A 115343-nucleotide genomic window follows, 5' to 3' on the forward strand; every position below is an offset into this window, starting at 1 on the left:
CTTTTTCCATTTCAGGTTTTGTGTTTGTGCGACAAACTAGTGAGCAGAGTATTGTCCCTGCGGACAATACGGTCCTCGGGCTCGAAGGGTTTCGCCTGCAAGCGGAACCGCGGCCCGCAGGATGTGGGAGAGCCCCGTCCGCTCCGCCAGCATTATGGAAGGCGCTGTCATCGAAAGGTGACAGCGCCTTTTCATTTGCAGGTTTTCATTTGCGTTTGTGCTACAGAACACATTCGCGTCTGGCTAAAACCAGCGACAATGAGCGTGCAACTTTCTTCTACCGCACCCTCCTGGAGCTCCCGTGATTTTCGGTTTTCTCAAGCCGCCTCCCCTGTCGCCGCGCCTGACCCGCCTGCGCGAGACCGTCCTCCTCAATACCCTGACACCGCTGGAACTGAAGATCGTCGATGGCCTGATGCACGAACGGCGCTACCTGGCCGGCGAGATCATCTTCGACGAGGGCGAGGAAGGCCAGGCGCTGTACCTCGTCACGGCCGGACACGTGCAGATCAGCCGTACCGTGAACGGCGTCCCAGAGATCATCACCGAGCTGTCGCCGGGCGCGTTCTTCGGCGACCTGGCCCTGCTGGACAATTCCCCCCGTACCGCCCAGGCCCGCGCCTGGGACGACTGCGAGCTGGCCGTGTTCTTCCGCGCGGACTTCATGAGCCTGATGGAAACCGATGCCGTCATCGGCTACAAGATCTCGCTGGCGCTGGCCCGCCACATCGGCGCGCGGCTGCGCGAGCGCATGTCGATCGACGCGCCGCACATGGAGGTGCTGTGACGCAGGACCAGCACCAGTCCGGCCCGATCGTCTGGTGCGGCATCATTGCCGCCACGTGCGCGCTGGTCTTCCTGATGCAGCAGGTGCTGTGGCTGTCCGTGCCGTTCCTGCTGGCCGTCATCCTGTACTACGTGATGCTGTCGCCATTCCAGCGCCTGCTGCGCATGGGCTTTACCCGCAATACGGCGGCGGTACTCGTGGGGTTCGGCTTCGGCATCGTCACGCTGCTGGCGGCGCTGATCGCGATCGTCTGGATTCCCGCACCCGAAACGGGCTGGGCCAACATGCCCACCCGCTACCTGTCCGCCGGCGTGGGCTTCGTGCGCAACATGCTGGCCGCGCTGGAACACCAGTTCCCGTTCCTGCAGCCGGCCCACCTGGGCGATTCCGTCGAGCGCAACCTGGCGCTGTATTCGCGCGACTTCCTCCAGCATCACCTGACGGACCTGCTCGTTGCGATGGCGGCCTGGGTGCCGTCGCTGCTGCTGGCGCCGTTCCTGTCGTTCTTCTTCCTGCGCGACGGCCGCCGCTTCAAGCGCTTCCTGGCGCGCGCCGTGCCGAACGCGTTCTTTGAAAAGACGCTGTTCCTGCTGCACGAAGTCGACCAGACGGCGCGCCGCTATTTCCAGGGCATGCTGAAGCTGACGGCGATCGACACGGTCGTGCTGGCGCTGGGCCTGTGGGCCATCGGCCTGCCGTCGCCGCTGCTGCTCGGGCTGATCGCCGCCGTGCTGGCGTGGGTGCCGTATGTCGGCTCGATCGTCGGCTGCCTCGTCGTGATCCTGGTGGCATCGATCGAGGCGCCGGACAACAACGTGGTGGCCTACAGCGCGATCTGCGTGTTCATCGCGGCGCGCCTGCTGGACGATTTCGTGTTCATGCCGATGACGCTGGGCCGCAGCCTGCGCATCCACCCGCTGGTGACGGTGGTGATGATCTTCATCGGCGGCGCGCTGGCCGGCGTGACGGGCCTGATGCTGGTGCTGCCGCTGCTGGGCGTGGTGATGGTGGTGGGCGAGACGCTGGGCGTGCTGATCACGGATGCGCGGCTGCAGGCGCGGCACCGGTATGCGCGCTCGCTGCGGGTGAAGGAAGCGAGCGTGGACCTGAAATAGTTGCCAGAAAAATGGGGTCTGTCCCCATTTTCGAGGCAACAAAAAAAGGGGAGCCGAGGCTCCCCTTTTGCTTGCGCCGATAAAGCTTACGCGGCGGCGGCCAGCGTGGCCTGCTCCGCTTCCACTTCGTCGTCGCCGGAGCGGATCAGGTGGTCGAAGGCGGACAGTGCGGCCGTCGCGCCGGCGCCCACGGCGATCACGATCTGCTTGTACGGCACGGTGGTCACGTCGCCGGCGCCGAACACGCCCGGTACCGAGGTCTGGCCCTTCGCGTCGATCTCGATCTCGCCATGCTTCGACAGCGCCACGGTGCCCTTCAGCCATTCCGTGTTCGGCACCAGGCCGATCTGCACGAACACGCCTTCCAGGTCGACACGATGCACTTCATTCGTGTTGCGGTCCTTGTACGACAGGCCGTTCACCTTCTTGCCATCGCCATGGATCTCGGTCGTGGCGGCCGACATCAGGATCGTCACGTTCGGCAGCGAGCGCAGCTTGCGCTGCAGGACGGCGTCGGCACGCAGTTCGTTACCGAACTCGATCAGCGTCACGTGCTGGACGATGCCGGCCAGGTCGATCGCCGCTTCCACGCCCGAGTTGCCGCCGCCGATCACGGACACGCGCTTGCCCTTGAACAGCGGACCATCGCAGTGCGGGCAGTAGGCAACACCGTGGTTGCGGTATTCCTTCTCGCCCGGCACGTTGATCTCGCGCCACCGTGCACCGGTGGACAGGATCACGGTCTTCGCCTTCAGCACGGCGCCGGTGGCCGTGTGGATCTCGTTGACCTTGCCCGGCACCAGCTTCACGGCACGCTGGGTATTCATGATGTCGACTTCATATTCCTTGACGTGCTGTTCCAGCGCCACGGCGAATTTCGGGCCATCGGTTTCCTTGATGGAGACGAAGTTCTCGATCGCCAGCGTATCGAGCACCTGGCCGCCGAAACGCTCGGCCAGCACACCCGTGTTGATGCCTTTGCGGGCCGCGTAGATCGCGGACGCCGCGCCGGCAGGACCGCCGCCGACGATCAGCACGTCGAACACGTCCTTCTTGTTCAGTTCAGCCGCCTGGCGGGCACCGGCGTTGGTGTCCAGCTTGGCGAGGATTTCTTCCACGTTCGTGCGGCCCTGGCCGAAGTGCTGGCCGTTCAGGAACATCATCGGTACCGCCATGATCTGGCGCTCTTCGACTTCCTTCTGGAACACGCCGCCATCGATCGTGGTGACCTTGATGCGCGGGTTGATGACCGACATCGTGTTCAGTGCCTGCACGACTTCCGGGCAGTTGTGGCACGACAGCGAGATGAAGGTCTCGAATTCGAAATCGCCGTCCAGGTTGCGGATCTGTTCGATCGTCGCTTCGTCCAGCTTGATCGTGTGGCCGCCCACATGCAGCAGGGCCAGCACCAGCGAGGTGAACTCATGGCCCATCGGGATGCCGGCAAAACGCACACCGATGTCGGTGCCGGCACGGTTGATCGAGAACGACGGCTTGCGCACGTTGGCAGCGTCGTCCCGGACCAGGGTGATCTTGTCGCTCAAGCCGTCGATATCGGCGAGCAGTTGCTGCATTTCCTGCGCTTTCGCAGAGTCATCCAGCGATGCAACGATCTCAATCGGCTGCACCACTTTTTCCAGATAGGCTTTCAGTTGGGTTTTGAGATTTGCATCCAGCATGACATTTCCTTTTTCTGCATTCTGTTTGCTGCCGGGCACACGCCCGGCAGCTGTACTACCTACTTTTTATTGCTTAGATCTTGCCGACCAGGTCCAGCGACGGGGTCAGGGTGGCAGCGCCTTCCGACCACTTGGCTGGGCACACTTCGCCCGGGTGGGAAGCAACGTACTGGGCAGCCTTCACTTTGCGCAGCAGCTCGGTTGCATCGCGGCCGATGCCGTTGTCGTGGATTTCCAGGACCTTGATGAAGCCGTCAGGATTGATCACGAAGGTGCCGCGCAGTGCCAGGCCTTCTTCTTCGATCAGCACCTGGAAGTTGCGGGACAGCGTTGCGGTCGGGTCGCCGATCAGCGGGTACTGCACTTTCTTGATGGCGTCCGACGTGTCGTGCCATGCCTTGTGGGCGAAGTGGGTGTCGGTGGAGATACCGTACACTTCCACGCCCAGCTTCTGGAATTCGGCGTAGTTATCGGCCAGGTCTTCCAGTTCGGTCGGGCAGACGAACGTGAAGTCAGCCGGGTAGAACACGAAGACCGACCACTTGCCCTTCAGGGACTCTTCGCTCAGTTCGATGAACTTGCCGTTGTGGTAAGCATTGGCTTTGAACGGCTTGATTTGGGTGTTGATCAGGGACATTTGCGTTTTCCTCGTGAGGGTTGTGAATCAATGAGTACGTAGTTTAACGAGCTCTCGGCTATTTGAAAAATTGATTGTCACAATAAAGTCAATTGAGTTTGACTATCGTGACAGGCTAGCGAGACCCGGTATTATCGTCGTTCCAGGCCGTCGTGCACCAGCGGCCCGAACAGTGCTCCGTGGGGGACTTATTAATGAGATAATATTTTCCTATAGCCAGTATTCACGGGTCGCGTTCCGACCACCGCCGAGCACACGCCTATGCCCTGCACGAATCCACAGAACCCGAACTGCCCGAACTGCAACAAGTCCGGGCTGGCCATCCTGCCGGTCCGCTACGCCGTCGTACCGCAAACCATCGATGCAGCGCTTCCGGCACCGCTGGGCAACAAGGTCGCCGACGTCAAGCTCACCCAGTACAAATATGCGTTGCGGACACTTCGGCAGGGGTACCTCTACGTATTTCACGAGAAGCATCCGCGCGGCAGCCAGATCACGTGGGAGGTCTACAGCGTCAGCGAGGCGGGAACGCTCTGGAAGCAGCTGTCGCCGGAAGCGATGAAGCCCGTGAACGAGGAACCGGCCTGCTCCCGCGACGGCCATAACCTGCCCGCCTCCGTCATCACCATCGAATCACCCGAGAAATGCAAGCGGGTCTGGATCGCGTTTTCCGAGCATCGCTGGAGCAAGGAAACCTTCGACGACTTCGCGAAGGACGCGAAGATGCGAGATCGCCGCATGCAGACGTTCCTGCCGGCGACATGGGTAACGGCCGGCGGCTACCGGCATGGCCTGCCGGCCACCAGGGCGAACATCGAGCAGGTCCTGGAATACAAGCCCGGCTTCCATGCCGATACGCTGAATGGTGCGGCGATTCCGGCGATCAGCGAGGAAAGCGGCGCGCACAGGCAGCGGTCGCTGGCGATGCTGACCACGCGCTACAGGGCCGTCGCGCGCAAGGACCAGAGCGAGCCGCTGGCGAAGCTCATGCAGCAGATCAGCCGGAACCCGAAAGGCAAGGACCATCCGCCCATCATGATCGGCTTGTGGGATGCGGTGGGCATCGTCCATGAACTGAACGGGTTCCGTAACGAGACCACCGGCTGGGTGGAGAAGTACAACGCCGAACGCGATTTGCAGGTGTCGGCCATGATGGCCATCGAAGGCCTGAAGAACGCGCTGTCGAAAAAGGCGGCCGAGGACGTCGACGAATATCAGAAGCAGGCCATCGAGAATTCCACGTGGCAGGGCGACACCACCCAGCGGCGTCTCAACGCGGCAAAACTGCCGGCGCCGCAGCGCGCCAACCAGCTGGAAATCTGCGACATCATCGATGACTGGAAACAGCGCAAGGTGCCCGGCTCGCTGTACATGATCAGGCTGGATCAGGCGAATTACCTGAGCGAACCGGCGCGCGGCGCGGAGATCGCCCAGATCAAGAAGGAAGCCAACGAGCTGGTGGCGCTGCGGCAGAAGAACGCAGCAAAGAATATCGAAGGCGCGCGCGCCAATGCCTGGGCAAAGTATGAGGATCAGCTGGCTGGCGGGGCTGGGGGGAAGAAGCTGTATGAGCTCTACAAGATCAATTACGACAAATTCCTGATGGCCGCCGCCAGGTTGATGAACGAGCGTGCCGCCGATCTCGTCACCTGGCTCGAATCGCGCTATCTGGTCGACGCCTTCACGGAATTCCACGGTGCGAGTATTGCAGATGGCATTGCTTACGATGCGCACGTCGGGCAGGCTATTTTCGGCATGCAAACGAGCGAGGCTGGCCAGAAGAAACTCGATGCCTGGATCGAGGACCTGAAAACCGGCGAGCAGAATCTGCTGTGGCGATCGGTCGCCCTCAACCAGACCGCCGGCCTGGCCGAGCTGGACAGCTACCTTGCGGAAGCGGCGCAACATGCCGCCAAAAAAACACCCGGCGGCTCGATCGACTGGCTGACCACCATGTCGAAATCGCTCAAGGCATTGATCGACACCTACAAGAAATTCGCCAGCTTTAACAGCTCGAACACGGATGCCGCTTCGGAGAAAGGCAGCAAGGCCTTCGGCGTCAAGCTCAACCCCATCAATGCCCGTGGCACGGACCTCGTCGTGATGACGGCCGGGGAACGTATTTTCGGCCAGTTCCGTATTTTCGGCCTGGCCGACTACGCCAGTGAAAAGATGATCCAGCATCTCTTTGGCGTGCGGGCCCTGCTGACACCTGCGGAATCGCTGAAGCTGATCAATGTTCAGGTAGCGAACGAACCGGCAGTCCGCTCCCAGCTCCTGAAAAGCCTGCGTGAATCGAAAGCCGGCTCGCTCAGCGCCGCAAAGGAGTTGAAGACCAAACAATCGGAAGCGCTGGGCAAGGCCTGGAAGGATTTCAACGAGACCAATGCCAAGGCGGCCAACTCGATGCGCGATGCAAGACTGGCACTGCTGATCATGCTGGTCGAAGGCGTCAATTTCAGCAAGCTGCTCAATGATTGCCTGACCAAGAATGACAAGAAGAGCTGGCTGTCGTTGGCCGCATCCGGCATGACGATTTCCAGCGCCCTGTTCGATCTGGCGACCGTGCCGGTGAAGGCGGTTGCAAAAGGCGCCGGCGACAGCTGGTCGTTCCAACGGCTGAAGCTCATCGGCGGGGTACTCAGCACGCTGGCCGCTTCCCTGACGGCGTATATCGATGTCAACGAGGCGGAAAAAAAGCGGGCACAGGGCGAGCGGCTGGTGTCTTCCCTTTACCTGCTCAAGGCATTCGTCGGTGGCACGGGCGCCGTCCTGACCTTCGCGACCACATTCACGTATTCCGCACCCGTGCTTGGCCGCATGCTGGGCAGACCAGCCCTCGGCACGGCCGCGCGGGTCGCTGGCGGCCGGGCGGCCGCGATCATTGCGACGCGCATCCTGTTCATGTCGGTGGGCGCCTGGGTCACCGTTGTCGCTTTCGGCATCCAGATCCTGATCTGGGTGTTCAGCAGGAACGATCTGGAGATATGGTGCGCCCGGTGCACGTTCGGCGTCGATGGCAAATCCGACGAACGGTACAAATCCGTCAACGAACAAACCACGGCCCTGGAAGATACGATGGTCGGCATGGGCATGGCACCGGCGCCCGCAGCGAAGACGCCAACAGCACAAGAACTTCTGGCACTACCTCGGCCAAGTGTCGAGGAAATGATGATGCATGATTAAGGCGACTGCAAACCGATGACTGACTTTGTTGAACATCCACGCGGCGACGGACTGGTACATATCGGCGGCGTCATCGAGAATTACCGGGTGGTCCGTGAATCCGCGAGCTTTGTCTTCACAAAAGGCGATCAAAGGAGCTTCGGGGCGATTGCCATCGCCGCTTCGCTGGCCGGACTGGGCGCACAGGCCATCTCGGTTGCAAGCAATGCCACCGCGCTGGACGAGGAAGCCGATCACGTCCATTTCGACATCGACGGGTTGGCCGTCAGCGGCTGGCTATGGCGCAGTCCGTTCAAGGAAGGCGACCGCGTCGAGATTGCAGCGGAGTGGCGCTCCGATCACTACGAGGTGTTCGGCATCGCCAGACCGGCAGACAGAACGATTGCCTTGTACCCTCACTGCACGCGCGGCAAGGTCACGCACATCAGGAACGCGATCAAGTGGCTGATTTATGCCGCCATATTCTTCGACGTCGGTGTGGTGGCACTTTCCAGCACGCTCAATACGACCATCGTCGAATACTGGACAGGCGCCTTCAAGGCTGGTGCGGGATGGGTCATCGGCGCCATCCATCTGGTCATGGCTTTCGCTGTCTACAGCATGACAAAAAAATGGCTGCCGTTCGTCAGGGTGGCGGAAAAAGTATTCAGCACGCTGGGATTGCCGTCTCCGGGCAATGTGGACCTCGTGAAGTCATCGCGCGGCAAGCAGCAACCCGACGACACCTTCGAATTCGGCGCCATGTACTTCCGCTATTGATCCGTCGATGACCCGCTTTGAAAAAATACCGTCGCCCGATGGCCTGGTGAGGCTGAGCGGGACGATTTCGGATTATCGGGTCACGCGACAGGAAGCCAGTTTCTTCTTTACGAAAAATGACCAGGCTGGATTCGGCGTGATCGCCGTCGCGCGTCGTTAGCGGGACTGGGCGCGCAGGCCGTTTCCGTTGCAAGCAATGCCTCAGCGATGGAAGAGGAGGCAGATTATGTATCCTTCATGCTTGACGGCAGGCGCGTCAGTGGCTGGCTTTGGCGCAGCCCGTTCAGGGATGGCGATGTGGTGGAGGTTGCCGCAGAATGGCGCTTGGACCAGCATGAATGTTTTGCCATTGCCCGACCGTCGGATCGAACAATCGCGTTATATCCGCACTGCACACGTACCATAAGACCCCACATACTGAACGCCATCAAATGGTGGATTTATGCGTCGCTATTTTTCGAACTTGTTCTGTTAGCGATAGCTAGTACGATGGACCCCATGACGACGAAACAGGTCTATACACGAACGTTCAGCGCAGGTGGAGGCTGGGTACTGGCAGGAATTCATGGCTTCATGGCTGTTGCGGCGTACAGCATGACTCGAAACTGGATTCCTTTCACTCATATCGCGGAAAATGGGTTCGTGCTATTGGAATTGCCAAATGCTTCAAAAATAGATCTCGTGAAATCGTCCCGAGGCAAGCATCAACCCAACGACACGTTCGAATTCGGCGCCATGTATTTCAGGTACTAGCCCGCAGCGCCAGCCTGCTGCTGCCCGATCAACGCCTCCAGGCGATCCGCGGGCAGGCCCGTGATATCCTCGACAGCACCGCCATAGAACTCGCCCTGCGTCGTCAGCTTGAACACTTCTGCCAGCCGCGGATCGGCATGGAATTCCGGCCCCAGCGTCAGCGCATGGCTGGCGAACAGCACGCGATCCTGTGCGTCGATGATGTTATAGCGCGTGGCGTGCTGCATGGCGCCGAGGATGGCACGCGCATCGATGCGCGCCGCACCGTGCGCCGACCGCACCCTCAACCAGGCGGCGTGCAATGTCGCATAGTCATCCACCTGCGCCCACTGGTCCGGATGCAATGACAGCCTGGCCGATGCGGGCACGCTGTCCACTGCCGCAGGCAACTCGTGATACTGCAGTTGCTGCGCGCGGCTGAAGCCGACAAGCGTCGTGGCAGGCCCCAGCAGCTGCCGCTTCTGCGCCGGATCCAGCGCAAGCCATAACCATTCGCGTACGCCGGGATCCTGGAACCGCAGCAGCTTGTTCAAGCCGCCCTGCACATGCAGATGGCAATTCTGCGCCCAGTGCTGCGCGACGACGGCAGCGTCGTTGCCGGTGCGGATCCAGCCCGCGATCGGCTGGCCGTTGGCTGCCGCGAGATGATCCGGCTGCCACGCCTGCCACGCGATCCGCACGCTGTCGCTGAATACCGCGGCGTCGCCGGACCGCCGCAGATCGAGCGGCACGAGATATGGCGCGAACTGCAAGTCGAAGCGGGGATGGGCAATCGGCACGCGCACGCGCCGCGCCTCGACGAGCGGGTGGCCGGCGAACGGATCGCCCTGGGCCGGATCCACCCACAGCACGCAGGCATCGGCCGCCATCTCGAAGAAGTAGCGGTGCAATGCCTGCAGGTGCGGCATCCATCCGGTATCGACCGGCGGATCGTCGGGCTCCGACGTCGTCCACGCTGCCATCACAGCGTTTGTGCTCCCGCCTGCGCGGCGCTGGCATCCCTGGTCGCCTGCTCGCAGCCCTTGATCGTCCCTTTCGGCAGTTCGCCTGCCGCGCTGGAACTGGCCGGCCCGGCCAGCTCCTTCGCACTTGCCTTGAACGCGATCGTGCCCGGCCCGTGAATCATGATGTTGCCGCCCTCGAGCTTCAACGACGCGCCCTGAGCGGTCAGCATCACATGGTCCTTGCCGCTGATGGACACGTACTTCGTCACGCTGGCCACGGTGATGGTCTTGTCGGCCGTGATGCGCGTGGCATCCGACTGGCTCTGCACGCTGACCTTGCCGGCGGCCGCATGCAGCCGGATGCCGGTTTCCTGATTGGGCTTGGTGGCCGAGGCAGCGGTGCCGGACGTGAACAGGCCGATGCCCTCCTTCACCATGTGGACCAGGTTCGCTTGCGAGACGAGGTTGACGTCTTCCGCGGCGGCGAAGCTGGTGGTGGCGCCCGCCGCGACCACGGCGCTGGCCGGCGTGACGGCGGCGATGCCGGCAGGGCTGGACAGCTGCAGCTGCGGCTCGCTCCAGGCCGTTGCGCTGCCCTGTCCGCCGTCGCCGCTGCCGGCCCCGGCGCCACCGGTTTCCACCACCTCGGCACTGTGCCGCAGCTGTTCCAGCGCGGGCAGCTTCGCAGGTTCCGGCTCTTCCTTCAGCTTCGCATGGTGCTTCTGGGCCGTTTCAGCGAGGGACTTCTGCAGTTCCGCGCTGGCGCCGATCTGCGCCACGGCCTCGCGCGAATCGAGTTGATGGCCGGTGGCGCCCGCGCGGACATCGGCGGACAGTAGCAGGCCCTGGCCGGCACGCAGCGCCAGCGCGTGCCGCGTTTTCAGTTCGGCGCCGAACCCGGCGGGCTGCAGGCGCTGGTTGTCGGTCTGGTGACGCAGATGGCCCAGGTTCAGTTCATCGGTACCCTCGTGCGCCGCAGCATGGCGCTGCAGGGCCACGCGCGGTTCCGCCGGCGTGTCGTCGAACACCAGCTGGCTGTAGGCACCGGTGCCGTCCTGGCTGGCTCCCATGGCCTGCGATTTCAGGCCGGACAGCACCGCCGCATGCGCATGTGCCGCCGCTTCGCCCGGGAACCATGCCGGCGCGTTGCCGGTGGCGTTGCCGGCGCCGGCGTTCACCTGGTTGGTCTGCGCATCCGTCGCACCGCGGCCGTTGTACACGCTGCCGATCACCACCGGGCGGTCGATGTCGCCATCGAGGAAATCCACCAGCACTTCGCTGCCCACGCGCGGCACCGCCACGCTGCCCCAGTTCGCGCCCGCCACGGGTGCCAGCGGCGTGGCGATGCGCACCCACGTGCCGGCGCTATCGTCGCCCGGTGCGCCGCTGTGACCCTGCGGCGCCGGGTGGGCCAGGCGACTGTGGCTCTGCTCGCCACGCTGCCAGTGGAACTGCACCTTGATGCGGTGATCGCGGTCCGTGTGGATCGCGGCACCGGGCGGGCCGACCACGATGGCCGTCTGCTGGCCGCGGATGGTCGGCCTGGGCCGCAGCACGAGCCCATGGCCGTCGCTGTCGGTGCTGCGGTAAGGGACATTGCTGCGGATCGCATCGATGCGGTTGCGGTACAGCGGGCGCTCGCCCTTCGCGGGGCCGGTGGCATGCAGGCTGGTGCCCTGCTCGCGCGTGACCAGTTCCGCCAGCGCGCTCACGCCGAGCGCCTGTGCAGCCTTCTCGCGGATGTCCGTACTCAGGTTGTTGTGGGCCAGGTGCAGCACGCGCAGCACGGCGAAGGTGCGGCCGGCATCGTCGCCTTCGTCCAGCACTGCCTGCCCCGCCAGCGTGAACGTGGTGCCGGGAGCGAGGGTGCGCACCGTGCCGGCACCCGTGAATAGTGCGCGGCGCGCCTGCAGTGCTTCGAGCTGCCGGTCGGCGATGCGCTGGCCATGCGCGCGCGAGGTGTACGCATAGGCACCAGGTGTATCGCGGATCAGCGGTCCGGTGCCACCATCCGCCGCCGCTGCGCTGACGCGGCGCGTGCCGTTGCTGCGGTAGTCCCAGCTGTCGATGTCCACGCCGCCCGGCGTCCAGCGCACTTCGCTGCGCCAGCGGTCGATGCTGTCCTCCCGCATCACGGCGCCCGGCTGCGTGAAGCGCACCACCGGCTGCGCATTGGGCTGGAAGCTGCCGTTGTGGTCCGCGATCACCAGCGTGTGGCTGCCGAGCGTGGCGCTGCCGGCATCGCCGCCGTGCTCGAAGTAGTAGAACAGGCCCTCCTCGCGCATCAGCCGTTCCGCGAACGCCTGGTTCGATTCCTGGTACTGGCAGGTGAGCGAACGTTTCGGGTAGATGGCCCGGTCGGCGATATCGTAGCGCCATTGCGGCGCCAGCTTGCCGGGCTGCTGCCAGTCGGTGAACAGCGCGTCGAGAATGTCGAACACGGTCTGCTCCTGGAACACGCGGCTGTCGCGGCCCAGCGCCAGGAAGGCGTACCAGGGACCGATCGTGAGCTCGTAGCGCGCCAGTCCGCCATCGGCACCCAGCATGCGCACGGCGGTCACGTGGCCGTGGAACGGCCGCAACGCGTCGCGACTCGTTGCCGTCATCAGCTCCAGCAGCACCGGCTGGCCGATCAGCGATTTCAATGCGATGCCGGCATCGTTCGACAGTGCCGTCACCGTCAGTTCATACGGGCGGCTGATGCCCTCCTCGCCGCGCAGGCATTCCGCCACGAGCCGGTCGGCGCCCAGCGGCGTGGTGAGCCGCAGGATGCGGTCGTGCTGGCTTGGCAGGTCGGACGATGAAAACATGAGAGCCTTCATGAACGGTGCAATTTATTATTAAATTATTACCATTTTAACCAGTTTTCTGCCTGCTTGGTACATCGCGGCAATCGAACCAGCTTACTTGCCGTTTGCATGTAACTTCACGGAGGCCGCTCGGATGCGGCTCGGCCCGTGTCCTGGAGCCAGGCCCCAGGACACGTCAGCCGATCGCGAGCCGGTCGGCGAGGAACGCGTCGAACTCCTCGGCGGGAATCGGCTTGCCGAACAGGTAGCCCTGGCCGAAGTCGCAATTGGCGGCGGCCAGCAGGTCGCGCTGGCTGGCCGTTTCCACGCCTTCCGCGATCACGTGCAGGCCCAGCTTGTGAGCCATGACGATGATGGCCTCCGACAGCGCCATGTCGCTCGACTCCGGCGCCAGGTTGCTGACGAAGCTGCGGTCGATCTTCAGGTAGTCGATGTCGAACTTGTTCAGGTAGGACAGCGACGAGTAGCCCGTGCCGAAATCGTCCAGCGCCACCTGGATGCCGCCGTCGCGCAGCTGCAGCAGCTTGTCCGTGACCATCGTGCTGGCATCGAGCAGCAGGCCTTCCGTGATCTCCACGACGATCGCCTGGCCCGGCATGTCCATCTCGCGCAGCGTGCGCAGCCACACGTCGTAGCTGCCGCCTTCGCGCTGGAACTCCACCGGCGACTGGTTCAGGCTGACCTGGAACTCGGGGTGGATGTCGCGCCGCCAGCGCTGCACCCAGCGGACCGCTTCGTTGAACACCCACTGGCCGATGTCGACGATCAGGCCGGAGCTTTCCGCCAGCGGAATGAACTCCAGCGGGCTGACGAGGCCCCGCTGTGGATGCTGCCAGCGCAGCAGCGCCTCGGCCTTCACCACGCGGCCCGTCTTGAGGTGCACGATCGGCTGAAAGTACAGCTTGAGCTGGTCGCCCTTGACGGCGCTGCGCAGGTCGTTGGTGAGGCGCATGCGGTTCTGCGCGGCCACCTGCAGCGCCGGCGTGAAGTAGGAGAACCGGTTGCGGCCAGCGCCCTTCGCCACGTACATCGCCTGGTCGGCATGCTTGAGCAGGTCGCCCACGCTCACGGCATCGTCCGGATACAGCGTGATGCCGATGCTGGCCGAGACGAAGGCCTGTTCCTGGCCCAGCTGGAACGGCGCCAGCAGGCTGTCGATGATGTTCTGCGCGATGCCGTCGACGCAGCGCGTCTCGGTCAGTTCGGTGAGGATCACGGTGAACTCGTCGCCGCCCAGCCGCGCCACGGTATCGGACTCGCGCACGCAGGCGGCGATGCGCCGCGCCGCATCGACCAGCAGCACGTCGCCCTGCTGGTGGCCGAGCGTGTCGTTGACTTCCTTGAAGTGGTCCAGGTCGATGAACAGGATGGCGATGCGGCTGCCGTCGCGCCGGCTCTTGACGATGTCGTGCTGCAGCCGGTCGAGGAACATGCGGCGGTTCGGCAGCTGCGTGAGCGTGTCGAAGTTGGCCTGCTGCCAGATCAGCGCCTCGTTTTCCTTCTGGTCCGTCACGTCCTCGATCATGCACAGCTTCATGCGCGGCCCGCCACGGGGCGGCGCCAGCGGCACCACGGAAGCTTCCACCCACACCGTGCTGCCATCGGCGCGGATCAGCCGGATGGTGGTGCGGAATTCGCGCACTGCGCCCGACATCAGGCGCTGCATCTCGCTGCGCCACACGCCCACGTCGTCGGGATGCATGAAGTCGGGCCAGGTGTGCTGCGCGAACGCTTCGGCGGACCGGCCGGCGATCTCGCGGTAGCGCGGATTGACGTCGGTGAACGCGCCGCTGGCCGCATCGATCAGCGCGATGCCCATCGGCGAGGCTTCGAACATCGTACGGAAGCGCTCCTCGCCGGCGCGGATCGCATCGGCCGCACGGCGCCGCTCGCGCGCCAGCAGCAGCACGTGGACCACGGCGCCCACCAGCACCAGCAGCCCCACGCCGGCCAGGATGCGGTACAGCCATGGCAGGTCCATCGCGGCATCGGCGTTGTACAGGAAGCCGTCGAACGATGCGCCCGGCGCCAGCAGGCCCAGGGTCGTGTAGACGCTGGCGATGTGCTGCCAGCGCGCCGGGTTCATGTAGCCCATCTCCACCAGCACGGGCTGCACCAGCGGCACCATCTGGCGCGCCTCGTGCAGCAGGTGCTGGCGGTCGTGGCGGCGCGAGTACTTCGCCAGGATCAGGTCCGCCATCTCTTCCGGATGGCTCATCGCATACTGCCAGCCGCGCAGGCTGGCGGCGCGGAATTGCTTCACCCGCTCGGGATGGTCCTGCACTTCCTGCTCGCTGGTGAACAGGTTGTCGCCGTAAAAATCGATGCCGGCCGCGCGCGGGTTGTACAGGTCGTAGGCGAAGCCGGCACGGTCCAGGTAATCCGGTTCGTTGGTGGTGTAGACCAGCATCGCGTCGACGCGGCCGTGCACCAGGTCCATCGGATCGTAGCTGTGCTCCAGGCGCTGCAGCTGTTCCGGCACGATGCCTTCGCGGCGCAGGTAGGCCACCACCTCGTTCGGGCGCTTCAGGTCGTCGTCCAGGCGGCCCAGCATGATGCGCCCGCCGGCCAGCCGGCGCAGGTCCGGCTGCTCGCCGTAGCGGCGCATCGCGATCGCATACGGCGAATGCTGGAACACCACGCCCAGCACCACCACCGGCTTGCCCGCCATGCGCGACAGCAGCAGCGCACTGCTGCCAATGCCGAACTGCGCGCGGCCTTCGAGCACTTCGCGTTCCGGCACGTCGCGGCCGGCGCCTTCGAGGATCTGCACCTCCAGTCCCGCATCGCGGTAATAGCCCTTTTCAAGCGCGGCGTAATAGCCGGCGAACTGGAACTGGTGGGTATGGCGCAGCTGCAGCACCACGCGTTCGCCGGCATGGGCGGCGGATGCCAGGAAGAGGCCCAGCGCCAGCGGCAGCAGGGCAATCAGGCGACGGAAGGAAAGCAGCGCAACCGGGTCGAGGGGCACGTGTCGGGGAAGTTGATAAAAGGGCATACCAATTGTAACTCCGTTTCCGGCACGCACTTTACAGTTCCGGAGAGCTGTGGCTTTCATGCCGCATGAGTGGCCCGGATGCATTCGCCCAAATGAAAAGACAGGCATCGCTGCCTGTCTTTCGAAGTCGCCCCCCTGCCTGCGACCTGGCTTGCAGCCTTGTCTTCAACGTCGCGCACAGGCTGAAGACAAGGCTGCTTTACAGGCTGCTTTACAAGCTGATTTACAAGCTGATTTACAAGCTTGTTTACGGCCTTATTTACGGCCTTATTTGCGTCCTTTTGCAGCAGGACGCGCCGGCGCCGCCTTCGGCTTTACCTTGATCGTGTCGAGGATCGACGGGCGCGTCTTCGTCTCGAGCGTGGCGCGCGCCGTCACGGAACCGGTCAGCGCGTTCGGCCGGCCGGCGGCGCGGGCACCGCCAGGCTGGCCGCGGGCCGGGCCCTGCGGCGTGCGCTGCGCACCCGGTGCCAGCGTGGGCATGGCGCGCTTGCCTTCGGGCGCCGCCTTCAGGTTTTCCTCGCCCGGCGTCCACGACGGGATCAGGTGCTTCTCGCCGTTACCGATCAGGTCGGTGCGGCCCATTTCCTTCAGCTTCTCGCGCAGGATCGCCCAGTTCTGCGGGTCGTAGTAACGCAGGAAGGCCTTGTGGGCCTTGCGCACCTTGGCCGTGCGCGGCGTTTCCACCACTTCCGAGGTGTCGGTCACTTTTTTGAGCGGGTTCCTGCGGCTGTGGTACATCGTCGTGGCCATCGCCATGGGCGTGGGCATGAACGTCTGCACCTGGTCCAGGCGGAAGTTGTTCTTCTTCAGCCATAGCGCCAGGTTCAGCATGTCCTCGTCCGACGTGCCGGGGTGGGCGGCGATGAAGTACGGGATCAGGTACTGCTTCTTGCCCGCTTCGACGGAGAACTTCTCGAACATGGCCTTGAACTCGTCATAGGCGCCGATGCCCGGCTTCATCATCTTCGACAGCACATTGGTTTCCGTGTGCTCCGGCGCGATCTTCAGCAGGCCGCCCACGTGGTGCGTGACGAGTTCCTTCACGTACTCGGGCGAGCGCACGGCCAGGTCGTAGCGCAGGCCGGAACCGATCAGGATCTTCTTCACGCCGGGGATGGCGCGCGCCTTGCGGTACAGCTGGATGAGCTTGCTGTGGTCCGTGCCCAGGTTCACGCAGATCGACGGGTACACGCACGACAGGCGGCGGCACGATTCCTCGATGGTCTTTTCCTTGCAGGCCAGGCGGTACATATTCGCCGTGGGGCCGCCCAGATCCGAGATGGTGCCCGTAAAACCCTTGGTCTTGTCGCGGATATGCTCGATCTCGCGCAGGATCGACGGCTCCGAGCGGCTCTGGATGATGCGGCCTTCGTGTTCCGTGATCGAGCAGAACGTGCAGCCGCCGAAGCAGCCGCGCATGATGTTCACGGAGAAGCGGATCATTTCCCAGGCCGGGATGCGCGCGTTGCCGTAGGCCGGATGCGGCGCGCGGGCGTAATGCATGTCGTAGACGCCGTCCATCTCGTCCATCGCCAGCGGCAGCGGCGGCGGGTTGATCCACACGTCGCGGTCGCCATGCTGCTGCACCAGCGCGCGCGCGTTGCCGGGATTCGATTCGAGGTGGAACACGCGCGAGGCGTGCGCGTACATCACCGGGTCCGTGCTCACCGTTTCGAACGACGGCAGGCGCACCACGGTGCGGTTGTGCTTTTCCTTCGCCATCGCCAGGCGCTCTTCGCGGCTCATGATGCGGATGGGTTTCAGCACGGGCTCCGGCTGTGCGTTCTCGGTGGCGCAGGCAGCCTTGTCTTCCTGGGCCATCGCATACGGATCGGGATGCGCATCAACCTTGCCCGGCACATCGACGCGGGTGGAGTTATGCACGCCCCATTCTTCGGACGGCAGCCAGCCCTGCGGCACCAGGAAGGCCGTGCCGCGCAGGTCCTTGATGGACCGGATGTCCTCGCCGCGGTCCATGCGGTGCGTAAGGTCCACCAGCGCCCGTTCGGCATTGCCGAAGATGAGCAGGTCGGCCTTCGATTCCGTCAGCACGGACTTGCGCACCTTGTCGGACCAGTAGTCGTAGTGGGCGATGCGGCGCAGCGAAGCCTCGATGCTGCCGATGACGACCGGCGTGCCGGGGAACGCTTCGCGGGCACGGTGCGAATACACGCTCACCGCGCGGTCGGGACGCTTGTTCGGTTCGCCGTTGGCCGTGTACGCATCGTCCGAACGGATCTTGCGGTCGGACGTGTAGCGGTTGACCATCGAATCCATATTGCCGGCCGTGATGCCGAAATACAGGCGCGGCTTGCCCAGCACGCGGAACGCGTCCGCCGACTGCCAGTCCGGCTGGCTGATGATGCCGACCCGGAACCCCTGCGCTTCCAGCAGGCGGCCCACCAGCGCCATGCCGAAGCTGGGATGGTCGATGTAGGCGTCGCCCGTGACGAGGATGACGTCGCACTCGTCCCAGCCCAGCTGCGCCATTTCGGCGCGGGACATGGGCAGGAAGGGCGCGACAGGCGCGCGCGCGGACCGCTTGGGGACGGTCGCGAAGATGTTCACAGGAGCATTCATAACCGCGCATTGTACCAAAATCCCGCCGGCGCGGCGCGGCCCGTCACATTTTGCGGCGTAAAAAGCTTTTATAATTCAATAACTTGTGTTGCATCCCCGCGATGGCGGTGGGTCTTGTTCGTCAAATGCCCATATTGCCGAGGATACGGCCGAGCTCACGCAGCGTGGGCTCCAGCGACGGATGCCTGGCCGCGAACTGGGCCGAGATTTCCTGGGTGCGCTCCGCCAGGCCATAGGTGATGGTGCCTTCGTCGTCGCCCAGGGTGCTTTCGGCCGTGCGGCGTTCCAGCAGCTCGTGGATATCGCCATCGAGCTGGCGCAGCAGATCCTGCAGTTCCTCGTCCACCGGCGCGCCGCTGGCCAGTTGCAGGTGCAGTTCGCGCAGCGATTCCTTCAGGTTGTTGTCCATGCTTCCTCCTTGATGTCTTGATGGCCACTTATACACCGTTTCGCTCGTCGGCGACCACCCGCTTTCCCACTCAGCGGTAAAGGCGGCCGGGGCGGTCGATGGGCGATGTCACCGAGCTGTCGTCCGCCAGTCATGAGCTTGTCATTTCGGCATCCTAAGATGCGCCGTCCTTCACTTCCGACAACGATCCCACCATGACAGAATCGAATTCGCGCCGCAAGTTCCTCCGCAACTTCTCCGTCGGCACGGTTGCCGCCTCCACGCTGCCGCTGGCCGGCTGCGGCGGCAGCGACGACCCGCTCTACCAGGACATCAGCTACGCGCACGGCGTGGCCAGCGGCGACCCGCTGGCCGACCGCGTGATCCTGTGGACGCGCATCACCATCGCGGCCGGCGGCGACATCGACGTGGGCTGGAGCGTGGCCGAAGACAGCGCCTTCACGAAGGTCGTCGCCTCCGGCACGACCACGACGGGCGCGGCGCGCGACTACACGGTGAAGGTCGATGCAACGGGGCTGTCAGCCAACAAGGTGTACTACTACCGCTTCCGCTGCCAGGGCAAGGAATCGCCCGTGGGTCGCACCAAGACGCTGCCGACCGGCACCGTCACGCAGGCCAAGTTCGCCGTGTTCAGCTGCTCGAACTACCCGACCGGCTACTTCAACGTGTACGCCGAAGCGGCCAAGCTGGAAGACATGGACGCCGCGCTGCACCTGGGCGACTACATCTACGAATACGCCGCCAGCGGCTATGCGTCGGCCGATGCCGCCGCGATGGGCCGCGCTTCGCAGCCGGCCAACGAGATCATCACGCTGTCCGACTACCGCCGCCGCTACCAGCAGTACCGCAGCGACATCGACCTGCAGGCCGTGCATGCGCGCATGCCGTTCATCGCCGTGTGGGACGACCATGAACTGGCCAACGACACCTGGCGCGAAGGCGCGGAAAACCACGACCCGGCCACCGAAGGGCTGTTCCTGGCACGCCGCCAGATGGCCGTCCAGGCGTACAACGAATGGATGCCGATCCGCCTGCCGGATGCGGCGAAGCCGGACCGCATCTACCGCTCCTTCGACTACGGCAACCTGCTGTCGCTGCACATGCTGGACACGCGCGTGATCGGCCGCGACAAGCAGTTCGCCTATGCGAACTACCTGAACAGCGACCGCACGCTGAACACGGCGAAGTTCACGGCCGACATGGCGGCGCCGACGCGCCAGCTGATGGGCGCCGAACAGGTGACGTGGCTGCAGGGCCAGATGAGCAAATCGACGGCCACCTGGCAGATCCTCGGCCAGCAGGTGCTGATGGCGCGCATGAACCTGCCGGCGCCGATGGTGCTGGGCACGGCGGGCTATCCGGCCTACTTCGCCATCGCCGAGAAGGTCCGCACCGGCCAGGCGCTGACGGCCGCCGAACAGACGCTGCTCGACGCACCGAAGATCCCGTACAACCTGGACGCGTGGGACGGCTACCAGGCCGCCCGCGAGACGGTGCTGACGATGGCCAAGACGCTGAACAAGAACATGATCTCGCTGGCCGGCGACACGCACAACGCGTGGGCCAGCGACCTGGCGGACGTGAACGGCCAGGCCGTCGGCGTGGAATTCGGCGTGCCGTCCGTGACGTCGCCCGGCTTCGACAGCTACTTCCCGACCGCCAACCCGGTCACCGTCGCCAGCAGCCTGGAACAGCTGATCGGCCCGCTGCAATACGCGGAAACCTTCAACCGCGGCTTCGTCGTGCTGGTCGTCACCCCGACCGAAACGCGCGCCGAGTACCGCTACGTCAACACGATCAAGTCGAAGACCTACACGGCCACCACCGGCAAGATCGTGCGCACGCTGCCGGGCGCCGCCAACCGCAAGCTGGTGGTGTAAGCCTTACGGTCGAGTTCGTGTCATGGGGGTGACGCAGGGGTTTCGCGGAGCCTGCTCCGCGCCTGCGGAACGGCATAGCCTTGCAAGGCTATGCTCCTTCCAGGCACCAGGACATAGCTGAGCTCGTGTCACACCTTGGGGTCAGGCGTAGTGACACGAGCTCATCCGTAAGATCATTTCGGCATGATGCAAGGGGCTGGGAGCCGCCCCATTTGCCTTACTGTCGAGTGCGTGTCACTACGCCTGACCCCATGGTGTGACACGGACTCAGCCGTAGTCAGCTGGTTATTCGGCTGGTTATTCAGCTGGTTATTCGGCCAGCCCGCGCCGTTCGAGGAGGGGTTCGACCCTGGCGTCGCGGCCGCGGAAGTCGCGGAACAGCTGCATGGCGTCGACGGTGCCGCCGCGCGACAGGAGCTTGCTGCGGAACCAGTCGCCGTTCTGGCGCGTCGGTCCGCCGTGTTCCTTGAACCATTCGACCGTGTCGGCGTCGAGCTTCTCGGCCCACAGGTAGCCGTAGTAGCCGGACGAATAGCCGCCCGAGAACACGTGCGAGAAGTACGTGGTGCGGTAGCGCGGCGGGACGGGGGCGAAGTCGATGCCGGCGTCCTTCAGCGCCTGCGCCTCGAAGGCCAGCACGTCGGTCGGGATCTGCGCGGCGCCCAGCTGGTGCCACTTCTGGTCGAGGATCGCCGCAGCCAGGTACTCGGTGGTGCGGTAGCCTTCGCCGAAACGCTGCGAGGCGATCACCTTGTCCAGCAGCTCCTTCGGCATCGGCGCGCCGGTCTGGTAGTGCTTCGCATAGTTGTTCAGCACTTCCGGCCAGGCCAGCCACATCTCGTTGACCTGCGACGGGAACTCGACGAAGTCGCGCGGCACCTTGGTGCCGGCAAAGCGCGGATACGTCACGTTCGAGAACATGCCGTGCAGCGCGTGGCCGAATTCGTGGAACGTGGTGCGCAGTTCGTCATACGTCAGCAGCGTCGGTGCGCCGGCGGCCGGCTTCGGGATGTTCAGGTGGTTGGCCACGACCGGGTGCGTGCCCAGCAGCTTCGACTGGTTCACGTACGCGTTCATCCACGCGCCGCCGCGCTTCGTGCTGCGCGCATAGAAGTCGCCGATGAAGATGGCGAGCTGTTTGCCATCCGCATCGAACACGTCCCACACGCGCACGTCCGGATCGTAGACCGGCAGGTCCTTGCGCTCCTTGAACGTCAGCCCATACACCTTGTTCGCGGCGAAGAACACGCCGTGTTCCAGCACGCTGTTCAGCTCGAAATACGGCTTGAGCTGGTTCTGGTCGAACGCGTAGCGCGCCTTGCGCACCTGGTCCGAGTAGTACGGCCAGTCCTGTGCGGCCAGCTGGAAACCGCCCTTGTCGGCATCGATCGCCTTCTGGATATCGGCCGCTTCCAGCCGCGCATTGCGCACGGCCGGCCGCGCGAAGTCGGCCAGCAGGCCATTCACCGCACCGGTGTCGTGCGCCGTCTGGTCTTCCAGCATGTAGGCGGCGTGGTTCGGGTAGCCCAGCAGCGCAGCCCGTTCGGCACGCAGCTTCGCCAGCTGCAGCACATTGTCGCGGTTATCGAAATCGCCGCCATGGCTGCCGCGTGCCATCGATGCGGCCAGCAGGCGCTCGCGGGTGGCGCGGTTCTTCAGCACGGACAGTGGCTGCTGCATCGTCGTGTTGACGATGGCGATGGCGTACTTGCCCTCCTGTCCCCGCGCTTTGGCCTCGGCGGCAGCGACGGCGACTGCCGCATCGCTCATGCCATCGAGCTCCTCGCGCGTGTCGACGATCAGCGCCGACGCATTGGCCTCCTTCAGCACGTTCTGCGCGAAGGCCGTCTGCAGCGCGGCGATCTGCGCGTTGTAGGCCTTGAGCTTGTCCTTGTCCGCTGCCGACAGCTGCGCACCGGCGCGCACGTAATCCTTGTGATAGCGCTCCAGCAGGTACTTCGACTCGCTATCCAGGCGCAGCTTGTCGCGCTTGTCGTACAGTGTCTTGATGCGCTGGTACAGCTTCGCGTTCAGCCGCATCGCATCGCTGTGCGCGGACAGCTTCGGCGCCAGCTCGCGGTCCAGCTTCTGGATCGCCTCGCTCGTGTTTGCACCGGACAGGTTGAAGAACACGGCCGACACGCGGTTCAGCAGCCGGCCGCTCCTCTCCAGCGCGACGATGGTGTTGTCGAACGTGGGCGCGGCACGGCTGTCGGCGATCCTGGCCACTTCGGCCGCCTGCTGGCGGATGCCTTCGTCGAACGCGGGACCGTAGTCGGCATCGTGGATCTTGTCGAACGCCGGATACTCGAACGGCAGCGGGCTCGGGGCCGCGAACGGATTCCCGGCCGGCAGCGCGGCCGAGGCTGCGCCGGACAATGCCAGGCTTGCGGCCAGCACCAGCATCTTCGGTTGCTTCAGCATGCTCATTGCTTGTTCTTCTCCGGTGCCAGGCCGCGGCGTTCCAGCAGCGGTTCGATGACGGCATCGCGGCCGCGGAAATTGCGGAACAGCTCCATCGCATCGGCCGTGCCGCCGCGCGACAGCAGCGTCTTGCGGAACCAGTCGCCGTTCTTGCGCAGCAGGCCGCCGTTTTCCTTGAACCACACGACGCTGTCGGCATCGAGCTTCTCGGCCCACAGGTAGGCGTAGTAGCCGGCCGAATAGCCGCCGGCGAACGCGTGCGAGAAGTAGGTGGTGCGGTAGCGCGGCGGCACCAGCGGCTCGTCGACACCCGCGTCCTTCAGCGCGGCTGCCTCGAACGCCAGCACGTCCTGCGGGATCTGGGCGGGTGTGAGCTGGTGCCATTTCTGGTCCAGCAGCGCCGCCGACAGGTAGGCCGTGGTGACGTAGCCCTTGTTGAACTTGCTCGACGCCGTGACTTTCTGCAGCAGCGCGGCCGGCATCGGCGCGCCCGTCTGGTAGTGCTTCGCGTAGTTCGCCAGCACTTCCGGCCACACGGCCCACATTTCGTTGACCTGCGACGGATACTCGACGAAATCGCGCGGCACGCTGGTGCCGGAGAAGCGCGGGTACTTCACGTTCGAGAACATGCCGTGCAGCGCGTGGCCGAATTCGTGGAAGGCGGTGGTGACTTCGTCGAACGTCAGCAGCGTGGGCTGGCCGGCCGGCGGTTTCGGGATATTCAGGTGGTTCGCCACGACGGATTTGGTGCCCAGCAGCGACGACTGCGACACGTATTCGTTCATCCAAGCGCCGCCCTGCTTGTTCCCGCGCGCGTACATATCGGCCAGGAAGATGGCCAGCGGCTTGCCGTCCGCATCGAACACGTCGAACACGCGCACGTCCGACTGGTAGACCGGCAGGTCCTTGCGCTCCTTGAACGTGATGCCGTACAGCTTGGTGGCGGCAAAGAACACGCCGTTGACCAGCACGTTATCGAGTTCGAAATAGGGTTTCAGCTGCTTCTCGTCGAACGCGAAGCGCTGGGCGCGCAGCTTGTCGGTGTAAAAATCCCAGTCGGCGGCGGTGATCGGCGCGCCGGCCAGTTTCGCCAGGTCGGCCCCTTCGCGGCGCGCGTTGTCGACGGCCGGCTTGGCCAGCTCGCCCAGCAGCCGGTTGACGTTGGCGGGATCCTTGGCCGTCTGGTCGGCCAGCGAGTAGGCGGCGAAGTTCGCGTAGCCGAGCAGCTGCGCCTGTTCGGCGCGCAGGCGGGCCAGGTTCTGCACCACTGCGCGGTTGTCGAATTCGCCGCCGCGGCTGCCCCGCGCCAGCGATGCCGCCAGCAGGCGGGCACGCACCTGCGGGTTTTCCAGTTCCGCCAGCGCTGCCTGGGTGGTGGTGTTCTGCAGCGCGATCACGTACTTGCCCTCCAGGCCGCGCTCCTTCGCTGCGGTGGTGGCGGCGTCGATGGCCGCCGGCGACAGGCCGGCCAGTTCGTCGCGCGTATCGACGACGAAGGCCTGCGCATTGGTTTCCTTCAGCACGTTCTGCGCAAAGGTCGTCTGCAGCGTGGCGATCTGGCCGTTGATGGCCTTCAGCTTGTCCTGGTCCGCCTTCGACAGCTTCGCGCCGGCCAGCACGAAGTCCTGGTAGTAGCGCTCCAGCAGGTATTTCGATTCGGCGTCCAGGCCCAGTTTGGCGCGCTGGTTGTACAGCGTTTCCACGCGCTTGAACAGCTTCGCGTTCAGGTGGATCGCATCGTGCTGGGCCGCCAGCTTCGGCGACATCTCGCGGTCGATCGCGTCCAGCGTGTCATTCGTGTTTGCGCCATGCAGGTTCTCGAACGTGGCCGAGACGCGGTGCAGCAGCCGCCCGCTCTTCTCCATGGCCACGATGGTGTTCTCGAACGTGGCCGGCGCCCTGCTGCCGGCGATGCGGTCGATGTCCTTCAGCTCCTCGGCCATGCCGGCGGCAAAGGCAGGCAGGAAGTGCTCGTCGCGGATCTGGTCGAAGCGGGGATACTGCAGCGGCAGCGTGCTTGCCTGCAGCAGCGGGTTGGCACTGGTGGCCTCCTGCGTGGCGGCGGCGGGGGGCTGGGGAGCGGCGTAGGACAGCTGGGTGAGTGCCAGGCCAAGGCTGGCGGCGATTGCAAGCATGCGTGGGTGGGTCATGTCGTCTTTCGGTCAAACGGGCCAGGGCGCGAGATCGTCACGCCCTCGTTACGGAAAAACGCCTGCTCCGGGGCAGGCGCGAACGCGTCAATATAGCAGGGCTGGCGCGGCGACGGCAGGCGGGTGCTAGCATGGCGGTTTCAGGAACGTGCATGCCCTCCCCCTTCAGCCCTTCTTACGACGTGATCGTGACCGGCAGCGGTCCCGGTGGCGCCAGCGTGGCCCGCACGCTGGCCGCGGCCGGTGCGCGCGTGCTCGTCCTGGAACGGGGCAGCGCGGCACCGGTGTCCGGCACCTTGGGGCAGATGGCGTCGATGGCGGCAGTGCCGGGCCGCGGCGCCTTCCTGCACCGCGATGCATCGCTGCTGGTGCGCGGCCTCACGGCAGGCGGCAGCTCGACCATCAATTTTGCGACGGCCGCCTCGCCGCCCGCCGCCGTCTTTGCCGCGCTGGGCATCGACCTGGCCGACGACGAGCGGGCACTGCGTGCCGAGCTGCCGCTGGGACCATTGCCGGACGATCTGGTGGGCCCGATGGCGCGCCGCCTGATGGAGGCGGCGCAGTCGCTGGGCCTGGGCTGGCACAAGCTGGACAAGATGATCCGCCCGGCGCAATGCCGCACCGGCTGCTGGCGCTGCGTGTATGGCTGCCCGTTCGGCGCCAAGTGGACGGCGCGCGATTTTCTCGACGAGGCCTGCCGCCACGGCGCGCAGCTGGTAGCCGATGCGCGCGTCGAGCGGGTGCTGGTGGAAGGCGGCCGGGCGGTGGGCGTGGCCGTGCTGCACGGTGGCTCGCTGCACACGGTACGCGCGGGAACGGTGGTGCTGGCCGCGGGCGGCATCGGCAGTCCGCGCCTGCTGCACCGTTCCGGCCTGGCGCTGGCGGCGGTACCGTTCTTCAGCGATCCCGTGATTGCCGTGATGGGCAGCGTGGATGGCAGGGTGGGCAACATCCAAGGCGGCGGTGCCGAGGTGCCGATGGCGGCGGGCATGGCGCTGCCGGAAGAAGGCATCTCGTTTGCCGACCTGACCTTGCCGCGCCCGATGTACCAGGCGTTCGCGGCGCAGGTGGGCCGCTTCGACCGGCTGGCGGCGCATGCGCGTACGCTGTCCGTCATGGTCAAGATCGGCGACGAGAAGGGTGGTGGCGTGGGGCCGCGCTGGGTCGACAAGAAGCTGTCGCGCACGGACCGGATGCGGTTGAAACAGGGGGTGAACGTGGCGCGCGGCATCCTGCAGGAAGCGGGTGCCGCACACATCTTCGGCAGCTGGCATTTCGCTGCCCACCCGGGCGGCACGGCGCCGATCGGCACGAGCGTGGATGCCAACTTGCAGACGACCACGCCGGGCCTGTACGTGTGCGATGCCGCCGTGCTGCCCGCGCCGTGGGGCCTGCCGCCGACCCTGACGCTGCTGTGCCTGGGCCGGCGCCTGGGCCGGCACCTGGCCACCGGCGGCGGTGCGCTCGGCGCGGCAGTTACGTCAGCTGCTGGTGCTGCTTGACCTGCGCCTGCAGGTCCTGTGGCGACAGGTTCGTGTAGTCCTTGTTCAGCTCCAGGACGATGGCGCCGCTGACGCTCTTGTCCAGCAGCTTGCGCAGCGTGCCCAGGAACTCCGGACCGGCCGCCAGCACCAGCTTCTTGTAGCTCTCCTTGGTGTAGCCCTGCTGCAGGTAGTCGGCCACGCTGCGCGCGAACAGTTCCGCCTGGTGCTCGAGCGGCGTCTGGTTCGGCTCATAGCCGTTGGGCTGCGTCAGCGCGCCCGTGTTCGAGCGGGCCGAACCGCCGATATGGCCCAGCTGGTCGGTGTCGATATCCGACACGCGGCCGCGCTGCGACGGGTTGACGAGGTCTTCCACTTCCAGCAGCGCACTGTTGGCTTCCTTCTGCGCAAAAATCCGGGCGCGGCCGTTGTTGGCCGTAACGATCCAAGTCGCTTGCATAGTTCCTCCGCTAAAAAATAGTGCCAGGCCACAGCATGCATCAACGTGCCGTGCGCCGGCCGCTCGTTTCGGCGAGGAAATGAAAGGAACAAACCACGGCCGAGTCCGTGTCCACCGTGGGGTCAACCCCGTTTTCGGACACGAACTCGTCTGTATCAACGATGTCCAGGCAACCAAACGGTAAATAGGCTGAGATTAAGGATGAGCTCGTGTCCGATTTTGGGGTTGACCCCAAGGTGGACACGGGCTGATCAGTAGTGCGGTGGCCGCTCGTTCAGCGGCGACTGGTCGGACGAGCGGTTGCGCATGTGCTCGGCGAGGGCGGCCAGCATGCCTTCCAGCTTGTCGATCTGCTTCTGCTGCTCGTAGATGCGCGCGTTAAGGGATTCGACCAGGTCTTCCTGGTGGGCCAGCTTGATTTCGATGTCGATGAAGCGGTCTTCGGTCTGTTCTGCGGTCACGTGATGTCCTTCGGTCTGGGGGTGGCCAGCAATTCCTTCATGCGGGCCAGGCGTTCGCGGGGGGAGATGATCTCCGATTCCTTCGGCGGCGCGTCGCCCACTTCCAGCTGCATCTCGGCGATGAAGCGCGACACGTCGCAGTGCACCTGCTCGCCGCCGCGCTTTCTCTTCTTGCACCAGGTGAGCTGCAAGGTGCGCTTGGCGCGCGTGATCCCCACGTACATCAGGCGGCGTTCTTCCTCGATGCGCTGGGCCAGCGTTTCGACGGGCGCATCCGGATCGCCCTTGTGCGGCAGGATGCCCTCCTCCACGCCGACCAGGAACACGTGCGGATATTCCAGCCCCTTCGACGCGTGCAGCGTGGACATGCGGATCGCGTCCGGATCCTCGTCCTTCCCTTCCAGCATCGACATCAGCGCCACCATCTGCGTCAGCTCCAGCACGTTCTTCTCTTCGCCATCGCGGTCCTTGCCGCCGCGGCCGCGGTCCTTCAGCCAGCTCATGAAGTCCAGCACGTTCTGGTACTTGCCCTGCGCGGCGCGCTCCTCGAACGCGTCGTACAGGTAGTGCTCGTAGCTGATGGCTTCCATCATGTCGTCCAGCACCTGCGCCGCGTTGTCGCCGCTGCCGGCCGCGCCGGGACGGCTGGCGCGCGATTCCAGGTCGTTGATGAAGTTGCAGAAGTCGCGCAGCGGCAGCAGCTGGCGGTCGGTCAGCTTGGCCTCGATGCCGCCCTTGAAGACGGCTTCGAACAATGAACACTGCCACTGGCCGGAGAATGCGCCCAGCACTTCCAGGGTCGACTGGCCGATGCCGCGGCGCGGCGTGGTCACGGCGCGGATGAAGGCCGGGTCGTCGTCCTGGTTGGCCAGCAGGCGCAGGTAGGCGATGATGTCCTTGATCTCGGCCTTGTCGAAGAAGCTCTGGCCGCCGGAGATCGTGTACGGGATGCGCTGGTTGCGCAGCGACTGCTCGATGATGCGGGCCTGGTGGTTGCCACGGTACAGGATCGCATAATCCGACCATTTGTTGCGGCGCTCGAAGTGGTCGGCGGAGATCATGATCGCCACCTGGTCCGCCTCCTGCTCCTCGTTCGGCATCGCATGCACCTTGATCGGCTCGCCCAGGCCGTGTTCCGACCACAGCGACTTCTCGAACAGCTTCGGGTTGTTGCCGATGACGGCGTTGGCAGCCTGCAGGATGCGCGTGGTGGAGCGGTAGTTCTGCTCCAGCTTGATCAGCTTCAGGTCGGGGAAGTCCACCTGCAGGTTGGCCAGGTTTTCCACCGATGCGCCGCGCCAGGCATAGATCGCCTGGTCGTCGTCGCCCACCGCCGTGAACATGGGCTTCTTGCCGACGCCCGTTACCAGCAGTTTCAGCAGCTCGTACTGGCAGGTATTGGTGTCCTGGTATTCGTCGACCAGCAGGTAGCGCAGGCGGCGCTGCCACTTGTCGCGCACCGGGTCGTTGTCGCGGAACAGTTCCACCGGCAGTCGGATCAGGTCGTCGAAATCCACCGCCTGGTAGGCCGACAGGGTCGACACGTAGCTGGCGTAGATGCGCGCCGACTGGGCCTCGTCCTCATCCTTGGCGTTCCGGAGCGCCAGCTCCGGGATGATCAGGCCGTTCTTCCACAGCGAGATATCGTTCTGGATGCGGCGGATCAGCTGTTTGTCGGTGGTGATCGCCAGGTCCTGGACCAGCGAATAGCAGTCGTCGCTGTCCATGATGGAGAAGCGGTCCTTCAGGCCCAGGTGGTTGGCTTCCTGGCGCAGGATTTTCACCCCGAGCGAGTGGAAGGTGGACACCGTCAGCTGCTTGGCCTGCTTGGGCTGCTTGAGCAGCTTGGCGACCCGTTCCTGCATCTCCAGCGCGGCCTTGTTGGTGAAGGTGAGCGCGGCGATCGTGCGCGGATCGTAGCCGCGGTCCTCGATCATGTAGGTGATCTTCTGCGTGATGACGCGCGTCTTGCCCGAACCGGCGCCCGCCAGCACGAGGGCCGGGCCGTCGAGATAGAGCACGGCTTCGCTCTGCGGCCCGTTCAGGCCGAATTGTGGTGCATTGGACATGGTTTCGGGCAGGATGGTGGAACTCAGCCGGCCATTGTACCGCCTCGACATTGATATTTCGGGGGCCGTCGGAATATAGTGAAGTTCGAGCATTGACTGCAGCATCACTTACCGTACGGACGCCATGAAATTCGAACACCTCATTGAAATCAACGACCCGATGAACCCGCTGATCGACACGCTCACGCACGACCAGCTGTGGCGCGGCCTCGTGCTGCGCGCCGAATCGCCGAAGCTGTTCGTGCCGCACCTGGACGAGGTGCGGATCGGCGAGCGCACCGACACGGGCTTCACGCGCACGCAGCGCTACGGCCAGCTCGTCATCGAGGACAAGGTGGTGCTGGAATACCCGGACCGCATCCGCTACGAGGTGGCGGCGCAGGGCGAGATCAGCCAGTCGAGCCTGACGATGACGATCGAGTCGCACGGCCAGGAGCGCCTGTTCGTGCGCTTCGAGTACGAGGACGGGCACGATGCCCGCGAGGATGCGGAAAACGCCCTGTACGACGAGTTCCGCCGCTCGGCCTACCAGGAATCGGACATCGACACGATCCGCGTGCTGCGCGACCTGGCCGAACAGGGCCGGCTGGACGCCACGCTGAACTGACCGGGACGCAACTGGCCCGGACTCACGGCAGCGCCGAACGCCCCCATACCTGGTCCATGCGAATGCGCGCATCCACGTCTTCCGCACTGAGCACGTCGCGGATGGCGGACAGGTCGCCGCGTGTGTCGCGCTGCAGGAACACATCGAGCGGCGCGCCGCGCGGACCGATGAACGACTGCACGTACGGCGTCGTGGAATGGAGTCCGCGGCGGCATACGACGCCGACTTCGCCGTTCAGCAGCCGCACATAGGTGCCCACCGGGTAGATGCCCAGCTCGCGGATCAGCACGGCGCCCAGCTGGGCGTCGAGGCCGTGGCGTGCTTCCAGCAGGATGTCGCGCAGCGCCGCGTTGGGCAGCATCGGTTTGCGGAACGCGCGCACCGAAATGCGCGCGCAGTAGCGGTCGGCCAGCGCCACCAGCTTGGCCGCGCAGGCGATCGCCGCGCCGGCCAGGCCGCGCGGATAGCCGCTGCCATCCTCGTTCTCGTGGTGGGACAGCACGCAGTCGAGCCAGGCGGGCTCCGTGATGCCGGCCTGGCGCAGCAGCTGCACGCCCCGCTCCGGGTGGGCGCGCACCAGCGCCTTTTCCGCGTCGGACAGCGGGCCCCGCTCGTCCTGCATGCCCAGCATCCCCACGTTCATCGTCAGCGCGCCCAGCGTCATGGCCAGGATTTCATCTGCCGGGCGCTTCACGGCGCGGGCCACGATCTGCGCCACCACGGCCGTATCCACACAATGGCGCACGGCATAGGGCGCCGCCTGCTGGTTGTGCAGGATGCAGGCGGCCGCCACTTCCGGGTTGATCTCCACGGCCTGGCCCACCAGCCGCGCCACCTGTTCCAGTTCGGCCTGCACGCCGACGCCGCCGGCATCGATGCGGTGCAGCAGCGGCTGCAGCTCCGCCACGGCCTGGTTCAGCAGGCGGAGCACGGAAGGCGGCTCCTGCACGGGCGCCGCCGCGGCCGCGCCCAGCGGCGGCGCATCGATGAAGCCCCGTGCCACCAGATTGTCGACGTGGGTGTCCGAGGCGGGGCAGTAGCCCTTGCGCACCAGCAGCGCGCCGGTTGCGCCGAACACATCCCAGGGCAGCGCTTCGCCGGCCCGGATGTCGCCATAGGTGAGTTGCCGCATGGTGGTCTCCTGCCGGAGCTATTGCCGGCGAGTGTGAACTTGAATCTGGATGCGCACGGAGGCGCCACCTTGCTTTATAACAAGCTTCTCGGCCCGGCCAGTAACTTTTTGTATCCGGCCGGTGAAACGCCTCGTTGCTGTTGTTTTTAAGTTCCTGGCGTGCAATCCGGGCAGGGCTGCGGCTGTTCCGGCGGCGGATGCTTCAGCGCTTCGGCCAGGTCGCGCAGCGCGGTGCGCACGCCTTCTTCCACTACCGGATGGTAGAACGGCATGTCCAGCATGGCCGACACCGTCAGCCCCGCCTGCACGGCCCAGGCGAGCAGATGGCCGATATGTTCGGCGCGCGGGCCGATCATCTCGGCGCCCAGGAATCTGCCGCTGCCATACTCGCCGTAGACACGCAGCATGCCGTGATTCTGCAGCATCACGCGGCTGCGGCCCTGGTTCTCGAACGACACGGCGCCGACGGCGAAGCGGCCGCCGTGGCTGTGGCACAGTGCGCGCCAGCCGGCGCCCAGCGTGGCGATCTGCGGCTCGGTGAAGGCGATGATCAGCGGGGTGCGGCGCAGGCCCGGCTGCACGTCCGGATACAGCGCCGCATTGTGGCCGGCGATCCTGCCTTGGTCGGCAGCTTCCGGCAGCAGCGGCAGTTCGTCGTTGGCGTCGCCGGCAATGAAGATCGGGCTGGTCCCGCACTGCATCGTGGTGTGGTCGTACAGGGGCAGGCCACGGCGGTCGCGCTCGATGCCGGCCAGGTGCAGCGCCAGCGCTTGCACGTTCGGCGCGCGGCCGATCGCCGCCAGCACGTAGTCGTAGCGTTCCTGGCGCTCGTTGCCGGCCGCATCGCGCGTGGTCAGCGCCAGTTCCAGCCCGTCCGCCCGTACCGACACCACCTGGGTCTGGAAGCGGATGTCGAGTTCCGCGCGCAGCGTTTGCGCGGCATTGGCCAGCACGTCCGGATCGGCCAGCTGCGCGATGCTGTCGCCGCGCGCATACAGGGCCACGCGCACGCCCAGCCGGTGCAGCGCCTGGCCCAGCTCCAGGCCGATGACGCCCGTGCCGATCACGGCCACCGAGCGCGGCAGCTCGTTCCAGTCGAAGACGGCGTCGCTGCTGATCACGCGCGGCCCGGCCAGCGCCCATTCTTCCGGGATCACGGGTGCGGAACCCGTGGCGATGACGATGCGCTCGGCCTGCACCTCGGTGTGATCGTCCACCTGCAGCCGGTCCGGTGCCGTGAAGCGCGCCCAGCCGCGGATGCGGTCTTCCGCCGGCAGCTGTTCGATATTGTCGACGACGAAGCCCACGAAGCGGTCGCGCTCGCGCTTCACCCGCTCCATCACGGCCGCGCCATCGATCCGCACGTCGCCGGGATGCACGCCGAACGCCGGTGCCACCTGCAGCGCATGCGCCGCCTCGGCCGCCGCGATCAGCAGCTTGCTGGGCATGCAGCCCACCCGCGCACAGGTGGTGCCGTATGGCCCGCCTTCGATCATCACGGCATGCTTGCCCGCGGCCCGCGCCGCCCGGTAGGCGGACAGGCCGGCCGTGCCGGCGCCGATCACGGCCACATCGCATCGAATCTGCTTCATCGGTCCTCCAGGATCTGTTGCGGCATCGTACATCAGCGATTCCCTAAATATCCACCGGATCCACCTCGAGCGACCACTTGATGCGCGCCTTCATGTCGCGCAGCTGTGCCAGCCAGTCCTTGAGGAAGGCCTGCAGCACGGGGCGCGACGCCGCTTCCACCAGCAGCTGGGCGCGGTCGACGTTGTGCACGCGGGTCATGCTCATGGGGATTGGGTCGTTCAGCGTCACGCCTTCGTGGCTGGCGCAGTCGCGCGCGGCCTGCAGGAACGCCAGGGCCTTGGCCAGTTCCGGCGCCTCGGCGCGCAGCATGGCCTGGTACAGGAAGGGCGGCAGGCCGGCCTGGCGCCGCTCGGCCAGCAGCGCGCTGGCGAAGCGGTCGTAGTCATGCTTGACCACCGCGCCATACAGCGGGTGTTCCGGATAGCGCGTCTGCACCAGCACTTCGCTGGGACTGCCCCCTTCGGCCTGGGCGGTGCGGCCGGCGCGGCCCGCCACCTGCATCAGCTGCGCGAACAGCCGCTCGCTGGCCCGATAATCCTGCGAGAACAGCGCCGTGTCCGGATTGAGGATGCCCACCAGCGTGAGCTTCTTGAAGTCGTGGCCCTTGGCGACCATCTGCGTGCCGATCAGGATGTCCACGTCGCCGCGGTGCACGGTGTCGAACGCTTCCTGGGCGCTGCCCTTGCGGCGCGTGGAATCGGCGTCGATGCGCAGGATGCGCGCCTGCGGGAACATCAGCTGCAGGCCTTCCTCGATGCGCTGCGTGCCGCGGCCCAGCGGCTGCAGGTCGACGTTGCCGCAGGTCGGGCAATGCCGTGGAATGCGCATCTCCAGGCTGCAGTGGTGGCAGCGCAGCTTGTGCTCGCCCTTGTGCAGCACCATGAACGCCGTGCAGCGCTGGCAGTCGCTCACCCAGCCGCACGAGTCGCAGCAGATCACCGGCGAGTAGCCGCGCCGGTTCAGGAACAGCAGCGACTGCTCGCCCCGTTCCAGCCGCAGTTTCAGGGCCTCGACCAGCGCGGCGGTCAGGCCGTCGCGCGGCTTGTCGTGCTCCAGGTTGATCAATTTGACGGCCGGCAGCGTGGCCTGCTGCACGGCACGCTCGCGCAGTTCCAGCTTGCGGTAGCGGCCGGACTGGGCGTGGTGCCAGGATTCCAGCGACGGCGTGGCCGAGCCCAGCACGACGGGGATCTTCAGCTGCCAGGCGCGCCACACGGCCAGGTCGCGCGCCGAATAGCGCAGCCCTTCCTGCTGCTTGTACGAGGGATCGTGTTCCTCGTCGATGATGATCAGCGCCAGCCGCGGCAGCGAGGCCAGGATCGCCAGCCGCGTGCCGAGCACGATGCGGGCCTGGCCCTGGTGGGCGGCCAGCCAGTGCAGCATGCGCTCCCCTTCGGACAGGCTGCTGTGCAGCGTGGCCAGCATCACGCCGGGGAAGCGCGCGCGGATATTGCCTTCCAGCTGCGGCGTGAGGTTGATTTCCGGGACGAGGATGAGGATCTGGCCGTCCGGCTCGCGCGCCAGCACCTGGGCGCAGGCCTGCAGGTAGACCTCGGTCTTGCCGCTGCCCGTCACGCCGTACAGCAGGATGGGGCTGAAGCCGCTGGCGCTGCCGATGGCATCGGCCGCTGCCTGCTGGGCGGGGTTCAGGACGGGCATGTCGACCGGCGTGGCATCGTGGCCCGGATCGAGCTTGGCCAGCTTCTTTATGGCCCGGTCCAGGGCCACCGTGGTGGACAGGCGCAGGTTCTTCGGCACGCCCGGCAGCGCCACCTCGCCCAGCGGGCGCTGGTAATACTCGGCGGCGAAGCCGGCCAGCGCCAGCCAGTGCGGCGAAAGCGGACCGAGCTGGCTGCGCACGGCCAGCGCATCCTTCAGCTTTTCAACCGGGACATCGGTCTCGTCCAGCACGGCGACGATGATGCCCACCACCTCGCGCCGGCCGAACGGCACGAGCACCAGCTGGCCGGGCGCGGGACGGGCACCGGGCTCGCAGGCCCAGCGGTAGTCGAACACGGCATGCAGTGGCGTATCCAGCGCGATGCGCAGAATGCATTGGGACATGAACTTACCTGCCAAGAGCTGATCTGCAAGGAGCTTGCCTGCGGGGGACTCCCCAGCAAGCTCCGTTGCAGCCGGTGAACTATCCACAAATTCTGGGGATAACTTTGTGGACATTGAGTACGTAATCGGCGGCAACCTCGCTTGCCGGTCCGCCAAGGCGGCTGAATTCGGTCCGATTTAACAAATTTTTATGTTTAAAATCAATTACTTGCAAATCACTTCCCAGAGCGCCGCGAAATGCGCAGTTTTTAAATTTTCTGTGCATAAGTCATTTCTGCTCGGCCGTGAAATGGTGCATTTGAAGGAACATAATTTCCCCGAGGAATGAGTCGCCGGATTCTCTTCCTTATCCATTTGCCCATATTGCACGGAAATTTCCTGCTCAAAATTAGTGCACTGCACAAGCTAATCGGACCAAATTCGGTAAGTGCCGGTTTACTAAGCGCTTTTATATTTTTTCCACAGTTTATGTGGATAACTTTGTGGAGAATGCACCCACAAGATTCCGGAATGGGCCGGACAGTGTTTGCTTATTGTAAAAGCTGTCCCCATAGCCAGAAAAAATAAAGAGTGAAATCAGTCACTTACAGGGGACCTGCCCGGGACATCGCTCAGCCTGCCAATTCTAGCGGCAGGCCGAAAAATTGTGCATAAGTCGGGTTTGGCTGCGCAGGGCAAGCTCAGCGCATGCCCTGGCGCAGCTGGCGGCTGTAGGCATGCACTTCGTCCACCATCACCGACACCGCGTCGGGCGGCGTGAACTGGGAGATGCCGTGGCCCAGGTTGAAGACATGGCCCTTGTCGTGCGGACCGAAGGCATCGAGCACGCTGCGCACCCCGGCGCGGATCTGGTCCGGCTCGGCGAACAGGATGGCGGGGTCGAGGTTGCCCTGCAGCGCCACCTTGTCGCCGACGGCGGCGCGTACCCTGGCCACGTTGGCGGTCCAGTCCAGGCCGATCGCATCGGCGCCGATGGCGGCGATTTCCTCGGCCCAGTGCGCGCCGCCCTTGGTGAAGACGATGGCGGGAATGCGCACGCCATCATGCTCGCGCTTGAGCTGCGCCACCACCTGCTGCATGTAGCGCAGCGAGAACGGCTGGTAGACGCCATCGGCCAGCGCGCCGCCCCAGGAATCGAAGATCATCACGGCCTGCGCACCCGCTTCGATCTGGGCGTTCAGGTAGGTGGCGACAGCGCGCGCGTTCAGGTCCAGGATGTGGTGCATCAGGTCCGGGCGGCTGTACAGCATCTTCTTGATGGTGTGGAACTCGCGCGAGCCCTGGCCTTCCACCATGTAGCAGGCCAGCGTCCACGGGCTGCCGGAAAAGCCGATCAGCGGCACCCGGCCATTGAGCGCCGTGCGGATCGACGTCACTGCGTTGAACACGTAATCGAGCGAACCCGGCTCCGGCAGGCGCAGCGCGTGCACCTCGGCCTCGGTGCGCAGCGGACGCTCGAACTTCGGCCCCTCGCCTTCCACGAAATGCAGGCCCAGGCCCATCGCATCGGGCACCGTCAGGATGTCGGAGAACAGGATCGCCGCATCCAGCGGGTAGCGGTCGATCGGCTGCAGCGTGACTTCGGTGGCCAGTTCCGGATTCGTGGCCAGGCCCATGAACGATCCCGCTTTGGCCCGCGTGGCGCGGTACTCGGGCAGGTAGCGGCCCGCCTGGCGCATCAGCCACACGGGCGTGTAGTCGGTCGGCTGGCGCAGCAGCGCACGCAGGAAGGTGTCGTTCTGGAGCGGGGCGAATTGTGGCATCGGAGGCAATGAAATGCGGGACGAAAGAGGGTATTATCGCATCCCGCTGTCCATTTCACCGCCCACCATGACCCTGCCCGCCACCCGCTTCGGAACCTGGCCTTCCCCCATCGGCGCCGCCGTCGTGGCCGCCGGTGCCACCCCGCTGTCGTCGCTCGCGATTGATGCCTATGCCTATGCCGATGCAGATGCCGATGCAGATGCCATTTACTGGCTGGCCGGCCGCGCCAGCGAAGCGGGCCGCACCACCGTGCAGCGCCTCCGCGCCGGCCGCATCGAGGAACCGACGCCGGCGCCGCTGAACGTGCGCACCCGCGTACATGAATACGGCGGCGGCGCCTATGCGGTCGATGGAGGGACGTTGTTCTTCTCGCACCATGCGGACAACCGGCTGTACCGCCAGGAAGGCGATGCCGAAGCCGTGGCCTTCACGGCGCCGGGCCCGCAGCGCTTTGCCGACTTCGTGGTGGACCGCGCGCGCAGCCGCCTGATCGCCGTGCGCGAGCAGCATCCGGACGATCCGGCCTCGCACGAGCAGCCCGTCAACACGCTGTGCGCGGTGGGTTTCGACGGGGTCGAGACGGTGCTGGCCGGGGGCCACGACTTCTATTCCTCGCCGCGCCTGTCCCCGGACGGCCGCCGGCTGGCCTGGCTCACCTGGGACCACCCGCGCATGCCATGGCAGGGCACCGAACTGTGGCTGGCCGACATCCTGGACGATGGCACGCTGGGCACCCCGGCCCTGGTGGCCGGCGGCGCAGACGAAGCCATCTGCCAGCCGGAATGGGCACCGGACGGCCGCCTCTATTTCGTCACCGACCGCAGCGGCTGGTGGAACATCCACCGCCAGGGCCATGGCGCGGTGTGTGCGATGGAGGCCGAATTCGCCGGCCCGCACTGGGTATTCGGCAATGCCATGTATGGATTCAGCTCCGCCACGGAGATCGTCTGTACCTATATCGACCAGGGCGTCAGCCGCCTGGCGAGGCTGGCGGTGGCCGACGGTACCCTCACGCCCATCGACAACCCGTACGAAGAGATCCGCGAGCTGCGCGCCGGCGCCGGCTTCATCGCGGTACTGGCCGGCAGCCCGACGATCGCCGCCGAAATCGCCCGCATCGATCTCGCCACCGGTGCACGGACCGTGCTGGCACGCTCGATCGAATCGCTGCCGGACGTGGGCTATCTGTCGGTGCCGCACAGCGTCAGCTACCCCAGCGAGAACGGCCGCACGGCGCATGCCTTCTACTACCCGCCAAAGAATCGCGACGTGACGGCGCCCGCGGAGGAAAAACCGCCCGCGATCGTCATCGGCCACGGCGGCCCGACCAGCATGGCCACCAGCACATTGAAACTGGCCACGCAGTTCTGGACCAGCCGCGGCTTCGGCGTGCTGGACGTGAACTACGGCGGCAGCACGGGCTTCGGCCGCGCCTACCGCGACCTGCTGCGGGGCCAATGGGGCGTCGTCGACGTGGAGGACTGCGTGGCCGGCGCGCGCTGGCTGGTGGACCAGGGCCTGGCCGATGACGCGCGCCTGATCATCCGCGGCAGCAGCGCCGGCGGCCTGACGGTCCTCAATGCGCTGGCCTTCCACGACGTCTTCAAGCTGGGCGCCAGCTACTACGGCGTGGCCGACCTGCAGGGCCTGGACGACGACTCGCACAAGTTTGAATCGCACTACACGGATTACCTGATCGCGCCGCAGCCGGGGGCGCAACAGCTGTACCTGGAACGCTCGCCGATCCACCACACGGACAAGCTGGCCTGCCCGATGATCTTCTTCCAGGGCCTGGACGACAAGGTGGTACCGCCGCAGCAGTCCGAAGCGATGGTGCAGGCCTTGCAGGAGCGGGGCGTGCCCGTCGCCTACGTGCCGCTGGAGGGCGAGGGTCACGGCTTCAGGAAGGGTGACAGCGTGGTGCGGGCCCTGGAAGCGGAGCTGTATTTCTACCTGCGCCTGTTCGGCCTGCACGATCCGGCACAGCCGGCCCCGGTCCGGATCGACAACCTGGCGGCATGAGCGAGCGCGCATTGCAGGACCAGTTCGATGCGCTGCACCTGAACGAAAAGGCGATCCTCGCGCTGCTGGCGCTGGTGGGCGACGCGCTCGGCAAATCGGCCGTGCACGACCACGTGCTCAAGATGAACCTGCGCGACGATGCCGGCCATGCGATCACCCTGGCGGCCAGCAACGAGATGCTCGAACACCTGAACCGCCTCGCCTTCGTCGACCTGGTCACGGGCCGCGGTTTCATCTGCAATCCCAAGGTGCGCTGGCCGGCGATCCGGGCCGCCACCGACGCCTGCCTGACGGACGATATCGACCGGGCCTACGACGCGCTGAACCCGATGAACCGCAGCTGGAACGGCACGCTCGAGCCGCGCAGCTACCGGCACGGCGTGGCGCGGCTGCGCATGGCGCTGTTGCGCGGGAAGGGGCCGTTCGACGTGGCGCCGCTGCTGGCAGCCTGCCTGCGCTCCTACGAAGCGGCGCAGCTGCACCCGATCATCGACATCTTCACCCGGCCGTTCGAACCCGACATGCTGCTGCTGGTCGATCCCGACCTGCGCAACGATGTGCTGACGCTGCTGCTGCAGCACACGCAGCGCGAACCATCGCTGGCCGTGCCGGTGCGCGCCGCCTGCGAGCGGCACGTCGAACGGTGCCGCTCGCAGGGCGAAGACATCACGGACGCGCTGCGCCTGGCGATGGGCGAAGACGCCATCCTGTGCGGCCGCCTGCAGGACGCCGTGGCCTATCTGGAAGTGGTGAAAACGCCGCAGGCGCTGTTCTACGCCAGCGTGCTGATGCTGCTGCGCGACCAGGTGACGGATGCCGTGTCCGGTTTCGAGTCGGCGCTGAAATCGCTGCGCCGCGAAACGGGCAAGCGCAAGCAGCTGTTCCAGGGCTTCGGCGGCCACCTGTTCGTGCTGGCGCTGCTGCGCGCGGACGACCCGAAGACGCTCAAGACGGCCGAGACCTACCTGGAGCTCGCCGTGCATGCGCAGCAGAACCCGGACAGCGCCACCTACACCCACCTGTCGATGCTGCGCCAGATCCGCGCCGGCACCATGCAGGCGGACGTGGTGGTGTCGCGCACCTGGGAAACGCCGCTGCAGGCACAGATGTTCCAGGCGCTGCTGTACTGGTGGCTCGGCCTGCCGCAGCTGGAGGCGCGCCGCGCCGAGCTGCAGGACCTGGCCGCGCAGGCCGGTGCCAGCGGCTTCCTGCTCATCGCCGCGCAGGCCGAGGGCCTGCTGGGCCACCTGGGCGACGAAGGCGCCGCCGCCCGCGCGAAGGACCTGCGCGACAAATTCGGCCTGCCGGACATGGCCACCTGGTTCGCGCGCGAGGAAGCCTGGCAGCGCCAGCTGGCGGCGCTGATCAACCTGCACCAGGGTACGCCGGCAGCCGGTGGTGAGGCGCGGCTGGTGTGGATGATCAGCTGGAGCGACCATGGCAGCATCGTCGAGATCGAACCGCGCGAACAGAAGCGCGATGCCAAGGGCCAGTGGGGCAAGGGCCGGCCGATCGCGCTGAAGCGGCTGAGCGAGGAGGCCGCGCAACTGGATTACCTGACGCCGCAGGACATCCGCCTGACCACCTTCATCGAACCGTCGCGCCAGGCCTACTCCTCCGGCCTGCGCTACGACCTCTACGCGAACGGCGCCACGCCGGCCCTCGTCGGCCACCCGCTGGTGTTCTGGATGGATGCGCCGGACACGCGCGTGGATATCCAGGGCGGCGAGCCGGAACTGCTGGTGCGCGAGGCGAAGAACGAACTGCGCCTGACGCTGCAGCCCACGCCGCCGGACCGCACCGCCACCCTCGTGGTGCTGCGCGAGGCGCCGAACCGCCTGCGCGTGGTGACGATCAACGACGAGCACCGCCGCATCGCCGCGATCGTGGGCGACGGCCTGAGCGTGCCGCTGCATGCGAAGGACGAAGTACTCAAGGCCATCGGCACGGTGGCCGCCAGCGTCACCGTGCAGTCCGACATCGGCGGCGGCAGCGCCACGGCCGCCACGTTCGATCCGGACGTGCGCCTGCACGTGCACCTGCTGCCGTACCAGCAGGGCCTGCGCATGCAGGTGCAGGTGCGGCCGCTGCCCGATGCGGGACCGTACTATGCGCCCGGCGCCGGTGCCGAAACGGTGATCGCGGACGTGGGCGGCCGGCCGGTGCAGGTGCGCCGCAACCTGGCCGGCGAGCGCGATGCCGAGCGCCAGCTGGTGCTGAAGTGTCCCGCGCTGGAAGGGGCCGAACAGGAACACGGCGAATGGCTGATCGGCCAGCCGGCCCTGTGCCTGCAGCTGCTGGTGGAACTGCAGGAGCTGGGCGACAAGGTTGTCATTGGCTGGCCGGAGGGCGAAACCTTCCGCGTCACGCAGCCGGTGCACACGAAGCAGCTGAAGCTCTCCATCAAGAGCAAGAAGGACTGGTTCGAGGCCAGCGGCAAGCTGCAGGTGGACGAGAACCGCGTGATGGACCTGCGCGCGCTGCTGGACCTGATCCGCGCCAACAAGAGCCGCTTCATCGCGCTGGGCGACAAGCAGTTCCTGGCGCTCTCCGAAGAGCTGTACCGGCGGCTGGCGGAACTCGATGCGTATGGCGAGGACGACGATGCCGGCGTGAAGGTGCACCAGCTGGCCGCGCACATCCTGGAAGACATCGCCGGCGAAGTGGGCGGCCTGGAAGCGGACAGGCTGTGGCGCGAACACATTGCCCGCATCGCCGCGCAGGCGGCATATCAACCGCAGGTGCCGACGACGCTACAGGCCGACCTGCGCGAGTACCAGCGCGACGGCTTCGATTGGCTGGCGCGGCTGGCCCACTGGGGCGTAGGCGCCTGCCTGGCGGACGACATGGGACTCGGCAAGACCGTGCAGGCCCTGGCGCTGCTGCTGCTGCGCGCGCCGCAGGGCCCGGCCCTCGTCGTCGCGCCCACTTCCGTGTGCATGAACTGGGTGAGCGAGGCCGCCCGCTTCGCCCCCACGCTGAACGTCAAGCTGTTCGGCGCCGGCGACCGCGCGGAGATGATCGACAATGCCGGCCCGTTCGACCTGGTGATCGTCAGCTACGGGCTGCTGCAGCTCGAATCGGCGCGCTTCACGAAACCGCGCTGGCACACCATCGTGCTGGACGAGGCGCAGGCCATCAAGAACGCCGCCACGAAACGCTCGCAGGCCGTGATGGCGCTGCAGGGCGACTTCCGGATGGCATGCACCGGCACGCCGCTGGAGAACCACCTGGGCGAGCTGTGGAACCTGTTCCGCTTCATCAATCCCGGCCTGCTGGGTTCCCTGGACCAGTTCAACCTGCGCTTTGCCGGCCCGATCGAGCGGCAGCAGGACCGCAAGGCCGAAGTGGGCGCGCGCAACCGGCTGCGCCGGCTGATCGGCCCTTTCATCCTGCGCCGCACGAAGGCCCAGGTGCTGACGGAGCTGCCGGCCCGCACCGAGATCACGCTGGAAGTGGACCTGTCGGCGGAAGAGACGGCCCTGTACGAATCGCTGCGCCGCGAGGCGCTGGATAAACTCGCGGCGATCGATGCGCCGGCTGATAAAAAGTCGATGCAGATCCTGGCCGAGATCATGAAGCTGCGGCGCGCCTGCTGCAACCCGAACCTCGTCGCGCCGGACCTGAAGCTCGACAGCAGCAAGCTGGCCGCGTTTGCCGAGCTGCTGGCCGGCCTGCTGGAGAACCGCCACAAGGTGCTGGTGTTCAGCCAGTTCGTCGACCACCTGGGGCTGATCCGCGATCACCTGGACCGGGAAGGCGTCAGCTACCAGTACCTCGATGGCGCCACGCCGATGGCGACCCGCAAGGCGCGGGTGGACGCGTTCCAGGCCGGCGACGGCGATGTGTTCCTCATCAGCCTGAAGGCGGGCGGCGTGGGCATCAACCTCACGGCGGCCGACTACGTGATCCACATGGACCCGTGGTGGAACCCGGCCGTGGAAGACCAGGCCTCCGACCGCGCCCACCGCATGGGCCAGCAGCGCCCCGTGACGATCTACCGGCTGGTGGCGCGGCACACGATCGAGGAAGGCATCGTCGACCTGCACGCGCACAAGCGCGAACTGGCCGACAGCCTGCTCGACGGCAGCGAGATGGCGGCGCGCATGAAGGCCGAGGACATGCTGGCGATGCTGGAGGAAGGGCTGCGGCGCTGAAGCGGTGGTAGCAGCCGCGGCGACTGGAAATTTCCCAGGCCTAACGTCCCGCGGCTGCGGCGTGCCCTTCGCTATGATGGCCCGACCCTAACCACGCCTCCCGAGGAACCCACCATGGCCGACACCCTGCTGCGAGTATTCGACAGCCTCCCCGTGGCCGAGCAGGCGCGCGCAGCGCTGCTGGCTGCCGGCATCCCCGCCAGCGCCATCACGCTGGAATCGCGCAACGACGAAGCCAGCCCCGTCGAGGGCAGCTTCGTGGTCGACCTGACCAATGCGCCCACGCCCTCGCTGGACAACCCGAACCGCGCCGGCGAAAACGGCGAGATCCGCGCCGCCGTCCAGCGCAGCACCTGCATCCTGCAAGTGGAGGTGGAGAACGACCGCGACGGCATCAACGTCAACGGCATCCTGGACCGCCACGCGGCCGGCGACCAGGCCGAGCGGATGACGAGCCGGCAGGACCCCGCCTGACGGGGCCTACTGCCGAGTCCGTGTCCACCTTGGGGTCAGACCCCGACATGGACACGGCCTCGGCAGTTGGATCCTGTCCGGACTGCGCTGACCTCTTCCGGCCGGCACCATTCCATGCAATCATTCATGCATGGAACCAAACAACCAGCAAGACAACCCCACCGGCACGCCGCTGTGCGGCAAGGCCTGGACCGCCTATGTCGGCTGCCTGCTGGCGGCCGTGATCCTCGTTTTCCTGTTGCGCCTCGCCTTCAATTACTCGGAGGCGGCGGCGGCTGGCGTGCTGGCAGCGGGCACGCTGCTGATCGGCTACCGCGTGCTGATGCTGCGCAGCGTGCAGCTGTACTACGACGACGTGGGCGTGTGGCTGTATTCCGGCATCCTGCCCTGGTCGAAGGGCGTGCGCGGCGTGAAATGGCGCGACATGGACGAGGCGGTCTACGTGCAGTCGTTCGGCAGCTGGCTGCTGCGCTCGTGGACCATCCGCGTGGGCCACCGCTTCACCAAGGCCAGTGAAATCACGCTGACCAGCATGGCCCGCGGTCGCGAAGCCGTGGCCGTCATCAACCAGCACCACCAGCGGCTGATCGGCGAAGACCGGCTCGCCTGAACCGTGCTCGACCGTCTTCATGTAACCAGGGTGTAACATCGCGGCTTTGGCGAGCCCGATAGTGATAATCTCCCCCGCTTCACGTGGGTCGATTACCCGTTACAAAGGTTACACGATGATCAAGACAAAAATTGCGCTGGCCGCAATGATGCTGGGCCTGGCGTTCGCGCCGGCCGAGGCGGCCAGGAAGCCGCAAAAGGCGAAGACAGGCAAATCCGCCCCCGCCAAATCCTCCCAATCCACCAAGTCCTCCTCCCGCACAGCCAAGGCGGCGCCAGTGGCCGCTGCCGCCGCTGCACCGGCCGCGAACAAGGCCGACCGCGCGCTCGATGCGCTGTCCAGCCAGTTCCTCACCGCCCTGTGGCGCGTGGATCCGGAAACGGCCATCAGCGTGGGCAAGTACGACAGTGCCGCCACGCTGACGGTGCCCGATGCCGCCACCCGCACGCAGCAGCTGGCCTTCATCGACGAGTGGCTGGGCCGCTTCAACAAGATCGATGCGCGCCAGCTGTCGCCGCGCCAGCGCACCGACATGGGCCTGCTGGTGAACAAGCTCAATGCCGACCGCTGGAACCTGACCACCTGCCGCGAATTCGAGTGGAACCCGGCCTCGTACAACATCGCCGGCCCGATCGACTACATCCTGCACACGGAATACGCGGCCAAGGCCCAGCGCCTGCGCACGCTCCTCAAGCGCATCGCCAACGTGCCGGCCTACTACGACGCGGCGCGCGCCAGCATCAGCAAGCCCACCCGCGAGCACACGCAGCTGGCCATCGCCCAGGCACCGGGCGTGCTGGCGCTGCTGGCCGAAGTGGACAAGGAAGCCCAGGCCTCCACGCTGGCCGCCAACGAGAAGGGCCTGTTCGCGCAGCGCGTGGCCGCCGCGAGAACGGCCGTGGAAGCCTACGCCGCCTGGCTGGGCGAGATGGACAAGATGCTGGCCACCACCGGCAATGCCCGCTCCTTCCGCCTGGGCCGCGACCTGTACGAGCAGAAGTTCGCCTTCGACATCCAGTCCGCCAGCACGGCCGAACAGACCTACAACAAGGCGCTCGCCGCCCGCGAGGAACTGCTGGCGAACATGGACCGCATCAGCGACGAGCTGTGGCCGAAGTACCTGGCGGACGTGGCCAAGCCCGCAGACCGCTACGCCAAGATCGGCCGCATGATCGACAGGCTGGCGGCGAACCACGTGCCGCGCGAGCGCTTCGTGGAAGAGATCAAGGCGCAGATCCCGCAGCTGCAGCAGTGGGTGACGAGCAAGGACCTGCTGACCCTGGACGCGGACAAGCCCCTGGTGGTGCGCGAAACGCCCGCCTACCAGCGCGGCGTGGCCGGTGCCAGCATCGAGGCGCCCGGTCCGTACCGCCCGCAGGACCGCACCTACTACAACGTGACGCCGCTGGACGGCATGTCGGCCGAGCAGGCCGAGAGCAGCCTGCGCGAGTACAACCACTGGATCCTGCAGATCCTGAACATGCACGAGGCGATTCCCGGCCACTATGCGCAGCTGGTGTACGCGAACAAGTCGCCGTCGATCGTCAAGTCCGTGTTCGGCAATGGCGCGATGGTGGAAGGCTGGGCCGTCTACAGCGAACGGATGATGCTGGAATCGGGCTGGGGCGACAACGCGCCGGAGATGTGGCTGATGTACTCGAAGTGGAACCTGCGCAGCGTGACCAACACGATCCTGGACTACAGCGTGCACGTGCTGGGCATGCAGCAGCCGGCGGCAATCGACCTGCTGACGCGCCAGGCCTTCCAGACGCAGCAGGAGGCCACCGAGAAATGGCGGCGCGTGCAGCTCACGTCGGTACAGCTGACGTCCTACTTCAGCGGCTATTCCGAGATCATGGAACTGCGCGAACAGCGCCGCAACGCGCTGGGCAGCCGCTTCTCGCTGAAGGGCTTCCACGAGGACTTCCTGGGCTACGGCAGCGCGCCGGTGAAGGTGATCCGGGAGCTGATGCAGTAGGTTGATGCAATCAGCGCAGGGACCAAAGAGAAAGGGAGCCGCGGCTCCCTTTTTTTATCCTTCGGCCTTTTCCGCCGGCGCCTGCGTGGCCTTGACGAACATCGGCGACACCAGCAGCCCCAGCTCGAACAGCATCCACATCGGGATGGCCAGCGAGAACTGGCTGACCACGTCCGGCGGCGTGACGATGGCGGCGATCACGAACGCGCCCACGATCACGTACGGACGCCATTCGCGCAGCTTTTCCAGCGTGACGAGGCCCATGCGCACCAGGATGACGACGACGATCGGCACCTCGAAGGCGGCGCCGAACGCCAGGCACATCGACATCACGAAGTCGAGGTAGTTCTCGATGTCCGGCGTGACGGCGATCGAGGACGGCGCGAATTCGTTGATGAACTTGAAGACGCGGCCGAACACGAAGAAATAGCAGAACGCCACGCCCAGCGCGAACAGCAGCGACGAGGAGATGACGAGCGGCGCCACCAGCCGCTTCTCGTGCTGGTACAGGCCGGGCGCGATGAAGGCCCAGGCCTGGTACAGCACCCAGGGCAGCGCGATGATCAGCGCCAGCACCAGCGTGACCTTCATCGGCACCAGGAATGGCGCCGTGATGCCGGTGGCGATGATTTTCGAGCCGACCGGCAGCGCCGAGATCATCGGCTGTGCGATGAAGTCGTACAGCATGCTGGGGCCGGGCCAGAACATCAGCAGCGCGGTGACGACCAGTACGCCGATGGACGCCTTGACCAGCCGGTTGCGCAGTTCGACCAGGTGGCTGATGAAGGTTTCTTCGACCGGTTGTTCAGTGCTCATCAATAAAAGGATGCAGGGGGTTTGCCGTTACGGGGGCGGAAGCGCGCCACGCGCGCCGCGCCGGATACCACGTGCATGCGGCCGCCGGTGCGCTGCTTGTACCACTGGGGCACGGCGGAGGTGCGGCCCAGCTTCTTGCGGCGGAATTCCTTGGCCTTGCGGGCCACGTCGTCCGTCGAGGCCGAATACGAGGGCGCCGAATACGCGTCTTCCACCGTGCTGGAGACGGCGGCATCGTCGACCCGGAACGCGTCCTCGACGTCGGACATGTTCTTGGCGATGGAGTTCTCCACGTCGGCCTTGATGCTGTCGGCCTGTTCCTGCACGTTCTTCTGCAGGTTGCGCAGCTCTTCCAGCTCGATCTCGCGGCTCACTTCGCTCTTGACCTCGTGCAGGTAGCGCTGCGCGCGGCCATACAGCGTGCCGGCCATGCGCGCCACCTTCGGCAGCTTTTCCGGACCGATGACCACCAGCGCCACGACGCCGATGATGGCCAGCTTCGACAGGCCGAGATCGATCATGGCTCAGCCGTGAAGGCGACGGAGGATGGCAGGGACAACCGCATCAGAGCTTGTTCTTTTCCTTGGCTTCGACTTCGATGGTGCCCTTGTCGGTCACCTTGGACGGCGGCGGTGCCGGCTGCTCGGCCGCATCCTTCTCGTCCGTCTTCACGCCATCCTTGAAGCCCTTGACGGCCTTGCCCAGGTCGGAGCCGATATTGCCCAGTTTCTTGGTACCGAACACCAGCATGACGATCACCAGCACGATCAGCCAGTGCCAAACGCTAAAGCTACCCATTGTCTTCTCCTTGCAGGGCGTCGATGCCCGGATTCAGTGGAACGAACAGTATACGCGAAGCGCACGCTGTCATGTTTCTGTCATTTCATGGCGCTAGTCGCCCTCGGGCGGCCTAGTGCATGCCCTTCCACGGCCGCGCGCCGCCATACACGTGCATGTGCAGGTGGTACACGACCTGGCCGCCATCGGGGCCGGCGTTTACCAGGGTCTTGTAGCCGCCCGTGGGGGTGCCATCGGCGTCGTAAGTGACGGCGATGCCATGCTCGGCGGCCAGCTTCGGCGCCAGCGCCAGCATCCTGCCCAGCACGGCGGTATCTTCCGGCTGCACGTCGGACAGCGTGCCGATGTGCTTCTTCGGGATGATCAGCAGGTGCACCGGCGCGGCCGGGTTGATGTCCTTGAAGGCCAGCAGTTCGTCGTCTTCATGCACGACGGTGGCGGGGATCTGTTTGGCGGCGATCTTGCAGAACAGGCAGTCGGTCATGGTTTTCCCTTGCGTTCGCTTATTCCTGCGTTGGCTTACTCTTTGCGGGCGGCTTTTTCGGCAATGCCGGACACGCCTTCGCGGCGCGCCAGCTCGTCGAGCACCTGCTGCGGCGTGAGGTCGAACTGGGCCAGCAGCACCAGCGAATGGAACCACAGATCGGCCACTTCGTACAGGACCTTCGATCCGTCGCCGGACACGCGCGCATCCTTGGCGGCCATCACGGTTTCGGTGGCTTCCTCGCCGATCTTCTTCAGGATCGCATCGTCCCCTTTCGAGAACAGCTTGGCCACATACGAGGCGGCCGGGTCGGCGCCCTTGCGGGAGGCGATCGTGGCCGCGACGCGGTCGAGGATGTCGTTGGGCTGGGTCATTTCTTCTTGTCCCCGTGGTGATGGGCAGGATTGCTGTAAATCGTGTCCGGATCCTTCAGCACCGGCTCCACGCTCTGCCAGTCGCCATCCGGCGCGGCGCCTTCGAACTGCTGGAAGAAGCAGGAATGGCGGCCCGTGTGGCAGGCGATGCCGCCGGCCTGCTCGACCTTCAGCAGCACCACGTCCTCGTCGCAGTCCAGGCGGATATCCAGCACCTTCTGCACGTGGCCGGACTCCTCGCCCTTGTGCCACAGCTTCTTGCGCGAGCGGCTCCAGTACACCGCCTCCTGCAGCTCGACCGTCTTGTACAGCGCATCGCGGTTCATCCAGGCGAACATCAGCACATCGTTGCTGCCGTTCTCCTGCACGATCACGGGCACCAGGCCGTGTTCATCCCAGCGGATGCGGTTCAGCCATTTTGCCTTGGCTACGCTAGGCGTCGTCGTGGGGATACTCATGATTTGCCTTGTTACGCCAGTCGCATCGGAATGCCCTGGCCGGCCATGAAGCGCTTGGCTTCCTGCACCGTGTGCTGCCCGTAGTGGAAGATGCTGGCGGCCAGCACCGCATCCGCATGGCCCTTGGTGACGCCGTCGGCCAGGTCCTGCAGGCCGCCCACGCCGCCGGAGGCGATCACGGGCACGTTGACGGCATCGGACACGGCGCGCGTCAGCGCCAGGTCGAAGCCGGACTTGGTGCCGTCGCGGTCCATGCTGGTCAGCAGCAGCTCGCCGGCGCCCAGCGACGCCATCTTTTGCGCCCACTCGACCACGTCGAGGCCGGTGGCGTTGCGCCCGCCATGCGTGAACACTTCCCACTTGCCATCGCCCACCCGCTTGGCGTCGATGGCGACGACGATGCACTGCGAACCGTGCTTCTGCGACGCTTCGAACACCAGCTGCGGATTCGTGACGGCCGAGGTGTTCAGGCTGATCTTGTCGGCACCCGCGTTGAGCAGGCGCCGCACGTCCTCCACCTTGCGCACGCCGCCGCCCACCGTCAGGGGAATGAAGACCTGGGATGCGACCTGCTCGATGATGTCGAGGATCAGGTCGCGGTTATGCGACGAGGCCGTGATGTCGAGGAACGTCAGCTCGTCGGCACCCTGCTCGTCGTAGCGACGCGCGATCTCGACGGGATCCCCGGCGTCGCGCAGCTCGGTGAAGTTGACGCCCTTGACGACGCGACCGTCCGTCACGTCCAGGCAGGGGATGATGCGTTTTGCCAGCATGGTGAGCCTTATTCCTCGCCGACCGGATCGGACAGTTCGCCCGTCAGCTCGTCGGCGCGCAGCTGCGCCTCGTTCAGGTTGATCGTGCCTTCGTAGATCGAGCGGCCGCAGATCACGCCTTCGATGCCTTCGTCCTGCACGGCGCACAGCGCTTCCACGTCGGCCAGGTTGTGCAGGCCGCCGGAGGCGATGATCGGAATGCGCACCGCCTGGGCCAGGCGTACGGTGGCTTCGATGTTCACGCCGCCCATCATGCCGTCGCGGCCGATGTCCGTGTAGACGATCGATTCCACGCCGTACTGCTCGAACTTCTGCGCCAGGTCGATCACTTCGTGGCCGGACATCTTGCTCCAGCCGTCCGTGGCGACCTTGCCGTCTTTCGCATCCAGGCCCACGATGATGTGGCCCGGGAAGGCGCCGCACGCATCGTGCAGGAAGCCGGGGCTTTTCACGGCGGCGGTGCCGATGATGATGTAGCTGATGCCGTCATCGAGATAGCGTTCGATGGTGTCCAGGTCGCGGATGCCGCCGCCCAGCTGCACGGGGATCTCGTCGATGTCGTTCTCGAGCGCGAATGCCTGCACGGCTTTCAGGATGGACTTCACGGCGCCTTCGTTCTTCGGCTTGCCGGCGAAGGCGCCGTTCAGGTCCACCAGGTGCAGGCGGCGCGCGCCCTGCTCCAGCCAGTGGCGCGCCATGGCGCCCGGGTCGTCGGAAAACACGGTGGCGAGATCCATGTCGCCTTGTTTCAGGCGGACGCAGTGACCGTCCTTGAGGTCGATGGCAGGAATGAGCAGCATGGCTTTTTTCAGGAGTGAGGGTTGGTGGACTCAGGGATTCCAGTGGACGAAGTTCTTGTACAGCTGCAGGCCGGCGGCCGCGCTTTTCTCCGGGTGGAACTGGGTGGCGAAGATATTGTCGCGCGCGGCCACGCAGCAGAACGGGCTGCCGTACACGGTCTCGCCCACGCTGTGCGCCGGGTTCTCCGGCTGCGCGTAATAGCTGTGCACGAAATAGAACCAGGCGTCGTCGTCGATGCCTTCCCACATCGCGTGGGCGGCGGTCTGCTTCACCTTGTTCCAGCCCATCTGCGGCACCTTGAAGCGCGAGCCGTCTTCCTGCAGCTGGCCGTCGAGCCGGAAGCGCACCACCTTGCCGGGCAACAGGCCCAGGCCGGCGGCATCGCGTTCCTCGCTGCTGTCGAACAGCATCTGCTCGCCAACGCACACGCCCAGCATGGGCTTCGAGGCGGCGGCACGCAGCAGCGCATCCTGCACGCCCGACTCGCGCAGGCTGCTCATGCAGTCGAGCATCGAGCCCTGGCCGGGCAGCACGATGCGGTCGGCATCGTCGATATCGGCCGGGGTGCCGGAGATCAGCACGTTCGCTTCCGGCGCGACGGCGCGCAGCGCCTGCGCGACGGAGCGCAGGTTGCCCATGCCGTAGTCCACTACAACAATTTTTTTCATGGTCTGACAGACTGGCGGGATTACAGGCTTCCTTTGGTGGAAGGAATCGTGCCGGCGGCACGCTCGTCGCGTTCGGCGGCCATGCGCAGCGCGCGGCCAAACGCCTTGAACACCGTCTCGCACTGGTGGTGGGCATTGGTGCCGCGCAGGTTATCGATATGCAGCGTGATGCCGGCGTGGTTGACGAAGCCGCGGAAGAATTCCAGCGTCAGGTCGACGTCGAACGTGCCGATCATCGCACGGGTAAACGGAATGTGGTATTCGATGCCCGGGCGGCCCGAGAAGTCGATGACGACCCGCGACAGCGCTTCGTCCAGCGGCACGTAGGCATGGCCGTAGCGGCGGATGCCCTTGCGGTCGCCGATCGCCTTCGCCACCGCCATGCCCAGCGTGATGCCCACGTCTTCCACCGTGTGGTGGTTGTCGATGTGCGTGTCGCCCGTGGCCTTGATGTCCAGGTCGATCAGGCCGTGGCGCGCGATCTGGTCCAGCATGTGGTCCAGGAAGGGCACGCCGGTGTCGAGCTGCTGCACGCCGGTGCCGTCCAGGTTCAGGGCGACGCGGATCTGCGTCTCGTTGGTGTTGCGGATGACTTCTGCGGAACGTGTTGCAAGTGAGTTCATGAGGCGCTCTGGGGTTTAGGATTTGTCCGCCAACGATGCGTTCAACGCGTCGAGGAAAGCGGCGTTCTCGTCCGGCGTGCTGACGGTAACACGAAGGCAGTTCGCCAGCACACTGTGCATTTTACTTAAATTCTTGATCAGGATTTTACGCGTTACCAGTTTGGCATGAATGCTGTCGGCATCCGGCACCCGGATCGTGATGAAATTGGCGGCGGACGGGTACACCTGCACGCCCGGCACCGCGGCCAGCGCGGCCGTCAGGACGGCGCGCTGTTCGCGCAGCAGCCGCGCCTGTTCGTTCAGCACCTCGACATGGTCGAGCGCGAATTCGGCAGCGGCCTGCGTCATCACGTTGATGTTGTACGGCGGCCGCACTTTCTCGAACTGCGCCAGCAGCGCCGGTGCCGCCGACATGTAGCCGAGGCGGATGCCGGCCAGGCCCAGCTTGGACAGGGTGCGCATCACGATCAGGTTGTCGAACTCGGGCAGACGCGGCATGAAGCTCTGCTGCGCGAACGGTTCATAGGCTTCGTCGACGACCACCAGGCCCCGCTCGCCCTGCGCGCGCAGGATCGCTTCGATGTCGTTTGCATCGAACAGGTTGCCGGTGGGATTGTTCGGGTAGGCCAGGAAGATCAGTGCGGGCCGGTGCTGTTCGATCGCGGCGAGCATGGCCGGAAGATCGAGCGTGAAGTCTGCCTTCAGGGGGACCCCCACGAAGTCCATGCCGGCCACCTGGGCCGAGCGCTGGAACATCACGAAGGCGGGCACCGGGGCCAGCATGACGGCGCGGCGGTCCTCGCGTTCCTGTGTCGCGCAGGCGGCGGCCATGATGGCGATCAGCTCGTCGGAGCCGTTGCCGAGCAGGACATCGTAGCCGGCCGGGATGCCCAGCTTCGCACGGATGCGCTCCTTCAGCGGGCCATATGCGGCGGCCGGATAGCGGTTCAGGGCCACGTCGGCCAGGCGCTGGCCCAGTTCGCGGCGCAGCGCTTCCGGCAGCTGGTACGGGTTTTCCATCGCATCCAGTTTCACGAAGCCGCTGGCATCCGGCACGTGGTAGCTTTTATCGCTGCGCACGTCGGGGCGGATGGTGTTGGTGATCAGGGTGTCGAGGGACATGGGAGCTCGCTTATTCGGTGGTTTCAGTAATGCTGGGCTGCTTGCGCTTGCGTTTTACCGGCTTCGGGGCCGAAAGGCCGGGGTCAGACCCCGGCGTCTTGGCGCGGACTGCGGTGCGTGCGCGAGCCGTTGGGTCAGACCTCGGTGTCTCCGCGGCTGCGGGTGATAGCTGGGCCGAGGGTGGCGCGAGGCGTTCGGTGGCGATGCGGCAGTAGTCGGGATTCAGTTCGAAGCCCGTGAAGTGGCGGCCCGTGTTGCGGGCGGCGACGGCCGTGGTGCCGCTGCCCATGAACGGGTCGAGCACCACGCCGCCCGGCGGACACGAGGCCTTCACCATGCGCTCGATGATCTCGAGGGGCTTCTGCGTGGGGTGGTCGACCCGCTCGGCATGCTGCCGGTGCAGGCGCGACACGCTCCACACATCCTTCGGGTTGTAGCCCTGCTCCAGCCATTTCGCGCCCACGAAGATGGAGCGCGAGCGGGCCTTCTTGGTGGCCGCGTCGTACGGGATGCGCACCGCGTCCAGGTCGAAATAGTACTGCCTGCCACGGACAAAAAAACCGACCGTGTCGTGCACCGACGAGTAGCTGCGCACGCTGCCGCCCATCGACGGCACGCGGCGGTCCCAGACGATTTCGTTCAGCATCGTCATGCGCCGCTTCAGCATCACGAAGATCTCGGGCGAGTAGCGCCAGGTGGTGAAGATGTACAGGCTGCCATTGTCCTTCAGCTTCGGCAGCGCCGCATCGATCCACCGCTCGGTCCAGGCCAGGAAGGCCTCTTCGCTCTGCTGGTCGGAGCCGTTGCCGTAATCCTTGCCCAGGTTGTACGGCGGATCGGTGAGGATCAGGTCGATGGTGCCGTCGGGAATGCGCTGCAACCCTTCCAGCGCATCCTCGCAGAACACTTTGTCGAGCCAGGGGGCAGGTGCGCCGGGCGCAGACCCGGCTTGCGCAGGCAGGCCGCCGGCCACCGACTCTGCGCCTGCCGTTTTCATGGCCCTGGTTTCATTCGCAGTTCCGCACTGCGCGCGTGCGCCTGCAGGCCTTCGCCGTACGCCAGTTCCGCGGCGACCTTGCCCAGCGTTTGCGCGCCGGCCTCGCTGACCTGCAGGATCGACGAACGTTTCTGGAAGTCGTACACGCCCAGCGGCGACGAGAAGCGCGCCGTGCGCGACGTGGGCAGCACGTGGTTCGGACCGCAGCAGTAGTCGCCCAGCGATTCGGACGAGAAGCGGCCCAGGAACAGCGCGCCGGCGTGGCGGATCTTGTCCGCCCACTGCTGCGGTTCCTCGGCGGAGATCTCCAGGTGCTCGGCGGCGATGGCGTTGGCGATCTCGCACGCTTCGTCCATGTCCCGCACCTTGATCAGCGCGCCGCGGTCCGTCAGCGACGTGGTGATGGTGTCCTGGCGCGGCATCGTCGGCAGCAGCTTCCGGATCGATGCTTCCACCCGCGCGATGTAATCAGCATCGGGGCACAGCAGGATGGCCTGGGCCAGCTCGTCGTGCTCGGCCTGCGAGAACAGGTCCATCGCCACCCAGTCCGGGTCCGTGGTGCCATCGCAGATCACCAGGATTTCCGATGGGCCGGCGATCATGTCGATGCCCACGGTGCCGAACACGCGGCGCTTGGCGGCGGCGACATAGGCATTGCCCGGGCCGACGATCTTGTCGACCGGCTGGATCGACTCGGTGCCGTAGGCCAGCGCGGCCACGGCCTGCGCGCCGCCAATGCCGATCACGCGATCGACGCCGGCGATGGCGGCAGCGGCCAGCACCATCTGGTTCTTCACGCCGTCCGGCGTGGGCACGACCATCACGATCTCGCCCACGCCGGCCACTTTCGCCGGCACGGCATTCATCAGCACGGACGACGGATAGGCCGCCTTGCCGCCCGGGACATAGATGCCCACGCGGTCCAGCGGCGTGATGCGCTGGCCCAGCACCGTGCCATCGGCCTCGGTGTAGCTGAAGCCCTGCAGCTCATCCTTCTGGCGTTCGTGGAAGACGCGGATGCGCTCGGCGGCCGTCTGCAGCGCGGCGCGTTGCTTCTCCGGCAGCGCGGCCAGTGCCGCGTCCAGTTCATGCTGGCCGATCTCGAACGCCCCCAGGTCCGCCGCGCCGCCGTTCGGAATGCGGTCGAATTTGTTGGTGTACTCGACCACGGCTTCATCGCCGCGGGCACGCACCTGCGTGATGATGTCGCCGACGGCCTGTTCGATGGCGAAATCCGTCTCTGCTTCGAACGCGAGCAGCGCGTCCAGCGTTTCCTGGAAATCGATGGCGGTGGAGTCGAGCTTGCGGAGTTGGATCATGATTTATTTCGCTTGAGCAGAGGCGCGTTCGAACGCTGCCAGGATCGGTTGCAGGCGGGCGCGCTTCAGTTTCAGCGCGGCCTGGTTGACGACGAGGCGCGACGAGATGTCCATGATCTCCTCGACTTCCACCAGGTTGTTGGCGCGCAGCGTGCTGCCGGTGCTGACCAGGTCGACGATCGCATCGGACAGGCCGACCAGCGGCGCCAGCTCCATCGAGCCGTACAGCTTGATCAGGTCCACGTGCACGCCCTTCTTGGCGAAGTGCTGGCGTGCCATCTCGGTGAACTTGGTGGCCACGCGCAGCCGGGCGCCCTGGCGCACCGCCGTCTCGTAGTCGAAGCCCGCCTTGACGGCCACCGACATGCGGCAGCGCGCGATGTTCAGGTCGATCGGCTGGTACAGGCCTTCGCCGCCATGCTCGAACAGCACGTCCTTGCCGGCCACGCCGAAATCGGCCGCGCCATGCTGCACATAGGTCGGCACGTCGCTGGCGCGCACGATCAGCACGCGCACGTTCGGGTCATTGGTCGGCAGGATCAGCTTGCGCGACGTCTCCGGATTTTCCGTGACGGTGATGCCGGCCGCGGCCAGGAGCGGCAGCGTGTCCTCGAAGATGCGGCCTTTCGACAGCGCGAGGATCAGCTGCGAGCTGTCGGCAGCCTGGCTTGCCTGGGTATTCATGGTTCGTTACGCTTATTTGAGGCGGGTGATATTGGCGCCGACGGCGGACAGTTTCAGTTCCATGCGGTCGTAGCCGCGGTCCAGGTGGTAGATGCGGTCGACCAGCGTTTCGCCTTTCGCGGCGAGGCCGGCGATCACCAGCGAGGCCGAGGCACGCAGGTCGGTGGCCATCACGGGCGCGCCGATCAGCTGCTGCACGCCGGTGATCGTGGCCAGGTTACCGTCGGTGGTGATCCGCGCACCCAGGCGGTTCATTTCCTGCACGTGCATGAAGCGGTTCTCGAAGATGGTTTCCTGTACCGTGCTGCCACCATCGGCGATCGTGTTCACGGCCATGAACTGCGCCTGCATGTCGGTCGGGAAGCCCGGGTACTCGGTGGTGCGGAACGACACGGGCGTCGGGCGCGCATTCATCTGCGCGCGGATCCAGGTGTCGCCCACCGTCAGCCGCACGCCCATCTCGCGCAGTTTTTCCAGCGCCGCATCGAGGATGTCGGTGCGGGTGTTGCGGATCGTGATGTCGCCGCCCGTGGCCGCGACGGCGCACAGGAAGGTGGCCGCTTCGATGCGGTCCGAGATCACGGCATGCGCGGCGCCGTTCAGCGCCGGCACGCCCTGGATCACCAGGCGGTCGGTGCCGATGCCGTCGATCTTCGCGCCCATGGCCACCAGCAGGTTGGCCAGGTCCGTCACTTCCGGCTCGCGCGCGGCGTTTTCCAGGATCGTTTCGCCTTCGGCCAGCGTGGCGGCCATCAGCAGGTTTTCCGTGCCGGTGACCGTGATCATGTCGCTGGCGAAGCGGGTGCCCTTCAGTTTTTTCGCTTTCGCATAGATGTAGCCGCCATCGATCGAAATCTCGGCGCCCAGCGCCTGCAGGCCCTTGATGTGCTGGTCGACGGGGCGCGAACCGATCGCGCAGCCGCCCGGCAGCGACACCTTGGCTTCGCCGAAGCGGGCCAGCAGCGGGCCGAGGACGAGGATCGAGGCACGCATGGTCTTGACCATCTCGTACGGCGCCTCGAGTTTATCGATCCGCGAACCGTTCAGCGTGACCTTGTCGCCATCCTGCTCGACCGACAGGCCGGTGGCGCGCAGCAGTTTCAGCATCGTCGCCACGTCGTGCAGGTTCGGCACGTTCGACAGCTGCAGGTCGCCGGCCGTCAGCAGGCCCGCGCACAGGATGGGCAGCGCGGCATTCTTCGCGCCCGAGATCTGGATGTCGCCGACGAGGCGTTTGCCGCCGGTGATGAGCAGTTTGTCCATGCGAGAGGTCCTATCAGCCTTTGAATTCTTCGGGGGTCAGCGTCTTCATCGACAGCGCGTGGATCTCCTCGCGCATGCGGTCGCCCAGCGCCGCGTAGACGATCTGGTGGCGCTGGATCGGCCGCTTGCCGGCGAACGCATTGGAGACGATGACGGCGGTGAAGTGCTGGCCGTCACCCTCCACTTCCAGGTGGGTGCACTCGATGCCGGCGGCGATGTAGCCGTGGATTGCTTCGGGGGTCGTGGTCATGATGATTCCTTGAATGCTTGGTAGATCAGTGGCGCAGCCGGCCGGAGCGCAGCAGGCTGATGGCCAGCAGCGCCAGGGCCACCAGGAAGGCGGCAACGATGGCGAGGCTGGTCCACGGATTGACGTCGGACTGGCCGAAGAAACCGTAGCGGAAGCCGTCGATCATGTAGAAGAACGGGTTCAGGTGCGAGATGGTCAGCCAGAATGGCGGCAGCGAATGGATGGAGTAGAACACGCCGGACAGGAACGTCAGCGGCATGATCAGGAAGTTCTGGAACGCGGCCAGCTGGTCGAATTTCTCGGCCCAGATGCCGGCAATGAGGCCCATCGTGCCGAGGATCGCGGCGCCGAACAGCGCGAACACCAGGATCCACAGTGGCGCCTCGAACGACATGTGGGCGAACCAGGCGGTGACGACGAACACGCCCAGGCCCACGGCGATGCCGCGCACCATGGCGGCGATCGTGTAGGCCGAGAAGATCTCCCAGTGCGACAGGGGCGTGAGCAGCACGAACACCAGGTTGCCCGTGATCTTCGACTGGATCAGCGACGACGACGAGTTGGCGAACGCATTCTGCAGCACGCTCATCATCACGAGACCGGGCACCAGGAAGGCCGTGTACGACACGCCCGGATAGACCTCCACGCGGCCTTCCAGCACATGGCCGAACACCAGCAGGTAGAGGATGGCGGTGAGGATCGGCGCGGCGATCGTCTGCGTCGCCACCTTGTAGAAACGCAGCGTTTCCTTGTAGACGAGGGTGCGGAAACCAGTCGAGATCACAGTGCGCCCTTTTCCATAATTTGCAGGAAGATGTCTTCCAGGTCGGCCTGCTGCAGCTGCATCTCGTCGATGACGGCGCCGTTTGCGCGCAGGCGGGCCAGGATCTGCTCCACTTCCGAATACTCGTTCACTTTGAGGCTGTATTTCTTGCCGCTGTCCACGGGCTCCGCATGCAGCACCAGGTGGCGCAGGTCGTCAGGGATATCGCCCGCCTTCAGGTGCACGATCAGCTGCGAACCGGCCACCTTGCGGATCAGCGAGGACATGGTGTCCAGCGCCACCACCTGGCCGGCCTTGAGCATCGCCACGCGCTTGCACATGGCCTGCGCCTCTTCCAGGTAGTGGGTGGTGAGCACGATCGTGTGGCCTTCGCGGTTCAGGCGCGAGATGAACTTCCACAGCGTCTGGCGCAGTTCCACGTCCACGCCGGCGGTCGGCTCGTCGAGCACGATGACGGGCGGCTTGTGCACCAGCGCCTGCGCGACCAGCACGCGGCGCTTCATGCCGCCGGACAGCGCGCGCATATTGGTATCGGCCTTGTTCGTGAGGTCGAGGTTCTCCATCACCTCGTCGATCCACTTGTCGTTGTTCGGCAGGCCGAAGTAGCCGGACTGCAGCCGCAGCGTTTCGCGCACCGTGAAGAAGGGGTCGAACACCAGTTCCTGCGGCACCACGCCGAGCTTGCGGCGCGCGGCGCGGAAGTCGGAGACGACATCGTGGCCATGGATCTGCACCGTGCCCGCATCCGCGCGGTTCAGGCCCGCGATGATGGAGATCAGCGTGGTCTTGCCGGCACCGTTGGGGCCGAGCAGGCCGAAGAATTCGCCTTCCTCGATGGAGAGGGACACGCCACCGAGTGCCTGCAGCGACTTGTAGCGCTTCTGGACATTACTGATTTGGATTGCTGTCATGCGTGTTCGTTCGTTTGGGCAGATGCCATTGGACTGCGGCCGCGCACCAGGCGGGCAGGTGTCCCTTTAGCAAGGACAACGGTCAATTATAGGGGAATTTCGGTGCGGCCACGCCGTGGCCGGCAAAAACGAAGAGGGCAGGCGGGGGTCAATGTCGCTGCAGGTCGACCGGGGAGTGGTCGGTGCAGGCAGCTTCGCCCAGTTCGGGCGAAACGAGGGCGCAAACGCCATACAGGGAGGTGAGGCTGCGCAGCATCGGCGGCAGGTTCACGAGGTGCAGGTTAATGCCGGCGCCGTGCGCGGCGCGCTGCCAGGCCAGCATCACGGACACGGCGGCGGAATCGACTGCCGCTACGTTGCGCAGGTCGAACTCGCCCTGGCCGGCACGGATGGCGGCCAGGCCGTGCTCCAGCGCGGCGGTGGCGTTGTCGACGGTCAGGGCCGTCAGGGACAGCATGTTGTTGGCACTGTCGTTCACGGGTTCGAACCTTGTTGTGCAGTGAAAGGGCCGGCATGTGCCGGCCCCGTATTGTATTACGGCTTCTTGGTCTGCAGCGGACGGCTGGCCAGCTGCTTGTTCTTCGCGGCCAGCGTCTTGATCAGGCCATCGATGCCGCCCTTGCTGATCTCGGTGTTGAAGGTGCCCTTGTAGGTTTCCACCAGCCAGGCGCCCAGCACGTTGATGTCGTAGATCTTCCAGCCGTCGGCGTTCTTCGCCACGCGGTAGTTCAGCAGCACGGGTTCGCCGCGGCTCATGTTGACCTGCGAACGCACTTCGACTTCCGTGTCGCCCGCGTCGGCGCGCAGCGGCTTGAACTCGATCGTTTCGTTACGCACCTGCGACAGCGCGCCGGAGTACGTGTAGACGAGCAGCGTGCGGAACTCGGTCGACAGGGCCTTCTTCTGTTCCGGCGTGGCATCGCGCCAGTGACGGCCGGCGGCGAGCGACGTCATGCGGTCCGAATCCACGTACGGCAGGATCTTCGTTTCGACCAGGTTGATCACCTTGCGGGTGTCGCCGTTCTGGATGTCCTTGTCGGACTTGGCGGTGTTCAGCACGTCGGTGCTGATGCGCTTGACAAGCTGGTCCGGCGCTTCCTGGGCGGCGGCGAAACCGGTGGCGGCAAAGGCCAGGGTGGAGACGGCGAGCAGTTGCTTGAGCAGTTTCATGTTTACCTTTCAGTGGAGGGTGCAGCTGCGACCATTGTGCAGCCGGGCCGTTGATTATAACGACCGGGGCTGGACGGCGTCGCTGCGCTTACCTGTGCTTACGGCGCTTACGTCTGCTTACTGTGCCGGCGCTGGCGCAGGCGTGGTTTCAGGCGCTGGCGCAGGCGTGACGTCCGGCGCCGGGGCCACGGCGGGCTTCTCGCCATCGCCGGTCGGGTTCACGGCCGGCTGGTCCGGGACGTTTTCGCCTTTCTGTTCCGGCACGTCCCCGTCATACACCTGGCTCTGGCGGCGCTGCAGGTAACCATCGCGGATGAATTCATAGCGGTCCAGCGCGGCATCTTCCAGCAGCGACGAGGCATCCAGCAGCGCGGCGCGCTGGTCGATGATGCGCAGGCCCACGCCGATGTTGCGCACATGGGTCGGATCCTTGTAGGTCCATGGATCGGCCGCGAAGTCCAGCGGCAGGCCGACCGTGTCACGCAGGGTCGACGGGCCCAGCAGCGGCAGCATCACGTACGGGCCGGACTGCACGCCCCATTTGCCCAGCGTCTGGCCGAAGTCTTCGTTGTGCTTCTGCAGGCCCGCTTCGGAAGCGATGTCGATCACGCCCAGGAGGCCCAGCGTGGAGTTCAGGGCCACGCGGCCCACGTCCGAGGCGCCATCCTTGAATTTGCCCTGCAGGAGGTTGTTACCGGCGGTCCACACGTCACGCAGGTTGCCGAAGAAGTTGTTCACGCCGGTCTGCACGAACGTCGGGGTGATGTTCTTGTAGCCGGTGGCGACGGGCTTCAGCGCGTAGGTGTCGACGGTGTCGTTGAACTTGAAGACACCGCGGTTCCAGGTTTCCATCGGGTCGCGGCGGTCCGGGCCGACGGCGCAGCCGGACAGCGTGGCAACGGCCACGAGCGGGATTGCCAACTTCAGCAGGGTGGAGGCTTGAAGGCGCATCAGTTTGCATCCTTTCCATCAGCAGCTTTGCTGTAGATAAATTGATTAATCAGGTCTTCCAGCACCGCCGCCGACTGCGTGCGGGCGATCTTGTCGCCCTGGACGAGGTTCTTCTCGTCGCCGCCGGCCTCGATGCCGATGTATTGCTCGCCCAGCAGGCCGGCCGTGAGGATCTTGGCCGAACTGTCTTTCGGGAACTTGTAGGTCGAATCCATTTCCAGCGTCACGGAAGCCTTGTACGACTTGTCGTCGAAAGCCACCTGCGCAACGCGGCCCACCACCACGCCCGACGCCTTCACCGCGGCCTGCGGACGCAGGCTGCCGATGTTGTCGAACTTGGCAGTGATTTCATAGGTCTTGGCCAGCGAGAACGTGCTGTTGTTGCCGGCCTTCAGGGCCAGGAACATCAACGCGGCCACGCCGAACACGACGAACAGGCCCACCCACACATCCAGAGATTTGCGTTGCATAAAACTTATCCTAAAGGTTTTTGGTCATTCGCGCCGGTCGGTATTGCCGCGAGTGTTATTTACTGAACCGTATTACTGAACTTGCTGGAACTTCGTTGTATTTCGGTGGGACGTTACTTGCTGAACATCAGCGCGGTCAGCATGAAGTCCAGCCACCAGATCATCAGCGAGGACACGACCACCGTGCGGGTGGTGGCGCCGGCCACGTCTTCCGGCGTCGGCCGCGTTTCGTAGCCCTGGTACAGCGAGATGAAGGTGATCGCGATGCCGAACACGACGCTCTTGACGAAACCGTTGAACACGTCCTTCCACAGGTCGATGCCGCCCTGCATCTGCGACCAGAACGCGCCGGCATCGACACCGATCAGCTTCACGCCGACCAGGTAGCCGCCGAAGATGCCCACCGCCGAAAAAATCGAGGCCAGCAGCGGCACGGCGATGACGCCGGCCCAGAACCGGGGAGCCAGCACGCGCTGGATCGGGTTCACGGCCATCATTTCCATGGCCGACAGCTGCTCGCCTGCCTTCATCAGGCCGATCTCGGCCGTCAGCGACGTGCCGGCGCGGCCCGCGAACAGCAGGCCCGTGATGACGGGACCCAGCTCGCGCGTCAGGCCCAAAGCCACCAGCAGGCCGAGCGATTCGGAGGCGCCGTACTTCGTCAGCGTGTAGTAACCCTGCAGACCCAGCACCATGCCCACGAACAGGCCGGACAGCGTGATGATCAGCAGCGAACGGTTGCCGATGAAGTGCAGCTGCTCGATCACGAGGTAGGGCCGGCGCATCATGCCCGGCGACAGCTTCAGCATCTGGAAGAAGGTGCGCGTGGCGTAGCCGAGGCTTTCCACATAATCGCGCGCGGTATTGCCGACGCCGGCCAGCAGGCGGCGGCCGATCATGCGCGGCCTCCCAGGCCCAGGTCATCCGCCAGCGATTTGCCGGGATAGTGGAACGGCACGGGGCCGTCGCTTTCGGCGTGCACGAACTGTTTGACGTAAGGATCGGTGGACACCATCATCTCGGCCGGGGTGCCGTGGGCAACGATCTTGCCCTGCGACAGGAAATAAACATAGTCGGCGATCGTGAAGGATTCCTTCACGTCGTGCGACACGAGAATGCTCGTCGACCCCAGCGCGGCGTTCAGGTTGCGGATCAGGTTGGCGGTGACGCCCATCGAGATCGGGTCGAGGCCGGCAAACGGCTCGTCGTACATGATCAACTGGGGATCGAGGGCGATGCTGCGGGCCAGCGCCACGCGCCGCGCCATGCCGCCGGAAATCTCGCCCGGCTTCAGTTTCGCCGCGTTGCGCAGGCCGACGGCGTGCAGCTTCATCAGCACCAGGTCGCGAATCAGTTCTTCCGGCAGGTCGGTATGCTCGCGCAGCGGGAACGCCACGTTCTCGAACACGGTGAGATCGGTGAACAGCGCGCCATGCTGGAACAGCATGCCCATCTTGCGGCGCAGCAGGTACAGCTCCTTCGTCTTGAGCTGGTGCACCACCTGGCCATCGACGCGGACCTCGCCCTTGCTGGGGCGCAGCTGGCCGCCGATCAGGCGCAGCACCGTCGTCTTGCCGCTGCCGGAGCCACCCATGATCGCGATCACCTTCCCTTTCGGGAAGTCCATGTGCAGGCCCGCGAGGATAGCCCGCTTCCCGTAGGAGAAGTGCAGATCGCGGATTTCGACTAGGTTTGCCAAGGCAGAAGCTCTTTATTTTTTGATGGCATATTGTAATGCAGAAAGCTCATACTCTGCCGGCGCGCCCTTCGAAGACGCTCATGCAGCCCAGCTTCGGGTGTAAATAGTACAACATTACTAACTGCTGAGTCAGTAATTTACAATTGGCAAAGCGTGTTAATGCGCCGCAAGGCAAAACCGGGGACAGACCCCTGTTTTGAAGAAATTTCCTCAGAAATGGGGACAGACCCCATTTTCCAGGAAATATTTCCCGAAAAAGGGGGTCTGTCCCCATTTTTTATGCAACTTTCTAGACTCAGCGTGGCAGGACGGAGTGGCCCATCAGGTACTCGTCCACCGCGCGGGCGCACTGGCGGCCTTCGCGGATCGCCCACACCACCAGCGACTGGCCGCGGCGAATGTCGCCGGCGGCAAAAATGCCCGGCTTGCTCGTGACGTAGGCATTGGTGCCTTCTGTGGCGGCGCGGGCATTGCCGCGGCCATCCTTCTCGACGCCGAACGCTTCCAGCACCTGTTGCACGGGCGAGACGAAGCCCATCGCCAGCAGCACCAGGTCGGCCTTCACGTCAAACTCGGAGTTCGGCACTTCGACCATCTTGCCGTCTTTCCATTCGACGCGGCAGGCCACCAGTTTTTCCACTTTGCCGCCCTTGCCTTCCAGGCGTTTCGTGGCGACGGCCCAGTCGCGCTCGCAGCCTTCCTCGTGCGACGAGGAGGTGCGCAGCTTGGTCGGCCAGTACGGCCAGACCAGCGGCTTGTTTTCCTGTTCCGGCGGCTGCGGCATCAGTTCGAACTGGGTGATCGCCGTGGCGCCATGGCGGTTCGACGTGCCCACGCAGTCGGAACCCGTGTCGCCGCCGCCGATCACGACCACGTGCTTGCCGGTGGCCTTGATCTGGTCCTTGACCTTGTCGCCGGCGTTGATCTTGTTCTGCTGCGGCAGGAAGTCCATCGCGAAGTGCACGCCCTTCAGCTCGCGGCCCGGCACCGGCAGGTCGCGCGGCTGTTCCGCACCACCGGCGATGACGACGGCATCGAATTCCTTCTCCAGGTCTTCCGGGAAGATGGTTTCCTTGGCCCAGTTGTTGACGCTGGCCGGGAAATCCTTGCCCACCAGCGTGGACAGGCGGAACTTCACGCCTTCCGCTTCCATCTGTTCGATGCGGCGGTCGATGTGGAACTTCTCCAGCTTGAAGTCGGGGATGCCATAACGCAGCAGGCCGCCGGCACGGTCCGATTTCTCGAACACCGTCACGTCGTGGCCGGCGCGGGCCAGCTGCTGTGCTGCCGCCAGGCCGGCCGGACCGGAACCGATCACGGCCACTTTCTTGCCCGTCCTGTGGTCGGCCGGCTGCGGCTTGACCCAGCCATGTTCCCAGCCTTCGTCGATGATCTTGTGCTCGATCGACTTGATGCCCACCGCATCGCTGTTGATGCCCAGCGTACAGGCGCTCTCGCAAGGCGCCGGGCAGATGCGGCCCGTGAACTCGGGGAAGTTGTTCGTCTGGTGCAGCACGTCCAGCGCCTGGCGGTAGTGCTGGCGGTACACCAGGTCGTTCCAGTCGGGGATGATGTTGTTGACGGGGCAGCCCGAGTTGCAGAACGGGATGCCGCAGTCCATGCAGCGTGCGCCCTGCACCTTGGCCTGCTCGTCCGTCAGCTTCAGCACGAACTCCTTGTAGTTCTTCAGGCGGCTTTCCGGGGCCAGGTAGCTTTCGTCCTGGCGCTCGAATTCCATGAAACCGGTGATTTTGCCCATTTTCGTTCTCTTTCTCGTTATCTTTACGCGGCGATCGCCTGGGTTTCCGCTTCGATCGCGGCGTTGTCGGCCAGCTCGATCAGGGCGCGCTTGTACTCGTTCGGGAAGACCTTAACGAACTTGCCGCGGCTCTCCGCCCAGTTGTCCAGCAACATGCGGGCGCGGGTGCTGCCCGTGTGCTTGAAGTGGCGCTCGATCAGGCGCTTGAGCAGCGTCTCGTCCGCTTCCGGCGTGCCATCGCGGTGCTGGGCGTGCCAGGTGGATTTGTCCAGCTGCTGCTCGGCCGCCGGCAGCACGCTTTCCAGGCCCACCATCGACAGGTTGCAGCGCTTCTCGAAATCGCCGTCCGGGTCGTACACATAGGCGATGCCGCCCGACATGCCCGCCGCGAAGTTGCGGCCCGTGGCACCCAGCACGACGACCGTACCGCCCGTCATGTATTCGCAGCCGTGGTCGCCGGTCCCCTCGACGATCGCCGTGGCGCCCGAGTTACGCACCGCGAAGCGCTCGCCGGCCACGCCATTGAAGAAGGCCTCACCGGAAATCGCGCCATACAGCACCGTGTTGCCGATGATGATGTTGTTGACGGCCCAGCCGCGGAATTCCGTGTTCGGCCGCACGATGATGCGCCCGCCCGACAGGCCCTTGCCCACGTAGTCGTTGCCTTCACCGACGAGGTCGATCGTGATGCCATGCGCCAGGAACGCGCAGGCGGACTGGCCGGCGGTGCCCTGCAGCTGGATGTGGATCGTGTCGTCCGGCAGGCCGGCATGGCCGTAGCGCTTCGCCACTTCGCCGGACAGCATGGTGCCCACGGTGCGGTTCAGGTTGCGCACCGGCGAGATGAACGACACGCGGTCGCCCTTCTCCAGCGCGGCCTTGGCCTGGGCGATCAGCTTGTGGTCCAGCGCCTTTTCCAGGCCGTGGTCCTGCTCCTCGTTGTGGTAGATGCACAGGCCTTCGTTCACCTTCGGCTGGTAGAAGATCGCCGAGAAGTCCAGGCCCTGGGCCTTCCAGTGCGTGATGGCCTTCGACTTGTCCAGCAGGTCGGAACGGCCGATCAGTTCGTCGTACGTGCGGATGCCAAGCTGCGCCATCAGTTGACGGGCTTCCTCCGCCACGAAGAAGAAGTAATTGACCACGTGTTCCGGCTTGCCCTGGAACTTGGCGCGCAGCACCGGGTCCTGCGTGGCGACGCCCACCGGGCAGGTGTTCAGGTGGCACTTGCGCATCATGATGCAGCCTTCCACCACCAGCGGTGCCGTGGCAAAACCGATCTCGTCCGCGCCCAGCATGGCGGCGATGACCACGTCGCGGCCCGTGCGCATCTGGCCATCGGCCTGCACGCGGATGCGGTTGCGCAGGCCATTGAGCACCAGCGTCTGCTGCGTTTCGGCCAGGCCCAGCTCCCACGGCGTGCCGGCGTGCTTCACCGACGACAGGGGCGAAGCGCCCGTGCCGCCGTCATGGCCGGCCACGACCACGTGGTCCGCCTTGGCTTTCGACACGCCGGCAGCGACGGTACCGATGCCCACTTCCGACACCAGTTTCACGGAGATCGAGGCGCGCGGGTTCACGTTCTTCAGGTCGTGGATCAGCTGGGCCAGGTCTTCGATGGAGTAGATGTCGTGGTGCGGCGGCGGCGAGATCAGGCCGACGCCCGGCACGGCGAAGCGCAAGGTGGCGATGTAGCCGGACACCTTGTGGCCTGGCAGCTGGCCGCCCTCGCCCGGCTTGGCGCCCTGCGCCATCTTGATCTGGATCTGGTCTGCCGAGTTCAGGTACTCCGCCGTCACGCCGAAGCGGCCGGACGCCACCTGCTTGATGCGCGAACGCAGCGAGTCGCCATCCTGCAGCGGGATGTCGACGACCACCTGGTCCTTGCCGATGATGTCGGCCATCGTCTGGCCCATCTTGATCGGAATGCCCTTCAGTTCGTTCTTGAAGCGGTTCGCATCCTCGCCGCCTTCGCCCGTGTTCGACTTGCCGCCGATGCGGTTCATGGCGATGGCCAGCGTGGCATGGGCCTCGGTGGAGATGGAGCCCATCGACATGGCGCCGGTGGCGAAACGCTTGACGATTTCCTTGGCCGATTCCACTTCATCGAGCGGAATGGCTTTCGACGGATCGATCCTGAACTCGAACAGGCCGCGCAGGGTCAGGTGACGGCGGCTCTGGTCGTTGATGATCTGTGCGTACTCTTTATAGGTGCTGAAGTTGTTGGCGCGGGTCGAGTGCTGCAGCTTCGCGATCGCATCCGGCGTCCACAGGTGGTCTTCGCCACGCACGCGGTAGGCGTATTCGCCGCCAGCATCCAGCGAATCGGCCAGCGTCGGGTCGTTGCCGAATGCCAGGTTGTGCAGGCGCAGCGCTTCCTCGGCGATCTCGAACAGGCCGATGCCTTCCACGTTCGAGGCGGTGCCCTTGAAGTACTTCTGGATCACGGACTTGTTCAGGCCCACGGCCTCGAAGATCTGCGCGCCGCAGTACGACATGTAGGTGGAGATGCCCATCTTCGACATCACCTTCATCAGGCCCTTGCCCACGGCTTTCGTGTAGTTGTACAGCGCCTGTTCCGGCGTGAGGTTGCCCGGCATGGCGTGCGCCAGGTCGGCCAGCGTTTCCATCGCCAGGTACGGGTGCACGGCTTCCGCGCCGTAGCCGGCCAGCAGCGCGAAGTGGTGCGTCTCGCGGGCCGAACCCGTTTCCACGACCAGGCCCGTCGAGGCGCGCAGGCCCTTGCTGACGAGGTGCTGGTGGATGGCCGACGTGGCCAGCAGCGCCGGGATCGCCACGCGGTCGGCGCACACGGCGCGGTCCGAGACGATCAGGATGTTGTGGCCGGACTTGATCGCATCGACGGCTTCCGCGCACAGCGAGGCCAGCGACGCTTCCACGCCTTCCTTGCCCCAGGCCAGCGGATAGCAGATCGACAGCTCATAGGACTTGAACTTGCCGCCCGTGTGGCCGCTGATGTGGCGCAGGCGCTCCATGTCGTCGAACGACAGCACCGGCTGCGACACTTCCAGGCGCATCGGCGGGTTGACGTTGTTGGTGTCCAGCAGGTTCGGCTTCGGACCGATGAAGGACACGAGCGACATCACCATCGCTTCGCGGATCGGGTCGATCGGCGGGTTCGTCACCTGGGCGAACAGCTGCTTGAAGTAGTGGTACAGCGGTTTCAGCTTGTTGGACATGACGGCCAGCGGCGAGTCGTTGCCCATCGAGCCGGTGGCTTCCTCGCCGGCGACGGCCATCGGCGCGAGCAGGAAGCGCAGGTCTTCCTGCGTGTAGCCGAAGGCCTGCTGGCGGTCCAGCAGCGCGGCCGGCAGTTTTTCGCCCTGCGCGTTGTACTTGGCCAGGTTGTGCTGCTGCTGGCTCTCGGCCAGTTTCAGGCTGTTCAGCTTGATGCGGACCGCGTTGATCCATGCCTTGTACGGCTTGGCGTTGGCATACGTGTCCTTCAGTTCCTTGTCGTCGATGATGCGGCCCGCTTCCAGGTCGATCAGGAACATCTTGCCCGGCTGCAGGCGCCATTTCTGGATGATCTTCGATTCGGGAATCGGCAGCACGCCGGATTCGGAGGCCATCACCACCAGGTCGTCGTCCGTCACGATGTAGCGGGCCGGACGGAGGCCATTGCGGTCCAGCGTGCCGCCGATGTAGCGGCCGTCCGTGAACGCCATGGCGGCCGGGCCGTCCCACGGTTCCATCATCGCCGCGTGGTATTCGTAGAACGCCTTGCGGTTCTCGTCCATCAGCGTGTGGTTTTCCCACGCTTCCGGGATCATCATCATCATCGCCTGGGCCAGCGGATAGCCCGCCATCAGCAGCAGTTCCAGCGCGTTGTCGAAGCAGGCCGTGTCCGACTGGCCTTCGTAGATCAGCGGGAACAGCTTCTGCAGGTCCTCGCCCAGCACGGCGGATTTCATGACGCCTTCGCGGGCGCGCATCCAGTTGAAGTTGCCCTTGACGGTGTTGATCTCGCCGTTGTGGGCGATCAGGCGGTACGGGTGGGCCAGCGGCCATTCCGGGAAAGTGTTGGTGGAGAAGCGCTGGTGCACCAGCGCCAGCGCGGAGATGCAGCGCGGATCCTGCAGGTCGCGGTAGTACACGCCCACCTGGTCGGCCAGCAGCAGGCCCTTGTAGACGACGGTGCGGGCCGACATCGACGGCACGAAGAACTCGTTACCGTGCTGCAGCTTCAGCGCCTGGATGGCGTGGCCGGACGATTTGCGGATCACATAGAGCTTGCGTTCCAGTGCATCGGTGACCATGATGTCCGCGCCGCGGCCGATGAAGATCTGGCGGATCACCGGCTCTTTCGCGCGCACCAGCGGCGACATCGGCATCTCGGTATCGACCGGCACGTTGCGCCAGCCCAGCACGACCTGGCCCTCGATGCGCACGGCGCGCTCGATTTCCTGTTCGCAGGCGATGCGCGACGCGCTTTCCTTCGGCAGGAAGACCATGCCCACGCCATATTCACCCGGCGGCGGCAGTTCGATGCCCTGCTTGGCCATCTCGTCGCGGTAGAACTGGTCCGGCACCTGGATCAGGATGCCGGCGCCATCGCCCATCAGCTTGTCCGCACCCACCGCGCCGCGGTGATCGATGTTCTTCAGGATCTGCAGACCCTGTTCGACGATCGAGTGGCTCTTCTGGCCCTTGATATGGGCGACGAAACCGACGCCGCAGGCATCGTGTTCATTGGCTGGGTCGTACAAACCTTGCGCGTTCATGGTCTTCTCCGAAGCTGCGGAGCCCTGAACACTCACCGTGGCGGCGTGCAAGGCTCCGGTTTTTTTGCATATTAAAAAACGAAAATCGAGAGTAGTGCATCGCACCAAAAAACTCAACCCTAACAATTAGGGTCGGAGTCGAATTATTCGCAACGCTGTTACGCAAAATATTAAATAGGGACATAGTGCTTTTGCGTACTACTAATCTGGCGATCGTGTCCAAATAAACGAAAAATTGCCCATCCTCTCCTACTTAGTCCCCAGCAAAATTTCCTAAAAACGGGGACTGTCCCCTTTTTTTGGAAATATTGCCCAGAATAAGCCTGTGAGTTTTGTTGCCACCATGCTATTCCCTAAGTCCTGCATAGGAGAGGTCTGCAGCGGCGTTCACGAATGGAATGCGCCAGTGTTTTCGGTTGGAAAAATATTTCCAAAAAAAGGGGACTGTCCCCGGTGGGGGATGTTGTATGAATGCTACGGGTTGGTGGGGCGCTTGAAAGGGCGGCCGCGTTTGGCGGGGAGGATCTGGCGCTGGGCCTGGCGCTCGAGGGCGTGTTTGTAGGGGTCGGTGCCGAGGGGCCAGCCCTTCAGGACGGCGGCTTCGATGGTCTTGATGTCTGCAGCGCCCAGCATTTGACTGGAGAGTTCGATGTAGGCCGCCTCGCGCTGGAACGGCGTGTTGCCGAGCGACCAGTAGACGGGGTGGTCGGTGATGGTGCCGTCCGTGCGCTGGCCGGCATGGTGGCCATAGCTGGACCAGCCGTACTGCTCCGCCTGCGCGACGAGGCCGGTGCGGACCGGTGCGTGTTCCATATAACGGCTGCAGGCCAGCAGGAAATCCCTGGCTTCGACGACGGAGGTCTTGTACCGCCCGTGCCACAGCGTCCCGGCGCGGCCGTATTTCTGGTTGTAGTACGGAACATAAATGCGGCCCAGCCACTGCATCATCTGGCCCAGGCCTTCTTCATCGGACGGCGTCAGCAGCAGGTGCAACTGGTCCGGCAGCAGCACATAGGAATGGATCGCCACCTTGTACGTGCGCGCTGCCGTGCGCAGCCAGCCGAGGAAGGCCGTGTAGTCGTCGTCGTCCTGGAACACGGGCGTGCCGTTCAGGCCCCGCTGGATCAGGTAATGGGGTTGCGACGGAACGATGAGACGGGGCAGGCGGGCCATGGGAGACGCGGCAGGGGATGGCGGGAATGGCAGGAGCGGCAATGATACCCCGACCGCCCCACCCTGTCCCCAATAAGATTTACTCAGGACAGATTGAAGCTGGCGGACAGGCTGTAGCCCTCGCCATAGGCGCTGCGCAGCGGCAGGTCCTGGCCCAGCCCGGTGCGGGCCTTCTTGCGCAGGCGGTAGACCAGCATGTCGACGCGGCGGCCGGCATCCGGATCGTCGCCGCCGATGCCTGCCACGATCACCTGGCGCGGCACGGGCCGCGTGTTGATCGTCAGTAGATGCAGGAAATTGCATTCCTTTTCCGTCAGCGTGATGGCCTGGCCCTGCAGTTCGAGCTGGCGGGCGGACAGCCGCAGCGTCCACTTGCTGGGGATCGACACGGGCTCCTGGGGACCGACGCGCCGGTCCAGTGCCTCGATATGCGCGGCCAGTTCAGGGAACTTGATCGGCTTGGTCAGATAGTGGTCGGCGCCCAGGCGCAGGCCGAGGATGCGGCTGTCGAAATTGACGCGGCCCGTCAGCACCAGCAGGCCGATCTGTGGATACAGCTGCCGCATGCGGGGGATCACATTGATGCCGTCCTCGTCCGGCAGACCGAGATCCAGCACGACGACGCCGACAGTCCCCTGGCTCAATGCGGACCACATTTCTCCGGCATTGTTGGTAATGCTGACTCCGTGCCCCATTTCAGCCAGGTAATCCGCCATTTCCTCGGCGTATTCCAGGTTGTCTTCCACGATCAGTATCTGCGTCATCGATGCGCCATTCTTGCTGTTGTTACGCTACTGAATTATCACGGCAGTAACCAGTCGGCGCAAGGCTTAAGCCACCGTTGGCAACCAAATCCTGAACTTCTTGCCGCTTTCAGGAACATTTTCCACCGAGACGTTGCCGCCATGCACTTCGGCAACCGCTTTTGCCATATACAAACCAAGTCCCGAACCGGCCACGTTGCCTGCCGCACTGCCGCGAAAGCCCCTGTCGAACAGGCGCGGCAGCTCATCTTCCGGAATGGCCGGGCCGGAATCGTATACGACGAATTCGACCCCGCCCACCGCCGCGCGGCCTGCTCGCAGGACGATTTCGGTATGCGCGGGACTGTATTTCAGGGCGTTATCAAGGAGCAGGTCGACGCACATGCGCAGGCCGGCCGGGTCGGCGCGGATCCAGTCCGGCGCACCGGCGGCCTCTACCTTGATCATGGCGCGCCGTTCGCGTGCCGCCTGTGCTGCCGCCTCCAGCAGTGCAGCCGGCGCGATGCCCGTTTCCTGCTTCTGCCGGCCGATCGCTGCCAGCCGGTCGGGCGACAGGTACTCTTCGATCATTCCCAACAGTCGGTCCGTCGCGCCCTGGATCTTGTGGTAGCGCTTGCGGGTTGCCTCGTCCGCATCCGTGCCCGTCATGACAAGGCGCTGGATGGCCCCATCGATCGTGGACAGCGGCGTGCGGAACTCGTGCGACAGCATCGACGCGAACTTCTTCTGCTGCTCGGCCAGCGCCACGCGGGCCGAGATGTCGCGCACGATGCCCACCAGCCGCAGCCCGGCCGGCGTGTCGGCCAGCGTGGACTCGATCTCGACGGGAATGCCGTGCAGCTCGGTATCGCGCCGCACGGTGCGCCGGGTGGCATCGCCCTGCGCATGGCGAACGAGCCGCGCCGGCAGATCCTGCCGCAAGGGTGCCGCCAGCGTCTGCGAGCGCGCCAGCGCCTCCTCCGGCGTGCAGCCCAGGCGCCGTGCCGCCGCCGGGCTCACGTACAGCAGCGTGCCGGTCGCGCAGTCGAGCAGCCAGTGCACATCACCGGCATGCTCGAGCAGTAACGCAAAGTCGGCGGCGTCCATGGCCCGCTCAGTCCGCCAGCGGTGCGAAGATCTGCTGCAGGTCCTCCTGCGTCAGCGCCATCTTCTGCGACTCGCCTTCGGCCAGCACGGACTGCGCCAGGTCGGCCTTCTTCTGCTGCAGCACCTGGATCTTTTCCTCCAGCGTGCCCTTGGCAATCAGTTTATAAACGAACACGGGCTTGTCCTGCCCGATGCGCCAGGCGCGGTCGGTGGCCTGCTGCTCGGCAGCCGGGTTCCACCACGGGTCGTAGTGGATCACCGTGTCGGCGGCGGTCAGGTTCAGGCCCACGCCGCCCGCCTTCAGGCTGATCAGGAAGATCGGCACGGCGCCCTGCTGAAACGCGGCCACCTGGGCGCCGCGGTCGCGCGTCTCGCCGGTCAGCAGCGCGTACGGAATGTCGCGCGAATCGAGTTCTTCCTGGATCAGCTCCAGCATGGACGTGAACTGCGAGAACACCAGGATCTTGCGGTTTTCTTCCAGCAGGTCTTCCAGCATCTGCATCAGGTCGGCCAGCTTGGCCGAGCCGGCCGCCTGCTGCTTGCGGGCCGACAGGGATTTCACCAGCCGCGGATCGCAGCACACCTGGCGCAGCTTGAGCAGCGCTTCCAGGATGACGATCTGGCTGCGCGCCACGCCCTTGCGGTCGATTTCCTCGCGCACCTTCTGGTCCATCGCCAGGCGCACGGTTTCGTACAGGTCGCGCTGGGCGCCCGTCAGTTCGACCTTGCGCACCATCTCCGTCTTTGGCGGCAGCTCCTTCGCCACGCTGTCCTTCGTGCGGCGCAGCAGGAACGGTTTGATGCGGCGGTTCAATAACATCCGGCGCTGCGGGTCGTCCTGGCGCTCGATCGGGTGGCGGAACTGCGAGTTGAACGATTTTTCATCGCCCAGCAGGCCCGGCAGCAGGAAGTGGAACTGCGACCACAGTTCGCCCAGGTGGTTCTCCAGCGGCGTGCCGGACAGGCACAGCCGGTGCTTGGTGCGCAGCAGCCCGGCGCTCTGGGCCGCTTTCGAGCGGGTGTTCTTGATGTAGTGCGATTCGTCCAGGATCACCATGTGGAAATCGTGCTCGCGCAGCTTTTCCTCGTCGCGCGGCAGCAGCGCATAGGTGGTCAGCACCAGGTCCGCCTCGGGGATCTTGTCGAACAGTTCGGCACGGTCCTTGCCCTGTAGCAGCAGCACCTTCAGGTTCGGGGCGAAGCGGGCCGTCTCATCCTGCCAGTTGCCCATCAGCGAAGTGGGGGCGATCACCAAGGTCGGGTGCGTCATCCGGCCCGACTCCTTCTCGACCAGGATGTGCGCCAGGGTCTGTACCGTCTTGCCCAGGCCCATGTCGTCGGCCAGGATGCCGGCCAGGCCGTATTCGCGCAGGAACTGCATCCAGGCCAGGCCTTCGCTCTGGTAGTCGCGCAGGGTGGCCTGCAGGCCGGCCGGCGTGGGCACCCGCTTCACGGCCGAGAACTGGTTCAGGCGGCGGCCCATGTCGCGCAGCTCTTCGCCGCCGGTCCAGTTAAATTCGCCGGTACGGGCCAGCTCGTCGAGCCGGGCCGCGTCCAGCGTGGCCATGCGGACGGCATGGCGGATCTTGTCGTTGAAGTACAGCTCGCCCAGGGTGCCGAGGATCGGTTTCAGGCGCGCCCACGGCAGCGCCACGCGTGCGCCGCCCGGCAGGGTGGCCAGCATCTGGTCCGTTTCGCCATGGGCGGCGATCGCCTTGGTGCTGAAATCGTTCGGCATGTTGCGGATCATCTGCACCAGCACGGGCAGCAGCGGCACGCGCTCGCCGTTCACGGCGATGCCCAGTTCCAGCTCGAACCAGGCGTTGCCCGTGTCCGGTCCCTCTTCCTCGACTTCGGCGTACCACTCTTCCACCGCCGTCATGTCGTAGCGGTATTTACTGGTCTTTTCCACCTGCCAGCCCGCGGCTTGCAGTTGCTCGATTCCGGACTCGGCAAAGCGGATCCAGTCGGCCTGGCCGGCCAGCAGCAGGCCGCCGCGCACGGAGGACAGGGGCAGCGCCGTGGGCTTGCGGAAACCCAGCGCCGTCAGCGTGTCGAGCGCCGCCGTTTCGGCCGCTTCGTTGCGCTGGATGATCTCGGTGACGTCGCCGCGCTGGCGCACCACGCGCTGGGACGGATCGAACGACACGCGCTCGCCGTCGTAGTCGTACGACAGCACGGCGTAGTCGTTCCATTTCTGCGCCGTGCCCTCGGCCAGCTGGGCCGAATCCAGGACCAGGATGGGACGCGGCTTGACGTCCTCGCGCAGGCGCTGCGGCAGCGGTTGCGGCAGCGGCATGAGCTGCTGCAGGCCATGCGCCAGCAGCAGCTGCGACACGCGCATCTTGTCGTTCGGCATCAACAGCGGCGCCTGGGCGACCAGCGCCTGCAGTTCGGCCAGCGGGATCTCGGCGCCGCCCTGGTTCAGGTGCAGCACGCCACACGATAGGTTGTCGATATACCACGGCGGTTCGGTGGGCAGCATGTAGTCGATCTGGTCCGCGCCGGCGTGGCGGGCGCTGGCTGCCGCATGCTCGGGTTCTTCCACCTTCCAGCCCAGCCGCAGCCCCTTGCCTTCCTCGCGCCAGGCCAGGTTGGCGGTGCGCTGCTGGCCGGCCTTCATCGGATAGACCAGGCCGTTGCCCACGTCCGCCCAGGAGTTGGCCCATAGCAGTTTTTCCTGCTCCGACAGCATCTGCAGCAGGGCCGCGCCGATCTTGCCGCGCGGTTCCGTGGCACTGCCGGTCGGCGAATTCGGTCCCGTTCTCATTGCCACAAAGAAACGCACCAGGTCCTCGTCGCCCGGCTCCAGGAAGGCGGGCGGCGTGGACAGCAGCGAGAACACTTCATTGACGGGACTGGCCGTGGCCACGTCGCCATTCGGCCGCAGCCGCGCTTTGTACAGTGCCAGCGCCACGTGCCGGCCACCGGACGTCGGTGCCAGCACGTAGATCAGCTTGTAGCTGGTGGCCTTCGGGTCGGGATCGACCGGCGCCAGCCTGGCCTTCGGATGCGTGGCGGCGTCGACCCGCTGCAGCCAGATGGCCACCGCGTACGGCAACTGGGAGGGCGGCGGGCTGGCGGGAGCGGGAGCAGTGGGGGCTTCGCGGGTTTCGTCGCGGGTCAAATCCATTGGGCGCATGTTGTAAGTCAGGACGGTTCAAAAACAGCAACATGCAATATTATCCGCCAACAGCCCTTCTGTGTTCGTGAATGTGCAACTTGGCCGTCCATGGCAGCGTGGTCCGTTGCGCCGATGGTGCTCGGCGCGCAGACGGCGTATGATTTCGGCCCTGTCTTTCCAGAAATGAAATCAGAGGGGTCAAAACCGTGCTGCCCACCATCGAACAACGCCTGGCCGCCGAGCTGGCCGCCCGTCCGGCCCAGGTGGCCGCCGCGATCGCCCTGCTGGACGAAGGCGCCACCGTGCCGTTCATCGCCCGTTACCGCAAGGAAGCCACCGGCGGCCTGGACGACATCCAGCTGCGCCTGCTCGAAGAGCGCCTGCGCTACCTGCGCGAGCTGGAAGACCGCCGCGCCGCGATCGTTGCCTCGATCAACGAACAGGGCAAGATGACACCGGCGTTGCTCGACAGCATCATGCATGCCGAGGACAAGACCCGCCTGGAAGATCTGTATCTTCCTTATAAGCAGAAGCGCCGCACGAAAGCCCAGATCGCCATCGAGGCGGGCCTGGCGCCGCTGGCGGAGGGCCTGCTGGCCGATCCGTCGCTGCATCCGGAAACGGAGGCGGCAAAATTCCTGCGCGAGGCCTTCACGACCTCCGACGGCAACAACCCGGGCGTGGCGGACACCAAGGCGGCGCTGGACGGTGCCCGCCAGATCCTGATGGAACGCTTTGCCGAGGATGCCAACCTGGTGCAGTCGCTGCGCGAGTACGTGCAGGACCACGGCGTGGTCGATTCGAAGGTCATCGAGGGCAAGCAGGAAGAAGGCGAGAAATTCGCGGACTACTTCGATTATTCGGAACCGCTGGCCAATGTGCCGTCGCACCGCGCGCTGGCGCTGATGCGGGGCCGCCGCGAAGGCATCCTGGACGTGACGCTGCGCCTGGACACGGAAGCGGAAAAGCCGAAGTGGGATGCGCCGCCCAATCCCTGCGAGAGCCGCATCGCCGCGAAATTCGGCATCAAGTCCGCCGGCCGCCCGGCCGACAAGTGGCTGGGCGACACGGTGCGCTGGACCTGGCGCGTGAAAAGCTTCATGCACCTGGAAACGGAGCTGATGGGCGCGCTGCGCGACAAGGCCGAGGCCGATGCCATCGGCGTGTTTGCCACCAACCTGAAGGCGCTGCTGCTGGCCGCCCCGGCCGGCCCGCGCGCGACGATGGGCCTCGATCCCGGCCTGCGCACCGGCGTGAAGGTGGCCGTGGTGGACACGACCGGCAAGGTGGTCGAGACGGCCACCGTGTACCCGCACCAGCCCCGCAACGACTGGGAAGGCACGCTGCACACGCTGGGCCTGCTGGCCGCGAAGCACCAGGTGTCGCTGATTTCGATCGGCAACGGCACGGCGTCGCGCGAGACGGACAAGCTGGCGCAGGACCTGATCAAGCGGCACGCCGAGCTCAAGATGCAGAAGATCGTCGTCTCCGAGGCCGGCGCGTCGGTGTATTCCGCCTCCGAATTCGCCTCGAAGGAACTGCCGGACATGGATGTGTCGCTGCGCGGCGCCGTGTCGATCGCGCGCCGACTGCAGGATCCGCTGGCCGAGCTGGTGAAGATCGACCCGAAGTCGATCGGCGTGGGCCAGTACCAGCACGACGTGAGCCAGTCGCAGCTGGCGCGCACGCTCGATGCCGTCGTGGAGGATTGCGTGAATGCCGTGGGCGTGGATGTCAACACGGCATCGGCGCCGCTGCTGGCGCGGGTGTCGGGCCTGTCGTCCACCGTGGCGCAGAGCATCGTCACCTATCGCGATGCGAAGGGCGCGTTCACCTCGCGCGCGGCGCTGAAGGCCGTGCCGCGGCTGGGCGACAAGACGTTCGAGCAGGCCGCCGGCTTCCTGCGCGTGATGAACGGCGACAATCCGCTCGATGCCTCCGCCGTGCACCCGGAATCGTATCCGCTGGTGCAGAAGATCCTGGCCGACATCGGCAAGGACATCAAGGCCGTGATCGGCGCCGGCGCCGTGCTGAAGACGCTGTCGCCGGCCCGCTACGCCGATGACAAGTTCGGCGTGCCGACCGTGACGGACATCCTGAAGGAGCTGGAAAAGCCGGGCCGCGACCCGCGCCCGGAATTCACCACCGCCACCTTCAAGGACGGCGTGGAGGACGTGGCCGACCTGCGGCCGGACATGATCCTGGAAGGCGTGGTCACCAACGTGGCGGCGTTCGGCGCGTTCGTGGACATCGGCGTCCACCAGGATGGCCTGGTGCACATCTCGGCGCTGTCGAACACCTTCGTGAAGGATCCGCACACGGTGGTGAAGGCCGGCCAGGTCGTCAAGGTGAAGGTGCTGGAGGTGGACGTGAAGCGCAAGCGCATCGCGCTGACGATGCGCCTGACGGACAGCGCTCCGGCCGCCGGCACGCGCCCCGAACAGCGCGCCGACCGCAACGACCGCCGCGCCATGGGCCAGCAGCACAAATCCCAGGCGCGCGACCCGGCACCTGGCGGCTCGATGGCCGCCGCCTTCGCCAAGCTGCGCGGCTGAGTCCGTGTCCTGGTGCCAGGCACCAGGACACGGACTCGACCGTCAGCGGTCCAAGCAGCACAGTAGCGAATCCCTGTAAAATGCCGCATCCAACTTTTTTCTTTTCGAGGCAGCCATGAGCGACGTACAAAACTGGATCAAGGACACCGTGACGAGCACCCCCGTGGTGCTGTTCATGAAAGGGACCGCCCAGTTCCCGCAATGCGGTTTTTCCGGCCGCGCCATCCAGATCCTGAAAGCCTGCGGCGTCGAGAACATCGCCACCGTGAACGTGCTGGAAGACGCGGAAGTGCGCCAGGGCATCAAGGAGTATTCGAACTGGCCAACGATCCCGCAGCTGTACGTGCGCGGCGAATTCATCGGCGGTTCGGACATCATGAACGAGATGTTCGAATCGGGAGAACTGAAGACGCTGCTGTCGGCCGGTTCGGCGCAGTAATCGCATCGGTAATCGTCCATGACGCAGCGCGTGCGGCGGATCATCGTCGCCATCACGGGTGCCACCGGCGCCGTGTATGGCGTGCGGCTGCTGCAGATGCTGCGCGAACTGCCCGGCGTCGAAACCCACCTGGTGATTTCGGACGCCGCGGTCCTCACGCTGCACGAGGAAACGGGCCTGGCCCGGCGCGAAGTGGAAGCGCTCGCGCATGTCGTGCACAAGACCCACAACGTGGGCGCCTCGATCGCCAGCGGCTCGTTCGCGACGGACGCCATGGTGATCGCTCCCTGCTCGATGAAGACGCTGGCGGCCGTGGCCCATGGCCTGGCGGACAACCTGGTCGCGCGCGCTGCCGACGTGACCCTGAAGGAACGCCGTCGCCTCGTGCTGATGGTGCGTGAAACGCCCTTCAACCTGGCACACCTGCGCAACATGACGGCCGTCACGGAAATGGGCGGCATCATCTTTCCGCCGCTGCCGGCCTTCTACCACCGGCCGCAGACGATCGCCGAGCTGGTCGACCACACGGTCGCACGCGTCATCGACCTGCTGGGACTCGACGTGGGCGATATGCCACGCTGGAATGGCCTGACGGGATAGGAATGAAGGCGGATGGCGCTCTGGCCATCATTCGGAAGTGACCGGTTGCCGGTCGCCCCAACGGCGATGTGGTGTCACCGTCGCCGCTGCGACCGTCGAGCGGGTCGCAACGGTTACAAATTCCACCTGGAAACCCCAGATAAAATCGATTACATTCCTGCCTAAGTGACAGGAAAGCGCTCGGGCCGGCGACGAGCGCGCCGGTCACCGGAGGCGCCGTGCCTTATTTCTGGTAGTTGACGCGCACCAGCATGCGGATGAATTCGCGAGCGATCTGACGGTGGTGCTCGTCGAGCCGCTGCAGGTCCGCGATCAGCTTGACGTCGGCCGATTCGAAGCGGGACAGGCCATTGCCGCCCTCGCCCGCCGGCGCTGCCGACTCGGGGCCGCCGAAGCGCAGCCACTCCGCGGGAACACCCAGCCATTGTGCGATCATCCGCAGCTTTTCCTGCGTGGGGATCGCCTCGCCGACCAGCCATTTTCGCGCGGCGTGGACGGTGATGGGCCGCCCCTCGAAACGGATGTTGAATTCTCGGGCCAGCCGCGTCGGGCTGTCGGGAGAATAGTGGGCGTTTTTCAATGCCTGCTGTAGCCGCTGGCTAAAGCTTTCGCGTTCATTCGAAGAATTCATAGTTGCACTATTTCATGTCACGACATGAATGTCAGTCTCAAGTGTGACAAGACCAATTGTGACAAACGGGACGTGGAGGGAAGTAACATTTTAACCTTCAATCGCTCACCCCCGCCAGTCTTTTGTGACTTTTATGACCGAATAGTGTGCAATCGGCAGCTCACAGTTTTACGACGGACACGAATGTTTAACAAAAGCAACTGCAGGGACGGCACCAGGCAGGGCACCCTGCAAACCGCTGCCCCGTTCCGTGCATCCCATGAATTTTCGCTTCCGGACTGCCGCTGTTGTTTGTTGCCGCGGCATGGAATCGTATGATGCCGTTCGTCCCGGCAGCCCGGCGCACGATACCATCGCGCCACAATTTGTCACGCCGCGGAAGTGCTTCCTGAAGCGAAAGACCGGCCTGCCATGCAGCATTCGAAGGACAAAAATGGCTGGCACTATTTGCGTCCCCGCGACGCCCGCCGGTGCCGGGCGGACGGCCACCAGCTCGCCCTTCGCGGCAGGACGCGGTGCGCTACAATTGACGTTACGTAAACAGGAACTGAGCGGAACCGAGCGGAACAGAGCGGCAGCACCGAGCCGAAGCACCGAGCCGAAGCATCCAGCGGAAGACACTGCAAGACCATGCCCACCTATACCATCACCGAACTGGCGCGCGAATTCGACATCACGCCGCGCGCCATCCGCTTCTATGAAGACCAGGGGCTGCTGAGCCCTTCGCGCGAAGGCACCGGCGGGCGCAACCGCGTCTACGGCGCGCGCGACCGCACCCGCCTGAAGCTGACCCTGCGCGGCAAGCGCCTGGGGCTGGCGCTTTCCGAGATCAGGAGCCTGGTGGACATGTACGAGTCGCCGAAGGACACCACGGCGCAGATGCACCGCTTCCTGAGCGTGCTGGCGCAGCACCGCGAAACGCTGGAACAGCAGCGCGAGGACATCGAGATGTCGCTGGCCGAGATCGCCGCGCACGAGGAAGAGTGCCGGCGCCTGCTGGCAGCGGCCGAACCGCGGGAATCCGCCGCCTGACAGCGGGCGGAACCACGTGGCCCTTGCTCCGGCCGCACTTTACGTTTACGTTAACGTCATTCCAAAATAACGAGCGAGGACGACATGCTGCATCTCCCAGGCCTGACCTTTGACCATGGCGACGACATCGCCGCGCTGCGCGAAGCGGTCCAGCAGTTCGCCCAGGCGGAAATCGCGCCCCGTGCGGCCGAGATCGACCGCACGGACCAGTTCCCGATGGACCTGTGGCGCAAGATGGGGGAGCTGGGTCTGCTCGGCATCACCGTCGGCGAAGAATATGGCGGCGCCAACATGGGCTACCTGGCCCATATCGTGGCGATGGAAGAGATCTCGCGCGCGTCCGCTTCCGTGGGGCTGTCGTATGGCGCGCACTCGAACCTGTGCGTCAACCAGATCAAGCGCAACGGCACCGAGGCACAGAAGCGCAAGTACCTGCCGGGGCTCCTCTCCGGCGAGCAGATCGGCGCGCTGGCAATGTCCGAGCCGAATGCGGGATCCGACGTCGTCAGCATGAAGCTGCGCGCCGACCGCCGCGGCGACCACTACGTGCTGAACGGCACCAAGATGTGGATCACCAACGGGCCGGATGCGGACACGCTGGTGGTCTACGCGAAAACGGACCTGCAGGCCGGCGCGCGCGGCATGACGGCGTTCCTCGTCGAAAAAGGCTACAAAGGCTTCTCGATTGCCCAGAAGCTGGACAAGCTGGGCATGCGCGGCTCGCACACGGGCGAACTGGTCTTCGTCGACTGCGAAGTGCCGGTGGAGAACGTGCTGGGCGGCGAGGGCAAGGGCGTCAACGTGCTGATGTCCGGCCTGGACTTCGAGCGCACCGTGCTGTCCGGCGGGCCGCTGGGCATCATGGCGGCGTGCATGGACGCCGTCGTCCCCTACGTGCACGACCGCCAGCAATTCGGCCAGCCGATCGGCGAGTTCCAGCTCATGCAGGGCAAGCTCGCCGACATGTATTCCACGATGATGGCCTGCAAGGCCTACGTGTACGCCGTCGGCCAGGCCTGCGACCGCGCCGTCTCGCCCGAACAGGTGCGCGCGCTGCGCAAGGACGCCGCGGGTGCCATCCTGTACAGCGCCGAGAAGGCGACGTGGATGGCCGGCGAAGCAATCCAGGCGCTGGGCGGCAACGGCTACATCAACGAATACCCCGTCGGCCGGCTGTGGCGTGACGCGAAACTGTATGAAATCGGCGCCGGCACGTCCGAAATCCGCCGCATGCTGATCGGCCGCGAGCTGTTTGCCGAGACGAAGTAAGCCACTACGGCTGCGCCCGTGTCCACCTTGGGGTCAGACCCCGACATGGACACGAGCTCAACCATGCTGCATGGGAGGCTGCGAGAGCAGCCCGGTTCAACCCGAAGCCTCGGTATTTTTACAGCTCAGCCCGTGTCCATTTCCGGGTCTGACCCCAAGGTGGACACGGACTCTGCAGTAGTCACATCATCACTGGAGAATGAACATGAATGATCCTGTCGTTATTGTTGGTGCCGCGCGGACGCCCATGGGCGCGTTCCAGGGCGATTTCGCGGCGTTGTCGGCGAACGAACTGGGGGCCGTGGCGATCCGAGCGGCGGTCGAGCGGGCCGGGATTGCTCCCGAGCTCGTCGAGCACGTGTATTTCGGGAATTGCCTGATGGCGGGACAGGGCCAGGCGCCCGCCCGCCAGGCGCTGCTGAAGGCCGGCCTGCCGACCTCCACCGGCGCCGTCACGCTGTCGAAGATGTGCGGCTCGGCGATGCAGGCGGCGATCTTCGCGCATGACCAGCTGGTGGCCGGCAGCGCGGACGTCGTCGTCGCCGGCGGCATGGAGTCGATGACCAATGCGCCATACCTGGTGCCGAAGGGACGCGGCGGCTACCGCATCGGCCACGGCAATCTGTTCGACCACATGATGCTCGATGGCCTGGAGGATGCGTACAGCAAGGATGAAAAGACCGGCGGCGGCCGCTCGATGGGCACCTTCGCGGAAGAATGCGCGACGAAATACGCGTTCACGCGCGAGCAGCAGGATGCCTACGCGATCGCATCCGTGCAGCGCGCGCAGTCCGCCGCGAACGGCGGCAAGTTCGCCTGGGAGATCGCGCCGGTGACCGTTCCGGGCCGCGGCGGCGACACCGTCATCGACCGTGACGAAGGCCCGGCGAAAGCCAAGCCGGAAAAGATCCCGGCACTCAAGCCCGCGTTCAAAAAGGACGGCTCGATCACGGCCGCCTCGTCGTCCTCGATCAACGATGGCGCCGCGGCCCTCGTGCTGATGCGCGCATCGACCGCGCAGAAGCTCGGCGCAACGGTACTCGCAAAGCTGGTCGGCCACGCCACCAACGCGCTGGCGCCGAACGAGTTCACCACCGCGCCCGTCGGCGCGATTCAAAAGCTGCTGGCGAAGAATGGCTGGAAGGTGGCGGACGTGGATCTCTTCGAGATCAACGAGGCCTTCGCGGCCGTGCCGATGGCGGCGATGCACGAGCTGGACATCCCCCATGCGAAAGTCAACGTGCATGGCGGCGCCTGTGCGCTGGGCCATCCGATCGGTGCTTCCGGCGCGCGCATCATCGTCACCCTGCTGGGCGCGCTGCGGGACCGCGGCCTGAAACGGGGTGTCGCGGCGCTGTGCATCGGCGGCGGCGAAGCGACGGCGGTCGGCGTGGAGGTGCTGTAATGGCGGCGGCCCTGATCATCGGCGCCTCGCGCGGCATCGGCCAGGAACTGGTCCGGCAATACCTGGCGGACGGCTGGCGCGTGATCGCCACCGCCCGCAAGGCAGCGGACTGCGAGGCGCTGGCCACGCTGGGCGCCGAGGTGCACCAGCTGGACGTGACGAACGTGGAAGCCGTCGCCGGCCTGGGCTGGAAGCTCGACGACGAACATCTCGATGTCGCCATCCTCAACGCGGGCGTGTACGGCCCGCGGCACGACGGCTTTCCCGTGCAGGCCGATTTCGACAGCGTGATGCACACCAATGTGCTGGCGGCGATGCGGCTGCTGCCGATCATCGCGCCGCTGGTGGCCAGCACGCGCGGCAAGCTGGCCGTGATGTCCTCGCGCATGGGCTCGCTCAGCACGCGCGAAAGCGCCGTCGGCTCGCTGTACCGGGCCAGCAAGGCGGCGCTGAACTCGGTGCTGGTCGATACCGCGCTCACGTTTGGCGGCCAGGGCGCCACCTGTGTCGCGCTGCATCCGGGCTGGGTACGCACCGACATGGGCGGCGGCAGCGCCGACCTGTCACCGGAAGACAGCGCCGCCGGCATCCGCGCCACGCTCGCCGCCCTGCCCGCCTCGGCCAGCGCCACCTTCGTCACCTACGACGGCAAGCCGATCGGCTGGTAAGACATCAACAACAGCCGAGCCCGTGTCCACCTGGGGGTCAACCCCATTTTCGGACACGGCCTGAGCAGTAGCTAAGGCTGAGCTCGTGTCCGATTTCGGGGTTGACCCCCAGGTGGACACGGGCTGGACAATAAAACGGGAGAGACATGGTACTGAGCGAAGAACACCGGATGATCCGGGATGCGCTGCGGTCGTATGCGCAGGAGCGGCTGGCGCCGCAGGCGGCGCGCTGGGACCGCGAGCATCACTTCCCGAAGGATGAGCTGAAGGAGTTGGCGGCGCTGGGTGCGTTCGGCGTGGCGGTGCCCGAGGAACTGGGCGGTGCCGGCCTCGACTACGTGTCGCTGGCGCTGGTGCTGGAAGAGATCGCGGCGGGCGATGGCGGCACGTCGACCATCATCTCGGTGAACAACTGCCCCGTCTGCAGCATCGGCATGGCGTATGCCGACCAGCGCCAGCAGGAACAATGGCTGCGGCCGCTGGCAAGCGGCGCGATGCTGGGCGCGTTCTGCCTGACCGAGCCGCACACCGGCAGCGACGCGGCCGCGCTGCGCACCACTGCCGTGCGCGATGGCGACGAGTACGTGCTGAACGGCGTCAAGCAGTTCATCACCTCCGGCAAGCATGCGGACGTGGCGATCGTGCTGGCCGTCACCGACAAGGCCGCCGGCAAGAAGGGCATCAGCGCGTTCTGGGTGCCGACCTCGGCGCCCGGCTATATCGTCGCTGGCATCGAGCACAAGATGGGCCAGCACTCGTCCGACACCGCCCAGATCGCCTTCGACAACTGCCGCATCCCCACCGAAAACCGGATCGGCGAGGAAGGCGCAGGCTATAAAATCGCGCTGTCCGGCCTGGAAGGGGGCCGCATCGGCATCGCTTCGCAGGCCGTCGGCATGGCCCGCGCCGCCTACGAGGCCGCCTTGCGCTATGCCCGTGAACGCGAGACGTTCGGACAACCAATCTTTCAGCACCAGTCGGTACAATTCAGGCTGGCCGGCATGGCCACGCAGATCGAGGCGGCGCGCCAGCTGGTGCTGCACGCGGCGGCGCTGAAGGATGCCGGCGAGCCGTGCCTGAAGGAGGCGGCAATGGCCAAGCTGTTTGCTTCCGAGATGGCCGAGCGCGTCTGCTCCGATGCCATCCAGGTGCATGGCGGCTACGGTTATGTGAGCGACTTCCCCGTCGAGCGCATCTACCGCGACGTGCGCGTCTGCCAGATCTACGAAGGCACCTCGGATATCCAGAAACTGCTGATCGCACGGGCGCTGTAATCGCCTACACTGAATTGTCGCAAAACTGTATGGCTTTGTACCGGCGGGGAGGAGATTGCCATGTATCGAGTGATGCTGGTGGAGGACGATGCCCGCCTGGCCGACCTGGTCACGGAATACCTGGCGGGCTATGAATTCAAGGTCGATGTCGTCAGCCGTGGCGACGCGGCCGTGGCCCGCTTCAAGGCGGCCCCGCCGGACATCGTGGTGCTCGACCTGATGCTGCCGGGCCTGGACGGCATGCTCGTCTGCCGCCAGCTGCGCGACCTGACGAAGATCCCGATCCTGATCATGACGGCGCGCGAGGATTCCTATGATGAAGTCTCGCTGCTCGAACAGGGTGCGGACGATTTCATCAACAAGCCCGTGCAGCCGCGCGTGCTGCTGGCCCGCCTGCGCGCCCTGCTGCGCCGTGCCCAGGGCAAGCCGCCCAACGACCTGCTCACCTTCGGCGCGCTGGCGATTGCCACCAGCGACCGCACCGTCACCTGGCGCGGCGAGCCCTGCGTGCTCAGCAACACCGAATACAAGCTGCTGCTGGTGCTGGCCGAATCGGCCGGCACCGTGCTGTCGCGCGATGCGCTGCTGAAGAAGATGCGCGGCATCGAGTTCGACGGCCTGGACCGCAGCATCGACAACAGCATCTCGAAGCTGCGCCGCAAGTTCGACGATGCCGAGTCGGAGAAAATCAAGACGGTGTGGGGCGAAGGCTACCTGTTCTCGCCCTCGGCCTGGAGCTGACGGCTATTCGATCAGCGGCGTGATCGCCACCGGCACGTTCTGGCTGATCACCAGCGCCCGTTCCGGCCACTCGGCAAAGCGGTACAGCATCACCCGGAATGCCGCATTGGCATCGCCCTCGAAGGCCGCGCCTTCCATGGGCGGCAGCGTGGCGTCACGCAAGGGATCGCGGATGCGTACCTCTGCTTCGCTGGCGGGCACGAAGGCAAAGCGCACGCCGGCACAGTGGCGCCCCTGGTACGACGCATCCACGTAACGCATGTACTGCAGCGCCTGATCGCAGGCGGCGCGCAGGTCCGTACCTTCGTAGATGCCATCTACCCGCGCCACGATGGACAGCCGCGGCCCGAACGTGAAGGCGCTGACGCGCCGGTTCAGCACCAGCATGGCGTTCTCGTCGTACGCCGCCTTCAGCAGCGGCAGCACGGTGCGGCCGGTGACATCGAGCGGCAGGTTCAGCTGCGTGCTGCGACCGGACAGCGTCAGGCGCACGCCGTCCAGCGGCTGCTCCGGATCGTTCGGCGCCACCTGGTAATGCATCTGCAGGAAGCTCTTGGCCGCGCCATATTTCGCGAACGCCACCATGGTCCGGTAGGCATCGCGGTAGCTGATCCAGCCCGCCTCGCCGCCCTGCGCCCGGCACACGGGGGCCGCCAGCGCGGACAGCAGGCAGCCGGCCGCCAGCGTGCATCGCAGGCGTGCCTTCATGGACCTTCCGGACAGGCGGAGGGGAGCTCTTGCATGGCTGTGCATTCCGGCGGGACGCCTTTCGTCTTTGCTGGCTGCCGCGCTGGCCGCGACCAGCCAGGCGGAAACAGTCATTGCATGATAGCCAGCCGCCTGCACGGCGTCCGCCGCAAGATGTCGGGTTTTTGTCGCAAAATTGTCGGCGTGACTTTCCGTCACACGGCTTCCCCTACAATTGGACGATGAACCGCCTGTTCTTCCGCTTCTTCGTCCTCGTGATGCTGTCGACCAGCGTGGCGGCGTTCATCGTGTACTTCACGATCAACCGGCTGTTCGGCGACCCGCTGGCCAGCATCGCCCGCAACCAGGCGGCCGCACCGATCTTCCTGCTGGAGCAGTACGTGGACCAGGCCCCGCCGGACGGCTGGCTGGACCGGCTGAACAAGGTGCGCGAGGTGTCCGACGTGCGGTTCGACCTGGTGCCGCTGGCAACGGCGCGCCGGCAGCTGGCGGGGAAGGACCGTGATGCATTCGACCGGGGCGAAGTGGTCATCGATATCGCCCACCGTGCCCTGCTGCGCCGGGTCGACCTGACGGGCGAGCGCTACATCGGCAGCGAGGGCGAGGCGATCCATGCGCAGAACCTGCCCATCGATATCCGCGTGGCGCTGCAGATGGAAGGCCTGCGCTACGCCATCGTGGCGCTGGCGCTGCTGATCCCGATCGGGGTGTGGTCACGCTCGCACTGGCACGGTTTGCAGGCGCTGATGAAGGTGGCCGACAGCTTCGGCGCCGGCCAGCTGAAGGCCCGTGCGGCGCTGCAGCCCGGCGACAGCATCTACCCGCTGGCCGAGCGCATCAACCTGATGGCCGACCGCATCCAGACGCTGCTGGAAGCGCAGCGCGGCCTGCTGCATTCGGTGTCGCACGAGATCCGCACCCCGATCGCGCGCCTGGAGTTCGCGCTGGAACTGCTGCACGATACCGCGCAGGACACGCTGCTGCAGAAGCGCATCGGCAGCATGCAGGACGACCTGGCGGAACTGAAGGCGCTGGTCGGCGAGCTGCTGGGCATGGCCCGGCTGGACAGCGACCAGCCGCTGCGCTACGAGACGTTCGACCTGACGGAAGCGCTGCGCAGCTGTGCCCACGGCCTGCCGCCGGCGCCCGTGTCGCTCGACGTGTCGGTGCCGGACGGCATGGGGTCCTACTACGGCGATTGCCGCCTGCTGATGCGCGCCACCGGCAACCTGCTGCGCAACGCCCAGAAATACGCGAATGGCAGGGTAGCGCTTTCCGCCGCGAGCCGGCCGGGCGGCGTATCGATCACGGTCGACGACGACGGACCGGGCATTCCCGAGGAAGAGCGGGCCCACGTGTTCGAACCGTTCTACCGGCTGGACCGCTCGCGCGACCGCGGCACGGGCGGCTTCGGCCTGGGGCTGTCGATCGCCGGCAAGGCCGTCGCCCTGCATGGGGGAACGCTGACGATCGAGACGTCGCCATTGGGCGGTGCCCGCTTCACGATCAGCCTGCCTCCGGCGTCGTCGTAGTCATCGGCTGCGGCGACGTGTCCTCGCCGCGCACCACCTTCTCGTATTCGGCGATCACCTGCGCGCCGAACAGCAGCAGCGTGGCGCCGATCTCCAGGCTGAACATCACCACGATGGCCGTCGTCATCGAGCCGTACACCACGTTCACCTGCGACAGCGTGGTGAAGTACCAGACCAGCACGTGGCGGGCGATTTCCCACAGCACGGTGGCCGTCACGCCGCCGATCAGCGCGTGCTGCCAGCGCAGCGTCCCCACCGGCATCACCATGTAGATCGACGACAGCAGCAGCACCTCGCCGGCCAGTCCCAGCATGTACAGCAGCGCCCCGGACAGCCCCTGCAGCGACCATGCCACGCCGAACAGCCGCACGCTTTCCGCGCCGATCACCTGCAGGCTGCCGGCCACCAGCGTGACGACGAGCGCACCGATGCCCAGGCACAGGATGTAGCAGTACGGCAGCATCGCCGAGATCATGTAGTGGCGCTTGCGGGTGTCCACGCGGTGCAGGAAGATCACGCACATGGCGTTCTCCAGCACGGTAAAGGCCAGCGAACTGAAGAACAACATCGTCAGGCCCAGGAACCAGCCCACCAGGTCGCGGTGTTCAAGGAAATGCGCTACCTCGGTGACGATCGCCTTCGACTGCCCCGGCACCAGCCATTCGAGGTAGTGCCCGATGGTTTCCAGCAGCTCGGCCGGATCGATCACGTGCGACAGCGCCACCACCACCAGCATCACCAGCGGCACGATCGACAGCAGCGAGTAATACGCGACGGCGCCAGCCAGCAGCAGGCCCTGGTTGGCCTTGAAGCCCTTCAGGCACTGCAGCAGGAAGCGCAGCGGGTGGCCGACGACGTAAGTGACGGCATTGCGGTTGAGAATTGGCATGTTGCAATTCTAGCGAGCCTCTTGCCGGGATGACGCCCGGCTGGGCGCGCCCTGTCAGCGCACCGCAGGCTCCAGCAGCGTGAGCGTCTGGCGCCCGGTATCCATGCGTGCCTGCAGGCCCATCGGCAGCGTGAACTGGTGGCGGATGTGGCCGAACGACCAGCCGGTCACGGCCGGGATATGCAGGGGCGCGAGGTGCTGGTCGGTGGTTTCGTCCAGCGTCAGCGACGGGCCGTCGTCGGCCGGGCCGCAGCCTTCGAAGATGCCCAGCATGATGCCGGAGGCGCTGCCGAACGGCTGGTTCATGTCCAGCTGCATCATCATGCGGTCGACGCGGTACGGTTCCTCGTTCACCTCTTCCAGGAACAGCAGCGCGTTCCTGATGTCGGCCGCATAGGGCGTGCCGGCCAGCGCGCTGACGAGCGCCAGGTTGCCGCCCACCAGCCGGCCCGTCGCCATGCCCGGCACCACGGTGCGCAGCGCGAAGTGTTCGTGACCCGGCTCGTTGGCGGCCAGGCGGCTGTTTTCTACCGCCATCGGGATCACGTACTCGTTTTCCGGATACGTGAGCACGTTGAGCAGGTGCGTGGTGGCGTAGTCGGAGGGCGACGACATCGCCACGGGGCCGTGGAACGTCACCAGCCCGGCGTGCCGCCCGATCGCCAGGTGCAGCGCCGTGATGTCGGAATAGCCGACGAATATTTTGGGGTGCTTGCGGATCAGCGCATAGTCCAGGTGCGGCAGCAGCTGCATGGCGCCGGAGCCGCCGCGGATCGCCCAGATCGCCTTCACGTCCGGATCGAGGAACATGCCGTGCAGGTCTGCCAGCCGGTGCTGCCAGCTGCCGGCGTAATTGCCGTACACCTCCGCCAGGTGCCGGCCCAGCTTCACGTCGTAGCCCAGCGCGCGGACGTTGGCGATGGCCTTGTCGATCGCCGCCTGCGACACCTGCCCGGCCGGCGTGACGAGGCCGATGGTGTCGCCCGGCAGCAGCCGCGGAGGTTTGAGGAGCGCCATCGGTTTCGTGCGTGAAGAAGCGGCCACCGCCGGGGCGGAGACCATGGCGGTGGCCGATGCGGCCAGAGCGGCCACCGAGCGGCCGAAGCCGCGCCGCCCAGGGTTCGGCAAATGCGTCAACTTAGAAGAACTTGTACTTCAGCGTGACCGACAGCGCCCGGCCCCGCGGATCGGCCACGCGCGGATCCCAGCCGGCGCCCACCACTTCATCCACATTGTGTGCCGTGAACGGCGGGTCTTCGTCGAACAGGTTCTGGATGCCGGCCGTGATGGTCGTGTTCCTGAATCCCGTGTACGTGGCCGAGAGGTCGTACTTGGTGTAGTGGTGCACGCGCGGATCGAAGCCGGCCGGGAAGCCGCTCTTGCCGCCGTTCGGCACCTGGTCGTTGTAGCCCGATGCGTAGCGTTGCAGCAGCAGCGCGCTCCAGTCGCCCTTCGACACCGTGAAGCTGGCCGTGTGCTTCCAGCGCAGGTACACGTCGCGCGTGTTGAACATGCTGACTTCTTCCACGTACGGCTGGCCTTCGAACTCGGCGAACTTGAAGCTGTCCATGTAGGTGCCGTCCAGCACCGCGGCATACTTGTAGCCGGCGTAGTTGCCGTCGTAGCGCAGACCTACGTCCACGCCGCGCGTCTTCAGGCCCGCCGCGTTGATCCAGCCCGCCTCCACATGGTCGATCGCGCCGGTGGACGGATCGCGGATGATGTACTGGTTGAGGTACTGCCAGTTCGTCAGCACCACCTGCGGCGTGCGGTTCAGGATGCGGTCCTTGATGTTGATGGCCCACCAGTCGAACGATGCCGAGAAATTCTTGAACGGCTCGATGACGATGCCCAGCGTTCCCTGCTTCGACGTTTCGGGGCGCAGCGCCGGATTGCCGCCCGTGTTGTAGTCCAGGCGCGGGATGGCGCAGAAGTCCGGATTGCCCGGATTCTTCGCGCAGCCTTCCTGGTCGATCACGCCGTTCGGCAGCTCCTGCGACAGGCGGCCCGCATACAGCTGCGCGAAGCTCGGCGCCAGGAAGCCTTTATTGGCCGAGCCGCGCAGCAGCAGCCAGTCGGTCGGCTGGTAGCGGAACGCGATCTTCGGATTCGTGGTGGCGCCCACGACGCTGTAGTTGTCGCGGCGGATCGCCAGCTGCACTTCCAGGTCCTTCAGGATCGGCACGAGCGCCTCGGCATACACGGCGCGCACGTAGCGCGACGCTTCCGGCAGGTTGGCATTGCCCGGCGAGAGCAGGATCTGCGTGGCATCCACGTCGCCCGCGAAGCCGTAGGTTTCCTTGCGCAGGTCGAAGCCGGCGGCCATCGCCACCGCGCCGGCCGGCAGGTTGAACACTTCGCCGGAGATCGAGCCGTCCAGCTGCGTCATCGTCGTGCGGCCGTGCTGGAAGGCGCCGTAGTACTTGGTCGATTCGATCAGGTCCGTGGCCTGCTGCGTTTGGGACGCGCCCGGCGCAACCCACGGGTTGATGATGCCGCTGCCCAGCGCCGCATTGATCTTGCTGGTCCAGCCGTAGCCGTCCAGCAGGTCGACCTGCGCCTTGCTGCCCGATTTCGACAGGCCCAGCTTGTAGTCGTACTTGCCGGCCAGCGTGCCTTCCGCCGCGACGAGGGCACGGTAGTTGTCCATCGTGACGCCCTGCGTGCGGTTGCCGAACGGGTTGGCGCGCCACTTGTACAGGATCGGTTTCGTCTTGTCGTAGCTGGCGATGTACGGCGACAGGTCCTGGTAGTACGGGCCGTTGACGGGATACGCGTTGCCGGCGGCCAGCGTGGTAGAGATCTGCATCGGCGTCAGTTCGGCCGTCGCTTCCGTGCGCGAGCCCAGCACCTCCACGTACACGCGATGATCGCTGTTGATCTTGAACGTGCCGCGCGAAACGCCGGTGGTGCGCTCCACCGGGAAGCTCATCACATAGTCGCCGCCGTAGTCGTACGAGCACGAGTACTTCGTGCGCGTGATGGGCGTGACGTTGGTCCACAGTTCGCTGGCGTACTGCGACATGCCGGGCACGGAATCGCACTTGCCCTGCAGGCTCAGAAGGCCGGCCTGCAGGTACGTGGTGGCGTCGCCCGGCATTTTAAAACCGGTGCCCAGTGCGGAACCGGCACCGGTGAGGATGTTGGCATACGGCGTGCCGGTGGTATCCGGCGACAGGCCGCGGCCCGGCTGGTAGCCGTTGGCGAAATCACGCTGGCTGGACGACAGCTTGTCGTTCACCTCGCGCGACACGGTGGCCATCACGTTCCAGCCATCCGTCTCCAGGTTGCCCAGGCCGCCCAGCAGCGTGTAGCGGCGCTGCATGCCGCCACCCTCCTCCGTGCCGTTCAGGGTGGTGGAAGCTTCCAGTCCCTCGTAATCGGTCTTGAGGATGAAGTTGACCACGCCGCCGATGGCATCGGTGCCGTAGATGGCGGAGGCGCCGTCCTTCAGGATCTCGACGCGCTGGATCGCCGCCAGTGGAATGGAGTTCAGGTCGACGGCCTTGCCGCTGCCGCCGTTGTTGCCGAGCCGGCGGCCGTTCAGCAGTACCAGCGTGGCGTTCGGCCCCAGGCCGCGCAGCGACGCGAACGAGGCGCCGCCGGACGTGCGGTCGGCATCCGCGCCGAACACATTGTTCCCGGACGTCATATTGTCCGCACCCGTGCCGTTCGCCGACACGAGGCGCATCAGGCTCTCGGTATCGGTGACGCCGGCCTTCTGGATGGTGTCGAACGTAATCGTCTGCACGGGCAGCGCGCCTTCCTTCGCCACGCGCTTGATGCTGCTGCCGGTGATTTCCACGCGCTGCATGGGCGCGTCCTGTGCGATGGCCGGACCTGCAATGCCGATCAGCGCCACCATGTGCGCCAGTTTCTTGACCTTCACGTACTTCTCCCGATGATTGTGGTGGCAGGCGCCCGCCGGCCTTCGCTCTCCCGGCGCGCCCATGGCCGGCCAGTTGGCACTGTCGTGGCAGTCCCTATCCTGGCCGGTTCAGGTTAGCGCCTTGCAAAATGCGCCAGCCAATGAAAAATGCTCGCCCTGCCATAACCGAAGGGAATGACAGGGCGATGACTCGTCGGCATTTATTTTTTGCTCATTGTAGCCACGCGGGCCCGGCGGGATGGGTCGAGATCCAGATAACGCCAGTTGGTGAACGCGACGGGATGGCGCGTGTAGTTTTTTAGCCACGGTTGCCGGATGTCGGCGGAGATCGGATGCGTCAGCAGCACCCATGGCGTGTAGGCGTGCACCAGGTCCGCCATCTCGTTGTACAGCTTCGTGCGTGCCGGACTGTCGGACAGGCGCTGCGCCGCTTCGTAGCGCACGTTGTAGGCGGGCAGGTTGAAGCGCGCGTAGTTGGCGCGGCCCGCGTTCGGGCCATACAGCAGCTGGTAGAAGTTGTCGCCGTCGGGGAAGTCGGCCACCCAGTTCGTCTCGAACATCATCACCTTGCCCAGCCGCGAGGCCTTGATGATCTCCGTCTTCTTGTCCGTCTTGAATTCGACGCGCAGCGCGAGCGACTGGAAGGTCTTGCGCCACAACTCGTCGCGCAGGCGGCCCACCATCGACGGCTCGCTGTGCATCGTCAGCAGCAGCGGCGCACCGCCGGGCAGGGTGCGGTAGCCGTCCTTGCCGACGTGGTAGCCGTAGCGCTCCAGCAGCGCGCGCGCCAGCGGCAGGTTGTGCCGCACCGGACTACGGTACGCCGGGTCGTAGCCGAGCACATTGGGCGGCAGCGGCGTCTGCGCGGGAATCGCCAGGCCCTTCTTCAACAGCGCGATGTCCTCCGCGCTGTCGTAGGCCATGGCGATCGCACGGCGCAGCGCCACCTTGGCCGGCGTGTACCCACCGATGACCGGGTTCTCCATGTTCATCCACAGGTAGTACGTCTGCAGCACGGGGAACGGGTCGAGCACCATGCCCCGTTTGGCCAGCTCGGGTTTGAGCACCGGCCGCGGCGACGCGGGATCGAGCACCAGGTCGCGCATCGATTCCGGCACCTGCTCGATGTAGTCGAATTCGCCGTTCAGGTAGCCCAGCACGCGCGACTGGTACTCCTCCATGATCTTCACTTCCACGCGGTCGACCAGTGGCAGTTGTGTTCCGTTCTCGCGCTGGTGGTAGTCGCGATTGGCCAGCAGCGTGATGCGGTCGCTGCGCTTCCATTCGCCCAGCGTGAAGGGACCGCTGCCGACCGGGTGGTTGCCCAGCTGGCTGCCATACTTTTCCGCCGCTTCGCGCGCCACCACGCCGGTGGCCGGCAAGGCGAGATAGAACAGCAGGCTGGGGTCCGGTGCCTTCAGGCGGATCTGCAGCGTGTACTGGTCGAGGGCGCGCAGGCCTGCGATCGGCGTGGCGTAATCGAACCTTGTTTTGTAGGCTTCGTCACCGAGCAGCTTGTCCTCGAACAGGAACAGCCAGGGCGACTTCAGTGCCGGGTCGTACAGGCGCTGGATGGTGTACACGTAATCGGCCGCCGTGACCTCGCGCGGCTTGCCGCCGAAGACGGCGTCGGGCGCGAAGTGCATGCCGGGCTTCAATCGGAACGTCCACGTGGTGCCGGCCGCATCGACGGTGGGCATCGCCACCAGCGTGTTCGGCACCAGCTTCACGGGCCGCGCCAGGTAGTCGTAGCGCAGCATCGGGTCGAACAGGTTTTCCAGCAGCGACAGGCTGGCCAGGTCGGAGGCGACGGCGGGATCGAGGCCCGTTTCGCCGGTCGAGAGCAGCGCGTGCAGCACCTTCGGTTCGGCATGGACGAGCGGGGCGCAGGCCAGGAGCAGCGCGGCGGCAAGGGTACGGAATCGGTTCATGTGCCGTGAGCATAAAGGAGCGGGGCGGCGCGCGCCAGCCATAACTTTTTCTCATGCGCGCACCGCAATCTTTCATGCAGGGCTCTATACTTTGCCTGCAAAATCGCAGCACAACAGTCAGGATTCGCCCCCATGTCATTAAACTATATCTGGTCAGGCTTCTTCCTCGTCGGCTTCGCGGCCGCGCTGGCCCAGTGGATCTTCCTCGGCGATACGGAGATCTTCAAGAAGATCATCGACGGCACGTTCGAATCGGCGCGCAGCGGCGTGATGGACATCGCGCTGCCGCTGGCCGGCGTGATGACGCTGTGGCTGGGCATCATGAACATCGGCGAAAAGGCCGGCGCCATCGGCTGGTTCGCGAAGGTCATCTCGCCGTTCTTCTCGCGCATCTTCCCCGAGGTGCCGAAGGACCATCCGGCCACCGGCCACATGGTGATGAATTTTTCCGCCAACCTGCTGGGCCTCGACAACGCCGCCACGCCATTCGGGCTGAAGGCGATGGAAAGCCTGCAGACGCTCAATCCGGACAAGGACACGGCCAGCAACGCGCAGATCATGTTCCTGGTGCTGCACACCTCCGGCCTGACGCTGATCCCGCTGGCGATCATGGCGCAGCGCGCGATCCTCGGCGCAGCCGATCCTTCCGACATCTTCATCCCCTGCCTGATCGCCACCTATGTCGCCACCGTGGCCGGCATCATCGCCGTGTCGATCCGCCAGCGCATCAACCTGTTCGATTCCGTGCTGCTGTCCTGGATGGGCGGCATCACGGCGGCCATCGTGGCGATGATCTGGTACTTCACCAACTACCTGTCGAAGACGGAGATCGAGACGGTGTCGAAGGTCGTCAGCAATCTCGTGCTGATGGGCGTGATCACCGTGTTCCTGGTGGGCGCGCTGCGCAAGAAGGTCAATGTGTACGACGCGTTCATCGAAGGCGCCAAGGGCGGCATCCAGACGTCGATCACGGTGATTCCATATCTCGTCGGGATGCTGGTGGCGATCAGCGTGTTCCGCAACGCGGGCGTGTTCGGCTTCATCGTCAGCGGCTTCGAATGGCTGTTCTCGGCATTGGGCTTCAACACCGACTTCGTGCCGGCGCTGCCGACCGCGCTGATGAAGCCCCTGTCCGGCAGCGGCTCGAAGGCGATGATGATCGACACGATGAAGACCTACGGCCCGGATTCCTTCGTGGGCCGGCTGGCCTGCATCTTCCAGGGCTCGGCCGACACCACGTTCTACATCGTGGCGCTGTATTTCGGCTCGGTGGGCATCCGCAAGACGCGCTATGCGATCTCCTGCGGCCTGATCGCCGACCTGGCCGGCGTGATCGCCGCGATCTGCGTGGCCTACGTGTTCTTCGGTTAAGGTAGCCCCATGAAATTACGCCATCTGCTGCTCGTCTCCCTACTCGCCTTTGGCAGCGCGCGTGCCGAACTGCCCGACGCCGTTGCGCGCCTTGCCGCCGCTGCCGGCATTCCCGAAAATGCCATCGGCGCCGTGGTGCTGCGCGGCGACACGATCCTCGTGTCGAACGAAGCGGACCAGCTGATGCGGCCCGCATCGTCGATCAAGCTGTTCACCACGATCGTCGCGCTGGAGGAACTGGGCCCCACGTTCCGGGGCCGTACCGAATTGCGCAGCAGCGGCACCGTCGCCAACGGCGTGCTGAAGGGCGACCTGATACTGCGGGGCGGCGCCGACCTCGATTTCAACGAGGACGCGCTGACGCACCTGCTGGAACGCCTGCGCGCCCAGGGCATCCGCAAGGTCGCGGGCGACCTGGTGCTGGACCGCCAGCTGTTCCAGCCGGCGCGCACGGACCTGGGCAAGCCGCCATTCGACGAATCGCCCGAGTCGTATTACAACATCATCCCCGATGCACTGCTGCTGAACCTGAACCTGCAGCGGCTGGACCTGCAGTCCTCTGCCAGCGGGGTGCAGGTGCAGGCCTTGCCGGCGCTGGACGGCGTGACGGTGCGCTCGGCGCAGACGCTCGTCGATGGCGATTGCGCCGAATGGGAAGACGGCTGGAAGACGCCGGAAGTGGTCAGGGACGGCGGCCGGATCGCGGTCGTCCTGAAGGGCACTTTCCCGCGCCACTGCAGGCAGTCGTACAACGTGAACGTGCTCGATCGCGATGATTATGCCGACCGGCTGTTCCGCACGACGTGGAAGCGGCTGGGCGGCACGATCGCCGGCCGCACGCGCACGGTGGACCTGGCGGCGCACACGTCGGCCGTCACCGCCGCCGCGGTGGCCCAGGGCGCAATCGGCGCTGACGGCACTGCGACTGCGATGGCCGACAGCGGCACGCGCCTGCTGGCCGAACACGTGTCGCGCGCGCTGCCGGAACTGGTGCGGGATACGCTGAAAATGTCGGACAACGCGCTGGCCCGCACGCTGTACCTGTCGCTGGGCAGCCTGCAACCGGACCCGGTGCTGGGCAGCCGCCCGCTGCCCGCCGGCGAACAACTGGCGATGCTGATGGCGGCCCATGGCAACGGCAAAGCAACTGCCCAGGGCAGCGAAGGTGACCGGGGCGTAGTGGCCAGCACGCAGGCCCGTGCCGAAGGGGTGGTGCGCCGCTGGCTGAAACGCCACCGGATCGACGACAGCGGCCTGGTGATCGAGAACGGCTCCGGCCTGTCGCGCATCGAACGCGTGCGGCCCGTGCAGCTGGCCGCGCTATTGACCGCGGCGCAGGATTCGCTGTGGGCGCCGGAGTTCCAGGCCGCGCTGCCGATCGCCGGCATCGACGGCACGATGCGCCGCCGCCTGGCCGCCAGCCCCGCCGCCTCGCGCGCCCGCCTCAAGACGGGCACGATGAAGGGCACGGTGGCACTGGCCGGCTACGTGCCGGATGCGAACGGCGAGCAGTGCATCGTCGTGGCGATCGTCAATCATGACAATGCGGGCAACGGCGTGGGACGGGGGATCGTCGATGCGCTGGTGGACTGGGTGGCCAACAGCAGTGCGGGGAGTGCGATGTAGCAGGACAGTCGCTGGAATTTTCAATTGATTTATATTTTCACGTGCCGTGAAAACTACGTAAAAATGAAAATGGCAGCACCTGGCACCATGGACCCGATCACGTCTCGTGACCGCGGCTACAGCACCCGTACGAACTCCGCCCGCACCCGCACCCGATCCCCGCAATCGAAGTGCCACCACTCGCTGTTGATGCCGACGAAGCCGGCCTGGAACATCGCGTCGCGCAGCAGCTGGCGGTTGGCGATGTGCGCTGCGCTCAGGGTGCCGTTGGCCAGCATCTCGTCTTCCAGCACGGGATGCGAGGCGTGGGTCATGTCGTCGAAGCCGGTGCCCATGTCCAGCTCGCGGCCATCGGCATCGAGGATGGTGACGTCGACCGCCATGCCGAACGAGTGAATGGAGCCGCGCGCCGGGTCGGCCAGGTACATGCGCAGGCCGGTGTCGGCCAGTGCGTCCCACAGCTGTTCCTGCACGCGGTGCGGACGCAGCGCATCGAGGATCAGCAGCGTGCAACCGGGGCGGTACTGCGCGAGCCAGGCGACGGCGCGTTCGATCGCTTCGGCCGCCTCGCGGTGCAGCCAGGCGCAGTCGAGCGGCGAGTACAGGTCGCGGCCGACGAAGTTGTCGCGGCCCGCGTAGCGCAGGTCGACGGCGATGCCGGCGATCGTCGACAGGTGCCGGAAGTCCGGGCTGCCGGGGACTTCTTCGCTGGTGATGGTGAAGCTCATGATGCGGGACTCATCGCATGCCCGGCGTCGCCAGGCAGGCCAGGGCCGCCTGCGCAACGCTGTCGGCCAGCCGGCGCGCCCCGTGCGACAGTGGCGCGTGGCCGGCCGTCAGCAGGTAAAGCTGCACGCCGATGGCCGGCTCCAGCGGTCGGCGCTGCACCCGCGTGGAAGACGCCGCCGTGAACGGATCCACCACGGCCATGCCGCCACCGGCTTCCACCAGCGACCGGGCGATCTGGTAGGTCTGCACGACGGTGCGGAACACGGGATGCACTTCCTGCGCCTCGCAGGCCGAGACCACCAGTTCGCCGAGCGGATCGTTGTCCGCGTAGCCGATCAGTTCCCCGCGCAGGCCGGCCGGCGACAGCGGCGTCCCCGCTTCCTCGTCATGCCAGGTGCCGGGCGGCGCAATCACCGTCATCGCGCCGTGCGCCAGCGCTTCGGCCACGATGCCGGGATGCCGCGGATCCTGCAGCGACACGGCAAAATCGGCCTCGCCCAGGCGCAGCATGTTGACGATCTCGTTGGTGTGATGGGTGGCCAGCTCGCAGCGCGTGGCGGGGAATTCGCGGCGCCACGCGCTCATCGCCTGCGGCAGCACGGAAACGGCCAGCGTCGGGGTGGCCACCAGCCGGATCGTCTCGACGGCGCGCCCCTTCAGGCTGGCCGCAAGGCGCCGGATGCCCTGCAGGTCGCGGTGCAGCTTTTCCGTTTCGGCGAACAGCCGGTGCGCCTCCGGCGTGGGATGCAGCTTGCCGCGCACCCGCTCGAACAGCGGCATGCCGAGCTGCAGTTCGGCGTGCTGCAGCACCTTCGTCACGGCGGGCTGCGAGATGTGCAGCACCTGCGCCGCGCCGCTGATCGTCCCCACCTGCATGATCGCGTGAAACACCTCGATGTGACGCAGGCGCATGGTGACCTCAGGGCTGGGCCACGGCTTCCGACGGCACCGGCGGCGCCGCCGGCACGGGCGCGGAGCCAGGTACAGGGACCGGAGCAGAGACCGGCGCCGGCTTCGGCATCGTCAGCACATCCAGGATCGCCGCGCTTTCCGCATCCGGCACGCCGTCGTAGTTGGCCTGGCGGTACTTGGTCTGGAACGCCACGATCACGTTGTGCGTGGCCTCGTCGAACACGCCCGTCTGCGGTACCGCGTAGCCGTGCTGCGCCAGCTTCTGCTGGAACCACACGGCATCGGGCACGGCCGCCTCGTACTTCATGCGCTGCACGGCCACCTGGGCGGCATCCGGCCACAGCACCAGGCCCGCATCGGCCAGCTGCTTCCACGGGAACAGGGGGCCGGGATCCTGCTTGCGCTGCGGCGCGATGTCGGAATGCGCCAGGATGTTCTCGGGGGCGACCTTGTAGCGCGCCACGATGTCCTTCAGCAGCGGGATCAGCTTGTCGATCTGCGCCTGCGGGAACGGGTAGTACTGGCGGCGGCCATCCGGCGTTTCCACGAAACCGGGATTGACGATCTCGATACCCAGCGAGCTGTAATTGAGGTTGGTGAAGTTCTTCCAGTTCGACAGGCCGGCATGCCAGGCCACGTCCTTCTCGTCCACCAGCGCGTAGAACTTGGGCTGCGCCTCGTCCGTCAGCAGGTAGTGCGCGCTGACTTCGCGCTCCGTCAGCAGCATGATCGACCGGGGCAGGTCGGAGACCGTGTAGTGCAGCACGATGAAGCGCACGCGCGGCGCCTGGCCCTTCGCCGTCAGCGAACGGTCCACCTGGTACAGCGGCGTCGGTGCGGGTTTTGCCGCCGCGGCCGGCGCGGTGGTGCCGGTGGCCCCGGTCGGGGTGGAAGGCGTCGTCGCGCAGCCGGCCAGCGCGGCGGCACACAGGGAGGCAAGCAGGAGTTTCGTCATCATCGTGTTGGTAAGCGTTGGCGTTAGCGTTGGCGTTGGCGTTCAGGGTTGCGGGCGCGCCGCCAGCCGCGCCGCGGCGGCATGGGGACGGGCAGTCTTCTGTTGCAGCGCGACCGATGCCGCCAGTGTAGCGCGCATCGATTGCAGGATGAGCGGATGCAGTGCAGCCGCGCGGCCGGACAGCACCACGGGACGGGCGCCGAAGCGGTTCACGAGCGCCTGCGCCAGCCGCGCCAGTTCCACGCCGGCCTGCGTGAGGATCTCGCGCGCCTCGCCATCGCGCTCGGCGGCCTGCGCCACGGCCAGCGCCAGCTGCCCGATTTCGCCCCGTGCGCGCGTGTAGATGAACTGGCGCGAGAACGACCAGTCGCTGCCGCCCACGTGGTCGAACACGGCCTGGGCCAGCGGCGACTCGCGCCAGGCGCCGGGTGCCTCATCCTCGCGGCGCCAGATGCGGCGCATCGCCTCGCGGGCGATCCAGAAGCCGCCACCGCCATCGTCGAGCGTCACGCCGCGGCCGCCCGCGCGGTGCAGCACGCCGGTGTCGTCGATGTAGGCGCCGATCGAGCCGGTGCCCGCGTAGACGAGGTAGCCGGCGCCCGGGTCGAAGGCATCCAGGTAGGCGATCTCGATATCGTTGCAGACGGTGACGTGTTCCGGCGCCACGCCGAGGAATTCGGCCAGCCACGCGGCCAGCACGCCGCTCTCCCCGCCGAAGCCCGTCAGGCCCGCGTGGATGCGGCCGGGCTTGGCGTATGCCAGCACCTGCTGCGCGAGGATGCCGAAGGTGACGCGCAACTGCTCGCGGCCGGCCGGGTGGGCCATCTGCAGCGCGGACGCACCGGCCACGTGTCCCTCGGCCAGCACCGTGCCGGCGGCATCGGCCAGCGCCCAGCGCGTCTGCGTGCCGCCGGCATCGATGCCCAGGCCCGGTGCGCCCGTCGTGTCCATTACAGTTTCGCGCTGGCGCGCGCGCTTTCGTTGCCGAGCCGGTCGACGGCCGTGACGACCACGGCGCGCGCCGGCAGTCCGCCCACGTCCGCCAGCACGATCTCGTTCTTCGTGGCGGGCGACACCGTGAAGCGCCACTCATCGCCGTAGCGGGCCCAGATCGCATACGACACGGCGTTCTTCGACGTGCCCAGGGCCACGTTCAGCGCCCGGTCGCCCCGCTTGACCGCCACCACCGGTGCCTCGGGCGCCGTATCGCCCAGCCATGGCGAGGCCGGCACCAGCGCGGCGCTCTGATAGTTCTGCGTGCGCAGCTTGTCGTACAGGCCGCCCCGGTTCTGCATCAGCGCCACCATCGAGAAGTGCACGTGGCCCTGTGCGGCGGGACGGGTGCGCGTGACGTCGATCTGCTGCACGATCTCGTCGTTCCCGAACGGCTTCGCGCTGCCATCGGCCACGCGGCTGGTGAACAGGCCGGGGAAGATGTGGCGGCCGCGCGTGTTCTGCGCCAGCCAGTAGTCGAGCAGCACGGGATAGGCCTGCGGCGCCTGGGCGATCGGCCAGTACAGCTGCGGCGCCAGGTAGTCCAGCCAGCCCTTCTGCAGCCACAGTTCGGCATCCGCGTACAGCTTGTCGTACTGCGAGAAGCCGGCGATGCCGCGCGGGCGGCGGTCCGGCCGGCCGATGCCGAACGGGCTGATGCCGAACTTCACCCAGGACTTCTCGCGGCGAATGCCCAGATAGATCTGCTCGATCAGCCGGTCCACGTTCTGGCGCCGCCAGGCCGCGCGGTCCAGCGTGCCGCCGCCGGCCACGTAGCGCTGCCACGATGGCTGGTCGGGGAACGGCAGCTCCGGCTTCTGCCACGCCGGCGTGTCCAGCGCGGCCGTCTCGCCGCCCGAGGCATTCGGCGCCTCGATCGGGTACGGATAAAAATAGTCGTCGATGTGCACGCCGTCGATATCGTAGCGGCGCACCACGTCCAGGATCACGCCCAGCGTGTGCGCCGAAGCGGATTCCTCGCCCGGGTCCATCCACAGGAATTTGCCATAGGTTTTGACGGCCTGCGGATTGGTGTTGGCGATGTGGTCCTTCGACAGCGTGGCGCGATTCGTGTTCATGCGCGCGCGGTAGGGATTGAACCAGGCATGCAGCTCCATGCCGCGCGCATGGGCCTGGGCGATCCAGAACTGCAGGGGATCCCAGGCCGGCTGCGGTTCGCGGCCCTGCTTGCCCGTCAGGTATTCGGACCAGGGTTCCAGCTGCGACGGATAGATGGCATCGGCCGCGGAACGCACCTGCAGCACGATGGCGTTCAGGTTCAATGCCTTGGCGCGGTCCAGGATGGCGATGGCTTCGGCCTGCTGCTTCGCGGGCGGCAGGTTGCTGCGGCTGGGCCAGTCGATATTGGCGACGGTGGACACCCAGGCGGCGCGGAATTCGCGCGGCGCGGCCGGCGGCTGCTCGCCCGTGTAGCGCGGCGGTTCCGGATGCGGCACGGGGCCGGCGGCCGGCGTGCCGGCGGGGCGGACGGGACGCGTGGGCGTCGTGGAGCACGCCGCCATCAGCGCCGCCAGGGCACCGGCCGCGCCGGCGGACAGCATGAGCCGCTTGTTACGATCGAAGGACAAAACCACCACTCCCAGTCAAAAAACGCGGCAACATTGTAATACCGTTAATCGGGAACGGCCGTCCGGCTGCCCACTCGTGTCCGGCCGGTTCACTTCCGGCCGAACTCCGGATCGACCTTCACCAGCGCCGTCATCACGAACGCGGGAATCGTCGCCAGGCAGGCCCAGATGAAGAAGTGCTGGTAGCCCATCGCCTCCTGCAGCTTGCCGCTGACCATCTGCGGCACCATCATCCCCAGCGCCATGAAGCCGGTGCAGATCGCGTAGTGCGCCGTCTTGTGCGCGCCATCGGCCACCATGATCATGAACATCAGGTACGAAGCGAAACCGAAGCCGTAGCCGAACTGCTCGACGGCCAGCGCGGCGCCGATGATGCCCAGATCCTGCGGCTGCGCCTGCGACAGGTAGATGAACACCAGGTCCGGCAGGTGCACGATGAATGCCATCGGCCACAGGCAGCGCTTCAGGCCGAAGCGGGCGATCGCCACGCCGCCCAGCAGGCCGCCGGCCGTCAGCGCCACGATGCCGACGGTGCCGTACACGAAGCCCACCTGTTCGTTGTCCAGGCCCAGCCCGCCCTTCGCCAGCGGATCGAGCAGGAACGGCACGGCCATCTTCAGCAGTTGCGATTCGCCGAGGCGGAACAGCAGAAGGAAGCCGAGGATCGTGAGGATGCCGGGCTTGCGGAAGAACGCCCCGAAGGTGGTGAAGAATTCGGTGAACGGGCTGCCCTGCAGGCGCGCGGGCGTGTCGGCGGCGGGGCGCGGCAGCATGAAGAAATGCCACACGCACAGCAGCGCGAACACGGCGCCCAGCAGGCCGAAGACATAGGCCCAGGCCACGTGCGGATCGCCGGTGCGCTTGATCAGGAGGCCGGCCAGCGCCACCAGCGCGCCCTGGCCCGTGATGTTGGCCAGCCGGTAGAAGGTGCTGCGCACGCCCACGTACGCGGCCTGCTCCTTCTGGCCCAGCGCCAGGATGTAGAAGCCGTCCGCCGCGATGTCGTGCGTGGCGGAGGCAAACGCCATCAGCCACAGTACCGCCAGGCTCACCTGGAAGAACGCCGGCAGGTGCGTGGTAAATGCCACCAGCGCCAGCGCCACGCCCACCACGCCCTGCAGCAGCACGGTCCACTGGCGCTTGGTGCCGAACATCTCCACGATGGGCGCCCACAGGGGCTTGATCACCCAGGGCAGGTACAGCCACGACGTGTAGAAGGCGATGTCGGTATTGGAGAAGCCGGTGTTCTTGTACATCACCAGCGACAGCGACATGACGGCGAAATAGGGAATGCCCTGGCCGAAGTAGAGGGTGGGCACCCACCACCAGGGATTGCGCTGCACTGCGTTCATCACTTCCTTTGTTCAGGTATTCAGGGCCCCGCGCACGCTGCCGCGGGCGCGCGACAGCAGGCTCCGGGCCTGCGCCACCGGCACTTTCTTGAGCAGCGCCACGATGGCCACCTTGACATGGAAACCGCAGTCCTCCAGCGCGGCCCGCGCGGCGGCTTCGTCGGCCCCGGTGGCATGCACCGTCAGGCGCACCGTGCGCGCGAACAGCTTGGCGTTGGTGGGTTTCAAGTCTACCATCAAGTTTCCGTACACCTTGTGCAGGCGGACCATGATGGCGCTGGAGATCGTGTTCAGCGCGATCTTCTGCGACGTGCCCGCTTTCAGCCGCGTGCTGCCGGAAATGACCTCGGCACCCGTGTCCAGCGTGATGCCATGGTCGGCCGCGCGCGCCACTGGCGCATCGACGTTGTTGGCGATGCCGATCGTCAGCGCCCCCGCTTCGCGCGCCGCCCGCAACGCACCCAGCACGTACGGCGTGCCGCCCGATGCCGCCAGCGCCAGCACCACGTCATTGCGGGTCGGCTGAACGGCCTGCAGGTCGCGGGCGCCCTGCGCCGTGTCGTCCTCCGCGCCTTCGACCGCCATGTACATCGCCGACGGGCCGCCGGCCAGCAGCGCCACGGCCCGTTCGTGCGGCCACGAGAAGGTGGGGTACAGCTCCACGCTGTCCAGCACCCCGAGCCGTCCGGAGGTGCCGGCACCCACGTACAGCAGCCGGCCACCCGCCTCGATGCGGGGCACGGCGGCCTCGATGGCGGCGGCGATCGCGGGGCAGGCATCGCGCACCGCACGTACCGCGTTGAACTGGTCGTCCACGAAGGCCGCCACCAGGCGCGGGATCGGGTATTCGTCCAGCCGCGTGTGTTCGCTGCTTGGCGTTTCGGTCTTCAACATGGTCGGTTCCTTAGCCGCGCCGCATTTCGGCCACGAAGTCGTAATGGTCGCTGCGGCAGTAGGAATGCGTGAGTTCCACCGCCTCGCCGCTGTCGAGATACGCGATGCGGGTGATGAACAGCACGGCCTCGCCTTCCGGCACATCCAGCTGGCGCGCCAGGTCGGCCGGCGCATTCATCGCGCGGATATGCTGCAATGCGCGGGCCGGCGCCTTGCCGTTGCTTTCCAGGTAGCGGTACAGCGAATCGCCCACCGCTTCCGGGTCCGGGATCACGGTGGCCGGCAGCACGCTCACTTCATAGGCCATCGCCACGTCGTCCGCCGTGCGCAGCCGCTCCAGCCGCGCCACCTTCGTGTTGGGCGACAGGCCCAGGCTCATCTGCTCGTCCGCGCTGGCGATCACGAGCGCCCGCTTCAGCCACAGCGAGCCGGGCTGGTAGCCGCGCTGCTGCAACTGCTCGGAAAAGCTGGACAGGTTCGACAGCGGCTGCTCGATGCGCGGCGCGATGTAGTTGCCGGAGCCGCGCTTGCGCACGACGAGGCCCTGCTCCACCAGCTGGTCGATCGCCTTGCGGGCCGTCACGCGCGACACGTTCAGCTGCTCGGACAGCGTGCGTTCGGAGGGCAGCGCCTGGTCCACCTGGTAGCGGCCGGCGCGCACGTCGTCCGTCAGCTTGCGCGCGATCTGCATGTACAGCGGTGAATTGTCGGTGGTTTCCCGGGCTTGGGCGGTCATTGCGGTCTCCTCTACGGCCATAGTGTAACGGCGAAGCGCGCCGGATGCCGCTTTCAAGCTGCATGAAGTGGGCCAATGCGTGGACCAATGAGAGGGCCCATGATTAAGCCCATGAGATGCGGTTATGCCCCCCGCAACAGCTTTCATTGGCTGGCCGTGCGGGGCGGCACGTAAGCTGGCTGCCCCGGTCAAGGAAAGGCAAGATGCGGCATTCGGCACACCAGGTGGTGGTCATCGGCGGCGGCGTGGTGGGACTGACGACGGCGTGGTGGCTGCTGGAAGCGGGTTTTCGCGTGACGCTGCTGGAACGCTCCCACGAGGTGGGCGGCGGCGCCAGCTACCGCAACGGCGGCCAGCTGAGCTATCGCTACGTGGCGCCGCTGGCCGATGCGGGCGTGCCGTTCAAGGCGCTGCGCTGGCTGTGGCAGGAAGCGGGGCCGCTGCGCTTCCGGCCCGAGGCGGACCTGCGTCAATGGCGCTGGCTGGGCGCCTTCCTCGCCAACTGCAGCGGCGCGCGCAACCGGCGCACCACGGCCAAGCTGCTGGAACTGGGGGAACACAGCCGCCGGATGATGGCGCAGCTGGACCTGCCGCCCGCCGAATTCGGCTGGCGCGATGCGGGCAAGCTGGTGGTGTACCGCTCGCCGGCCCAGTTCAGGGCGGCCATCGCCAAGCCTTCCATCGATGCCGACCGCCGGGTGCTGTCCGGTGCCGAGGCGGCACAACTGGAGCCCGCGCTGGCCGAACTGGCGCCGCAGCTGGCGGGCGCCATCTTCAACGGCGGCGAGGCGGTGGCCGACTGCCACGCCTTCTGCCTGGCGCTGGAGCGCCGGCTGCATGCCCATCCCCGCTTCGACGGCATCGTCCACGCCACGGCGAAATACCTGTTCGCGGAAAACGGCCGCATCTCCGCCATCGAAACGGACAACGGCTGGGTCACCGGCGAACACTTCGTGCTGGCCGCCGGCATCCAGAGCCGCGACCTGGCCGCTACCGCCGGCATCGACCTGCCCCTGTATCCGCTGAAGGGCTACAGCCTGACGGCGCCGATCGGTACAGGGCACGCGGCCCCGCAGATCAGCGTGACGGACTTCGAACGCAAGACCCTGTATGCCCGCATCGGCGACCAGCTGCGCGTGGCGGCGATGGTGGACATGGTGGGCGAGGACGCGTCGCTGGACGAACGCCGCGTGGCCGGCCTGACACGCCTGGTGCGCGCCACGATGCCCCATGCGGCCGACTACTCGCGCATCGAAGCGTGGGCCGGCCTGCGTCCTGCCACGCCGAACAGCGCCCCTCTCCTCGGCCCCACCGCGCACGGCAACCTGTGGCTGAACGTGGGCCATGGTCCCCTCGGCTTCACCTTCGCCGCCGGCACCGCCGCCCTCCTCGCCAGCCTGATGACGGGCCAGCCGACGCCGTTCGCCCTCGACTTCCTCGCCTGGCGCGGCTGACAAACCGCGGCACATCGGGGACAGCCACCTATTTCCAGGAAATATTTCCCGGAAAATGGGGTCTGTCCCCATTTTTGAGGAAACGGCGATAATGGCGCCTTTCCATTGTCCGACCTGCCATGTCCAAGACGAACAAGCCGGCTGGCTGCCCGTGCGGCGGGCCGTCGCTGGCGGCCTGCTGCGGTCCGTATCTCGACGGTTACCTCGACGGTGCGGTACTGCCCGCCACGGCCGAACTCCTGATGCGCTCGCGCTACACGGCGTACACGCTGCAGAACGAGCCCTACCTGCTGGCCACCTGGTATCCCCGCACCCGTCCCACGGAACGCATCGTCGATCCGGCCGAGCCCGTGCACTGGCTGGGACTTGAGGTAAAATCTGCTTTACGTTTACGTCAACGTAAAGTAACCGGCCCGGACGAGGCTTACGTGGAATTCGTCGCCCGCTTCCGCATCGGCGGCAAGGGACAGCGCCTGCACGAGATCAGCCGCTTCCTGCGCGAGCCCGATCCGGCCCTGGGCGGCCAGCCGCGCTGGTTCTACGTGGACGGAGATTTTCCGACCAAAGACTAGAAAACCAGGAGACCGCATGCCGCACATCGACAGCAAACTGAACCCGCGCAGCGAGGAGTTCCGCGCCAATGCGGCCGCCATGCAGGCGGTCGTGGACGACCTGCGCCTGCGCGTGGCCCGGGTGGCCGAGGGCGGCGGCGAGGCGGCCAGCGCCAAGCATGTCGCCCGCGGCAAGCTGCTGCCGCGCGACCGGGTGCGCCTGCTGCTCGATCCGGGCACGCCGTTCCTGGAGTTCTCGCAGCTGGCGGCTTATGAGATGTACGACGGGGCAGCCGCTGCCGCCGGCATCATCACGGGCATCGGCCGCGTGGCCGGCCAGGAATGCGTCATCGTCTGCAACGACGCCACGGTGAAGGGCGGCACCTACTACCCGGTCACGGTCAAGAAACACCTGCGCGCGCAGGAGATCGCGGAACAGAACCACCTGCCCTGCATCTACCTGGTCGATTCGGGCGGCGCCAACCTGCCGAACCAGGACGAGGTCTTCCCCGACCGCGACCACTTCGGCCGCATTTTCTACAACCAGGCCAACCTGTCGGCGCAGGGCATTCCGCAGATCGCCGTGGTGATGGGTTCCTGCACGGCCGGCGGGGCCTACGTGCCGGCGATGAGCGACGAGTCCATCATCGTCAAGGACCAGGGCACCATCTTCCTGGGCGGTCCGCCGCTGGTGAAGGCCGCGACGGGCGAAGTGGTGACGGCCGAGGACCTGGGCGGCGGCGACGTGCACACGCGCCTGTCCGGCGTGGCCGACCACCTGGCGCAGAACGACACCCATGCGCTGGCGCTGGCCCGCAACATCGTCTCGCACCTGAACCGCCCCAAGCCGGACGGGGCGCCGCTGCGCGCCGTCGTCGAACCGAAATACGCGCCGGAAGAACTGTATGGCGTGATCCCCACCGACACGCGCAAGCCGTTCGACATCCGCGAAATCATCGCCCGCATCGTCGACGGCAGCGACTTCGACGAATTCAAGGCCCGCTACGGCGCCACGCTGGTGTGCGGCTTCGCCCATATCCACGGCATGCAGGTGGGGATCGTCGCCAACAACGGCATCCTGTTTTCCGAGTCCGCGCTGAAGGGCACGCACTTCATCGAGCTGTGCTGCCAGAGAAAGATCCCGCTGGTCTTCCTGCAGAACATCACCGGCTTCATGGTGGGCCGCAAGTACGAGAACGAGGGCATCGCCCGCAATGGCGCGAAGATGGTGACCGCCGTGGCCACGGCCGCGGTGCCGAAGTTCACGGTGATCATCGGCGGCAGTTTTGGCGCCGGCAACTACGGCATGTGCGGCCGCGCCTTCTCGCCCCGCTTCCTGTGGATGTGGCCGAATGCGCGCATCTCCGTGATGGGCGGCGAGCAGGCCGCGTCCGTGCTGGCCACCGTCAAGCGCGACGGCATCGAAGGCAAGGGCGGCCAGTGGTCGCAGGACGAGGAAGCCGCCTTCAAGGGGCCGATCCGCGAACAGTACGAACAGCAGGGCCACCCCTATTACGCCAGCGCGCGGCTGTGGGACGACGGCATCATCGACCCGGCCGACACGCGCACGGTGCTGGGCCTGGGCCTCTCCGCCGCGCTCAACGCCCCCATCCCCGACACGAAGTTCGGCCTCTTCAGAATGTAAGGAACGATCCATGGACTACGCCACCCTCACCATCGACACGGCCGGCACGGTTGCCACCGTCACGCTGAACCGCCCGCTCGTGCGCAATGCCTTCGACGAGCAGTCGATCGCCGAACTGACCGCGGCCTTCACCGCGCTGGGCGAGGTGGACTCGATCCGCGCCATCGTGCTGGCCGCGAACGGCGCGGCCTTCTGCGCCGGCGCGGACCTGCACTGGATGAAGAAGATGGCCGGCTACTCGGAAGACGAGAACCGCGCCGATGCGATGCGCCTGGCGAACATGCTGCGCATTATCTACAGCTGTCCGAAACCCGTGGTGGCGAAGGTGCACGGCGACTGCTACGGCGGCGGCGTGGGTCTGGTCGCAGCCTGCGACATCGCCATCGTGGCCGAGGACGTGCACTTCAGCCTCAGCGAAGTGAAACTGGGCCTGCTGCCCGCCGCCATCTCGCCCTACGTCATCAAGGCGATGGGCGAGAACGCCGCGCGGCGCTACTTCCTCACGGCCGAACGGTTCGGCGCGAAGGAAGCGCTGCGCATCGGCTTCGTGCATGAAGTGACCACCGCGGCAGCGCTGGATGGCCAGGTGGAAGCCGTCGCCAACGCGCTCGCGGCCAACAGCCCGAACGCGGTACGCGAAGCGAAGGTGCTGGTGCGCGACGTGGCCAACCAAGCCGTCACCGATACGCTGCTGGCCGATACGGCGCACCGCATCGCGCAGATCCGCGCTTCCGAGGAAGGCCGCGAAGGCGTCGCTGCCTTCCTGGAGAAGCGCAAGCCGTCCTGGCTGAATTGAACGTAGGAGTAGCAAGTTTTGACGAATCGGACCGACTGGGTTGCCCGCAGCCTGAAGAGCGTGTGGCATCCCTGCACGCAGATGCAGCACCATGGACGCGACAATGATCCCGTGCCGCTGATCCCCGTCAGCCATGGCCGCGGTGCCTGGCTGTACGACCATGACGGCCGGCGCTACCTGGATGCGATCAGCTCGTGGTGGGTCAACCTGTTCGGCCATGCGAACCCGCGCATCAACGGGGCGCTGCGCGACCAGCTCGACAAGCTGGAGCACGCGATGCTGGCCGGGTTTACCCACGAGCCGGTGATCGAACTGTCCGAGCGCCTGGCCGCGCTGACGAACCACGCGCTGGGCCACGCGTTCTATGCCTCGGATGGGGCGTCGGCCGTCGAGATCGCGCTGAAGATGAGTTTTCATTCCTGGCGCAACCGCGGCCAGTCGGCAAAACAGGAATTCGTCTGCCTGCAGGGCAGCTACCACGGCGAGACGATCGGCGCGCTGGCCGTCACCGACGTGGCCCTGTTCAAGGACGCCTACGGCCCGCTGCTGCGCGCCACGCAGACGGTGATGTCGCCCGATGCGCGCCAGGCGAAGGATGGGGAGACGGCGCAGGACGTGGCGCGCCGCGCCGCCGCCGACGTGCAGGCCCTGTTCGAACGGAAGGCGGACCAGATCGCCGCCATCATCATCGAGCCGCTGGTGCAGTGCGCGGCCGGCATGGCAATGCACGATCCCCTGTACCTGCAGCTGGTACGCGAGCTGTGCGACCGGCACGGGGTGCATCTGATCCTGGACGAGATCGCCGTCGGCTGCGGGCGCACCGGTACCTTCTTCGCATGCGAGCAGGCCGGCATCTGGCCCGACTTCATCACGCTGTCGAAGGGCATCAGCGGTGGCTACCTGCCGCTGTCGCTGGTGCTCACGAAAGAAGCCATCTACCAGGCGTTCTACAGCGCCGAGGTGACGCGCGGCTTCCTGCACTCGCACTCGTACACGGGCAATCCGCTGGCCTGCCGCGCCGCACTGGCCACGCTCGACATCTTTGCCGAAGACGATGTGCTCGTGAAAAACCGCGAGCGCGCCGCGAAACTCACCGCAGCTCTCGCACCATTCGCCGAGCACAAGCGCGTAAAAAACCTGCGCCAGCGCGGCATGATCTGGGCCTTCGATGCGACCGACGTGGACAACACCTTCTCGCGCCGCTTCTTCGCCAACGCCACGCGCAGCGAACTGCTGCTGCGGCCCATCGGCGGCACCGTCTACCTGATGCCACCCTACATCCTCGACGACGGGGAAATCGCCGGGCTGGCCGAGCGCACCTACGCCGTGTTCGAGCAGACGCTGGCGGGTGCCTGATGGAGCTGCTGGACAAGCTGGCCGCGCAACTGGACGGGCTGCGTGACAAGAGCCTGCTCCGCACGCGCCGCACGGTCGAAACGCCATGCGCGCCGCACGTGACGGTCGATGGCCGCCGGCTGCTGGCCTTCTGCAGCAACGACTACCTGGGCCTGGCGAACCATCCGGCCATCGCCGCCGCGCTGCAGGAAGGCGTTGCGCGGTACGGCGCCGGCAGCGGCGCCTCGCACCTGATCAGTGGCCACAGCCGTGCCCATGCGGTGCTGGAAGAGCGGCTGGCGGACTTCGTCGGCACGAACCTCATCGAGGCGCGCGCGCTGTACTTCTGCACCGGCTACATGGCCAACCTTGCCGTGCTGACGGCGCTGGCGGTGGGCGACAAGAGCACCGAGATCTTCAGCGAATCGCTGAACCACGCGTCGCTGATCGACGGTGCCCGGCTGGCACGCACGGTCGTCAGGGTGTATCCGCATGCGGACGTGGCGGCGCTCGATGCGCTGCTCACCGCCAGCGCGGCCGCCAATAAAATCGTCGTCACCGATGCCGTGTTCTCGATGGATGGCGACCTGGCGCCGCTGCCGGAATTGCTGGCGGTCTGCGAACGCCACGGTGCCTGGCTGGTCGTCGACGACGCGCACGGCTTCGGCATGCTGGGCGAGGGCGGCCGCGGCGCGCTGGAGCATTTCGCTCTGCGCTCGCCGTACCTCGTCTACGTGGGCACGCTGGGCAAGGCGGCCGGTATCGGCGGCGCCTTCGTCGCCGCGCACCGCATCGTCATCGAAACGCTGGTGCAGCGCGCCCGGCCCTACATCTTCACGACGGCCGCGCCGCCCGCGCTGGCCCACGCGCTGCTGACGAGCCTGGAGATCATCGGCGGTGACGAGGGCCGGGCCCGCCGCACGCACCTGCAGGGTTTGGTGGCACAATGGCACGATGGCCTGCGGCTGCAGCGCTGGGGGGCACTGCCCTCGCAGACGGCGATCCAGCCGGTAGTGATCGGCACGAACGAGGCCACGATGCGTGCCGCCGCGGCATTGTACGAACAGGGCCTGTGGGTGGGCGGCATTCGTCCCCCCACGGTACCGGATGGCAGCGCGCGGCTGCGCGTCACCCTGAGCGCCGCCCACACGGCGGACGACGTGGCGCGGCTGGCCGCTGCCGTGAATTCTTTGGAAAGGAGCTGAGATGGCGCTCGAAGACCCCGTGATCGCACCCGTGCAGGGGACCACGCCGGAGACCGGCACGACGTTCGGCACCGCTGTGGACGACGTGCTCGACACCGAACCCGCACCGGCCCCGGTGATGGACGGCCTGCCGCCCCGCTTCGCCTGCTTCGTCACGGGCACGGACACGGAGATCGGCAAGACGCTGATCTCGTCCGCGCTGCTGCATGCGCTCGTCCAGCAGGGCGTACGCGCCTGCGGCATGAAGCCGGTGGCCGCCGGCGCGGAACTGCGCGACGGCCGCCTGCACAACGATGACTGCGACCAGCTGGAAGCGGCCGGCAACGTGCGCCTGCCGCAGTCGATCACCACGCCGTTCCTGCTGAAGGAACCGGCCGCGCCGCATATCGCGGCTGCGCTGGAAGGCATCGTCATCGATCCGGTGCCGATCCTCGCCGCCTTCCTGGAAATCGCCGCGGCCAGCGATGCCACGGTCGTCGAAGGCGTGGGCGGCTTCCGCGTGCCGCTGAACGACACGTACGACACGGCCGACCTGGCCGAACAGCTGGACCTGCCCGTGATCCTCGTCGTCGGCATGCGCCTCGGCTGCATCAACCATGCGCTGCTCACCGTCGAGGCGATCGCCGCGCGTGGCCTGAAGCTGATCGGCTGGGTCGCGAACGCGCTCGAAGACGACATGGCGTTCGAGGACGAGAACATCGAAGCGCTGGCGGCACGCATTCCGGCGCCGCTGCTGGGCCGCGTGCCCCGCCTGGACGAACCCGGCGCGGCCGCCGCGGCCGCCCACCTGGATTTCAACAGCCTGCCCGACTGGCCGGCACCCCGCAATACGATTTAAGGAAGAACGAGATGTCCCTGCATGAACCGAAAACCGTCGCCCTGCACCGCCCGACCGCGCCGATCACCCTGCCCGAAGCGGCCACGTGGCCGCGCGAGGATGTGCTGGCCCTGTTCGCGCTGCCATTCAACGACCTGATGTTCCGCGCCCAGCAAGCGCACCGCGCCAACTTCCCGGATGGCGACGTGGAACTGGCCACGCTGCTGTCGATCAAGACGGGCGGCTGCGAGGAAGACTGCGGCTACTGCCCGCAGGCGGCGCGCTACGACACGGGCGTGGAAGCGAAGAAGATCCTCGACACGGAGACCGTGCTGGAAGCGGCCCGCCAGGCGAAGGACAACGGTGCCACGCGCTTCTGCATGGGCGCCGCGTGGCGCAGCCCGAAGGACCGCGACATGGAAAAGGTCGAGACGATGGTGCGCGAGGTGAAGGCCCTGGGCCTGGAAACCTGCGCCACGCTGGGCATGCTGGAAGCGGACCAGGCCGAGCGCCTGAAGGCCGCCGGCCTCGATTACTACAACCACAACCTGGACACGGCGCCGGAGTTCTACAACAACGTGATCTCCACGCGCGAATACCAGGATCGGCTGGACACGCTGGGCCATGTGCGCAGCGCCGGCCTGAAAGTGTGCTGCGGCGGCATCGTGGGCATGGGCGAGACGCGCGAGCAGCGCGCCGGCCTGATCGCCCAGCTGGCCAACCTGAACCCGTATCCGGAATCGGTGCCCATCAATCACCTGGTGCAGGTGG

The 115343-nt window shown here is 65.9% G+C and carries 95 protein-coding genes (1 of these 95 running past the window's edge); 35 read left to right on the forward strand and 60 right to left on the reverse strand.

Features of this window, described 5'->3' with window-relative positions; genetic code table 11:
* From IP91_RS26320 to IP91_RS21800, 3 genes are all read left to right on the forward strand, one after another.
* On the forward strand, positions 1 to 305 hold a 305-nt coding region (locus IP91_RS26320), incomplete at its 5' end, for a hypothetical protein (RefSeq protein WP_206752334.1).
* Positions 302 to 787: a cyclic nucleotide-binding domain-containing protein gene (locus IP91_RS21795; RefSeq protein WP_145651939.1), complete on the forward strand. Its 486-nt coding sequence runs from the start codon at positions 302 to 304 to the stop codon at positions 785 to 787. The genes IP91_RS26320 and IP91_RS21795, both read left to right, overlap by 4 nt.
* On the forward strand, positions 784 to 1902 hold the full coding sequence (locus IP91_RS21800) for an AI-2E family transporter (RefSeq protein ID WP_229474816.1): 1119 nt from the start codon (positions 784 to 786) through the stop codon (positions 1900 to 1902). Before IP91_RS21795 ends, IP91_RS21800 begins: the two co-directional genes overlap by 4 nt.
* Before the next feature lie 86 nt (positions 1903 to 1988).
* Here the strand turns inward: IP91_RS21800 and ahpF are convergent, their stop codons facing one another.
* Both ahpF and ahpC read right to left on the reverse strand, forming a co-directional pair.
* The gene (ahpF, locus tag IP91_RS21805) at positions 1989 to 3581 is read right to left on the reverse strand and encodes an alkyl hydroperoxide reductase subunit F (protein ID WP_145651941.1); all 1593 of its coding nucleotides are present in this window, start codon (positions 3579 to 3581) and stop codon (positions 1989 to 1991) included.
* A 73-nt stretch (positions 3582 to 3654) separates the two neighbouring features.
* Positions 3655 to 4218, reverse strand: coding sequence for an alkyl hydroperoxide reductase subunit C (ahpC, locus tag IP91_RS21810; RefSeq protein ID WP_145651943.1), 564 nt, complete (start codon positions 4216 to 4218; stop codon positions 3655 to 3657).
* A 261-nt stretch (positions 4219 to 4479) separates the two neighbouring features.
* Between ahpC and IP91_RS21815 the strand changes: the two genes are divergently transcribed.
* Genes IP91_RS21815 through IP91_RS21825 form a run of 4 tightly spaced genes read left to right on the forward strand, consistent with a single transcriptional unit; the run spans position 4480 to position 8916 of the window.
* A complete protein-coding gene (locus tag IP91_RS21815; protein ID WP_145651945.1) occupies positions 4480 to 7404 on the forward strand; it encodes a T6SS effector BTH_I2691 family protein in 2925 nt (974 codons plus the stop codon).
* Between the two features lie 15 nt (positions 7405 to 7419).
* Entirely contained in the window at positions 7420 to 8163 is a 744-nt protein-coding gene (locus IP91_RS21820; RefSeq protein WP_145651947.1) for a putative type VI secretion system effector, read from the forward strand.
* 7 nt (positions 8164 to 8170) lie between these two features.
* A complete protein-coding gene (locus tag IP91_RS26125; protein ID WP_158643187.1) occupies positions 8171 to 8323 on the forward strand; it encodes a hypothetical protein in 153 nt (50 codons plus the stop codon).
* A gap of 47 nt (positions 8324 to 8370) precedes the next feature.
* The gene (locus IP91_RS21825) at positions 8371 to 8916 is read left to right on the forward strand and encodes a putative type VI secretion system effector (protein WP_145651949.1); all 546 of its coding nucleotides are present in this window, start codon (positions 8371 to 8373) and stop codon (positions 8914 to 8916) included.
* On the opposite strand, the gene IP91_RS21830 is transcribed toward IP91_RS21825, so the two are convergent.
* The 5 genes from IP91_RS21830 to IP91_RS21850 all read right to left on the reverse strand — a co-directional run bounded on the left by IP91_RS21830 (position 8913) and on the right by IP91_RS21850 (position 18660).
* Positions 8913 to 9878 carry a DUF4123 domain-containing protein gene (locus IP91_RS21830; protein WP_145651951.1) on the reverse strand — a complete coding sequence of 322 codons (966 nt, stop codon included), beginning with the start codon at positions 9876 to 9878 and terminating at the stop codon, positions 8913 to 8915. The genes IP91_RS21825 and IP91_RS21830 overlap by 4 nt on opposite strands.
* A complete protein-coding gene (locus IP91_RS21835) occupies positions 9878 to 12670 on the reverse strand; it encodes a type VI secretion system Vgr family protein (protein ID WP_145651953.1) in 2793 nt (930 codons plus the stop codon). The genes IP91_RS21830 and IP91_RS21835 overlap by 1 nt, the downstream gene beginning before the upstream one ends.
* 175 nt (positions 12671 to 12845) lie before the next feature.
* Complete coding sequence (locus IP91_RS26735; RefSeq protein ID WP_307724433.1) at positions 12846 to 15641, reverse strand: EAL domain-containing protein; 2796 nt, start codon at positions 15639 to 15641, stop codon at positions 12846 to 12848.
* A 294-nt stretch (positions 15642 to 15935) separates the two neighbouring features.
* Positions 15936 to 18251, reverse strand: coding sequence for a YgiQ family radical SAM protein (locus IP91_RS21845; RefSeq protein WP_145651957.1), 2316 nt, complete (start codon positions 18249 to 18251; stop codon positions 15936 to 15938).
* A 121-nt stretch (positions 18252 to 18372) separates the two neighbouring features.
* Positions 18373 to 18660, reverse strand: a complete 288-nt coding sequence (locus tag IP91_RS21850; RefSeq protein WP_145651959.1) for a DUF4404 family protein — start codon at positions 18658 to 18660, stop codon at positions 18373 to 18375.
* A gap of 194 nt (positions 18661 to 18854) precedes the next feature.
* On the opposite strand from IP91_RS21850, the gene IP91_RS21855 reads away from it, so the two are divergent.
* Positions 18855 to 20540 (forward strand): alkaline phosphatase D family protein, encoded by a 1686-nt coding sequence (locus IP91_RS21855; protein WP_145651961.1) that lies wholly within the window; start codon positions 18855 to 18857, stop codon positions 20538 to 20540.
* 309 nt (positions 20541 to 20849) lie between these two features.
* Here IP91_RS21855 and IP91_RS21860 read toward each other — a convergent pair whose 3' ends face one another.
* Together IP91_RS21860 and IP91_RS21865 are read right to left on the reverse strand one after the other, a co-directional pair.
* Positions 20850 to 22946: a M3 family metallopeptidase gene (locus tag IP91_RS21860; RefSeq protein WP_145652236.1), complete on the reverse strand. Its 2097-nt coding sequence runs from the start codon at positions 22944 to 22946 to the stop codon at positions 20850 to 20852.
* Positions 22947 to 22966: 20 nt separating this feature from the next.
* Positions 22967 to 25114, reverse strand: a complete 2148-nt coding sequence (locus tag IP91_RS21865) for a M3 family metallopeptidase (protein ID WP_229474820.1) — start codon at positions 25112 to 25114, stop codon at positions 22967 to 22969.
* 152 nt (positions 25115 to 25266) lie between these two features.
* On the opposite strand from IP91_RS21865, the gene IP91_RS21870 reads away from it, so the two are divergent.
* The gene (locus IP91_RS21870) at positions 25267 to 26616 is read left to right on the forward strand and encodes a GMC family oxidoreductase N-terminal domain-containing protein (RefSeq protein ID WP_145651963.1); all 1350 of its coding nucleotides are present in this window, start codon (positions 25267 to 25269) and stop codon (positions 26614 to 26616) included.
* On the opposite strand, the gene IP91_RS21875 is transcribed toward IP91_RS21870, so the two are convergent.
* From IP91_RS21875 to IP91_RS21885, 3 genes are all read right to left on the reverse strand, one after another.
* On the reverse strand, positions 26591 to 27055 hold the full coding sequence (locus IP91_RS21875; protein WP_145651965.1) for a host attachment protein: 465 nt from the start codon (positions 27053 to 27055) through the stop codon (positions 26591 to 26593). The genes IP91_RS21870 and IP91_RS21875 overlap by 26 nt on opposite strands.
* Before the next feature lie 251 nt (positions 27056 to 27306).
* Positions 27307 to 27516 (reverse strand): SlyX family protein, encoded by a 210-nt coding sequence (locus IP91_RS21880; protein ID WP_145651967.1) that lies wholly within the window; start codon positions 27514 to 27516, stop codon positions 27307 to 27309.
* Positions 27513 to 29585, reverse strand: a complete 2073-nt coding sequence (locus IP91_RS21885; protein ID WP_145651969.1) for a UvrD-helicase domain-containing protein — start codon at positions 29583 to 29585, stop codon at positions 27513 to 27515. The genes IP91_RS21880 and IP91_RS21885 overlap by 4 nt, the downstream gene beginning before the upstream one ends.
* 124 nt (positions 29586 to 29709) lie before the next feature.
* Here IP91_RS21885 and IP91_RS21890 point away from each other — a divergent pair, with 124 nt between their 5' ends.
* The gene (locus IP91_RS21890) at positions 29710 to 30192 is read left to right on the forward strand and encodes an SRPBCC family protein (RefSeq protein ID WP_145651971.1); all 483 of its coding nucleotides are present in this window, start codon (positions 29710 to 29712) and stop codon (positions 30190 to 30192) included.
* A 22-nt stretch (positions 30193 to 30214) separates the two neighbouring features.
* On the opposite strand, the gene IP91_RS21895 is transcribed toward IP91_RS21890, so the two are convergent.
* The 4 genes from IP91_RS21895 to hemE form a co-directional block, all read right to left on the reverse strand.
* A complete protein-coding gene (locus tag IP91_RS21895) occupies positions 30215 to 31324 on the reverse strand; it encodes an HD-GYP domain-containing protein (RefSeq protein WP_145651973.1) in 1110 nt (369 codons plus the stop codon).
* A 146-nt stretch (positions 31325 to 31470) separates the two neighbouring features.
* The gene (locus IP91_RS21900; RefSeq protein WP_145651975.1) at positions 31471 to 32916 is read right to left on the reverse strand and encodes a dihydrolipoyl dehydrogenase; all 1446 of its coding nucleotides are present in this window, start codon (positions 32914 to 32916) and stop codon (positions 31471 to 31473) included.
* 43 nt (positions 32917 to 32959) lie between these two features.
* On the reverse strand, positions 32960 to 34981 hold the full coding sequence (locus IP91_RS21905; protein WP_145651977.1) for a primosomal protein N': 2022 nt from the start codon (positions 34979 to 34981) through the stop codon (positions 32960 to 32962).
* A gap of 680 nt (positions 34982 to 35661) precedes the next feature.
* Entirely contained in the window at positions 35662 to 36744 is a 1083-nt protein-coding gene (gene hemE, locus IP91_RS21910; RefSeq protein ID WP_145651979.1) for a uroporphyrinogen decarboxylase, read from the reverse strand.
* A gap of 67 nt (positions 36745 to 36811) precedes the next feature.
* Here hemE and IP91_RS21915 point away from each other — a divergent pair, with 67 nt between their 5' ends.
* From IP91_RS21915 to IP91_RS21935, 5 genes are all read left to right on the forward strand, one after another.
* Positions 36812 to 38767: an alpha/beta hydrolase family protein gene (locus IP91_RS21915; RefSeq protein WP_145651981.1), complete on the forward strand. Its 1956-nt coding sequence runs from the start codon at positions 36812 to 36814 to the stop codon at positions 38765 to 38767.
* Positions 38764 to 42924 (forward strand): DEAD/DEAH box helicase, encoded by a 4161-nt coding sequence (locus IP91_RS21920; RefSeq protein ID WP_145651983.1) that lies wholly within the window; start codon positions 38764 to 38766, stop codon positions 42922 to 42924. Before IP91_RS21915 ends, IP91_RS21920 begins: the two co-directional genes overlap by 4 nt.
* 114 nt (positions 42925 to 43038) lie before the next feature.
* Entirely contained in the window at positions 43039 to 43398 is a 360-nt protein-coding gene (locus IP91_RS21925) for a hypothetical protein (protein WP_145651986.1), read from the forward strand.
* A gap of 130 nt (positions 43399 to 43528) precedes the next feature.
* On the forward strand, positions 43529 to 44008 hold the full coding sequence (locus tag IP91_RS21930) for a hypothetical protein (RefSeq protein WP_145651988.1): 480 nt from the start codon (positions 43529 to 43531) through the stop codon (positions 44006 to 44008).
* Between the two features lie 115 nt (positions 44009 to 44123).
* Positions 44124 to 45986 carry a DUF885 domain-containing protein gene (locus tag IP91_RS21935; RefSeq protein WP_145651989.1) on the forward strand — a complete coding sequence of 621 codons (1863 nt, stop codon included), beginning with the start codon at positions 44124 to 44126 and terminating at the stop codon, positions 45984 to 45986.
* A gap of 54 nt (positions 45987 to 46040) precedes the next feature.
* On the opposite strand, the gene tatC is transcribed toward IP91_RS21935, so the two are convergent.
* The 30 genes from tatC to IP91_RS22085 all read right to left on the reverse strand — a co-directional run bounded on the left by tatC (position 46041) and on the right by IP91_RS22085 (position 76058).
* Positions 46041 to 46802 (reverse strand): twin-arginine translocase subunit TatC, encoded by a 762-nt coding sequence (tatC, locus tag IP91_RS21940; RefSeq protein WP_145651991.1) that lies wholly within the window; start codon positions 46800 to 46802, stop codon positions 46041 to 46043.
* The gene (tatB, locus tag IP91_RS21945; protein ID WP_145651993.1) at positions 46802 to 47323 is read right to left on the reverse strand and encodes a Sec-independent protein translocase protein TatB; all 522 of its coding nucleotides are present in this window, start codon (positions 47321 to 47323) and stop codon (positions 46802 to 46804) included. The genes tatC and tatB overlap by 1 nt, the downstream gene beginning before the upstream one ends.
* A gap of 43 nt (positions 47324 to 47366) precedes the next feature.
* Positions 47367 to 47600: a Sec-independent protein translocase subunit TatA gene (gene tatA / locus IP91_RS21950; protein WP_145651995.1), complete on the reverse strand. Its 234-nt coding sequence runs from the start codon at positions 47598 to 47600 to the stop codon at positions 47367 to 47369.
* Positions 47601 to 47712: 112 nt separating this feature from the next.
* Complete coding sequence (locus IP91_RS21955) at positions 47713 to 48084, reverse strand: histidine triad nucleotide-binding protein (protein WP_145651997.1); 372 nt, start codon at positions 48082 to 48084, stop codon at positions 47713 to 47715.
* Between the two features lie 35 nt (positions 48085 to 48119).
* A complete protein-coding gene (locus tag IP91_RS21960; protein WP_145651999.1) occupies positions 48120 to 48458 on the reverse strand; it encodes a phosphoribosyl-ATP diphosphatase in 339 nt (112 codons plus the stop codon).
* Positions 48455 to 48916 carry a phosphoribosyl-AMP cyclohydrolase gene (gene hisI / locus IP91_RS21965; RefSeq protein WP_145652001.1) on the reverse strand — a complete coding sequence of 154 codons (462 nt, stop codon included), beginning with the start codon at positions 48914 to 48916 and terminating at the stop codon, positions 48455 to 48457. Before hisI ends, IP91_RS21960 begins: the two co-directional genes overlap by 4 nt.
* 11 nt (positions 48917 to 48927) lie before the next feature.
* Positions 48928 to 49689 carry an imidazole glycerol phosphate synthase subunit HisF gene (gene hisF, locus IP91_RS21970; protein ID WP_145652003.1) on the reverse strand — a complete coding sequence of 254 codons (762 nt, stop codon included), beginning with the start codon at positions 49687 to 49689 and terminating at the stop codon, positions 48928 to 48930.
* An 8-nt stretch (positions 49690 to 49697) separates the two neighbouring features.
* A complete protein-coding gene (gene hisA / locus IP91_RS21975) occupies positions 49698 to 50489 on the reverse strand; it encodes a 1-(5-phosphoribosyl)-5-[(5-phosphoribosylamino)methylideneamino]imidazole-4-carboxamide isomerase (RefSeq protein WP_145652005.1) in 792 nt (263 codons plus the stop codon).
* A gap of 30 nt (positions 50490 to 50519) precedes the next feature.
* Positions 50520 to 51158, reverse strand: a complete 639-nt coding sequence (hisH, locus tag IP91_RS21980; protein ID WP_145652008.1) for an imidazole glycerol phosphate synthase subunit HisH — start codon at positions 51156 to 51158, stop codon at positions 50520 to 50522.
* 20 nt (positions 51159 to 51178) lie between these two features.
* Complete coding sequence (gene hisB / locus IP91_RS21985) at positions 51179 to 51781, reverse strand: imidazoleglycerol-phosphate dehydratase HisB (protein WP_145652010.1); 603 nt, start codon at positions 51779 to 51781, stop codon at positions 51179 to 51181.
* A 15-nt stretch (positions 51782 to 51796) separates the two neighbouring features.
* Positions 51797 to 52903 (reverse strand): histidinol-phosphate transaminase, encoded by a 1107-nt coding sequence (gene hisC, locus IP91_RS21990; RefSeq protein WP_145652012.1) that lies wholly within the window; start codon positions 52901 to 52903, stop codon positions 51797 to 51799.
* A gap of 10 nt (positions 52904 to 52913) precedes the next feature.
* Entirely contained in the window at positions 52914 to 53900 is a 987-nt protein-coding gene (locus IP91_RS21995) for a DNA-methyltransferase (RefSeq protein ID WP_145652014.1), read from the reverse strand.
* Positions 53897 to 55222 (reverse strand): histidinol dehydrogenase, encoded by a 1326-nt coding sequence (hisD, locus tag IP91_RS22000; RefSeq protein ID WP_145652016.1) that lies wholly within the window; start codon positions 55220 to 55222, stop codon positions 53897 to 53899. The genes IP91_RS21995 and hisD overlap by 4 nt, the downstream gene beginning before the upstream one ends.
* Positions 55223 to 55903, reverse strand: coding sequence for an ATP phosphoribosyltransferase (hisG, locus tag IP91_RS22005; RefSeq protein ID WP_145652018.1), 681 nt, complete (start codon positions 55901 to 55903; stop codon positions 55223 to 55225).
* Positions 55904 to 55915: 12 nt separating this feature from the next.
* Entirely contained in the window at positions 55916 to 57166 is a 1251-nt protein-coding gene (gene murA / locus IP91_RS22010) for a UDP-N-acetylglucosamine 1-carboxyvinyltransferase (RefSeq protein WP_145652020.1), read from the reverse strand.
* 13 nt (positions 57167 to 57179) lie between these two features.
* Positions 57180 to 57416, reverse strand: a complete 237-nt coding sequence (locus tag IP91_RS22015) for a BolA family protein (RefSeq protein ID WP_145652022.1) — start codon at positions 57414 to 57416, stop codon at positions 57180 to 57182.
* A gap of 25 nt (positions 57417 to 57441) precedes the next feature.
* Positions 57442 to 58200 carry an ABC transporter permease gene (locus tag IP91_RS22020; RefSeq protein WP_145652023.1) on the reverse strand — a complete coding sequence of 253 codons (759 nt, stop codon included), beginning with the start codon at positions 58198 to 58200 and terminating at the stop codon, positions 57442 to 57444.
* Positions 58197 to 59111 (reverse strand): ABC transporter ATP-binding protein, encoded by a 915-nt coding sequence (locus tag IP91_RS22025; protein ID WP_145652025.1) that lies wholly within the window; start codon positions 59109 to 59111, stop codon positions 58197 to 58199. Before IP91_RS22025 ends, IP91_RS22020 begins: the two co-directional genes overlap by 4 nt.
* Positions 59112 to 59259: 148 nt before the next feature.
* Positions 59260 to 59589: an STAS domain-containing protein gene (locus IP91_RS22030; RefSeq protein WP_229474823.1), complete on the reverse strand. Its 330-nt coding sequence runs from the start codon at positions 59587 to 59589 to the stop codon at positions 59260 to 59262.
* Positions 59590 to 59645: 56 nt separating this feature from the next.
* Positions 59646 to 60281 carry an MlaC/ttg2D family ABC transporter substrate-binding protein gene (locus IP91_RS22035; RefSeq protein WP_145652027.1) on the reverse strand — a complete coding sequence of 212 codons (636 nt, stop codon included), beginning with the start codon at positions 60279 to 60281 and terminating at the stop codon, positions 59646 to 59648.
* A gap of 117 nt (positions 60282 to 60398) precedes the next feature.
* A complete protein-coding gene (locus tag IP91_RS22040) occupies positions 60399 to 61232 on the reverse strand; it encodes an MlaA family lipoprotein (RefSeq protein WP_145652029.1) in 834 nt (277 codons plus the stop codon).
* Complete coding sequence (mlaD, locus tag IP91_RS22045; RefSeq protein ID WP_145652031.1) at positions 61232 to 61702, reverse strand: outer membrane lipid asymmetry maintenance protein MlaD; 471 nt, start codon at positions 61700 to 61702, stop codon at positions 61232 to 61234. Before mlaD ends, IP91_RS22040 begins: the two co-directional genes overlap by 1 nt.
* 113 nt (positions 61703 to 61815) lie before the next feature.
* Positions 61816 to 62601: a lipid asymmetry maintenance ABC transporter permease subunit MlaE gene (mlaE, locus tag IP91_RS22050; RefSeq protein ID WP_145652033.1), complete on the reverse strand. Its 786-nt coding sequence runs from the start codon at positions 62599 to 62601 to the stop codon at positions 61816 to 61818.
* Positions 62598 to 63401, reverse strand: coding sequence for an ABC transporter ATP-binding protein (locus tag IP91_RS22055; RefSeq protein ID WP_145652035.1), 804 nt, complete (start codon positions 63399 to 63401; stop codon positions 62598 to 62600). The genes mlaE and IP91_RS22055 overlap by 4 nt, the downstream gene beginning before the upstream one ends.
* A 295-nt stretch (positions 63402 to 63696) precedes the next feature.
* Entirely contained in the window at positions 63697 to 65160 is a 1464-nt protein-coding gene (locus tag IP91_RS22060; RefSeq protein WP_145652037.1) for a glutamate synthase subunit beta, read from the reverse strand.
* A 23-nt stretch (positions 65161 to 65183) separates the two neighbouring features.
* Positions 65184 to 69902: a glutamate synthase-related protein gene (locus IP91_RS22065; protein ID WP_145652039.1), complete on the reverse strand. Its 4719-nt coding sequence runs from the start codon at positions 69900 to 69902 to the stop codon at positions 65184 to 65186.
* 474 nt (positions 69903 to 70376) lie between these two features.
* Positions 70377 to 71075 carry a transposase gene (locus IP91_RS22070; protein WP_145652041.1) on the reverse strand — a complete coding sequence of 233 codons (699 nt, stop codon included), beginning with the start codon at positions 71073 to 71075 and terminating at the stop codon, positions 70377 to 70379.
* Between the two features lie 83 nt (positions 71076 to 71158).
* On the reverse strand, positions 71159 to 71839 hold the full coding sequence (locus IP91_RS22075; RefSeq protein ID WP_145652043.1) for a response regulator transcription factor: 681 nt from the start codon (positions 71837 to 71839) through the stop codon (positions 71159 to 71161).
* A gap of 66 nt (positions 71840 to 71905) precedes the next feature.
* Entirely contained in the window at positions 71906 to 72925 is a 1020-nt protein-coding gene (locus IP91_RS22080; RefSeq protein ID WP_145652045.1) for a PAS domain-containing sensor histidine kinase, read from the reverse strand.
* 7 nt (positions 72926 to 72932) lie between these two features.
* Complete coding sequence (locus IP91_RS22085; RefSeq protein ID WP_145652047.1) at positions 72933 to 76058, reverse strand: DEAD/DEAH box helicase; 3126 nt, start codon at positions 76056 to 76058, stop codon at positions 72933 to 72935.
* 197 nt (positions 76059 to 76255) lie between these two features.
* Between IP91_RS22085 and IP91_RS22090 the strand changes: the two genes are divergently transcribed.
* The 3 genes from IP91_RS22090 to IP91_RS22100 all read left to right on the forward strand — a co-directional run bounded on the left by IP91_RS22090 (position 76256) and on the right by IP91_RS22100 (position 79643).
* Positions 76256 to 78604, forward strand: a complete 2349-nt coding sequence (locus IP91_RS22090; RefSeq protein ID WP_145652049.1) for a Tex family protein — start codon at positions 76256 to 76258, stop codon at positions 78602 to 78604.
* Positions 78605 to 78719: 115 nt separating this feature from the next.
* Positions 78720 to 79043, forward strand: a complete 324-nt coding sequence (gene grxD, locus IP91_RS22095; RefSeq protein WP_145652051.1) for a Grx4 family monothiol glutaredoxin — start codon at positions 78720 to 78722, stop codon at positions 79041 to 79043.
* Between the two features lie 18 nt (positions 79044 to 79061).
* A complete protein-coding gene (locus tag IP91_RS22100; RefSeq protein WP_145652052.1) occupies positions 79062 to 79643 on the forward strand; it encodes a UbiX family flavin prenyltransferase in 582 nt (193 codons plus the stop codon).
* A 223-nt stretch (positions 79644 to 79866) separates the two neighbouring features.
* On the opposite strand, the gene IP91_RS22105 is transcribed toward IP91_RS22100, so the two are convergent.
* The gene (locus IP91_RS22105; protein ID WP_229474825.1) at positions 79867 to 80223 is read right to left on the reverse strand and encodes a hypothetical protein; all 357 of its coding nucleotides are present in this window, start codon (positions 80221 to 80223) and stop codon (positions 79867 to 79869) included.
* A gap of 681 nt (positions 80224 to 80904) precedes the next feature.
* Here IP91_RS22105 and IP91_RS22110 point away from each other — a divergent pair.
* The 6 genes from IP91_RS22110 to IP91_RS22135 all read left to right on the forward strand — a co-directional run bounded on the left by IP91_RS22110 (position 80905) and on the right by IP91_RS22135 (position 86663).
* Positions 80905 to 81306, forward strand: coding sequence for a MerR family transcriptional regulator (locus tag IP91_RS22110; RefSeq protein WP_145652054.1), 402 nt, complete (start codon positions 80905 to 80907; stop codon positions 81304 to 81306).
* Positions 81307 to 81390: 84 nt separating this feature from the next.
* Positions 81391 to 82575, forward strand: coding sequence for an isovaleryl-CoA dehydrogenase (locus IP91_RS22115; RefSeq protein WP_145652055.1), 1185 nt, complete (start codon positions 81391 to 81393; stop codon positions 82573 to 82575).
* 205 nt (positions 82576 to 82780) lie between these two features.
* Positions 82781 to 83980 (forward strand): acetyl-CoA C-acyltransferase, encoded by a 1200-nt coding sequence (locus IP91_RS22120; RefSeq protein ID WP_145652056.1) that lies wholly within the window; start codon positions 82781 to 82783, stop codon positions 83978 to 83980.
* Positions 83980 to 84648 carry an SDR family oxidoreductase gene (locus IP91_RS22125; RefSeq protein ID WP_145652057.1) on the forward strand — a complete coding sequence of 223 codons (669 nt, stop codon included), beginning with the start codon at positions 83980 to 83982 and terminating at the stop codon, positions 84646 to 84648. The genes IP91_RS22120 and IP91_RS22125 overlap by 1 nt, the downstream gene beginning before the upstream one ends.
* Positions 84649 to 84794: 146 nt before the next feature.
* On the forward strand, positions 84795 to 85922 hold the full coding sequence (locus IP91_RS22130; RefSeq protein ID WP_145652058.1) for an acyl-CoA dehydrogenase family protein: 1128 nt from the start codon (positions 84795 to 84797) through the stop codon (positions 85920 to 85922).
* Positions 85923 to 85982: 60 nt separating this feature from the next.
* Positions 85983 to 86663 (forward strand): response regulator, encoded by a 681-nt coding sequence (locus IP91_RS22135; RefSeq protein WP_145652059.1) that lies wholly within the window; start codon positions 85983 to 85985, stop codon positions 86661 to 86663.
* Positions 86664 to 86666: 3 nt separating this feature from the next.
* On the opposite strand, the gene IP91_RS22140 is transcribed toward IP91_RS22135, so the two are convergent.
* A complete protein-coding gene (locus tag IP91_RS22140) occupies positions 86667 to 87371 on the reverse strand; it encodes a hypothetical protein (RefSeq protein WP_145652060.1) in 705 nt (234 codons plus the stop codon).
* 221 nt (positions 87372 to 87592) lie between these two features.
* Between IP91_RS22140 and IP91_RS22145 the strand changes: the two genes are divergently transcribed.
* Entirely contained in the window at positions 87593 to 88903 is a 1311-nt protein-coding gene (locus tag IP91_RS22145; RefSeq protein ID WP_145652061.1) for an ATP-binding protein, read from the forward strand.
* Here the strand turns inward: IP91_RS22145 and IP91_RS22150 are convergent.
* From IP91_RS22150 to IP91_RS22165, 4 genes are all read right to left on the reverse strand, one after another.
* Positions 88878 to 89792 carry a YihY/virulence factor BrkB family protein gene (locus IP91_RS22150; RefSeq protein WP_145652062.1) on the reverse strand — a complete coding sequence of 305 codons (915 nt, stop codon included), beginning with the start codon at positions 89790 to 89792 and terminating at the stop codon, positions 88878 to 88880. The genes IP91_RS22145 and IP91_RS22150 overlap by 26 nt on opposite strands.
* 54 nt (positions 89793 to 89846) lie before the next feature.
* Positions 89847 to 90920 carry a S66 peptidase family protein gene (locus IP91_RS22155; protein ID WP_229474827.1) on the reverse strand — a complete coding sequence of 358 codons (1074 nt, stop codon included), beginning with the start codon at positions 90918 to 90920 and terminating at the stop codon, positions 89847 to 89849.
* A gap of 10 nt (positions 90921 to 90930) precedes the next feature.
* On the reverse strand, positions 90931 to 93681 hold the full coding sequence (locus tag IP91_RS22160; protein ID WP_145652063.1) for a TonB-dependent receptor domain-containing protein: 2751 nt from the start codon (positions 93679 to 93681) through the stop codon (positions 90931 to 90933).
* Between the two features lie 200 nt (positions 93682 to 93881).
* Positions 93882 to 95612, reverse strand: coding sequence for an ABC transporter substrate-binding protein (locus IP91_RS22165; RefSeq protein ID WP_145652064.1), 1731 nt, complete (start codon positions 95610 to 95612; stop codon positions 93882 to 93884).
* Positions 95613 to 95744: 132 nt separating this feature from the next.
* On the opposite strand from IP91_RS22165, the gene IP91_RS22170 reads away from it, so the two are divergent.
* Positions 95745 to 96983, forward strand: a complete 1239-nt coding sequence (locus IP91_RS22170) for a spore maturation protein (protein WP_145652065.1) — start codon at positions 95745 to 95747, stop codon at positions 96981 to 96983.
* A gap of 9 nt (positions 96984 to 96992) precedes the next feature.
* Positions 96993 to 98609, forward strand: coding sequence for a D-alanyl-D-alanine carboxypeptidase/D-alanyl-D-alanine-endopeptidase (locus IP91_RS22175; RefSeq protein WP_145652066.1), 1617 nt, complete (start codon positions 96993 to 96995; stop codon positions 98607 to 98609).
* Positions 98610 to 98725: 116 nt separating this feature from the next.
* Here the strand turns inward: IP91_RS22175 and IP91_RS22180 are convergent, their stop codons facing one another.
* The 8 genes from IP91_RS22180 to IP91_RS22215 all read right to left on the reverse strand — a co-directional run bounded on the left by IP91_RS22180 (position 98726) and on the right by IP91_RS22215 (position 106769).
* On the reverse strand, positions 98726 to 99337 hold the full coding sequence (locus tag IP91_RS22180; RefSeq protein WP_145652068.1) for a M15 family metallopeptidase: 612 nt from the start codon (positions 99335 to 99337) through the stop codon (positions 98726 to 98728).
* Positions 99338 to 99347: 10 nt separating this feature from the next.
* Positions 99348 to 100250, reverse strand: a complete 903-nt coding sequence (locus tag IP91_RS22185; protein ID WP_145652070.1) for a LysR family transcriptional regulator — start codon at positions 100248 to 100250, stop codon at positions 99348 to 99350.
* A gap of 7 nt (positions 100251 to 100257) precedes the next feature.
* A complete protein-coding gene (locus IP91_RS22190) occupies positions 100258 to 101208 on the reverse strand; it encodes an N-acetylmuramoyl-L-alanine amidase (RefSeq protein ID WP_145652072.1) in 951 nt (316 codons plus the stop codon).
* A 39-nt stretch (positions 101209 to 101247) separates the two neighbouring features.
* Positions 101248 to 102156, reverse strand: a complete 909-nt coding sequence (locus tag IP91_RS22195; RefSeq protein WP_145652074.1) for an N-acetylglucosamine kinase — start codon at positions 102154 to 102156, stop codon at positions 101248 to 101250.
* Entirely contained in the window at positions 102156 to 103793 is a 1638-nt protein-coding gene (locus IP91_RS22200) for a glycoside hydrolase family 10-like protein (protein WP_229474829.1), read from the reverse strand. The genes IP91_RS22195 and IP91_RS22200 overlap by 1 nt, the downstream gene beginning before the upstream one ends.
* Positions 103794 to 103876: 83 nt before the next feature.
* Positions 103877 to 105139: an MFS transporter gene (locus tag IP91_RS22205; protein ID WP_145652076.1), complete on the reverse strand. Its 1263-nt coding sequence runs from the start codon at positions 105137 to 105139 to the stop codon at positions 103877 to 103879.
* A gap of 12 nt (positions 105140 to 105151) precedes the next feature.
* Positions 105152 to 106033 carry an N-acetylmuramic acid 6-phosphate etherase gene (locus tag IP91_RS22210; RefSeq protein WP_145652078.1) on the reverse strand — a complete coding sequence of 294 codons (882 nt, stop codon included), beginning with the start codon at positions 106031 to 106033 and terminating at the stop codon, positions 105152 to 105154.
* 10 nt (positions 106034 to 106043) lie between these two features.
* Entirely contained in the window at positions 106044 to 106769 is a 726-nt protein-coding gene (locus tag IP91_RS22215; RefSeq protein WP_145652080.1) for a GntR family transcriptional regulator, read from the reverse strand.
* A 203-nt stretch (positions 106770 to 106972) separates the two neighbouring features.
* On the opposite strand from IP91_RS22215, the gene IP91_RS22220 reads away from it, so the two are divergent.
* The 8 genes from IP91_RS22220 to bioB form a co-directional block, all read left to right on the forward strand.
* Positions 106973 to 108223, forward strand: coding sequence for a D-amino acid dehydrogenase (locus IP91_RS22220; protein WP_145652081.1), 1251 nt, complete (start codon positions 106973 to 106975; stop codon positions 108221 to 108223).
* A gap of 119 nt (positions 108224 to 108342) precedes the next feature.
* The gene (locus IP91_RS22225) at positions 108343 to 108795 is read left to right on the forward strand and encodes a YchJ family protein (protein ID WP_145652083.1); all 453 of its coding nucleotides are present in this window, start codon (positions 108343 to 108345) and stop codon (positions 108793 to 108795) included.
* Positions 108796 to 108811: 16 nt separating this feature from the next.
* Positions 108812 to 110419 carry a carboxyl transferase domain-containing protein gene (locus tag IP91_RS22230; protein WP_145652085.1) on the forward strand — a complete coding sequence of 536 codons (1608 nt, stop codon included), beginning with the start codon at positions 108812 to 108814 and terminating at the stop codon, positions 110417 to 110419.
* A gap of 10 nt (positions 110420 to 110429) precedes the next feature.
* On the forward strand, positions 110430 to 111215 hold the full coding sequence (locus IP91_RS22235; protein ID WP_145652087.1) for an enoyl-CoA hydratase/isomerase family protein: 786 nt from the start codon (positions 110430 to 110432) through the stop codon (positions 111213 to 111215).
* An 18-nt stretch (positions 111216 to 111233) separates the two neighbouring features.
* A complete protein-coding gene (gene bioA, locus IP91_RS22240; RefSeq protein ID WP_145652089.1) occupies positions 111234 to 112571 on the forward strand; it encodes an adenosylmethionine--8-amino-7-oxononanoate transaminase in 1338 nt (445 codons plus the stop codon).
* Complete coding sequence (gene bioF, locus IP91_RS22245) at positions 112571 to 113755, forward strand: 8-amino-7-oxononanoate synthase (RefSeq protein ID WP_145652091.1); 1185 nt, start codon at positions 112571 to 112573, stop codon at positions 113753 to 113755. The genes bioA and bioF overlap by 1 nt, the downstream gene beginning before the upstream one ends.
* Before the next feature lie 118 nt (positions 113756 to 113873).
* The gene (gene bioD / locus IP91_RS22250) at positions 113874 to 114593 is read left to right on the forward strand and encodes a dethiobiotin synthase (protein ID WP_145652246.1); all 720 of its coding nucleotides are present in this window, start codon (positions 113874 to 113876) and stop codon (positions 114591 to 114593) included.
* An 11-nt stretch (positions 114594 to 114604) separates the two neighbouring features.
* Positions 114605 to 115343, forward strand: the 5' portion of a protein-coding gene (gene bioB, locus IP91_RS22255; protein WP_145652093.1) for a biotin synthase BioB. The gene runs 302 nt beyond the window's last position; only the first 739 of its 1041 coding nucleotides appear in the window; its start codon is at positions 114605 to 114607; its stop codon lies beyond the right edge, outside the window.

It is taken from the genome of Pseudoduganella lurida, assembly GCF_007830455.1.
In the GTDB taxonomy this organism is placed as follows: domain Bacteria; phylum Pseudomonadota; class Gammaproteobacteria; order Burkholderiales; family Burkholderiaceae_D; genus Rugamonas; species Rugamonas lurida.

What these genes read in the sequence shown, in the direction of transcription:
- ahpF (WP_145651941.1), bottom strand. Translation starts at nt 3,581, where the DNA reads ATGCTGGATGCAAATCTCAAAACCCAACTGAAAGCCTATCTGGAAAAA.
- ahpC (WP_145651943.1), bottom strand. Translation starts at nt 4,218, where the DNA reads ATGTCCCTGATCAACACCCAAATCAAGCCGTTCAAAGCCAATGCTTAC.
- IP91_RS21815 (WP_145651945.1), top strand. Translation starts at nt 4,480, where the DNA reads ATGCCCTGCACGAATCCACAGAACCCGAACTGCCCGAACTGCAACAAG.
- IP91_RS21820 (WP_145651947.1), top strand. Translation starts at nt 7,420, where the DNA reads ATGACTGACTTTGTTGAACATCCACGCGGCGACGGACTGGTACATATC.
- IP91_RS26125 (WP_158643187.1), top strand. Translation starts at nt 8,171, where the DNA reads ATGACCCGCTTTGAAAAAATACCGTCGCCCGATGGCCTGGTGAGGCTG.
- IP91_RS21825 (WP_145651949.1), top strand. Translation starts at nt 8,371, where the DNA reads ATGGAAGAGGAGGCAGATTATGTATCCTTCATGCTTGACGGCAGGCGC.
- IP91_RS21830 (WP_145651951.1), bottom strand. Translation starts at nt 9,878, where the DNA reads ATGGCAGCGTGGACGACGTCGGAGCCCGACGATCCGCCGGTCGATACC.
- IP91_RS21835 (WP_145651953.1), bottom strand. Translation starts at nt 12,670, where the DNA reads ATGTTTTCATCGTCCGACCTGCCAAGCCAGCACGACCGCATCCTGCGG.
- IP91_RS21845 (WP_145651957.1), bottom strand. Translation starts at nt 18,251, where the DNA reads ATGAATGCTCCTGTGAACATCTTCGCGACCGTCCCCAAGCGGTCCGCG.
- IP91_RS21850 (WP_145651959.1), bottom strand. Translation starts at nt 18,660, where the DNA reads ATGGACAACAACCTGAAGGAATCGCTGCGCGAACTGCACCTGCAACTG.
- IP91_RS21855 (WP_145651961.1), top strand. Translation starts at nt 18,855, where the DNA reads ATGACAGAATCGAATTCGCGCCGCAAGTTCCTCCGCAACTTCTCCGTC.
- IP91_RS21860 (WP_145652236.1), bottom strand. Translation starts at nt 22,946, where the DNA reads ATGCTGGTGCTGGCCGCAAGCCTGGCATTGTCCGGCGCAGCCTCGGCC.
- IP91_RS21865 (WP_229474820.1), bottom strand. Translation starts at nt 25,114, where the DNA reads ATGACCCACCCACGCATGCTTGCAATCGCCGCCAGCCTTGGCCTGGCA.
- IP91_RS21870 (WP_145651963.1), top strand. Translation starts at nt 25,267, where the DNA reads ATGCCCTCCCCCTTCAGCCCTTCTTACGACGTGATCGTGACCGGCAGC.
- IP91_RS21875 (WP_145651965.1), bottom strand. Translation starts at nt 27,055, where the DNA reads ATGCAAGCGACTTGGATCGTTACGGCCAACAACGGCCGCGCCCGGATT.
- IP91_RS21885 (WP_145651969.1), bottom strand. Translation starts at nt 29,585, where the DNA reads ATGTCCAATGCACCACAATTCGGCCTGAACGGGCCGCAGAGCGAAGCC.
- IP91_RS21890 (WP_145651971.1), top strand. Translation starts at nt 29,710, where the DNA reads ATGAAATTCGAACACCTCATTGAAATCAACGACCCGATGAACCCGCTG.
- IP91_RS21895 (WP_145651973.1), bottom strand. Translation starts at nt 31,324, where the DNA reads ATGCGGCAACTCACCTATGGCGACATCCGGGCCGGCGAAGCGCTGCCC.
- IP91_RS21900 (WP_145651975.1), bottom strand. Translation starts at nt 32,916, where the DNA reads ATGAAGCAGATTCGATGCGATGTGGCCGTGATCGGCGCCGGCACGGCC.
- IP91_RS21905 (WP_145651977.1), bottom strand. Translation starts at nt 34,981, where the DNA reads ATGTCCCAATGCATTCTGCGCATCGCGCTGGATACGCCACTGCATGCC.
- hemE (WP_145651979.1), bottom strand. Translation starts at nt 36,744, where the DNA reads ATGCCACAATTCGCCCCGCTCCAGAACGACACCTTCCTGCGTGCGCTG.
- IP91_RS21915 (WP_145651981.1), top strand. Translation starts at nt 36,812, where the DNA reads ATGACCCTGCCCGCCACCCGCTTCGGAACCTGGCCTTCCCCCATCGGC.
- IP91_RS21920 (WP_145651983.1), top strand. Translation starts at nt 38,764, where the DNA reads ATGAGCGAGCGCGCATTGCAGGACCAGTTCGATGCGCTGCACCTGAAC.
- IP91_RS21925 (WP_145651986.1), top strand. Translation starts at nt 43,039, where the DNA reads ATGGCCGACACCCTGCTGCGAGTATTCGACAGCCTCCCCGTGGCCGAG.
- IP91_RS21930 (WP_145651988.1), top strand. Translation starts at nt 43,529, where the DNA reads ATGGAACCAAACAACCAGCAAGACAACCCCACCGGCACGCCGCTGTGC.
- IP91_RS21935 (WP_145651989.1), top strand. Translation starts at nt 44,124, where the DNA reads ATGATCAAGACAAAAATTGCGCTGGCCGCAATGATGCTGGGCCTGGCG.
- tatC (WP_145651991.1), bottom strand. Translation starts at nt 46,802, where the DNA reads ATGAGCACTGAACAACCGGTCGAAGAAACCTTCATCAGCCACCTGGTC.
- tatB (WP_145651993.1), bottom strand. Translation starts at nt 47,323, where the DNA reads ATGATCGATCTCGGCCTGTCGAAGCTGGCCATCATCGGCGTCGTGGCG.
- tatA (WP_145651995.1), bottom strand. Translation starts at nt 47,600, where the DNA reads ATGGGTAGCTTTAGCGTTTGGCACTGGCTGATCGTGCTGGTGATCGTC.
- IP91_RS21955 (WP_145651997.1), bottom strand. Translation starts at nt 48,084, where the DNA reads ATGACCGACTGCCTGTTCTGCAAGATCGCCGCCAAACAGATCCCCGCC.
- IP91_RS21960 (WP_145651999.1), bottom strand. Translation starts at nt 48,458, where the DNA reads ATGACCCAGCCCAACGACATCCTCGACCGCGTCGCGGCCACGATCGCC.
- hisI (WP_145652001.1), bottom strand. Translation starts at nt 48,916, where the DNA reads ATGAGTATCCCCACGACGACGCCTAGCGTAGCCAAGGCAAAATGGCTG.
- hisF (WP_145652003.1), bottom strand. Translation starts at nt 49,689, where the DNA reads ATGCTGGCAAAACGCATCATCCCCTGCCTGGACGTGACGGACGGTCGC.
- hisA (WP_145652005.1), bottom strand. Translation starts at nt 50,489, where the DNA reads ATGCTGCTCATTCCTGCCATCGACCTCAAGGACGGTCACTGCGTCCGC.
- hisH (WP_145652008.1), bottom strand. Translation starts at nt 51,158, where the DNA reads ATGAAAAAAATTGTTGTAGTGGACTACGGCATGGGCAACCTGCGCTCC.
- hisB (WP_145652010.1), bottom strand. Translation starts at nt 51,781, where the DNA reads ATGAACTCACTTGCAACACGTTCCGCAGAAGTCATCCGCAACACCAAC.
- hisC (WP_145652012.1), bottom strand. Translation starts at nt 52,903, where the DNA reads ATGTCCCTCGACACCCTGATCACCAACACCATCCGCCCCGACGTGCGC.
- IP91_RS21995 (WP_145652014.1), bottom strand. Translation starts at nt 53,900, where the DNA reads ATGAAAACGGCAGGCGCAGAGTCGGTGGCCGGCGGCCTGCCTGCGCAA.
- hisG (WP_145652018.1), bottom strand. Translation starts at nt 55,903, where the DNA reads ATGAATACCCAGGCAAGCCAGGCTGCCGACAGCTCGCAGCTGATCCTC.
- murA (WP_145652020.1), bottom strand. Translation starts at nt 57,166, where the DNA reads ATGGACAAACTGCTCATCACCGGCGGCAAACGCCTCGTCGGCGACATC.
- IP91_RS22015 (WP_145652022.1), bottom strand. Translation starts at nt 57,416, where the DNA reads ATGACCACGACCCCCGAAGCAATCCACGGCTACATCGCCGCCGGCATC.
- IP91_RS22025 (WP_145652025.1), bottom strand. Translation starts at nt 59,111, where the DNA reads ATGACAGCAATCCAAATCAGTAATGTCCAGAAGCGCTACAAGTCGCTG.
- IP91_RS22035 (WP_145652027.1), bottom strand. Translation starts at nt 60,281, where the DNA reads ATGAAACTGCTCAAGCAACTGCTCGCCGTCTCCACCCTGGCCTTTGCC.
- IP91_RS22040 (WP_145652029.1), bottom strand. Translation starts at nt 61,232, where the DNA reads ATGCGCCTTCAAGCCTCCACCCTGCTGAAGTTGGCAATCCCGCTCGTG.
- mlaD (WP_145652031.1), bottom strand. Translation starts at nt 61,702, where the DNA reads ATGCAACGCAAATCTCTGGATGTGTGGGTGGGCCTGTTCGTCGTGTTC.
- mlaE (WP_145652033.1), bottom strand. Translation starts at nt 62,601, where the DNA reads ATGATCGGCCGCCGCCTGCTGGCCGGCGTCGGCAATACCGCGCGCGAT.
- IP91_RS22060 (WP_145652037.1), bottom strand. Translation starts at nt 65,160, where the DNA reads ATGGGCAAAATCACCGGTTTCATGGAATTCGAGCGCCAGGACGAAAGC.
- IP91_RS22065 (WP_145652039.1), bottom strand. Translation starts at nt 69,902, where the DNA reads ATGAACGCGCAAGGTTTGTACGACCCAGCCAATGAACACGATGCCTGC.
- IP91_RS22070 (WP_145652041.1), bottom strand. Translation starts at nt 71,075, where the DNA reads ATGGCCCGCCTGCCCCGTCTCATCGTTCCGTCGCAACCCCATTACCTG.
- IP91_RS22075 (WP_145652043.1), bottom strand. Translation starts at nt 71,839, where the DNA reads ATGACGCAGATACTGATCGTGGAAGACAACCTGGAATACGCCGAGGAA.
- IP91_RS22080 (WP_145652045.1), bottom strand. Translation starts at nt 72,925, where the DNA reads ATGGACGCCGCCGACTTTGCGTTACTGCTCGAGCATGCCGGTGATGTG.
- IP91_RS22085 (WP_145652047.1), bottom strand. Translation starts at nt 76,058, where the DNA reads ATGGATTTGACCCGCGACGAAACCCGCGAAGCCCCCACTGCTCCCGCT.
- grxD (WP_145652051.1), top strand. Translation starts at nt 78,720, where the DNA reads ATGAGCGACGTACAAAACTGGATCAAGGACACCGTGACGAGCACCCCC.
- IP91_RS22100 (WP_145652052.1), top strand. Translation starts at nt 79,062, where the DNA reads ATGACGCAGCGCGTGCGGCGGATCATCGTCGCCATCACGGGTGCCACC.
- IP91_RS22110 (WP_145652054.1), top strand. Translation starts at nt 80,905, where the DNA reads ATGCCCACCTATACCATCACCGAACTGGCGCGCGAATTCGACATCACG.
- IP91_RS22115 (WP_145652055.1), top strand. Translation starts at nt 81,391, where the DNA reads ATGCTGCATCTCCCAGGCCTGACCTTTGACCATGGCGACGACATCGCC.
- IP91_RS22120 (WP_145652056.1), top strand. Translation starts at nt 82,781, where the DNA reads ATGAATGATCCTGTCGTTATTGTTGGTGCCGCGCGGACGCCCATGGGC.
- IP91_RS22125 (WP_145652057.1), top strand. Translation starts at nt 83,980, where the DNA reads ATGGCGGCGGCCCTGATCATCGGCGCCTCGCGCGGCATCGGCCAGGAA.
- IP91_RS22130 (WP_145652058.1), top strand. Translation starts at nt 84,795, where the DNA reads ATGGTACTGAGCGAAGAACACCGGATGATCCGGGATGCGCTGCGGTCG.
- IP91_RS22135 (WP_145652059.1), top strand. Translation starts at nt 85,983, where the DNA reads ATGTATCGAGTGATGCTGGTGGAGGACGATGCCCGCCTGGCCGACCTG.
- IP91_RS22140 (WP_145652060.1), bottom strand. Translation starts at nt 87,371, where the DNA reads ATGAAGGCACGCCTGCGATGCACGCTGGCGGCCGGCTGCCTGCTGTCC.
- IP91_RS22145 (WP_145652061.1), top strand. Translation starts at nt 87,593, where the DNA reads ATGAACCGCCTGTTCTTCCGCTTCTTCGTCCTCGTGATGCTGTCGACC.
- IP91_RS22150 (WP_145652062.1), bottom strand. Translation starts at nt 89,792, where the DNA reads ATGCCAATTCTCAACCGCAATGCCGTCACTTACGTCGTCGGCCACCCG.
- IP91_RS22165 (WP_145652064.1), bottom strand. Translation starts at nt 95,612, where the DNA reads ATGAACCGATTCCGTACCCTTGCCGCCGCGCTGCTCCTGGCCTGCGCC.
- IP91_RS22170 (WP_145652065.1), top strand. Translation starts at nt 95,745, where the DNA reads ATGTCATTAAACTATATCTGGTCAGGCTTCTTCCTCGTCGGCTTCGCG.
- IP91_RS22175 (WP_145652066.1), top strand. Translation starts at nt 96,993, where the DNA reads ATGAAATTACGCCATCTGCTGCTCGTCTCCCTACTCGCCTTTGGCAGC.
- IP91_RS22180 (WP_145652068.1), bottom strand. Translation starts at nt 99,337, where the DNA reads ATGAGCTTCACCATCACCAGCGAAGAAGTCCCCGGCAGCCCGGACTTC.
- IP91_RS22185 (WP_145652070.1), bottom strand. Translation starts at nt 100,250, where the DNA reads ATGCGCCTGCGTCACATCGAGGTGTTTCACGCGATCATGCAGGTGGGG.
- IP91_RS22190 (WP_145652072.1), bottom strand. Translation starts at nt 101,208, where the DNA reads ATGATGACGAAACTCCTGCTTGCCTCCCTGTGTGCCGCCGCGCTGGCC.
- IP91_RS22195 (WP_145652074.1), bottom strand. Translation starts at nt 102,156, where the DNA reads ATGGACACGACGGGCGCACCGGGCCTGGGCATCGATGCCGGCGGCACG.
- IP91_RS22205 (WP_145652076.1), bottom strand. Translation starts at nt 105,139, where the DNA reads ATGAACGCAGTGCAGCGCAATCCCTGGTGGTGGGTGCCCACCCTCTAC.
- IP91_RS22210 (WP_145652078.1), bottom strand. Translation starts at nt 106,033, where the DNA reads ATGTTGAAGACCGAAACGCCAAGCAGCGAACACACGCGGCTGGACGAA.
- IP91_RS22215 (WP_145652080.1), bottom strand. Translation starts at nt 106,769, where the DNA reads ATGACCGCCCAAGCCCGGGAAACCACCGACAATTCACCGCTGTACATG.
- IP91_RS22220 (WP_145652081.1), top strand. Translation starts at nt 106,973, where the DNA reads ATGCGGCATTCGGCACACCAGGTGGTGGTCATCGGCGGCGGCGTGGTG.
- IP91_RS22225 (WP_145652083.1), top strand. Translation starts at nt 108,343, where the DNA reads ATGTCCAAGACGAACAAGCCGGCTGGCTGCCCGTGCGGCGGGCCGTCG.
- IP91_RS22230 (WP_145652085.1), top strand. Translation starts at nt 108,812, where the DNA reads ATGCCGCACATCGACAGCAAACTGAACCCGCGCAGCGAGGAGTTCCGC.
- IP91_RS22235 (WP_145652087.1), top strand. Translation starts at nt 110,430, where the DNA reads ATGGACTACGCCACCCTCACCATCGACACGGCCGGCACGGTTGCCACC.
- bioF (WP_145652091.1), top strand. Translation starts at nt 112,571, where the DNA reads ATGGAGCTGCTGGACAAGCTGGCCGCGCAACTGGACGGGCTGCGTGAC.
- bioD (WP_145652246.1), top strand. Translation starts at nt 113,874, where the DNA reads ATGGACGGCCTGCCGCCCCGCTTCGCCTGCTTCGTCACGGGCACGGAC.